The following is a 115,343-nucleotide window of genomic DNA, read 5'->3' on the forward strand; positions in this document are numbered from 1 at the left end:
ATCCAACTAACTCATTATCAATCTTCAGAAGGAATATTTATTTTATCACCTAAAAATAGAGCGTTGAGGAACAGACGGTTGGTACCGTACCAAGAACCTCTAAAATTGGGATTATCGGCAAACAAGACGACTCTTCCGCTACCCAATTTACTAACAATCAATGAAGCCGAGGGTCTCAAATTCTCTTCCATATTCTTTTCGGTAATAAAACCGTCAATATGTGGGTCTTTGTTGTATTTGGCCACTGTAGCGTACGGATTTTTGCTCGGGGCCAACCAAACCGTATTGTTTTTGTATACCGGGATACTTTGGTCATGGTACCCAAAGGCTAGGGGATGGGTCACATCAATATCAGCCTTTACGATGATACCGCCCACACTTTCCTTCCCAATATTCTCGGATGCATCTACATAGGGTTTTCGTACGGCCAATTTTGTGGAATCTTTTTCGGTCTCAATCAATTTTTCTTTGACCAGTTTCTTTTCTACGGCCCATTTAGTAGCGGTTCCAATGGTGATTAGCGTATTGCCTTTACTGGTCCAATCTTTAATTTTTCCCTGTTGTTTTTTGTCAAGCTTATAGTTCCCTGAGACCATGACCAGTGTATTGTATTTGTCCAAATTGGCCCTTTCGAAGTTTCGCATAGGAATTTTGGTGATGGGCATATGCACTCGGGTATCCAACAAGTGCCATACTTCCCCAGCTTCGTAGGACCGGACACCCTCGCCAATAAGCATAGCGACTTTGGTTTTTCGCATGGGAGTCGTTAAACGACTACCGATATCACCACCACTTATATTAAGACCCGTATTCACGGCAAAAATGGAAACATTAAACTTGGCCTGTACTTCTTGTAACATTGTATATAAAGCGTTCGCATCCTTCTTCTGTAGGCTTACAGGAATGATGACCGCACCATAATTAAAGGCTTTTGCCCCATTTCCTGTTTTTGCTGTAAAGGGTTTTGGTGATGAGGATGCCACTATTCCCTTTTTCTGCAAATAGTATAGTGCCGCAGGCGCATTGTAATCGTCCCAATCCAATACGTAGGCATATTCCGATTTTTGAACAGGTATTATTGTTACTAAATTATCGGTACTTGTGATTTTTTCGCCCAGATTCAATCCGTTTACGGGCTTGTATTTCATATTGTAAAAATTGGCAACGGACCAAGCGGAAGCATCATAATACACGCTGTCGCGATATTTTTCATAGGTCTCGAACATCGTCTGTACCATTCTATATTGTGGTTGTTTGGTAGGTACCACAAAACGGTCGCCAGATTTATATACATCAATTTTATGCAACAATAACTTATCAATGAAAGCCTTGGTCCTATTCTGGTCATAGGCATCACCAAAAGAGTAACCCCTGATTTTCGATTTTGAAGCGTTGGTCAAGGCACTTTTAAAGAACTGCTGTTGGTATTTGCGCATATACGCCTTATTGGCCACTGCAGTTTTGACCGTGGTCATACTGGAAACATATTGATTTCTGATGGTAAACGGGAATGATATTTCCCCAAATGCCGTGGTCTGTCTATGTCCCCGAGAGCTGGCCTGCTCAAATAAGAGCCCTAGTCCGCCCTGTAAATCGGGATAGGAAGAACCGTAGCCGGGATAGGTGCCATCAAAGACTTCCTTCGTAAAATAGAGCGAACCGATACTGTCCAAGGCCTTGGCAAACTCGTTTCCGAAAAGTGTATTCAAGTCTTCATAATTTTCTTTGGGCATAATGGGATTTAGGGAACCATTGGTTTTCATTGGTTCAAAGAAATAAGTGCTTTGTGTACCCATTTCATGAAAATCGGTCACAACATTAGGATACCATTCATGGTACCATGTCAATTTTCCACGACTTTCAGGATTGATTCCCAACAACCAATCCCTGTTCAGATCGAACCAATAATGATTTGTACGGCCCATTGGCCAGTATTCGTTATGCTCCGCATCTTGAGGGTCCGCAACTTCCGGATTTCCTTGATAGGTATTGGCCCACTGGGTATGACGGTCCCTACCATCGGGATTAATGGTCGGGTCAATGAAAATGACCGCATTTTGAATGTATTTTTTTATTTCAGGATTCTCCGAAGCAACTAAGGTATAAGCGGTCAATAATGCCGCTTCCGAACTGGAGGGTTCGTTGCCGTGTACATTATACGCTAGATTGATGAAGATTGGAACTTCATCATAGTCCGTTGGGGTTTGGTCGGGGTCCGTGAAAGCAAGATGTTTTTTCTTGATATCACCTAAGTTGTTAAGGTTTTCAGGTGTTGTAATGGTTAGCATAATCAATTTACGACCTTCGTGCGTTCTGCCATACTCTTTGATAGCGGCTCTGTTGGACACCTCTGCCAACTTTTCCAAATAAGCGACGATTAGGTCATGTCTAGTATGGTGTTCGCCTATACCGTAGCCCAGAAAAGCTTCGGGAGAAGGAATTTGGTCATTGTAAGGTTTGAACTTTTCAAGGAAATAATCTTGTCCGTAGATGGTGGTACCATATAAAAAGAAGATACACAGGAGTTTTTTAAGCATTTGATGATATTAAATTAGCAGCTTAAATATAGGGAATATCCACAGGAAACTTCAGTAGAAGAATACTTTTTAAAAATGATTTTGATAAGAATGACAGCGTAAGCTAAAAACTTAAACTACGGGCGTTATTTGCTCCTTTATTTCTTGAAAGGTAATGATGTAGTTGGTTCCTTTTTTGTCGTTATCCTTTTTTATGGTGCCTTTTAGTTGCCGCGTGAGATTGTAGATTAATTTTAAGCCCAAGGATTTGGTATTCGTGTGGTTGATGTCATCTGAAAAACCTTCGCCATTATCACCAATATGAAGTATAAAATTTTTATCCGGTTTCTTTTTGAGTACAATATTGATTTCGCCCCCTTGCTCCGGCATTCCGTATTTTAAGGAGTTGGTGACAATCTCATTTATTAGCAAGCCCAAAGGAATAGCGGTGTCTATGCCCAGTTTAACATCGGGAATATCAATATTCAACACGATATCGTTTTCTACGCCCCTAATGGATTTTAAAAGATACTCGCTGAGTTCACGCACATAGGAATGGTATTCAATATGGGCAATATCCTTTCTCATGTAGAGCATTTCATGTACCATAGCCATAGAAATAACTCTATTCTGGGTGCCTTTTAAAACGGTTCTCATTTTTCCGTTTTCTATATTTCTAGATTGGAGGCTTAGTAAGCTAGAGACGGTCTGTAAATTATTTTTGACCCTGTGATGTACTTCTTTTAAAAGGGTTTCTTTCTCTTCCATTTGAGACATCAACGCTTTTTTCGATTTATATAAATCATTGTGCGTTCGTAACAGATTCTTGCCGAAAATATTCCCCAATAGATAGATGGAAAATAATACTGATAACAGATTAAAGATATTCCTTGATTTTTCCGGGATAACATTCTCCGTAAATGTAAAATCTGGAATGCTTTGGGAAAAAATCAAAATGACCAAAAAGAATATAAGATTAAGGTAAACTTGACCGTATTTTTTAGTCGTAGCGTAACCTGCGAAAACCACCAGAGCCAATGTGAACACAAACGTACTGTTGATACCACCACTATACACCGTTATGATAAACGCGCCCGTTAGTGCCAATATAGAGGAGATATTGTACGTAAAGGATAAACTTTCATGTTTTTTTAGGAAATACGTATTGACCAAATTGAGCAAACCAAATGCAATAAAGGTATGGGGTATTATTTGTTTGATATCCAACAAGAAATAGCACAAAATACCAAAAAGGATAGCGAGCGCACTAGAGACGTAATTGACTTTTAAAACGAGTTTGGTCTTGTCCTTAAGGCGTTCCTTGTCTATGTTAAAATCGGTCATAGATACTTGTGGTTATTCGGTCTTTTTGCACTAAATGACAATGTAAAGCTAGTTATGTTTTGTATTTAATCGTAATTTTTTAAGTATTAAATGCGCCGTAACGATAATCTTGAGAATAGGAAACACAAAAAAATAGCCATTTGACCACTTCTTTCTTTTTAAATAAGTGTTATCAGCAGCTATTGATATAGGGTATGTTTAATTTCTAAACAGCAATATTATGCTATCATCCTTTTGATGATTGAATTGATTTGGGTAAAATAAGTTTTAAGACAATTTATTGTTTAGCGGAAATGGATATCCGTTAAGCCACTTCCCCATATTTTTGATCTATATCTTTGAACAAAATGATATAATATGTTCCCTTTTTGGATGAGTCTTTGGTAACCGACCCTTTGAGCTGTTTGGCAAGATTGTGTATTAATCGCAATCCCAAGGATTTTGGTTTTTCTAAATTGGTACTTTCGGTAAAACCAATACCGTTATCACTTATATTTAAAATATAGGAATGTGGGGAGGTATCTTTTTTCAAGACCACGCCTATTAGTCCCTTTGGTTTGTTGGTAAAACCATATTTGAGCGAGTTGGTTATTGCTTCATTGATTAAAAGCCCCAAGGGTATTGCGGTGTCTATCCCCAACTGTACTTCGGGAATATCAATATGTAAAGAAATATCGCTCTCTTCCGGCTTTAAGGATTTAATGAGATAATCTGCTAGTTCCTGAACATAAGGTTTAAATTCTATTTTGGACAAATTGTTCCGCATGTAGAGCATTTCATGAACCATTGACATCACGATAACCCTATTTTGACTGCTTTTCATAATGATTTTTACCTTTTCGTCAGCAGTGTCCCTTGCTTGTAAGTTCAATAGGCTGGATACCGTCTGTAGATTATTCTTGACCCTATGATGAACTTCTCTCAATAAGATTTCTTTCTCCTGAATTCTTTGTTCTATTTCGGTTTTTGATTTATAAAGTTTGTGATGGGTCTTTAAGAGTGTTTTTCCAAAAACATCCCCTTGTAGATATACCGCAAATAGAATGCTCATAAGACCGAACGCTTTTTTTGAAGCAATAGGAACAACATCGGTGACAAATTGAAAATCCAAGAAATCAATAAGATAAATAGCTACGATCAATACCAAAATCACTTTAATGTATATCTTTCCGAACATACTGGTAGAAATATAACCTGCCAAAACTATTAAAGCGAAAACAAAAATAAAGGGGCTTTCAATACCGCCACTGAAAAGTGTTATCAATAAAGTACTTATTACTGATAAAATACTAGTGGTTATAGCCATTATGGTCAAATTCCCATGCTTTTTGAAACTAAAAACATTGATAAGGTTTATGACCGGGTATGCAAAAAAAACATAAGGAATTACGTCCTCTATTTTCAATAAGAACATACAAATAAGGCCAAAAAGTATACTTAAAAACGAAGAGACATAGTTGAATTTTATCAATAAAAGGGTCTTATTATTGATTCTCTCCTTTATTCGGTCAAATTCTTTCATAGTGCAATTTACGCTTTGGGATGGCAGCTATCCCCATCCCTTTTATCCGATATTGAAAACCGTATAAAACAAAGCCATATTTTATAACGTAAATAAATGTTAATTAATTGTTTAAAACATCTATTCAATTTAAATACCGTTGGTTAACGAATTTCTAAAGGTTAAAAACAAATATCATGAATAATAAAAAAAGGTAGCCAATTAGGCTACCTTTTTAATACGCTATGTATTTCATGATCAGTCTTCTGTAAGCACCCACTCGCCACGGTCTATCAATGGCTCCGCCTGTTTATATTTTACGGTCTTACTTTCTCCGGACATTACATTTTTTATAGTTACCCGTTCATTTCTACCAATTTTAGGTCGTTCCCTTATAATGGTTTCAGTAATTGCAGGTCGTTGTCCCTGCGTTTGTCCGGCAGCTCTATTCTGCGCGGCCAATTCATCACTATTGGGAATTTCCTCTTTTGTAGTCTTTAGATTTTCCTTTGATTTTCTTACGTTTCTGGCTTCTTGGATCTCATTGGGATTCTCAGACGGCAATTCTCCTTTGAACAGGAAAGAAACAATTTCCTTGTTCACTTTTTCTATCATTTCCTTAAAGAGTTCAAAAGCTTCGAACTTGTAGATCAATAGCGGGTCTTTCTGCTCGTGAACGGCCAATTGCACGGATTGCTTAAGTTCATCCATTTTGCGCAAATGGGTTTTCCAAGAATCATCTATAATGGCCAAGGAGATGTTTTTTTCAAAATCGGTTACCAATTGTTTTCCATCACTTTCATAAGCTTCCTGTAAGTTGGTCACTACGTTCAAGGTTTTTACCCCATCCGTAAAAGGTACCACGATACGCTCAAATTTATTGGCATTGTCCTCATATACCTTTTTGATTACAGGGAAAGCAATTGCTGCATTACGCTCCATCTTTTCCTTGTAATGGTTATACCCTGCCTTATAAACTTTGCCGGTAATCTCCTGTGCACTTAGTTTTCCAAACTCATCTTCGGAAACGGGAGAGGTCATGGAGAAATATTTGATAAGCTCAAACTCAAAGTTTTTATAGTCGTTTGCGGCCTTGTTTCCTTCTACGATAACTTCACATGTATCATATACCATATTGGCGATATCCACTTTTAAACGCTCTCCTTGTAGCGCGTGCCTCCTCCTTTTGTAGACTACCTCTCTTTGGGCGTTCATGACATCATCATACTCCAACAGACGTTTACGCACTCCAAAGTTATTTTCCTCCACTTTTTTCTGAGCACGTTCTATGGACTTGGTCATCATGCTATGCTGAATCACCTCACCTTCTTCGAGGCCCATTTTATCCATCATTTTTGCGACCCTGTCCGAACCGAACAAACGCATAAGATTATCTTCAAGGGAAACATAGAACTGTGAACTTCCCGGGTCTCCTTGACGTCCGGAACGACCTCTCAACTGTCTATCCACACGGCGTGAATCATGACGTTCCGTACCTACAATGGCCAGACCTCCAGCTTCTTTAACGGCATCTGTGAGCTTAATATCCGTACCACGACCGGCCATATTCGTAGCTATGGTCACCACGCCCGGATTACCGGCTTCTGCCACAACATCAGCCTCTTTCTTGTGTAGTTTCGCATTTAGCACGTTATGCGGTACTTTGCGTACGCTCAATAGTTTTGAAAGTAATTCCGATATTTCTACGGATGTAGTACCGATCAATACAGGTCTGCCCGCTTGACTCAACTTGGTTACCTCATCGATAATGGCATTATATTTCTCTCGCTTGGTTTTGTAAATAAGATCGTTCCGATCATCCCTAGCAATAGGTCTGTTCGTTGGAATTTCCATAACATCCAACTTGTAGATTTCCCAGAACTCCCCAGCTTCGGTTATAGCGGTACCCGTCATACCGGCAAGCTTGTTATACATTCTAAAATAATTCTGGAGCGTAACGGTAGCGAATGTTTGTGTTAATGCTTCAATCTTTACATTTTCTTTTGCTTCGATGGCCTGATGCAATCCGTCCGAATAACGACGCCCATCCATAATACGGCCTGTCTGCTCGTCAACAATCATCACTTTATTGTCCATCACTACATATTCCACATCTTTTTCAAACAGGGTGTAGGCTTTCAACAATTGGCTCATCGTATGAATGCGCTCACTCTTGACTGTAAAGTCCTTAAAGAGTTCGTCCTTCAGTTCGGCTTCTTTTTCTATCTCTAAATTCTGTTGTTCTATTTTGGCAATCTCCCCGCCAATGTCCGGCATTACGAAGAAATCCCTATCCTGGGCACCGGAAATATAATCAACACCTTTATCAGTAAGCTCTATCTGGTTATTTTTCTCATCGATTACGAACAATAGGTCTTCATCTACCTTCGGCATTTCCCTATTGTTGTCCTGCATGTAAAAATTCTCCGTTTTTTGAAGGAGCTGTTTTACTCCTTCTTCGCTCAAGAACTTAATCAATGCCTTATTTTTAGGCAGCCCACGATATACCCTCAATAATAAAAATCCACCTTCTTTGGTATCGCCTTCGGCAATTAATTTTTTTGCCTCTGCCAAAACACCCGTTAAATGCTGACGTTGTTTTTGAACTATTTCGCTCACCTTGGGTTTGAGGTCATTGAACTCGTGACGGTCTCCTTCGGGAACGGGACCGGAAATGATCAATGGCGTACGGGCATCATCTACAAGTACGGAATCCACCTCATCCACAATCGCATAATTATGCGGTCGTTGTACCAAATCTTTTGGCGTATGCGCCATATTGTCCCTCAGGTAGTCAAAACCAAACTCGTTGTTGGTACCATAAGTGATATCTGCATTGTATGCGGCACGACGCCCATCTGAATTTGGTCTATGATGGTCAATACAGTCCACTGAAAGTCCATGAAATTCAAAAATTGGAGCCATCCATGCGCTATCCCGTTTTGCAAGGTAGTCATTGACCGTTACCAAATGTGCACCATTCCCGCTCAAAGCATTTAAATAAAGGGGAAGCGTAGCCACCAAAGTTTTTCCTTCACCAGTCTGCATTTCTGCAATTTTACCTTGATGTAGGGCAATACCGCCAATGAGCTGCACATTGTAATGCACCATATCCCAAGTGACCTGCTTGCCGGCAGCATCCCAGGAATTTCTCCAAACGGCCTTATCGCCATCCAAAGTCACATAATCCTTGTCACCAGAAATTTTTCTATCGAATTCCGATGCGGTTACCGTAAGTGTTTCATTGTTCGCAAAGCGTTTTGCCGTTTCTTTTACCACGGCAAAGGCTTGAGGAAGAATCTCGTTTAATTTCTCCTCGGATAATTTGTAGGCCTCTTCTTTAAGGCGATCTATCTCCGTATAGATATCCTCGTTTTTATCGATATCGGTTGACTCCTTTACTTCTTTTTCGAGCTTTTCTATTTGCTCGGTCAATTCTTTGTAAGAATCTTTGACCTGCTGTTTAAATTCTCCTGTTTTTTGGCGAAGTCCATCATGGCTCAAACCTTCAAACTCACTTTCAAACGATTTTATCTTGTCTACTAAAGGCTGAAGTTCTTTTACATCTTTTTTGGATTTATCCCCAACAAAGGCCTTTAATATGGAATTTATAAAACTCATGTTTTTATTTCAGTTAGGATTGAAACCACAGGAACAACGTTTTCAAAAGGTTTCAATAAATTATGTAAAGCCGATTTGCATAACCGACATTTCTTCTCAGCAAAAGGTATTCCAGTCTTGGTTTTGAGCTGAAAAACCATCATAGACTGCCAAAATTACATAAAAAAAAAGCCTCCGAAGAGACTTTTAAGTAGTAATTACGATACTAAAATATTAATATTCATCCTCGTTCCAGAGGTAGTCTTCTTCCGTTGGATAGTCGGGCCAGATTTCTTCGATGGACTCGTAAATCTCACCTCCTTCCTCCTCCATAGATTGTAGGTTTTCTACAACCTCTAGAGGCGCACCGGTCCTGATAGAATAATCTATTAATTCATCCTTACTGGCCGGCCAGGGTGCATCACTTAAATAAGATGCCAATTCTAATGTCCAATACATGGTAACAGTTTGATTTTAAATTTTTGCAAAAATAATTTTTAAATGTAAATAGCCAAGATATTTTACAACTATTTAAGACGAGTTATCAACATTATCTTTGCAATAACAACTTGATAACGAAGAAATATCGAATTTATTCCTCTTTTTTTTCTGGAATCCATTTTACTTCTTCCGCCTTCAAATCTTTTGACAATTTTCGTGCCAACACAAAAAGATAGTCGGAGAGTCGGTTGAGGTAGGATAAGACGGCATCATCAAAAGGCTCGTTTTCGTACAAAAGGGCAGCCATTCTTTCTGCCCTACGACATACGGTGCGTGCAATATGACAGTATGACACGGTGATGTGACCGCCCGGTAGAATAAAATGTGTCATTTGAGGCAGTGATTCGTCCATGATATCAATAGCCTTTTCAAGAACCTCAATATCATCATCTGAAATTCTAGGAATATTCAAACGTTCCTTGCCATTTTTCAAAATGGCTTTTTGAGGGTCCGTGGCCAAAATAGCTCCTAAAGTGAACAGTTTATCCTGAACTTTTTCTAACTGTTGTTTATATTCCTTCGCAATATTTTGGTCTCTTATAAGTCCTAACCAAGAGTTAAGCTCATCCACGGTACCATAGCTCTCTATACGGATATGATGTTTGGGAACGCGAGTACCACCAAACAATGCAGTTTTTCCTTTATCCCCGGTTTTGGTATATATTTTCATAAATAAAATTCAATTTCAAGAATCAAGCTCAAATACAAAAGCTGCACATTTGATTATGGGTCAGAGGTTTTTTCTAGCGAAAGATTATTTGTTATCTTTTTTTCTTTTGTAATCGCTCATAAACTTTTTGGACTTTCGCCTTTTGGATTTATTGCGATTGGTGATGGTAATGGCGAGATAAATTGCGAATACAACCCCTAGAACAATGTAAATATTATCGTTCATTTTATTTCTGATTTGTAGGATAAAATTAGCGTATTAAATCCGTATCCTAAAATGCTGCTTGGCCTGTTGTCTTCTTAAAAACACGATACCGCAGTAAAAAAGGTCAATAGTAACTCTGGCTTGTTCCAAGCTCCTTAATTTCTTCCAGTTTTGATGATGTTCTGGAGTATTATGTATCCCTGAAATGAGTAACATAGAATCATTATGAACCTGTTCTTTGGCCACTTTTTTAAAAAATTGGCTCTGCTCATCGGCATAAATAATGTCAAAAGGTACATGTTGAAAAGATATGTCCTTATCGATTGCTTTTATTCGCTGTTTCAAAATATCCGAATTATTGACCAAGCCTATATTTTTAACATTGAAATAGGAAATACTTTTTAATAAGACCTCTTCCGTGACGGGGAGTTTTCCTTTAGTTTTTTGATAAAGGCATTTGGTTACATAATCGTAAACAAACGGGGAGTGCACCCCATGTTGGTTGGATGCCCTTGCTCTAAATCTCATATAGCTAAGAAAACGATACACTGTTTATTATCTAGTTAAGGGTTAAAACCCTGCAATTTCATTGCAGCTACTTTTAGTTTCCATAAACTTTTAAGGGCATTTGTCATTTCGAACGCAGTGAGAAATCCCATGATGAATCGATACCATGGGATTCCTCGTCGCCGTGCTCTGTCGGAACGACTCTCACTCAAAAAGAATTTCGTTCTTTAAAGAAAACTATGGATTTCAAATTTATAGTTGTTTATTCTTTGATTACTAAAAATAAGCTTTACAATCATAGATTTCAATCTTCAAGCATTGCAGAAAGTTCAAACCAACGCTCGGTTTTTGCTTCTATACTATCCGAAATTTCCTGTATTTCTATAGATAGCGTTTTTATGTCATCTGCCGAGAGGGTAGTGTCCAGAAATTTATCCTGTATCTCCTTTTTTTCATCCTCTAATTTTTGAATTTCCTTTTCCAACTGTTTGTGCTCTTTTTGCTCGGAATAGGAGAGTTTGGCTCCAGAATCAGGATTTTTCCAAGAGGTTTTGGGAACATCCGTCTGGGATTTTTGTTCTCTCTTTTCTATGATTTGGCTATCCTCGTAGGCCCTATAATCGGAATAGTTTCCTGGAAAATCTTCAATAACTGCATTGCCCTTGAAAACCAACAGGTGATCTACTATTTTGTCCATGAAATAACGGTCATGCGAAACCACGATGAGGCATCCCTGAAAATCCAAAAGAAAGCTTTCCAATACGTTTAATGTTACGATATCCAAATCATTGGTAGGTTCATCTAAAATGAGAAAGTTCGGATTTTGTATGAGAACCGTGCAGAGGTATAGCCGTTTTCGTTCTCCACCGCTTAGCTTGTCCACAAAATCATATTGCTTTTTTCTGCTGAAAAGAAATCGTTCCAATAATTGTTGCGCAGAAATCTGTCTACCCTTCATCAACGGAATATAATCCCCGAATTCCCGGATGACATCAATGACTTTTTGCCCCTCTTTTATAGCAATCCCTTTTTGGGTGTAGTACCCAAATTTAATGGTTTCCCCAACAATTACCTTGCCGCTGTCCGGTTGGTCCCTCCCCGAAAGAATATTTAGAAAAGTAGACTTTCCGGTCCCGTTTTTTCCAATAATACCTATACGTTCCCCTTTAGTGAAGTTATATTCGAATTTTTCTAAAATAGGTTTGTCGGGAAAGGATTTAGAAACCTTGACCAGTTCTATTATTTTGCTTCCCATACGCTCCATGTTCAGCTCTAACTGTACTTGGTGCTCTTTTCTGCGCTGACTTGCTTTTTCCTTAATGGCGTGAAAATCGTCAATTCTGGACTTGGATTTGGTGGTTCTGGCTTTGGGTTGGCGGCGCATCCAGTTCAACTCTTTTTTAAAGAGCAATTCCGTCTTATGTTGTTCTACCGTTTCTTGTTCAATACGGGCTTCTTTCTTCTCTAGATAATAGGAATAGTTTCCCTTGTACGGGTATAGGACGCCATTGTCCAATTCCAAGATTTCATTGCAAACACGCTCCAAAAAATAACGGTCGTGCGTTACCATGAACAAGGTCATGTTTTCTTTAGCAAAATACTCCTCTAACCATTCTATCATTTCTAGGTCCAAATGGTTGGTAGGTTCGTCCAATACCAATAAATCGGGCTTGTTTATCAAGGCATTGGCCAGTGCCAAACGTTTCTTTTGCCCACCGGAAAGCTTACCGACCTTGGCGTCTAGGTCTTCCAGTTTTAATTTAAAGAGTATCTGCTTGTATTGCGTCTCAAAATCCCAAGCCTCAAAACGGTCCATAGCTTCAAAAGCTTGCTGGTAAGCATCGGCATCTTCGGTATTTTTCAGTGCTTTTTCATAGTCGGCGATTACGCGTAAAATCTCGTTGTCCGATGCAAAGATGGTTTCCTCAACAGTAAGATTAGCATCCATTTTTGGTTCTTGGGCAAGAAAGGAAACGCGTGTACTTTTTCTGTAATTCACTTGTCCCGTATCTGGTGTATCAGCACCGGAAAGGATATTTAATATTGATGTTTTTCCGCTCCCGTTCTTAGCGATCAAGGCTATTTTTTGGTCTTTGTTGATGCCGAAGGAAAGATTTTCAAAAAGGACCAGTTCCCCATAGGATTTAGAAATATTTTCAACGGTCAGTAGATTCATATTATAATTGGGCGTTCTAAGAATGTTTTAGGTTGTTTTTGATATATCGATATAAAAACAAATAGCGGATTGCCAAGGCTAACAAAACAAAAATCAATAATATGGAAAACACCTGAAATTGTATGATCCAAAGCGCAGTGGTTACTCCAAGCAATAGGAAAAGAATTATCATATATGCCCCTAGCCATTTTGGAAGTTTCTTTTTGCCCATGTTAAAAGCAATGAACAGATTTGGAGCAAAAGCCCAAAGCACATTAAAATTTCCTTTGGTCGCCAAGTGGTCCGTACCAAACCATAAAAATAAAATTAGGGCTCCGGCCAGCCCGGTGACCAAAAACAAACCGTAGTCCAACCATTTACTTCTACCCCCTTCTTTAATGTCTTTGTATGTCACCAAAACGACCGTTAGTAAGAGAACGGCCAACCAAAAAGCGGGTGACAGCAGTAGAAACGTTCCTTTATCCTGTTCCGGTATATCCAGTAAAACCGACTCCGACTTTACAATAGGCCTTTCATTGACCGTAGTATATTTCATTTGCTTATAAACATACAACGGAAGGAATAAATGCTCGTAAGGTGTTGCTTTTTTATCTATTACGGAGCCTAAAGCCAAGTCTATTCCAAAGTTGGACCATGAATTTACATTCAGGTTCTGATGTATCAATTCCCTGAACGTAAATTGATTTTCTAAGTGGGAAAAATCAAATTTTAGATTGTCGCCAAGTGTTATTTCAAAAACCTCAGGGATTTTTGTTGCACAATTTTCAAAGAGAAAATCGTATTTATAGAATTTGTTTTCAGGTAATAGATTTTTTTCTAGAAAAGCTATGATGGCATTGCGTTGGGCTAAATTTAAATCGAGCTGTTGCTCTTTGATCCATCGTTTCTCCAATACATAACTTCGCTCAAAATAGGGGTATGGATAGCGTGAAATCGTATAATCAAGTTTACCCTTGACAAAATTCAAATAAAAATTGGGATCCTCAAAATTATAGGTGCCATAGCCGTACACCTCGTCAATGCCCAAGGTAGGGTCTTGAATGCGAATGGCACTATGTCCAAATTTTGCTGCCAAATCTTCCCCTGTTCCTACAGTAAGTAAGCTTAACTTGGAAAGTGGGGATAGCCCTTTGTTTTGAGAATAGCTCAAAAGAAAAGAGAATGCCAGCAGTATAAAAAGGCTTGATTTTTTAAACATAGTGGAGTAAGACCAATCAAAAAGCAAAGATGCAAATAATAACCAAGTTTATCTTATTTTTACCTAGACCGATTTATAAGTTATGCAAAAGCACATTCCAAATTTCATTACTTTATTAAATCTTTTTAGTGGCTGTGTGGCCACAGTTTTTGCAGTATTAAATCAGTTGGAATACGCGGCATTTTTCGTGGCCCTAGGTATTTTCTTTGATTTTTTTGATGGGTTGGCCGCTCGCCTTTTGAATGTAAAAAGCGATTTGGGACTGCAATTGGATTCTTTGGCAGATATGGTTACCAGTGGCCTGGTCCCCGGCATTGTCATGTTTCAATTATTGGGATTGTCCCAAATGGGAGGATGGAATAATGATATCCTTAATAGCATGACATATTTGGGCGATTTTCAGTTGCGTTCTTTTATACCTTTTACGGGTTTTATTATTACGCTGGCTTCGGCCTATCGTTTGGCAAAATTCAATCTGGACGAGAATCAGGTTTCCTCCTTTATCGGGTTGCCAACACCGGCAAATGCTTTATTGATTCTTTCCTTGCCTCTTATCCTCTTTTATCACAGCAATAACATTTTGAGCGAAATTATTTTGAACCAATGGTTTTTAATAAGCCTAACGCTTTTGAGTGCTTTCCTGTTAAATTGCAATATTCCATTATTTGCCTTGAAATTTAAAAATTGGAGCTTTAAGGATAATGCGCTGCGCTATATCTTTCTTATCATTAGTTTGGTGCTTTTATTGACGATGCAGTTTTTGGCCATTCCCTTTATTATTCTTTTTTATGTGTTGAGTTCGGTGGTAACAAACCTATCTTCAAGCATGAAATAAGATTTTCCTGTAACGTTAAGTTTAGCAAGGGCTAAATAGGTTAGAAGTTTTTGTCAAACACAAGGAAAGTTTCTTGAGGGATTTACATTACATTTAGTAAAAATTAAACATCAAATTATCTGAGAATTAAATTTATTTTTAAAATTGATAAATAATCTGGAATTGAATAAAGTGAATTATGCATCATTACCAGATCGGGTTAAGGCTGCCTTTGTAGACAGTCTTATCATGATTGCTGTTATGTATGCTGCAACTGAAATTTTTGCTTTGTTCGATGAGGTTCATAACAGCTTTAAAATTATAGCTGTAGCTTTTATATTCATATTATATGAACCAGTTTTTATTAGTATTTACGGGTATACTATAGGTCATTCATATATGAATATTAAAGTTGTTTCCGATACCAATATTGATAAGAAGCTTATATTTCCATTAGCTCTTTTGCGTTTCGTTTTAAAATATACTTTAGGTTGGCTTTCCTTTTTAACAGTTACCGGAAACGATAGAAAAAAGGCTATTCATGATTTTGCTGCAAAATCCATAGTCGTAAAAACTTAATAATGGGGAAACTACAAACAACTGAAAAAGCCCCTTGGTACTATCTACTCTTACTTATTTTAGCAGGCGAAACTGTTTTTATTCTTCCTTTTGTATTGGCCAGGGTTTTTCGTCCTACCGTATTGGAGGTTTTTCAGTTGGATAACACACAATTGGGAATCTGCTTTTCGGTGTACGGTTTTGTGGCTTTGGTCTCTTATTTGTTCGGCGGACCGTTGGCGGATAAATTCCCTCCAAGGAAATTAATGGCCGTCGCCCTTTGGATGACCGCCTTGGGCGGATTGATATATGCAACATTTCCCAGTTACACGGTATTGAAAATACTCTACGGGTATTGGGGCTTTACGACCATTTTTCTGTTTTGGGCGGCGATGATCAAAGCTACCCGGGTTTGGGGAGGCGATTCGTCCCAAGGAAAAGCCTTTGGTTTTTTAGATGGTGGCAGGGGACTGGTCGGTGCACTTTTTGGGACCATGGGCGTTATCATTTTTTCCGTAGTCATAGGGGAGAAGACGGTGTCCGCTAATTTAGAGGAAAATCGTGAAGCGTTCCGGTATGTAATTCTCTGTTCCGCAGGTATTGTTGTTCTAGTGGGGGCTTTTGTTTGGCTCTTTATGCGGTTGAAAAAAGAACGGGAACAAAGCTTGATACTGGAAAGAATCACTGTTTCCGAAATCAAAACGGTACTAAAACTCCCTGCGGTCTGGTTGTTGATGATTATTATTCTATGTGCATATGTTGGGTATAAAATAACGGATGTGTTTTCGCTTTATGCCAAGGATGTTATGTTGTACGATCAAGTGGAATCCGCTCAAGTAGGAACTTTTCTATTGTTCATTCGGCCTGTGGTTGGGATAATTATCGGTTTTTTGGCAGACCGTTCAAAAAGTAGCGTATGGCTCACCATCAGTTTTGTCATCGCTTTATCGGGTGCCTTGCTTTTTGCCAGTGGTCTTATTTCTGTATCCACGACCGTATTGTTTTTCGCTTCGGTATTTATAGTGGCACTGGGCGTGTATGCAGCTAGATCCTTATATTTTGCGGTTATGCAAGAAGGCAACATTCCTTTGGTTTTAACGGGCACCGCTGTAGGATTAATTTCTTTGGTAGGATATACGCCGGATATTTTTGCAGGCCCGGCAATGGGATATTTGCTGGATCAATATCCTGGAGAAAAAGGGCATCAATTGGTATTTGGTATGTTGGCCTGTTTTTATTTTATAGGCGGTATCGCTTCGTTTTTCTATTATCGTATCCATCGAAAATAGACTGTCATGCGCAAGTGACTATATTTTCTCATTTCCGGTTTGGATTGGGCATCTCCGATTTAAAAAAGAGCACATTTTTACTTCGCATTAAAACTATTTTTACCTTTATTCGTAGATATTGTAGAACAATAAAAGTATAACCTATGAAACGCATCTTGTTTAGTATAGCACTTGTTTTAGGGGTGTTCGTTTTTTCTTCCCATGAATTGTTTTTAAAGACGGATTCCCATTTTCTGAAGCCCAATATGGCTACCCAATTATATCTTCTGAACGGTACGTTCGATAAGAGCGAGAATGCCATTACTACGGATAGAATAATCAATGCGAAAATTATTGGACCGGATTATCTTTTTGAACCTACGGAATCGCATTACAACATCAATGGAAATATTACCTACCTCAATTTCAGTACAGAAGATGAAGGTACTTATATGGCCGGTATCTCTACGCTCCCTAGAGTTTTGGAAATGGATGCAAAAGCGTTTAATGACTATTTGGAGCATGAAGGTCTGGAGGAAACTATCGCTGAAAGAAAAAAAGAAGGTCTTATAAATGAAAAGGCCAAGGAGCGATATTCAAAACATGTAAAATCCATATTGCAGGTAGGTGATAAAACTTCTATCGATTTTATGAAACCCTTAAATTATCCTATCGAGTTCATTCCCTTGAACAATCCTTTTGAAATAAAGATGGGAGATGCCGTAGCTTTCAAGCTTTTAAGAAATGGCAAACCACTTCCTAATCATATTGTGCATTATAGTATTTCCAAGCCGGGGCAGGACGCGCATGAGAATGAAAATTCAACGAAAACGAATAAAAACGGAATCGTTACCATGATTCCGAATGAATCCGGGAAATGGTATGTTGCCACGATTCACATGGAAAAGAAGTCCGAGGGTGGGATTGACTATGAATCCAATTGGGCTACTTTGACTTTTGAGATTAAATAATCGTTAGCTTTTTTAAGTTGATTTGGTATTTTTTTAATAGTTTTTGTTATTTGTGTTATGACAATAGGCATTACAGGGCTTTTTGAAAAATTAGAAGCTGAAATCACACAACTGGACATAGATTTGATTCCAGACGAGAGGTTACCCGTATTACAGGAATTAATAGATTTTATTCAATTTAAAATTGATGAAGGGGAAACCGTTAATTTAAACTTTGTTTGCACCCATAATTCCCGCAGGAGCCATTTGTCCCAAATATGGGCGCAGGCCATTGCGGCCTATTACAAAATTGATTGGGTGTATTGTTATTCCGGGGGAACGGAAGCAACCGCTATATTTCCTAAAGTGATAGAAACGTTAAGTGCCTCGGGATTCAAAACTACGGTACTTTCTCAAAATGAAAACCCTGTTTACAGTATAAAATTTGCAGCTGATATTCATCCCGTTATCGGTTTTTCAAAAACCTACGATCATGCTTTTAATCCAAAGTCAGATTACGCGGCGGTAATGACCTGTTCCCATGCCGATGAAAATTGCCCTTTTCTTCCCGGTGCAGAAAAACGGATTCCGTTGACGTATGAAGATCCAAAGGAATTTGACGGAACAAAACTGCAAACAGAAAAATACGCGGAACGAAGTTTGGAAATAGCGACCGAACTTAAATATGTTTTCTCAAAGATTGAGTAGCGATTAAAAATCCAGTTTCTTTTTACGAAGTTCAAAATTCTGACCTAGATACACTTTACGTACCATTTCATCAGCGGCCAAATCCTCTGGAATCCCAGATTTTAGGATACCGCCCTCGAACATAAGGTAAGAACGCTCCGTAATGGCCAAGGTTTCCTGAACATTGTGATCGGTAATCAGGATTCCTATATTTTTATTTTTTAACTGCGCTACGATTCTTTGAATGTCTTCCACAGCTACCGGGTCTACGCCCGCAAAAGGTTCGTCCAAAAGAATAAATTTTGGGTCGGTCGCCAAAGCACGGGCAATCTCCGTTCTTCTACGTTCCCCACCGGACAACAAATCGCCTCTGTTTTTTCGGATATGGCCCAGTCCGAACTCCTCAATGAGCGACTCCATTTTCATGAGTTGCTCTTTCTTGCTCAATTTCGTCAATTGGAGTACGCTTAAAATATTTTTTTCAATACTGAGTTTGCGAAAAACGGAAGCTTCTTGAGCCAAATAGCCAATACCGTTTTGAGCTCTTTTATACATGGGGAATTTGGTGATTTCCATATCATCCAAAAATATTTGACCCCCATTGGGTTTTATGAGCCCTACGATCATGTAGAATGAAGTAGTCTTTCCGGCACCGTTAGGCCCCAACAACCCAACGATTTCACCTTGGTTGACCTCTAACGAAATCCCCTTTACGACCCTTCGGCCACGGTAGGATTTCATGATATTTTCAGCTCGTAACTTCATTCTTTCAAATCTAAACCTAATTCATAAGTGAGAAAAGGTTTTATCGTTTATTTAACCTTCGTTTTGTTCCAGAGCCTCCCAATATTCGTATGCTCTTCTCAAATGTGGTATTACGATGGTGCCTCCGACCAAAGTTGCAATGCTCAAGGTTTCCATAACCTCTTCTTTGGTAACGCCTTCTTTATGGGAGCTCTCCAAGTGATATTTTACGCAATCATCACATCTCAATACGGCAGAAGCCACTAGGCCTAACAATTCCTTTGTTTTACCGTCCAAAGCTCCGGGAGCAAAGGCATTGGTGTCCAAATTAAAAATGCGTTTTATGATTTTGTTGTTATCGGCCAATAATTTGTCGTTCATTTTTGAACGGTAGGCGTTGAATTCTTCAATTGGGTCTGACATTTCTATGACTTATTTTTAGCGCGTTCCTTGGCTAATTTTGCCTCTCGCTTCGCTTCACTTTTTAAGACTCTTTTGGAAATATAAATACTTATTTGATATAGTACAAAGATTGGTAAGGCCACCACCACCTGACTGATGATATCGGGAGGGGTGATAACAGCTGCTAAAATCAAAATGACCACCAAGGATATTTTTCGATATTTTCTTAATATTTCCGGATTTACTAAACCTATTTTGGTCAAGAAATAGACAATGATAGGGAGCTCAAAAACAAGTCCGCAAGCAATAACGGAGATTCTTACTTTTCCAACGTAATCCGATAAATCAAATTCATTGGTTACTTCTTGACTCACTTGATAGCCACCTAAAAAGTTGATGGTCAAAGGGGCAACAATATAATAACCGAACAATGCGCCCAAAAAAAACAATAACGAAGCGGTAAATATGAAACCTTTGGAGTATTTCCGTTCGTTTGGATGAAGCCCAGGACTTATAAATTTCCACATTTCATAGAGGACATAGGGGAAACCTACGATAAAACCGGCCCAAATCGAAGTCCAAATATGCGCTGAAAATTGCCCGGCCATCAACCTACTTTGAATGGTAAAGGGAAGTTCATCGGCACAGAAATCAGAGTCGACACCTAAAAAAGTTCCGATTTTACAGAAAAACCGGTAGGTGGGGAAATCCATTTTTTTTGGTCCAAAAAGTATAGTGTCGAAAATAAAGTCTTTCATCAAAAAGGCAACACTTCCTATAATTACGACCGCTAAAACAGACCGTATCAAATGCCACCTTAACTCTTCAAGATGGTCTAAAAAAGACATTTCATTGGGGGGAACCTTACTTTTTGAAGCCATTATAAAATTCCTTCGTTTATCAAATTATGAAGATGAATTACACCAACATATGTATCGTTTTCCATCGCCAATAATTGGGAAATGCCTTTTTGTTGCATGAGTTCCAAAGCTTTAATGGCCAGTGTGTTGGTATCTATTGTTTTTGGGTTGGAGGTCATGATATCCCTGGCAGTCAAAGAGGTGATGTTATCGTGTTTGTTCAGCATTCTTCGTATGTCGCCATCGGTTACGATACCCACAACTTTTTCTCCATCCAGCACTGCGGTAACTCCCAACATTTTTTCGGAAATTTCAACAATCACTTTTTTTACATCGGAGTCTTGCTTCACTTTGGGAATCATATTGTTCCCTACAATATCGGCAACGCGCAAATAAAGTTTTTTGCCCAAAGCCCCGCCAGGGTGATATTTGGCAAAATCCGTGCTGCTAAACCCTTTAAGTTCTAACAATACTATGGCCAAGGCATCGCCCATGACCAATTGTGCCGTGGTGCTCGTTGTGGGAGCCAATCCGTTGGGACAGGCTTCCTCCTTCACGTAGGTGTTCAATATAAAATCGGCTTGTTTTGCCAGAAACGACTCGGTATTTCCGGTCATTCCGATAAGCTTGTTTTTACCTCGTTTTATAAGCGGAACAAGCATTTTTATTTCAGGAGTGTTTCCACTTTTAGAAATACAGATAACCACATCATTATCTTGAATGGTCCCCAAGTCCCCATGAATGGCATCGCCAGCATGCATAAATATAGCGGGTGTCCCCGTCGAATTTAAGGTAGCAACGATTTTGGAGGCGATAATGGCACTTTTTCCAATACCCGAAATGACTACACGCCCTTTTGAGGCAATGATGCAATTCACTGCATTTGAAAAATCCTCATTGAGAAGATTTGCAAGATGATCAATGGCATCGCGTTCCGTTTTAATAGTTTTACGGGCTATATCTAGAATAGTGCTCGCAGATGTCAATGTATTATTCAATTTAGGAATTGTATACCTCAAAGATTGTATTATCTTTAAGATTACAAAATTAAACAAACTTAATTTTATAAGGGATTTATGGAGTAAGAAATTGAGCTATTTGTTTTGGTTCAACCTTGCTGAAACATCCCTACCAGTATAAAGTTGACACTTTGCTAACTTGAAAAATGTAACACACATTAAAGGTTTGGAGGAGATAGATTTACATGCTTCTTTAAAAAAGTATTTTGGGTTCTCCAAATTCAAGGGGCTTCAGGAGAAGGTAATTAGAAATATTCTGAACGGTAACAATACCTTTGTTATCATGCCCACTGGTGGTGGAAAATCACTTTGTTACCAACTACCTGCATTAATGCAAGAAGGTACGGCCATCATTGTATCGCCGCTCATTGCTTTAATGAAAAATCAAGTAGATGCCATACGTGGAGTATCTGCCAATAATGGTATTGCGCATGTGTTAAATTCATCGCTCAACAAAACCGAGGTAAAACAGGTAAAACAGGATATAACCGATGGTATTACCAAACTATTATACGTTGCCCCGGAGTCTTTGACCAAGGAAGAGAACATTGTGTTTTTACGCTCGGTAAAAATCTCTTTTGTCGCAGTGGACGAGGCGCATTGCATATCGGAATGGGGACATGATTTTAGACCTGAATATAGAAATTTGAAATCCATTGTAGGTAGGCTGGGAGAGGATATCTCCATAATAGGGCTAACGGCAACGGCCACTCCTAAAGTTCAAGAAGACATTATCAAAAATTTGGGTATTACCGATGCGAAGCTTTTCAAAGCTTCATTTAACAGGCCTAATCTGTATTACGAAGTACGCACCAAAACAGAGAACATAGAGGGCGATATTATTCGATTTGTAAAACAAAATCAGGGAAAGTCGGGAATCATTTACTGCTTGAGCAGAAAGAAAGTAGAAGAACTCGCACAGGTGCTTCAGGTAAACGGGATTTCCGCGGTGCCTTACCATGCCGGATTTGATGCAAAGACTCGTTCCAAATACCAGGATATGTTTTTGATGGAGGATGTTGATGTGGTCGTGGCTACCATTGCCTTTGGTATGGGTATAGATAAACCGGATGTTCGTTTTGTAATACATCATGATATTCCAAAGAGTATTGAAAGTTATTACCAAGAAACCGGAAGAGCGGGAAGAGATGGGGGTGAAGGGCATTGTCTGGCTTTCTATTCGTATAAGGACATTGAAAAGCTCGAAAAGTTCATGTCCGGCAAACCGGTAGCCGAACAAGAGATAGGAAATGCGCTTTTACAGGAAGTGGTGGCCTATGCGGAGACCTCTATGTCCCGTAGGAAATTTATGCTCCATTATTTTGGCGAGGAATTTGACGATGAAAATGGGGAAGGGGCGGATATGGATGACAATACCCGAAATCCAAAAGAAAAGATTGAAGCGAAAGACGACGTCCTAAAATTACTCAAGGTAGTTGAAGGAACTAGTGAAAAATTCAAGTCAAAAGAAATAGTGAATACCCTTAGAGGTAAAAGCAATGCGATTATCGCATCGCACAAAACCAATGAGAAAGAGTTTTTTGGGATAGGCGCCAATAAGGACAAAAGCCATTGGATGGCATTGGTGAGACAAACTTTGGTAGCCGGACTTCTAAAAAAAGAAATAGAACAGTACGGAGTGCTTCATATTACACCTGCTGGGAAAGAATACATGAAGAAACCTTCTTCATTCATGATGACAAAGGACCATGTATATAATGCGGAAAATGACAATGCCATAGTCGGTGCTGCAAAGTCCGGCGGCGTAGCCGATGAAAAATTGCTGAAACAGCTTAAAGATTTAAGAAAAGCACAGGCCAATAAATTACAGGTACCTCCTTTTGTTGTTTTTCAAGACCCTTCTTTGGAGGATATGGCACTGAAATATCCTATTAAGCACGAAGAATTATTAAACGTGCACGGGGTTGGGGAAGGTAAAGCCAAAAAGTATGGTAAACCGTTTTTGGATTTTATAAGCAAATATGTAGAGGAAAACGAAATTATTAGACCTGATGACCTTATAGTAAAAAGTACCGGAGCCAATTCAGGATTAAAATTGTACATTATCCAAAATGTAGATCGAAAACTTCCATTGGCCGATATAGCCTCAGCAAAAGGATTGGAAATTCCTAGCTTATTGAAAGAGATGGAACAAATTGTTTTTAGCGGCACCAAACTGAATCTAAGCTATTGGATCGATGAGGTTTTGGATGAGGACCAACAGGAAGAAATCCATGATTATTTTCTAGAAGCCGAAAGCGATGACTTGGAGGAAGCTATGCAAGAATTCGATGGCGAGTATGAAGAAGATGAACTGCGCCTGTACCGTTTAAAGTTTATTAGCGAGGTCGCGAACTAAGACTCCTATAGCCTACAATAGTCTAGGCTTTATTACCTACGATTTATGATTTTATTATCTAGTTAAAGGTTAAAACCCTGCAATTTCATTATAGTTACTTTTAGTCTCCATAAGCTTTTAAGAGTATCTGTCATTTCGAACGCAGTGAGAAATCCCATGATGAATTGATACCATGGGATTCCTCGTCGCCGTGCTCTGTCGGAACGACTCTCGCCCAAAAAGAATTTCATTCTTTAAAGAAAACTATGGATTTTAAATCTATGGCTGTTCATTTTACTTGTCATTTCAGTATAATTATGTTTTGTTTAACTTAATCAAAAATAAATTAAACAAAATTTAAGATTGTTGCCTAAATATTCGATTTACTTTTATCGAAAATCAAAATATAACAACTATGAAAATGATTAAGATTGCCTCAATGATGACATTAACCCTATTATTTGTAGGAACAACTTTTGCACAGGACAAAAATATTGTCGGTGTAGCCGCTGGAAATGATAATTTCAGTACGTTAGTTACTGCGGCAAAAGCTGCAAATTTGGTAGAAACTTTAAGCGGCGATGGACCTTTTACCGTATTTGCGCCTGTTAATGAAGCATTTGCCGCGCTACCTGATGGTACGGTAGCCAGTCTACTGAAACCGGAAAGCAAAGATGCGTTAACCGGTATTTTAACGTATCACGTAGTTTCTGGAAAGTATGAGGCTGCAGCTGTTATTGAAGCCATTAACGACAATGATGGCTCTTTTGATATTGTGACCGTACAGGGCGGTACTATCTCATTATCCCTTTCTGACGGAAAAGTAATGTTGGAGGATGAAAAAGGAAATATGTCTACCGTAATTATACCGGATGTTGCTGCAAGCAATGGCGTAATACATGCCATCGATACCGTAGTGATGCCAGAATAATTTAATTCCCCCCCCCTTAAAAAAAATCCCGATACCATTTATGGTATCGGGATTTTTTAATTATCGATTTTAAAATACACTATGGAGCAGAAGTACCGCTTGTGTTCCCTTTTGCCCTTCTTAATTGCCTTTGTATTTTCTTAATGGCCGATTCAATAGATTTTTCCGGCTCTATAATATTATATTCTCCCCAAAAATCTGGATCTGCAAAACCTATGGCTTCATCACTTAATATGATGGATGTCTTGATCCTTTCCTTGGATTTAGGAACGGTGTTGGTTAAATTCTTCTCCCAGTCCGTTATGGCCATTTCACAACTCATACTATAAACCGAATTGAACAGGCGTTTGTCCCAATCTACTTTGAACTCTAATAGTACGTTACTGTAGCCATAATACCATTTCCCGTCTTTTTCTCTATAATCTACCCTGTATGCCACTTCAGTTGGCCATACATCTGCATTTCTAGGTTTCTTTCTAACGTACATTTGCGCCGCTAGCCTTTTATCCGTGATGTTCAAGGAATAAATAGCACTCGTTAATATCTTGTTTTCGGCGTCAATATAAAGCTTGCCCTGAAACAAGGGGTCAATGATTCCTTGTTTTTGGCTAAAATTAACTACGTATATTAGTTTATTGTTCACACGCGTTGAACTGTCAAATGAAAAATCGTAATAACCAATGGACTCATCGGTAAATATATATTTTGGATATTTCACCATATCTACAAATAAAGCATTGAACGGACCTCCTTGTAATTTAAGGGCCAAAGTATCCAATTTGTCGTAATCTGTACTTTTTCTAGCCTTGTAAAGCTTTAGGGCATCTCTTTTATCTGAAGAGTACGGAGCTTTATAAATATTTACAACAGCCTCCGAAAGACTAACATTTTTTCTTCTTTTCTTGATTGTTTCCCTATAAAAAGCGGTCATTACGGTTGGGTCGTCAATATAGTTTTCACCACGCTTTTTGAGTGTTTCCCGGACTAAAGTTTCTGCATCTTTTGGTACACTTAAATCTACCTCCGTTAACTTCATGACAGATTCCGTCATAAATAGCTTGTTTTCTCCATCATCCAACTGTGAGAGCGGTAGGTTTAACGATTTATAACCTAAAAATGATACGATAATATTGGCATCCTCATTCTCATTGGGGACTTTCAGCAAAAATTCTCCTTCCGTGTTGGTTATGGTACTAACATTGGTACCTTCAACAGTTAGGGATGCAAACACCAATGGTTTTTTGGATTGCGCATCCATCACTTTACCTGAGTATTCTTTGAAATTTGCTTCTTGTGCTATGGTAAAATGAGAAAAAGCTACCATCATCAAGGCCGACAACAACAGTGACCAGACGAGGGATTTTTTATTAGGATGTATTCTTTTCTGTTCCATACGATAGGTTTTATGATTATAATTGATGACTTTTTATCTAAGTTAATGATTTTAAGATTTATAGACTGTTAATTTAACGAAATATAAAGAGTGTCTTTTTGTCATTTTATGATGCTTTTAAATATTTAGATGGAGTATGTGTCGTAAATTTTATAAAACCTTATAAAATAATGCGTTATTGGTAAAGCTTATATTTTCCACCCTAATTGTGCGTCTTGGATGAAGTATTGACCAAACGGTTGATTTCCTTGAGTTCGTCTGGACTGATGTCACGCCATTTCCCCACTGGAAGGTCCAAATGAATGTTCATGATACGGATGCGCTTTAATTTTTTTACATGATAATCAAAATGTTCGCACATTCTCCGTATTTGGCGGTTAAGGCCTTGGGTAAGTATAATTCTGAATTGATAATTACTCACTATTGATACTTCGCACTTGCGCGTAACAGTGTCTAGGATGGGAACACCGTTTCTCATTTTTCTAATGAACTCTTGAGTAATAGGTCTGTCTACCGTAACCAAATACTCCTTTTCGTGATTATTGCGAGCTCTCAAGATCTTATTGACAATATCCCCGTCATTGGTCAAAAAGATGAGTCCCTCACTGGCCTTGTCCAAACGTCCAATAGGGAAAATTCGTTTGGGATAGTTGATAAAGTCTATGATATTATCTTTTTCAACACCGGTGTCCGTAGTACAAACAATGCCAATAGGCTTGTTGAAAGCAATATATACAGGTTTTTCTTCTTTATTATGAATAAGCTGTCCATCTACATGAACGGTATCACCATCCTTGATTTTTGTTCCCATTTCCGGAACTTTCCCGTTGATGATTACCCTGCCTTGTTCTATAAGTTTATCCGCTTGTCTTCTGGAACAATAGCCTACCTCGCTCAAATATTTATTGATTCTTGTCTGTTTCGGTTCGCTCATAAAATTTTCTAGTAATCTTGTGCGATTATCTTTTTCTATCAATTTCCAATCTATATATTTCCCTGCCCAATTCTGCTAAAAAAGGTATTCCAACTTCATCATACTCATAGGCATCATCGTTAAAAATACCGTCTTTGTTCACAAGTATAGTTGCGGTGAGAAGAAAATCAACATCATTTTTCTCATCTTTTATGTATGCACAATCGGTCAAGGTACCATAGGCGAATCCTACTTTGTTATAGATTTTGATATGGTCGGGAATAGCTTCTTTGGTATCTCCAAAAAGAAAAAATTTACAATAGCCATCATAATATTCGGCTGCGTCATAACCTACATTTTTAGGTAAGGTATGCATGGCTTTTAAGAGATAGGAACGTTGTTTCTCGGATAGATTAAAACAATCTGATTCATCAAAATTTTCAGGAAATATGACTCTTTTTAATACCGAATGTTGTGAAGTAACGGGGTAATAATTTTTAAGGCTGAAGTCAAACGGTTCATTTACCAAATCCCCATCGGTATAGAAACCTCTGCCCTTTTTAATTTTATTCAATGCCAATGGTTCGGGGAACGTATTTATTGTTGGCAGGGTAGGAGTAGTGGTACTATCGTTAAGATAAATAATGAGTGGTTTGGTTTTTAGATCTTCTGTATGATACCCCAATCTGTGGGAAATGCGTACCGGTGCTATTCCTCTATTTTGTAGCCTGGAATTAATGTCATCTTGGCCTAAAAATTCGAATAGTCTATTATTGGCCGCATTATCGCTCACCGCGAATATCTGGGAAATATCTTTTGAAATAGTTGATTCTATAGAATCGCCTTCCACGTAATAACGTGTATTCAAATCAAGGGAATCTATTTCATGTAACTTTTCCAGGGCTACGACGGCAATAGGAAATTTTACGGTGCTGGCCGGGTAGAAATAGTTGTTGTCCTCTACCTGAAAATCATAATCCGTGAAGAGAACACTATCGTTCTGCCGATCGATTTTGGTATATCGTATCTGAACTTCATACCGATCTAAACTGTCCATAACCCTCTTTATTTTGGGATTCCCGGAGGTTAAGGCATTTTCCAACAAATTTTCATGCGACTTTTGGCTACAAGCCGTAAAAAGAAATAATAAGAAAAAGGTTATGAGATGCGCTTTGAACATAAAAACAATTTTAATCATTGTAGATCTCTCCCCGATGGGGTTTTAATGTATCCCTCACAGCAATCATATTTTCCTCTTCAACTACCATAAAAGCGATGCTGTACATTTCGTTGAGCTGTTGGAACCCCGTGATGCTTAGCTCAAGATTTTCCATCGCTATATATTCTTTAAGATGTTTTTCATGATGCTCTGCCGTTTTTAAAGCGGCCGGTCCCCTAAAGTCCCAAATGAGTTTTATTTTTCTATTCAATTACTGTTCTTATTTATAGAATTGATGTCGTCAACGAAAGTAACAAATTCCAAGAACTGCCCATAAATTTCTGTTAATGAAACTAGGGAGCATTTGCACAGGCTGTGGTAATTGTTATTTTTGCGGGATGTTTTTCTTTAAAATGTATTCAAAACAACATGCGTTTCCTTTTTTAGCGGTATGCATTACATTTTTGCTTTTTGCCTCCTGTAACAGGAATGATGCTAATCAAAATGCATTGGCTAGAGTAGGGAAAAACTATTTATATCTGGAAGATGTTGCCCCTTTGATAACGGAAGGAATGTCAAAAACGGATAGTGTTTCCTTTGTGACCAGTTATATAAACAATTGGGCTTCTGATCAGTTGTTGTTGTCAAAATCCAAGATAAACTTACCGGAGGACCGTTTAAAAACTTTTGATGCACTGGTTGAAGAATATAGAACGGATTTATATACGAGAGCCTATAAAGAAGCATTGATTGCGCAAGGGGCCGATTCTCTTATCTCTACCGCGCAATTGGAAGCGTTTTATGAAAAGGAAAAAGAGAATTTTAAACTGAAAGAGCGTATTGCACGATTACGTTTCATAGAGTTGCCCCAAAACTTTTTGAACAAAGATGAAGTAAGTTCGCGTTTGCGACGCTTTAAGAAAGATGATGTCAAGTGGTTGGATTCCATTGGGGTACAATTCAAAAAACTAAACTTTAACGATTCTATTTGGGTAAGGTCCTCTAGAATTTTTGAGGAAATTCCCCCTATCACGTTTGAGAACCAGGACCGCTACTTAAAAAAATCACAATTTTTTGAATTGGAGGATTCATTAGGGGTATATTTGGTTAAAATAGAGGAAGTAAAGCAACTTAACGATGTTGCTCCGTTCTCATTTATTACACCTACCATAAAACAAGTTCTGTTAAGCCGCAGAAAAATAAACTACCTGCGAAAATTAGAAACCGAAATTATAGATGAAGCAATTAAGGATAAAGAATTTGAAGTTTTTACAGATGAAAAATAGATTAGTATCACTTTTGGTTTTCATTGTATTTTGTGCTGTAGGGTTCGCTCAGGATACCATTCCGAACATACAGATAGAACCAACGGAGACTATAGCGGAAGCTAATGTCTTGAAAGGAAAATCTAATGATTTTAAAAGAGTCAAGCTAGATGGTATTGCCGCTGTGGTCGGGGATTATGTGATATTGGATTCTGACATAGAGAAAACACTTATCGATTTAAAAAGTCAAGGTGCGGATACGGACGATATTACGCATTGTGGTCTTTTGGGTAAATTGATGGAAGATCGGTTGTATGCCCACCAGGCCGTACAGGATAGTATTCTGGTTTCGGATGATGAAGTCAATGCCACCGGTGAGCGTCAGTTACAATCTTTGGTGCAACAAATTGGTTCCATGGAAAAAGTGCTCAAATATTATAAGAAACAAGATGAGCAGAGTTTTAGGGAAGAACTTTATAAAATTAACAAGCTACGCATGTTGTCCGAAAAAATGCAGCAAGATATTGTATCCGAGATTGAAATCACTCCAGAAGAAGTGCGGCAATTTTATAATAAAATTCCTGAAGACGAACGTCCTGTTTTTGGTGCGGAATTAGAAATTGCCCAAATTGTGAAAGAGCCTAAACCTACAGAGGCAGAGAAGCAAAAAGTCATTGATAAATTAAACCAGATCAAAGCAGATGTTGAAGATAATGATGCCAGTTTTAGTGTAAAAGCAATATTATATTCGCAGGATCCAGGTTCTAAATCAAAAGGTGGTTTTTACAGCATCACAAAAGATACTGGTTTTGACAAAACATTCAAGGATGTTGCTTTTAGTTTACGGGAGGGGGAAATTTCCGAACCTTTTGAAACGCCCTTTGGCTATCACATTATCTTTATCGAAAAAATTAGAGGTCAAGAGCTGGATTTAAGGCATATACTTGTGCAGCCCGAGATTTCTCAGAGTTCTTTGGACAAAGCAAAAACGGAATTGGATACCATCCGTAAACATATATTGGATGGGAAATATACGTTTGCCCAAGCCGCTTTAAATTTTTCAGACGAGAAAGAGACTAAATTTGATGGAGGTTTGCTTAGAAATCCGGTGAATTTTGATTCTAAGTTTGAGCTCACCAAAATGGACCCTAACTTATATAACCAAGTACAGAATTTAAAGGATAATGAAATGTCCTATCCCATATATGAGGACGACCCAAGAGGGGGAGGGCCAAAATATAAGCTACTTCAGGTAACCAATAGATATGATGAACATGAGGCCGATTTTGCCAGGGACTATGTAAAAATCCAAGAATTGGCAAAAACCGAAAAACAGTTCAATGCCATAAAGAAATGGATGGCAGAGCATATTGAGGATACATACATCAGTGTCACGGAAGCCAACAGGGATTGTAATTTCGCCAACAACTGGTTAAAGGAATAGGTATATGTCAGACGTTGCGGCGGTAAACCAGCTGGTCGAAAATCATTCGGCCTTAAAGAGAGAAATTGCTAAAGTCATTGTGGGTCAAGAAGCTGTTATTGAGCAGATTCTTTTATCAATTTACACGGGAGGGCATTCTTTGCTTATAGGCGTTCCGGGATTGGCAAAAACACTGATGGTAAACACCATTGCCCAAGCTTTGGGATTGGACTTTAAAAGAATCCAGTTCACCCCGGATTTAATGCCCAGTGATATTTTGGGCAGTGAGGTTTTAGACCAAAATCGTAATTTTAAATTTCTTAAAGGCCCTATATTCTCCAATATTATTTTGGCTGATGAAATCAATAGAACGCCGCCCAAGACACAGGCAGCTTTATTGGAAGCCATGCAGGAAAGAGCTGTGACCATTGCAGGACATCAACACAAGTTAGAGCTTCCCTATTTTGTATTGGCCACTCAGAATCCAATTGAACAAGAAGGAACTTATCCTCTTCCAGAAGCGCAATTAGACCGTTTTATGTTCGCCATAGAATTGAAATACCCTTCTATCGCCGAAGAAGTTCAAGTAGTGAAAAACACGACTACAACAGTCCAAGAAACCATAAAACCACTATTTAACGCTAAAGGAATTTTAGAAGTTCAGGATTTGGTACGCCGTATTCCCGTTCCGGATAATGTGGTAGAGTATGCGGTTAAGTTGGTGAATAGTACACGACCCAATCTAGACACCGCTACTGACTTTGTAAAGCAATATGTAGATTGGGGAGCCGGTCCACGGGCCTCACAAAATTTAATATTGGGGGCCAAGGCGAACGCCGCCGTTCGAGGAAAATATTCTCCTGATATAGAGGATGTCAAAGCAGTGGCCTACGGAATCCTAAGACATCGCATCATCAAAAACTATAAAGCGGAAGCTGAAGGTATCTCCGAGGAAGACATCATTTCCCAATTATGGTAGGCTTACTTCATCTTAAATAGTTCAATTTTTAGCTACGGAATTTATCAATTTCGCAAACGTTGTAATCAACTGTGTATTTTTCTCCAATAGCAAAGTAATCAAGCGGTAAAAATTTTATTTGCCCCTAGTATTTTCTTAATTTTACACAATTGCTTTAACCATAAAATAAATAACGAATGGCATTTGATATCGATATGATTAAAGGGGTTTACGCCAATATGGCGGAGCGGGTTGACAAAGCACGTGAAATTGTGGGAAAGCCACTTACCCTTTCGGAGAAAATTTTGTATTCCCATCTATGGGACGGTAATCCTACCAAAGCCTTTACCAGAGGTAAGGATTATGTAGATTTTGCACCAGATCGTATTGCTTGTCAAGATGCCACGGCCCAAATGGCCCTGCTTCAATTTATGCAGGCTGGCAAACCAAAAGTGGCCGTTCCGACAACGGTTCACTGTGATCACTTGATCCAAGCAAAAAATGGGGCCGAAGCGGATTTAAAGTTCGCGAATACTTCCAGTGCCGAAGTTTTTGATTTTTTAGAATCGGTCTCGAATAAATACGGGATTGGATTTTGGAAGCCAGGCGCGGGAATCATTCATCAAGTGGTTTTAGAGAATTACGCTTTTCCGGGCGGAATGATGATCGGTACGGATTCCCATACGGTGAATGCCGGTGGTTTGGGAATGGTAGCCATTGGTGTTGGTGGTGCGGACGCTGTTGATGTAATGGCCGGTATGGCATGGGAACTAAAATTCCCGAAGCTGATAGGTGTTAGGTTGACAGGGACAATAAGTGGGTGGACCGCTCCAAAGGACGTAATTTTAAAAGTAGCCGAAATACTTACTGTTAAAGGAGGTACGGGTGCTATCGTAGAATATTTTGGACCTGGTGCCAAGGCCTTGTCATGTACAGGAAAAGGAACCATTTGTAACATGGGAGCGGAAATAGGGGCAACTACCTCCACTTTTGGCTATGATGAGTCCATGGAGCGTTATTTAAGGGCTACGGATAGGGCCGATGTTGCAGATGCCGCCAATGAAATAAAAGAATATTTAACGGCAGATGCCGATGTATATGCAAATCCTGAGAATTATTTTGATCAGGTAATCGATATTGATTTATCTAAATTAGGACCTCTTTTAAACGGTCCGTTTACACCGGATCTTTCTACAAGTGTAGGTGATGAAATGACAGAGAAGGCAAATAGTAATGATTGGCCTATTCAAGTAGAGTGGGGATTGATCGGTTCCTGTACCAACTCTTCCTATGAGGATCTGTCAAGAGCTTCTTCCATAGCACAACAGGCCTTGGATAAAGGGCTTAAAATAAAAGCGGAATTGGGTATTAATCCAGGCTCGGAACAGGTACGCTTTACAGCGGAAAGAGATGGAATTTTGGAAACATTTGAGAAATTGGATGCCAAAATTTTCACCAATGCTTGTGGACCTTGTATTGGGCAATGGGCTAGGTATAGCGACCCTAAGAATGCTCCTAAAAATAGTATTGTCCACTCATTTAATAGAAATTTTGCCAAACGCGCGGACGGCAACCCAAATACACATGCCTTTGTAGCCTCTCCTGAAATCACAGCGGCTATCGCAATTGCTGGCCGATTGGATTTTAATCCGATTACGGATACATTGATTAACGAAGAAGGGCAGGAAGTTAAATTTGATGAACCCACAGGATGGGAATTGCCCCCAAAAGGTTTTGAAGTTGAGGATGCAGGATTTCTTGCTCCAATGGAAGACGGTTCAGGTGTTACCGTAGCGGTGAGCAAGGACTCCGAAAGATTACAATTATTGGAACCTTTTGTTCCGATCAAGGATGAAGAATTAATGGGCGCCAAGCTATTGATCAAAGCTTTCGGAAAATGTACTACGGACCATATCTCTATGGCCGGCCCATGGTTACGTTTTAGGGGACATTTGGACAATATTGCAAATAACACCCTGATCGGTGCGGTCAATGCTTTTAATAAAAAGACCAATTTTGTTAAAAACCAACTGACTGGAGAGTATGATGGAGTTCCGGATACTCAGCGGGCCTATAAAGCTAAAGGAATTAAATCCGTGGTAATCGGCGATCATAATTATGGAGAAGGCTCGTCAAGGGAACATGCGGCCATGCAACCAAGGCATTTGGGTGTTGCCGCGGTCATCGTAAAATCATTTGCTAGAATCCATGAGACCAATCTAAAAAAGCAAGGAATGCTCGGATTGACCTTTGCGAATGAAAATGATTATGATTTAATTCAGGAAGATGATACGTTCAATTTTATTGATATAGCAGATTTTGCTCCGGACAAGCCTTTGACGATTGAAATTGTTCATTCCGATGGTAGTAAGGACACAATTAAAGCGAATCACACCTACAATGCCGCCCAGATTGGTTGGTATAGAGAAGGTTCTGCTTTGAACGTGATAAAACGCGAAAACGCAGCATAATAATAAACTGAAATAGTTTAAAAAAACTCCCGATAATCTTCGGGAGTTTTTTAGTTTTGAGACTTTAGGACATTTAATGAAAAGACAGACCTTTTTTACACTTTTGATTATTGCCTTTGTGCTTTCCTTCTTTGTTACTCCCCTTGGCGATTTTAGTAAATTGATATTAAATAGAATATTTGCCACGGCACCAACCATTATTCAGCCGGATAACAGAGGTAAAATCGATTCCTACGATTGGCGATTAAAAGACGAAAAATGGAATTTTATTAGTTTTGAAAAGTCTAAAGGAAAAGTAGTCTTTATTACATTTTGGGCTTCTTGGCATTTGCCTTCCAAAGCACAATTGAAAGATGTTCAAGATTTATATGAACGTTATAAAGGCGGGATAGACTTTTATATTATAACAAATGAGGAACGCGCTCCTGTGGAACTCTTTATGGAAAAGCAAGGATATACTTTTCCGGTGACCTATCAAATTGTGGGTGATCCTAGTCCCATACAGTTGTTAGAACCGCCAGGTTCTTATATTTTAGATAAAAAAGGGGCAATTGTAGTTCATCAAAATGCTATAGCGGACTGGAACAATGATTCCGTGCATGAACTTTTGGATACTTTAACAAAGGAATAATCTTTTTTTTGGGGATTAGCCTTAACTTGAGTTTAAAGCACTGGGTAACCTTTTAGTGCTGCAAAGATTCAAATGTCCCAAATAACAACACTTACATTTTTTAGATACTCCGGCCTTTCATCAAAATTATGGGCTTTTTGGATGATGCAATTTTCACATCGTTCATTGAGTACCGTTCAAGGATTACAGCAATATAAACTTATGGGCAGTGGAAAAGATGGTTTTGATCCGTTCCCGGACTGGTCCGTTTATGGATTGCTTCAAATATGGGATAACGATAAATATGCTAATACCTTCTTCGCGAAATCTGATTTAATAAAGCTATGCTTGAAAAAGAGTTCTGAATCATGGACATTATATCTAAAAAATATAAAGTCCCATGGGGAATGGAACGGAAAAAATCCTTTTGAAAAAAGTGATTTCGTTGATTCCAATAACCCTTATATTGCTGTTATTACGCGCGCAACGATAAGAAGAAAGCATTTTTTTAAATTTTGGAGGTATGTGCCTACATCTCAACAGCCTCTGGCTAAAAATAAAGGACTCATCTATACAAAAGGAATAGGGGAGGTTCCGTTTTTACAAATGGCCACTTTTAGTCTTTGGCGTGATATGGAATCTTTAATGGATTTTGCCTATAACAGCGAAGAGCATAAAATTGCTATTCAAAAAACAAGGAAGTTGGATTGGTATAGAGAAGAATTATTTTCTAGATTTCAGCCCTATAAATCTGTAGGAACTTGGAACGGGAAAAATCCATTACCCTTGTAAACCACTATAAGAAAAAGACTAAAAAAAACAATATTTGCGCAAAATACAAATGCGTTCCATACATTTTGTTTCCTTCAATCTTTAGAATTCTAAGAATAACTTGAAATAAAAGCGCAATGATAAACCATGTGCCGTAATTTTCTAGAGGGGCAACCCCGCCGTTAAATTCCCAAAAATTAAAGATTGGCGCACTATGCTCCATAAAAAAGTCGAGTGTTACCATAAGAGATGCCGAAAGGAATACCTTCAACCAAATTTTCAAATCAAAATAATCTAAAATACCCGCGGTGATAAATGTCAATAGCGACCAATAGGCACCTATTAAATAGGGTACCCCGTCTAATTTGGGTCCAAAATTAATACCATAGCTATACTCTCCGAACAAGATACCATATTGTACGCCCAACCATTCGGCAAGCATTCCTCCCACGTAAAAAATACAAAAGACAATCCCTTTTTTTAAGGTGTTTATCGGATAGATAATCAAGAATAATAACAAGCAAATACTGAGGTTTAATGGTGTTTTTGCAATAAACCATTCTTGATTTCCTATTAAAATTCCTATAATGGCAGAAATATGGAAAAGCCAAACGATGCCTACCGCCATTTGGGTTTTGTATTTTGAGATATAGTCCGCCATCTATAGTAGTTTGGGTATAGGCGTTAAATCACTTACTATTTTTGCGGATAACAGACACAACGGTATACCGCCACCAGGATGTACGGAACCCCCACAGAAATAAAGATTTTTAATTTTGTTCGAAAAATTGGGATGTCTTAAAAAAGCGGCAAATTTATCATTACTAGCGGCACCGTAAAGTGCGCCACGGTAGGAGCTGGTGTTGTTCTCAATACTCACCGGGTCCAGAATGTGTTCTGTTGTGATAAGCGATTCCAAATCTATATTCAGTATCCTGTTTATTTTAGAAATTATAGAAGCTTTCGCTCTTTTTTTAAGTTTTTCCCAATCTTGACCATAATTTCCGGGTGCATTGATCATTACGAACCAATTTTCATGACCCTCGGGAGCATCATTATTTTCTTCCTTTTTTGTTATATTGATATAAATAGTTGGGTCTGGGTGAAGTTTTTTTTCTTCAAAAATAGCATTGAATTCTTTTGCGTAAGTCTCGCTAAAAAAAATATTGTGCAAATCCAATTCCGGAAATTCCCTGGATATGCCCCAATAAAAAATTAAGGCCGAGCTAGAACGTTCCTGTTGCAATACCTTTTTTGGATGTTTCTCCTTGGGCAATAGCTTTTTGTAGGTAGGATAAATATCCATGTTGGAAATAGTGATGTCCGCTTCATATTTGTTTTTGGTCGAGGTTACTCCGGTAGCTTTACCGTACTTCACATTAATTGAGGTAACCTTTTCATCAAAATTAAAATGAATACCTTTATCCAATGCCAGTTGATATAAACCCATACTTATGCTGTGCATTCCGCCTTTAGGGAAAAAAGTACCGTAATGCATTTCCAAATGCGGAATCATGGACATAATTCCCGGTGTCTTATAGGGAGAGGAACCATTGTATGTTGCATATCTATTGAAAAGCTGTACTAATTTGGGATTTTTGAACGTTTTTCTATGAATTGTATCAAGGGAGTCGTTTACATTCAATTTACCAACTTGTAAAAGTGCCTTTAAGGTTTTTTTGGATAGATAAGTGCTTATTTTATGAAGTGATTTTTCTAAAAAAAGTTCGGCAGTTAAATCATATTTGGACTTATTTTTTTTCAAATAAGCATTAATATTTTCTTCTGGTTCGTTAAAGGTTGTCGACGCATTTTTAACAAATACATTTTTGTCTGCCGAGGCACAAAATCGAGTGCCATCTTCCCAAAAATAATTACAGATTACTTTCTTTTTAGAGTACTCAAAATAGCGTTCAGGCTCAATACCATATAGTTCAATGAGTTCGGTAACCAAATGGGGCATGGTGAATAGGGAGGGACCCAAATCAAAACGATAACCATTAAGTTTTATAGCGTGAAGCTTACCTCCTGGATAGTTGTTGGCCTCCAATACCGTAACGGTGTATCCTTTTTTTCTTAAACGTAGAGCTGTTGCAATACCACCAACACCCGCTCCTATTACTAATGCTGTAGGCATTTATTTTTTGAAGTACTTAAAGGGAACAAATAACATCCCGAAACATTCGCCGTCTCCTTTACCAAGATGTTTGTGATGCATTTTGTGCGCCCTTCTAACACCTTTGGCATACCAGTGATTGGCGTTTCTAAAAAGTTTAAACCGTTGATGTATAAAAATGTCGTGTACCAAAAAATAGGCCAACCCATATGCCATGATACCAAAACCTATTGCATAAGCGTACCAATGCCCTTGACTACCAAAATAGAAGCAAGCCATACTGACAATAGCGTAAAATATAAAAAAAGCATCGTTACGTTCAAACCAGGAATCATGGTCTTTATGATGATGGTCTTTATGCAAGCTCCACAAAAAACCATGCATGATATATTTGTGCGTAAACCAAGCCATAAATTCCATTATACTAAAAGTGGCTAAAAATATGATTGCCCAAAGAACTATTCTCATTTATACCAATTGCAATTTGTAGTTAACATAAGATTTGGCCAAAAGTCCGAATTTTTGGTAATTAGGCACTCTTATTCTGGTATTTTTTATTTCTAAAGAAGGTGTCCGCTGTAATTTTTGAAGAAGTTTATAATAATACTTATAGGCCGTATATACTCCAAATTTGGCTTCTGAGGGTAAATTGATGATACCTTCGTAACCTAATTTAAAATCTGCCTTAATTTCATCTACAATTCGCTTTTTTGAAGCCTCATCTAACTGAATCAAATCCGTACCAGGAAAATAAGATCTGTTCAAATCTTCAAAATCCGCTTTTACATCCCTTAAAAAATTAACTTTTTGAAAAGCGGAACCAAGTGCCATAGCGGCATCTTTGAGCTCCTCATAAGAGGCCTCACTTCCTTTTACAAATACTTTTAAACACATTAATCCAACAACATCCGCAGAACCATAAATATATTCTTTGTATTCTGCATCGGTCTTGTAAATACTCTTGGTCAAATCCATTCGCATACTTTTCATGAAGGAATCCATCAAATGTCTTGGAATCGAATATTTATGGAATGTATGCTGAAAAGAATTGAGAATAGGATTTAAACTTATCTTATTGTAGATAGCTTCATCCAATTCCTTTTCAAACCGTTCGAATAAATCCTTTTTATCATAATCATGAAATGTGTCCACTATTTCATCGGCAAAGCGAACAAAACCATAAATGTTATAAATATCGCCACGAATGGATTCGTGAAGCATTTTAGTGGCCAGTGCAAAAGAGGTACTATAACTTTCCGTAACTATTTTGCTACACTGGTATGAGACATTGTCAAACGTAGTTTTCATGGTACTAATTATTATCGGCAATTAATTCTGATACCAATTTACCGGATATTAAAGAGGGCGGTACTCCAGGTCCCGGAACGGTAAGTTGACCTGTGAAAAAAAGATTTTTCACTTTTTTACTCTTCAACTTAGGCCTAAGAAACGCAGTTTGCGAAAGTGTGTTCGCCATTCCGTAGGCATTTCCTTTGTAGGAGTTATATCGTTCTATAAAATCATTGACACAGAAAGATTCCTTGAATATAATATTATTTATGATTTTTTGCCCGGTTTTGGACTCAAATCTGCTCATTATAATGTCAAAATATTGCTTGCGAAGTACGGGAGTATCCTCCAAATCCGGTGCTATCGGCACTAAGAAGAAGCCTGTTTCGCAATTATCCGGAGCCATAGAGTCATCTGTTATAGATGGAAAATTGGCATAGAAAAGTGGGTCTGAAGGCCATTGCGGAGTATCGTAAATCTCCTCTGCATGTCTTTCAAAATCGGTATCAAAAAAAAGATTATGATGCTCCACATTTTTTAGTTTTTTGTCAAAGCCTACATAGAACAATAACGAGGAGGGTGCAAAAGTCTTTTTGTTCCAATAATCCGGTGAGTGTTGTCTGTAATGTTCATCAAGTAGTGTCTCCGAATGTGCATAATCCGCACCGCTCAGTACCACATCTGAAGAAATAAGTTTCCCGTCGCAGAAGATGCCCTTACTTTTCCCATTGTTCACCATAATTTTCTCCACAGTTTTATTGGTATAAATGATTACACCAAGTTCTTCTGCCAGATTTTTCATGGCCTTGATAATTTCATACATACCACCTTTAGGATGCCAAGTACCCAAGCCGAAATCGGCGAAATTCATAAAACTATAAAAAGACGGAGTGTTGCAGGGTTTCGCACCCAAAAACAATACGGGGAATTCAAGTGTGGAGACTAATTTTGGGTTTTTAAAACGTTTTCTAACTTCTGAACTAATATTTCTGAAAAATTGGTCTACTTTAAATATGGTTTCTTTGGTAACCAATTCAAAAGGTGATATTCCTGGCCTTAGTACTACCTTATTAATAGCAATATCATAATTGACCTGCGCTTTTGAGATAAATTTTCGAAGTTCTTTTGAACTGCCCGGCTCGATTCTCTCAAACTCCTCACAAATTTTTTCCATGCTATCACCGATAGTGATCACATCATCAGAAAAGAAAATTTTGTAGGCGGGACTTAATTTGTCCAACTGATAGTAGTCCGATGTTTTTTTGCCGAAATCCTTAAAAAATTTATCAAAGATATCGGGCATCCAATACCAACTAGGCCCCATATCAAAAGTGAAACCGTCTTTAGAGAATTGTGCAGCCCTACCTCCTACGGTTGCATTTTTTTCGTATATGGAAACCTCATAACCAGCTTTGGCCAAATAGCAAGCGGCGGACAAAGATGAAAATCCAGACCCTATTACAATAACTTTTTTAGCCATTGGTTGTTAATTGGTTTGTAATTTATAGCTTGCTTACCACTTCATCTATGGATGTGAACGTTTTCACGAACCTTGGTAATTTATCAGTATCTATATGTTGCACCTGTCTGCCCAATACCCAAAAATTAGGATTATCGTAATCAGAGACTAGTTTATCAAATTCCTGCATGTATTTATTGATGCGGTCTTTTTCCGGAACGACCGTAAAGTAGGAAAGGAAGTAAATGTTCTCAAAATATTTCATCACGTCCATAAGATTTTCCATAGGAATGGTCTGCCCCAAATAAATACATTTATAACCTCTAAGCACAATCTCATAATTTAGATATAGTAGTCCTATTTCATGAATTTCGTTCTCCGGCAAGAATGCTACAAAGATTTTGTCTGTCTTGGTAGGTCTTTGGTGTTGCAGTTTTTCCGTATTCAACAGAATCTTCTGCTTTATGAGACTGGTGATGAAATGTTCGTGTGCCGGACTAATAGTGTCCGTTTGCCAAAGGAGACCAAGTTCGTTCAATAATGGGATGAACGTTTCTTTGAAAACCTCACGAAATGAACTTTCATTAAGAAGGCTATTGTATGTATTAAAGAATATGGTCTGGTCAAAATTGACCATTGCTAATTTAAAAGCATTAATAGCGTGATTTTTATGGCTCTTCTTTGCTACAATTTCACGCACCACCAATGGAATATCTTTTTCTGGTATCTTGGCTATCTTTGAAATTTTATGGCCATTATGGTATAACAAAGTTACATTCAAAAGCTTTTGCAAGCTTTGTAAACTGTACGTTCTAATATTGGTGTTTGTTCGTTCCGGTGATAAAAGACTATATCTTTTTTCCCAGATTCTAATGGTGTGAGCTTTAATTCCCGAAAGGTTTTCCAAGTCACGAATACTGAAATTCTTTTTTACATTGTTCATACTTTTCAGAAAAGGATTAAACAAATTTAAGCTTTAAAGTATTACGACGTAAAAAAGCAGCGTTAAAATTTACAAAAAGAAAAAGGTCAAGGAACTCCTTGACCTCTGTGCCCACGACTGGAGTCGAACCAGCACGTCCTTGCGAACACTACCCCCTCAAGGTAGCGTGTCTACCAATTCCACCACGTGGGCCTTTATTAATGGAAGGGCAAAGATAACAAGCTATACGCCAATTCAAAATACAACTAGATTTATTTTGGTTCAACACATATCACGAAAGGTTATAGGTATATTTTTTTCCGAAATACATAGTGCTCCTAAACCGCTTTTTTGAAGGATTTGTCCAAAGCTTTATCTGCTTTTTCCAATAATATATTTTCTTTAATCGGTTTGGTCATGTAATCATCGGCCCCTAGGCTTTTTGCTTTTTTGTAGGATTCAGCGGTGCAATCTGCCGTAATTACTATAATTGGTACCTGACCATTTATATGTTCAAATAAACCGCTTCTGATTTTTTCAATAGCCTCAAAACCATCCATAACGGGCATTTGTAAATCCATGAATACCAAATCAAAATTATTTTTTTCAAGTAGGTCTAGTCCTTCCTGTCCGTTGTTTGCAATGGACAAAGAAACACCTTTCCATTTTTTAACAAATAATTTGATGACCATTTGGTTCATTTTATTGTCTTCTACCAAAAGAATATTTCTGTCCTCCATAGAGATATGTTCTGATTTTTCTTCGGGAACGATGTCAAAATCTAGCTTTACCGTACATGTGGTTCCTCCATTGGCATTCTGATTTATAGTTATGCTGCCTTTTTGTAAGTCTACACATGTCTTGACTACATATAGACCTAGTCCTAAGCCTTCAAATTCCCTTTTATCGTTAGAAGAGTGCTTGGAAAATGACTCAAATATGGTATTCATTTTTTCTTTGGTGATTCCTATGCCCGTATCAATGATAAAGAAGGAAAAAGATATCCTGTTATTTTTTGAGATGGTGTGCTTTATTTCAAGTTCAACTGTTCCGTTAGGGGTAAACTTGATGGCATTGTCCAATAGATTGGTCAATATTTGCACTATTTTTTTGGCATCCCCAATAATTTCCCTTGGGAGATTGTTGAGACTTGGAAATTTAAATGTTAGATTTTTTTCTTTCGCTCTAGGTGCTATGGTCTTTTCAATAGCCTCTAATATTTCTCTAGGATTTAACGGCGCTTCTTGCAATTTATAATTTCCTTTTTCGATGTCGGTGTAATCTACAATATCATTTATGGCGGATAAAAGCGATTTTGAAGAAGCGGTTATTAGCCCGGCTTTTTCCTTGGAATCGTTGCTTTCTGCATCGTTCTCAATTGAAGAGGCTACTCCCATAATCAAGTTCAGCGGTGTACGCAATTCATGGCTCAGATTGGATAAAAAGTAACTCTTAATGTCGTTAAGGTCCTCTGCTCGTTGAAGTGCCATAGCATGGTTTTTTTCGTTCTCCAATCTAAGTAGCTTTATACGATTGCTCATTGAAATAGAAAGAAAAATAATTTCAAGTGCCGTTCCAAATTTAGGACCGTTTTCAGAATAAAATGAGTGTGGTAAAATATTGAGGTTATTCAGGATGAAAACGATAAAGCCCATGATTAAAAAGAAGATTCCCAAAATGAAAAATATATCTGTCTTTTTCTTTTTTATTCTTCTTATAATAATGGCCGAGATGATTTCTGAAAGTACAATGATGCCTAAAATATTGGTAATGGGATAGGCATATGATAAAAATTTTGGCAGTAATACAATTCCGGTTACTGTGGCAAGTAATAAAGTGCAAGTAGTGAAATAGATTTTATCGAGTACGTGACTTACTTTGGAAACTTCCAAAAATTGCCCTCCATACTTCAAAAAGAACAGCAATGATATATTAGCAATCAGAATAACGGCCCTATCGTTGAGCCAACCACCACTTGGGGTGATGTATTGGTGGAAAAAACCATCCACCGCAAATTGCAAAAGACCTACAAAAAGAATATATATGCTGTATACGGTAAAAAGACTATTTCGTAAGCCAAAATAAAAAAAGAGATAAACTGTAAACGCCAGTAACAAAATACCGTAAAATAGACCAAAGAAAATCTGTTCATTATATGTATTTTCCAAAAGATTTTCCGGGGTGGTCAAACGTAGAGGAATGTTCAAGGCTTCGCCATCACTTTTTATTTGTACATATCCTGTGTATATTGTTTTGGGTAGTAAGTCTAGCTTGAAAAATACTTTTCTGTGCGGTAGACTTTTCATATCAAAGGCAATAGCATCACCGTTTTTCTGCTCGGATATAATGCCGTTCTCAGTGATTGAATAAAGATTGACAAAGTCAATGATTGGCCTAGCTGTCTCTAAATAATAGTTGAGCTCTTTAGTTGTATTATTGACCAATTTAAATTTCACCCAGTAATGTTCATCTGTAAAACCAATATTCTCCGTAGCGGATTGGAATGGTATAAAATTGAATCTTTCCTTATTCAAAATAATTTCCTCCACAGAAACAGGATACCCTCCCGTATTTAAGATACTGGCATGTTCATGTAATGAAACAGCTTCTTTGATAGGCTCGTCAATGTGATATTGGGAAACGAGATTTTGAACGCTAAAGAGTAGTGCCAAAATAAACCACCTTTCTGAAGAAAATATATTATAAAAACAACGCAGAGTTGAAGACATACTTAGAATATGGAATCACTGAACATGTTAACAACGCTTGGTATGTATAATAATTATATCAAAAAGAAAGAAAAATCTTAATAAATATTTATAGAACCTATTTAATTAATTGATTTACAGATTTATATAAAAATAAGATTTTATATTTCAGACAAATGATTCTTATAATATAAAACCTCCACGTTACATGGGACTACACCCCACTGTGATTGCGGAGTATGGGTATCATTTTAAAGTAAGTAGGTTATCCGAAATTTAAGTATAAAAAAACCTCTAGATTGTCTCTTGACAATCTAGAGGTTTTTTGTGACCTGGCTGGGGTTTGAACCTCTTACGCTCAGACCAGTCAGAGTCGAGTACTTGCTATTATCCACTTTTCGTGTTGACGATTTGTGAACTAGTTATGATACAGATTATGTCAATGTAACTTTCGTTTTACAAATATAATTGTTTTGAAAACTTACTATTATAAGGTTGCAAATTATTTTAACTAAAATTTAGATTGTCCACACCCCGTTCAGCACATTCCCACTACATTTCATTTCGGGCAATAAGCTTCACTGCAAAAGGTCTTGGACACAATCTCCAATTTTGTCTTTCCATTCCGTTACTCCTTTCCGTCCCGAAACTTCGGGGCTGGGAAGGAACACCATATTCCTGAGCCAAAACTGTGAATTAAGTCCGCCTTTTCATCGAAAAGGGATTACTTTGGTTTTTCTAATAGAATTTACGGTAAGCTCATCTTGAGTGCTTCTTCGAAAATTCCTGAAAACCGAACCGATGCCTTACACATTTTAAGGGATTTATAATGGATAAAGCCTTTGTTGTTTTTCGAGTTGTCGAAAAACAGGCACGACATAACCAATTCTAATTCAACCGCAGCTACTTATTTCGCTTAACTATCGGTACACTTAAATGCAACTGCGTTTAAAAGAATTGCTAATGCCCTTATGGAACTTGTCAAGACTATACGAGTTTTAGTGAAAAATAAAGTTTCTACCTCCTTGAAATTCCGAGGAATTTACTACGTCGCAGACACACCTGATTTTACCCTAAAAGTCGTGACAAACCCACTTCATCCATTGTGCGATGCATGAGGGAAAAGAACAAACACCCCTTAAAATTCAATCTGTTTTAAATCAATTTTCTAAAGATTAGGAAACAAACAGTGTTGATAGATGAATGTTCAATCCTTCGAACCCAGGATCAAGCCCAATTGCTGTGTGTGAGGAGAAATAATATCATTTTATTTAGATCAATCGAAATCGAATATTGAACTCGTTTAAAGCCTTGTTATTTGTTTGTTACATTATCTAAAATGTGTTTTCTATCTGTTTTAATTAAATCGAAAGTTAAATATTTCTAGTAGGTAATCTTTTTCTCCAGTGTAGTTTGTCCTAAGTGAAAAAGCGCCTAAGAAAAGTAACAAGATTGAAAAAAACTGTAAATACAATACTGTGAAGATTATTAAACACAACTTTTATACTTGATTTCAAGTCCCTGCATCCACCTTGAAAATCTGGCAGAAAAGCATTTTTTTATTAAATTTCGAAGCAGATAATATTTAATGGCGAGATTTATGTATTTTCCTCCTTTTTGGATCAAGTCAAATCGTTATTCAATTAGATTTGTTATTTTATATTTTAAAATCAGTCTTCGTTAATCATCTCTCTGCACCGTACTTCCAAATGAAAAATAAATTAAAACTTACCTTACTCTTTTCAATGGCAACGCTACTCATGTGTATCGCGCAGCAAAAAAAAATGCAAATCACGAAGCGTTATATGAACCTTCCCATAGAAAACAAATTAAAGACGCAACGATTGAAAATCTTAATGAACGATAACCTTTTTAGAGATTTTGATATTCAATTGGCGCAAACTGAACCAGATTTTTGGGTATTTATTGATTTAAAAGAGCATTTAGGCAAAACCTTAGTTTTGCAACCTGAGAAATCGAATAGGGAAGGCCTAAACAAGATTTATTTTTCTGATCGCATTCATGGTGCTGACACTTTGTATAAAGAGCAACTCAGGCCTCAATTTCATTTTACATCAAAGCGCGGTTGGCTAAACGACCCAAATGGTTTGGTATTTCACAATGGCGAATATCACCTGTATTATCAGCATAACCCCTACGGATGGAACTGGGGAAACATGCATTGGGGGCACGCCGTTAGCAAAGATCTGGTGCATTGGGAAGAAATATCTAAAGCTATTGTACCCACTTATGATGATATGGCGTTTTCAGGTTCGGCAGTAGTTGATAAAAATAACATGGCTGGCTTTGGCACTTCTGACCAAACGGCTATCGTGGCTGCTTATACTAGTACGGGAAGAGGAGAATGTATTGCATACAGCCTCGATAACGGACGTACTTTTACTGATTATGCAGAAAACCCTGTTTTAGCTCACGAAGGCCGTGACCCAAAAATTTTCTGGTACGCACCTAAAAAACATTGGGTCATGGTGGTTTATGATGAGTCGGTTGAAAAGCGTCCACTTAACCAAATAGTAAAAGATCGTACGCTGCAAGTGCATACTTCAAAAGACCTGAAAAAATGGACATACCGATCAGAGTTAGATGGTTACTACGAATGCCCCGAGCTTTTTGAACTTGCCGTTGATGGAGACGAGAATAATAAGAAATGGGTGATTTACGGTGCCAATGGTCAATATAGATTAGGCAGTTTTGATGGTGAAACCTTCCTCCCCGAAACTCCAAAATATGAAATGTTGCACGGAAATGCGTATGCTTCACAAACTTTTAATAATATACCTGATGGCAGACGCATACAAATTTCATGGGGCAGAAGAATTATTTCTGAAGGAATGCCCTTTAATCAAATGATGACCTTTCCTGTTGAACTCTCGCTTTCGACAACTGCCGAAGGGGTTCGTTTGTTAACCAATCCTATTGATGAAATAAAAACCTTGTACGGAAAGAAACAGGAGTGGAAAAGTAAGATCATTACAAAAAACGGTTCTTTTGATACAAAAACTAAAAATGACGCCCTTCACATTTTAGCCAATTTTGAAATAATGGACGACTTTGCTTTTGGACTAAAAATCAACGGCTACGAACTTGTGTATGACGTCCATAACTTTAAATTGAACGAGGTTTTTGTAAGACCTGTGGACGGAAAAATCACCCTAGAGATTCTAGTCGATAAAACCAGTATCGAAATATTTGCGAACAATGGTGAAACCTATATGGTAAAACCTCACGTGTCAAAGTCCGAAAATTTCCAAGTCATAGCGTATTCCTCTTCTCCCAATTTTGAAACAGACAGTAAAACCTTGTTGCGCGAACTTGTGATAACTGAACTCAACTCCATTTGGAAACCGACTAACTTGAGTGGCGAACATTGAAATTTGAAATGATTAGAAACTGTTTTAAAAATCTATGCGTGATGTCTTTCTTCAGGTAGCTTTGCCTTTCTGTTAGAATTATATGGCCTTATAATATTTTAGGGTAGCATGAGGTTTTCTTCCTCAATACATTACAACCAAATGTAAATCCGCGCACTCCGCGAACAAAAGTATTATGCGCAAAAGTTTTGTTTAAAGGTTAATCAAGATAACTACTGTTTAAAGCCAAGTCATTCAAATCAGTTTCATTATTTTTTTCTTTATTTCAAGAATACTATATAAATACCGAATACTACATAAAAGTTTTCTGATTTTGACATTATTTAAATTCAAAATTTTGGGAGTTGCGAAATGGGATCGAAAATATTAAAATTGATCGTGTTAATGGGAGTAGCGGCTGCTTTTTTGCTATGATATTTACCTTAATTTTTCAATTTTCTTATCGCCTTATATTCTTTAGAAAAACTGAAAATTGAAGCAAAAAACTACAGCGGATCACGCGACCCCCAATCTTTTGGGTAACGCCATAACACATTTCTAAAAATGAATTAAAATTAAATACACTAACTAACAATGAATCCTAGAAAATATACGCTGTGGCTTATTTATCCCCCAAAAGCAAACCATAACACCTTGCCTTTTCTTCTAGATTATAACAATTTAGCAACAATCTTTTTACACTCATATTTATGAAATTGCTTCGGCTACCTATCGTGCTCATACTTTCCACATTTATCTTTTGTACAGGGTGTTTTGATACTTCAACAAAAAAGAAGTCTAATGATGCGCAAGATGCCGAAGGCGATGAAAAGCTGGTATCGAAAAGTTTTGATGTAGCTATGGCGCAGTACGATGAAATGCTGACTACTCTCGAAAAAGATGCCAGGTTTCCTAAATCGGTAGACGATGAGGGGCAACTTACTTTAGAGCCTATCAAAGGTTGGACAAGCGGATTCTTCCCCGGAAGCCTTTGGATGATTTACGAATATTCTGATGACGACAAATGGAAGGCTGCTGCTGAAAAATGGACGCATTTTCTCGAACCGCTTCAAGATTACTCAGGTGATCATGATATAGGTTTCCGTATGTTTAACAGTTATGGCAACGGTTTACGTTTGACTGGTAATTCAGCTTACGATTCTGTATTAATACGTTCGGCCCAATCGCTTTGCAAACGTTTCAATCCAAATGTTGCGGCTATAAAATCATGGGACAAAGCAAAATCATGGGATGGAAAAACGGAGTGGTACTATCCTGTAATTATCGATAATATGATGAACCTCGAACTCTTGTTCTATGCTTTCAAAAAAACAGGTAATCCAAAGTTTGAAGAGGTGGCACTCACACATGCAAATACTACAATAAAAGATTTCTACCGTCCCGATTATAGCTCATACCACGTAGTTAATTACGATAGTATTGCAGGAAAAATATTAGATAAGGCTACCGCCCAAGGCTATGCAGACAATTCTGCTTGGTCGCGGGGCCAAGCATGGGGGCTTTATGGCTTTACCGTAATGTATCGTGAAACGAAAGACAAAAAATACTTAGATCACGCGTGCCAAATAGCGAAGTATATTATGGGGCATACTAACTTGCCAGAAGATTTGGTTCCTTATTGGGACTATCACGTGCACGAAGAAGGGTATCAACCCGATTGGAATTATAGACCCGAAGATTACCCCGATATTCCTCGCGATGCTTCGGCGGCAGCCATAACTGCCTCGGCACTCTACGAACTCTCTACCTACACCGATAAAAACAAATCTATATCATACATCGGTTTTGCTGACGAGCTATTGCAAAGTCTGAGTTCGGACGATTATCTGGCGGAAGTTGGAAAAAACAACAATTTCATTCTTAAACATAGTGTAGGTAGTATTCCGCATGGCGCAGAGATAGATAAGCCCTTAATTTATGCTGATTATTACTTCTTAGAGGCCCTATTGAGAAAACAAAAATTGATGCAAAACAAATCTTTAGTTCAATCGCTAGCGCACTAAACGGAACAATAGTTACTTGATTGAACTACAGATGCTCACTAAAAAAATACAGATGAAAATCTTCTTTCGAATGCCCCTGAGTATAAAGGTATTGTCACTTTTTCTCATTTGGTTTGGTCTAATCAGCCTCTCTAATGGGGCAAAAAGGACTGTTACGACTGAGTTGGATAAAAAATCAAAAGAAAGGGAACGGATACTTGAAGCCTTATATAAGGCAGCTGATTGGCAGTTGCAACTCCCCTTCGAGGGGAAAAAACGCTGGAATGAAAATAAGAAATACGATTGGGTATTCGGTACGTTTTACGCTGGGCTTTCTGATTTGCATACCTACACCAATAAAAAAAAATACCTCGATCACATGCTTGAACACGGTGCCTCACTAAACTGGGAACCTAGAGCAAGACCCTATGATGCTAATGAATACGCCATGATTCAGATGTACGCCGATGTTTTTGAAAAAACTGGAGATACTTCGGTAATTGATAAAGCGAGATTTATGGCAAAAATGCCATTGTTACGTTATTTAGAAACCGATGTGCGATTTAAAGAGAATACCTATTGGCAAGATTGGTGGAGTTGGTGTGATGCGCTTTTTATGGCGCCCCCCGCTTTTGCAAAATTAGGAACAGTGTTAGACCAACCCAAGTATTACGATTATTTAAATGAGCAATGGTGGAAGACCTCAGCGTATCTCTACAGCGAAAAAGATAGCCTCTATTATCGTGACGATACTTTTTTTGAACAACGCTCTAAAAATGGAAAAAAAGTATTTTGGTCTCGAGGCAATGGCTGGGTATTGGGCGGCCTCGTGCGCGTGCTTGATGAACTTCCTAAAGACTATCCTGCCCGCAAAAAGTTTGAAACTCAATTTGTTGAAATGGCGCATAGAATTGCACCATTACAAACCGAGGCGGGTTTTTGGCCATCGAGCTTATTAGACTTTGAAGCCTATCCCGCCAAAGAAACGAGCGGTACTGCCTTTTTCTGCTACGCCCTTACTTGGGGTATTAATAACAATTTGTTAGAGGAGAAAAAGTTTTATCCCGTCATAGAAAAAGCTTGGGAAAGTTTAATAGCAGCGCAGCATCCGTCTGGCAAATTGGGTTACGTACAGCAAATTGGAGATCAGCCAGGCAATTCCACTTTTGAAGATGAGCAAGCCTATGGCGTAGGTGCCTTTTTAATGGCAGGCGTAGAACTCGCTGAATTTATAGACCGTAAGCAGTCGACCAAAAACTCGCTCAAAAAAAAGGTAAGAAATCCGAATGATGAATAAATCCGCATCTTCGCAAATTACCTTAGCAGATAAAAAGCCCAAGCTCTCCTTTTGGCAGATGTTTAATATGAGTTTTGGTTTTTTGGGAACCCAATATGCTTTTGCTTTGCAGACTGCTTATATGGGGCCTATTTACACCTATTTAGATGTCGACCCGGCCAATATTCCGTTTCTGCTATTGGCAGGTCCTATTACTGGTCTGGTTATTCAGCCTATTGTAGGTGCATTAAGCGATAAAACCTGGTCACCACGCTGGGGTAGGCGTAGACCGTATTTTTTAATCGGAGCCATTTTAGCCAGTATCTGTTTGGTATTTATGCCCTTTTCATCCACGTTATGGATGGCAGCCGGATTGTTATGGATTCTAGACTCTTCCATAAACGTGACCATGGAGCCTTTTAGAGCCTTTATCGCCGATAAATTACCTGAAAAACAACGCTCCGCAGGATTTTCTATGCAAACTTTTTTTATTGGTGGCGGGCAAATATTAGCAATGTCAATGGCCATAATTTTAGTTTGGATGGGCTTTGATCTTTCTGAAGAATCTAGCGAACTTCAGAAAGTGCCAGACTACGTGCGCTACCCATTTTTTATTGGAGCATTTGTTTTTATGGCGTCGGTATTATGGACGATTTTTACAACGGATGAATATCCGCCAGAGGATGTAGAAGCCTTCAAAAAGAGAAAAGAGAACACCAACGTTTTTTTAGAAGGTTTTAAAGATATTTGGACTGCCCTATGGCAAATGCCCAAGGCGATGAAACAACTTTTTTTCGTAAAATTTTTTACGTGGTACGGCATTCCTATTTTTTACAGTTATCTCGCTCTGTCAATCGCACGACATGTTTACAATGCGCCAGATGAAAGCTTCCCCGGGTTTGCCGAAGGGGTAAAATCAGGTACTACCGCTATTTTAGTTATGAATGTAAGTACCATTATTTTCAGCTTATTATTGCCAAAAGTGTCAACCCTTGCCGGGCGAAGGTTAACGCATGCCATTTGCCTTCTATTAGGTGCCGTAGGCTTTATCGGTATGCTATTTACCACAAGTTTATTCGGCTTTCTTTTCTGTATGTGCCTTTTTGGTGCTACTTGGGCTTCGGCATTAACGATGCCTTACGTTATGCTGTCGAGTGCCGTACCTGCTGATCGCATGGGTATTTATATGGGCTTATTCAATACCTTTATTGTTATTCCCATGGCCATAAGCATGGTTACCGTACCGCTGTTTTACGATAGTTTCTTAGCAAGCGATCCTCGAAACGCGATTGCGTTTGGTGGGGCCTTTTTTATCTTGGCTGCTTTGGCCACTAAATTTGTGGGAAGAGAGGTTGAAATTGAATAGCGACTTCTCCTCGCTTGCAAAATGGTCCGCTATAAGACCTTCAAAATATAAAACGATGCGTTTATCAAAGTATTTTATAATGCAAATACCAAAAAATACTACCTTATTTATCTTACTGCTCTTAAGCTTAGGCAGTTGTACTGAAAAAAAAGACAGTCATAAGAAAAATGTTGATTTTATCATTAAAAACACATTGCCCTTAGAGCGCAGTTTTGAAACTCTTGAGCTTACTCATTCACTATTAAATGTAGCCGACTCTATTGATTTATCGAACTACGGCGTTAAAGATTTGGAAACGAACGAATTTCTGGTTCGTCAGTATATTGATGAAGATGATGATGGAAAAATAGACATACTTCTTTTTCAACCTCAGTTAGCCCCTAACCAAGAAAAAGAGTTCAGACTAGAACAACTTCCTGTAGAAAATAAGCCAGATACCCTAAGAGTTTTTTCTAGATTCGTACCTGAACGCACTGATGATTACGCTTGGGAAAATAATCGCGTCGCCTTCAGAACTTACGGCCCTACGGCGCAGCGCATGAATGAGGGGGGCATTGAAGGAGGGACGCTTTCAAGCGGAATCGATTGTTGGCTCAAAAAAGTGGAATACCCCATCATTGATAAATGGTATACGCAATTTGAACAAGATCCTATGGCTTATCATATTGATACCGGTGAAGGACTAGACAATTTTCATGTTGGCCGCAGCAGAGGAGCTGGTGGCATCGCTAAAAAAATAGGCGACCGGTATTATTTTTCCAAAAACTTTACTGCCTATAAAACCCTCGCCAATGGCCCTATTCGGACGAGTTTTGTTTTAAAATACGAGAACTGGACGGCCGACAGTGTTATCATCAAGGAAAAAAAACACATTTCCCTTGATTATGGTAATAATATGACCCGAGTAGCACTCGATGTTAGTGGTACAAATAATATATCTGTCGGGCTCACTTTACATGAAAATGATGGAAAAATTACCGCCAACGATTCACTAGGTTGGGTTAGTTATTGGCAACCCCACGATGGCTCAGAACTAGGAACGGGCCTTGTAGTACCAAAAGTGTATTATGTGGGTCATGAAACCTACATAACTAAAGAAACTGATCTTAGTAACGCCTATGCTTTATTGAATCTTTCCCAAGAAAAAACTATATATTATACAGGTTTTGGTTGGAAAGAAAACGGTAACTTCAAAACGCAGGAACAATGGGAAAACTATTTGAAAGAATTCGCTCAAAAGTTAGCAGCCCCATTACAAATAAAGGTCAAAACACAGTAAAATAATAGGTTTATATTGCACAGAAAGTGTTTATTTTTCAGAGAATCATGAAGAACAGATTATTACTTTTACTATATATTCTGTTGAGCACTTATCTAGGCTCAGGATTGCTCTATGCGCAAGAAAATATTTCTTTTACTGAAAATCCTAAGTTCAAAAGCTACACCATTTTCGATGGTCTTCCGAGCACCTCGGTAACAGGTATTGCGCAAGACATAAGAGGCTTCATGTGGTTCGCCACCCGCGACGGACTCAGCCGTTTTAACGGACTCGATTTTACAAATTATTATCGACAGGAAGGCGATTCGCTAAGCCTTAGCCATAACCAAATACAGGTGGTGTTTGTCGATAGTCGCGGATCTTTATGGGTGGGTACCAAAAACGGACTCAACCAATATATTGAGGGCACCGGGTTTAAACGATATTTCGCCGAGAAAAACGATAAAGGTATCGCAGGCAACGGCGTACTTTCTATCCGCGAAGATCGGGAAGGGAAAATTTGGTTGGGGACCAATAATGGTATTACCGCTTTAGATCCTAAAACCAATAAAACAATTAACTACCGACATAAATCTAATGACAATAACAGCCTTCAAAATAATTATGTTATGGAGGTGTACCCTGATTCAAAAGGCTACCTCTGGGTCATTACCGATCAAGGCGTTGACCGGATGCACCTAAAAACTAAAACCTTTAAACACTACGCACTTAAGAATGGTAATAAAGATGCCCTTAGGGAAGTCAATTACGCCAGTGCTCTGTACGAAGACAATCAAGGGCAACTTTGGGTTGGTAATCTATCGGGATTATGGCGTTACAGTGAAGAAACCGATGAGTTTTTGAAGCACAAAGGTGAGAACGATATCTTGGCTAACCTCTCAGTACGTGCCATAGATCAAGACAGTAAAGGAAATTTATTAATCGGTGCCTACTCCGGTTTGTATGTCGATAATTTTGAGAAAAAATCTACGGTTCGTTTTCGGCATAATCCTGAAAACCCATATAGCATTAGTTCAAATTCTGTACACGCGATTTTCGCCGATGCGTCTGAAAATCTATGGTTTGGCACCTGGGCAGGTGGTATTAATTATTTGGGCTGGAGTTTCGATTCGTTTAATCACATCGGTTCTACCTCAGGTCTAGGCTTTCCTATAGTGAGCTCCTTCGCAGAAGATGCTGATCGCAATCTTTGGATAGGTACTGAAGGAGGCGGCTTTGATTATTACGAACGAGAAACAGGAAATTTTACCAACTACAATCACAACCCCGACAATAGCAATAGCCTCAGCCATAATAATGTTCATGATTTAGTTTTAGATGGCAAAGGAAATCTCATTCTTGCCACCTTTGGTGGAGGCTTAGATTATTTTGACCCTAATTCGAAATCTCAGCAGTTTCAACATTATGTGAACGACCCACAAAATGAAAATAGTGTCGCTTCAAACTACATTCTAACCCTCTTTGTCGATAGCAAAGCGCGAATTTGGGTAGGCACCTCTAATGCTGGGTTAAACCAATTTCACCCCGAAGAAAGCAGCTTCACCCGATTTTCCGATGAAACCAATGATTTCGCGCAAATCACCGCCATTTACGAAGATCGCGATGGAAGAATTTTAGTAGGTACATCGAGCGGACTTGGGGTAGTCGACGGATTAAATAAAAAAGTAACCTATAATGTATTCGAGCACTTCAATAATCAGATTAGAGAATCGGTGCTTAGCATTCACCAAGACGAGATGGGAGATTATTGGCTGGCTTCTGAAGGTGAAGGTTTAGTGTGGATGGATGCCAAAGGCACTCAAATTAAAAAATTTCAAAAATTAGAAGGGCTGTCGAACGATCTGGTTTACGGAATACTTCCTGACGAAGCAGGAAATCTTTGGCTTAGCACTCATAATGGCATATCTCGATTTAATGTAACAGAAAAAAGTTTCGATAATTTTGATGTTCAAGATGGTTTACAAAGCAACGAATTCAATTTCGATGCTTTTATGAAAACGTCACAGAACGAATTGGTTTTTGGGGGTATTAATGGTTTTAATATTTTTCTTCCTTCAGAAATAAAAATTAATGAAAATACCTCTCCTGTATTACTAACCAATTTTAAAATCAATGAAAAACCCATAACAATCAATGAAAATTCGCCATTGACAAAACCCTTGGCGAAAACTGAACGCATCATACTTGACCACGACCAATCGCTCTTCAGTTTTGAGTTTATCGCCTTAAAATACTCCCGCCCAGAGAAAATCAACTATGCTTACAAGCTCGAAGGCTTTAATGACGAATGGTTAAATATTGGCGACCGCAGACAAGTTACTTTTACGAATATCGCTCCTGGCGATTATACCTTTAAGGTTAAAGCTTCAAAAAAAGGAATGCTGTGGAACGATGAAATCACCTCAATCGCCCTCACAGTACGCCCACCTTGGTGGAAAACCGGTTGGGCAATCTTAGCTTATTTGGTGCTTTTATCGACCATCGGCTACGCGATATGGCACTATATTCGGTTACGCATTAAAGACCGTAACGCGCTTAAAAAAGTAAATCTTGAAAGGGAAAAAGACGAAGAAATGCACGAACTTAAATTGCAATTCTTTACGAACGTTTCGCACGAATTACGCACACCACTTACCCTGATTATGGGCCCTCTAGAAAAGTTAATTGACCGATGCCATGATTTTGATGCTTCCACTAAACAAGAACTTACCGTCATGGAGAGAAATGCGAAACGCTTGATGCGACAGGTAAACAATATTATGGACTTCCGAAAAGACGAAATGGGGAAGTTAAAACTGAAAGCCGCCAAAGGGAACTTTGCTAAATTTTGCAACGAAACCTGCCTGTCTTTTCGCGAACTGGCTGATTCTCGAAATATTACCTACAAGTTTTCAAGCACTTCCGATGCGGTAAAACTGTATTTTGATCGCGACAAAATGGAAATTGTGCTCTACAACCTCCTATCAAATGCGTTCAAATTTACTCCTGACGAAGGAGAAATCACTGTACGGGTCACTGAGAAAAAGGCAGATGCAAATGGCTCTAAACGCATGGTGCTATCGGTTTCCGATACGGGTCAGGGTATTAGTGAAACGCATTTGGCGCATATTTTTGAACGCTTTTACCAAATTGAAACCGTTGGCTCTCACGCCCGTGGAAGTGGTATAGGTCTGGCATTAACAAAGCGTTTGGTAGAGCTTCATCACGGCACTATAGAAATTGATTCTAAAGAAGGGGCAGGTACTGTTTTTACAATTCAATTGCCTAAAGGAAAGCAACATCTAGTAGAGGGCGAAATTTACAAGAACTTCCGCCACGGCGAAGATGTAACAAACTATAACTCTGCAGAAAAAAGTACTTCAAAATTAAAGCAACTGAAACCTTCAAAATCGAGTAGTAAGAAAAAAGAAGATATTCCCGTCCTCTTGGTGATAGAAGATAATTATGATGTTCGAAAATTTATTGTCGGATGCTTTCAGCAGGAATATGTGGTTAAAGAAGCTTCTGATGGAGGAACGGGTTACGAACTGGCAACCCAACTTATTCCCGATCTCATTATTAGCGATGTAATGATGCCCGAAATGGACGGAATATCATTGTGCAGTAAATTGAAAAAGGATATCAATACCAGCCACATTCCCATTATTTTATTAACGGCGAGAACATCGCTCATCTTTAAAAAAGATGGCCTTGAAAATGGTGCCGACGATTATGTAAACAAGCCTTTTACACCGAGCATACTTCAACTTAAAGTAAAAAATCTAATGGATACTAGAAAAAGGCTACAAGAATATTTTATCCGCAATTATAAAGTAAACCCAAAAGAAGTGGTTCTCACATCTAAGGACGATGAATTTTTGGATAAAGCCGTAAAGTGCGTAGAAGAGCACTTATCTGATTCTGAGTTTAACGTAAGTACATTTATAGGCGAAATGGGCATGAGCCGATCAGTGCTTTTTAGAAAGATTAAAGGACTTACGGGTCAGTCTACTACTGAATTTATACGTACCATTCGCATTAAGCGTGCGGCACAAATTCTAGTACAAAACCGCCTTTCAATTTCCGAAACGGCCTATGAAGTTGGTTTTAACGACCTTAAATATTTCCGTACTTGTTTTCGGAAGCAATTTAATTCTTCTCCATCAGAATTTATCGCGAAGAACGCCGAGGAGGAAGAGAAGTCGTTGCAGGATTGAGCTAGCTGCGGATTTTATGCCGTCATGTACTTGGTATTATTGAGCCTGAGGACATCGGGAGTTATAATTGTCGGATACAATTAAATTAGTCAGCGATTATGATTGGATTTGAATTGGAGGTAAAAGGCGCCAAAACTGTTGCCGGCATCGAAAATGAATCGTTATCCGTCATTGCTTCAAAGTTATCAGAAAAGATAGTCAATCAATCGATTTGACCTTTAGTGCATTTGATTCGGATAAGGATATTTTGTCAAATGGGCAGAAGTTGCTCTTAGTGTCGGCGACACGTATAGCGTAAGGGTAATCGAGGTTGAAGAAAGTTCTGAGCCCATCCTAATAGATGAACAAGGTTCGGAAAAGGCTATACTTTAAGGCATGTTGAATTCCTATCGAAGTTTGAAGGAACGGCTTGAAGCTAAGGGTTTAATTTGAATGAATAGGATTAGCGCTTTAGTTATGACCCCAAATTTTTCACACCGGTATTTAAATGGCTCGTAATATTAGTTTCTTTAAATTAAGGCTTCAAAACCAATAAATCTTGAAATTCATGCCAATTATCTTGATTATTAGATAGATATATCTCCCCTTAATTGCTAATTGCACAATCTGACCCCCTTTTTCAAAACATGACACCCTAAAATCTTAGGAATAATAGATAACATTTGCTAGTGTACTAAAACAGCTAAACACGCGATAATAAAGAACCACAACCTAAAATTAAAACCGAACACTATTATGAAGCATTACTGCGACGTATTCTTGAGGAAGTACTCCATTTTCGGAATACTACTCTTATTTCTAAATTTTTCTTTTGTACAAGCACAAACCACGGTAACAGGAACTGTGACCGATAGCTCAGGAGCACCGCTACCTGGTGCCACGGTTGTTGTTAAAGGGACGAGTAACGGTACTCAGACCGATTTTGATGGCAATTATTCGATTACAGCACAAGAGCCTGATGGTATATTGGAGTTTTCTTATATAGGCTTCGCAGGTCAAGAAATTCCTATAGACGGGCGTAGCGTAATCGATATTGGTCTTAAAGAAGATGTATCTCAACTAGATGAAGTTGTACTTATTGGTTATGGCTCTGTAAAGAAAAGCGATGCTACGGGCGCAATGACCTCGTTAAAATCAGAAGACTTGAATAAAGGTGCGGCACTTTCACCCCAACAACTCTTACAAGGTAAAGCAGCAGGGGTAAGCATCACCCAAAACAGTGGTCGACCTGGTTCGCAAGCCACCGTACGCGTTCGCGGACCTAACTCGGTTAATTTTAGTAATGACCCACTCTACGTGATAGACGGTGTTCCTGTATCATTTGCCCAAGGTAGTTTTGGCGGCGGCGGCAATACGGGTATAGATCGGTCTAATAGGGAAGCAACCAACCCCTTAAGTTTGATTAACCCTGCTGATATTGAAAGTATCGACATTCTAAAAGATGCCTCTGCAACGGCTATTTACGGATCCAGAGCAGCGAATGGCGTTATTTTAATTACTACAAAATCAGGAAAAGATGGGGTTAATCGTTTAAACTACGAAACCTATATCGGTGCTTCTACCATACGCAGAAAACTTCCCGTTCTTACTGCCGAGCAAGTGCGACAATACGCGGCCGAAAATCCTGGTTTGGATTTTGAAGATAGAGGTGCCAATGTAGATTGGCAAGACGAAATTTTTCGAACCGCATTAACAAGATCGCATAGTCTTTCTTTAACTGGCGGAAACAAAGGCACAAATTATCAGGCTAGCTTCGGTTATCAAGATCAAGAGGGCATTATTATTTCGTCAGGTGTCGAAAATATAACAGGTAGGCTAAATTTAAACTCAAAGTTTTTAAATGATAAGCTCACTGTTAGTGCGAACGTACTATACGCTGTAGAAACCAGCGATAACGTACCTACCATTGGGACAGCCGGTGGCGACGGCGCTGGTGATGTTATTCGAGATGCACTTCGGGCAACGCCCACTACACCAGTAAGAGACCCGAATAGTCCGTACTCGGGTGGCTTCTCTTTTATTCAAACCTTTGTTCAAAATCCAGTAGAACAGGCTCTTTTAATTGATGACATAGGAGAATCTAAACGCTTGTTGAGCAATATTTCTTTCGATTTTGAACTTCATAAAAACCTGAATTTTAAGACGAATCTGGGTTATACACAAGAGCATATTGAAAAGAAATCTTTCTTTCCTTTATCAACAAGAATCGGATTTGACAATAATGGGTTTGCCAACTTTCAAACTAGAAACAATAACAACCAACTGATAGAAACTACCTTCGATTATCACAACGATTCAAATGAAAACCATAAAATTAAATTTTTAGCAGGCTACTCTTGGCAGGAGTTTTCAAATTCGGGCAGCTTTATTCGTCGTTCGGGTTTTGTTGAAGACATTATAGGTTTCAACGGAATTGATGCAGGAGAAATAATTAACAATGCCAGCACGAGTGCAGAGACCAATAAGATCATCTCATTTTTTGGTAGAGCGAACTACGATTTGTTCAACAAATATCTATTTACGGCTACTCTCCGCTATGATGGTTCTACCCGTTTTGGAGCGGATACCAAATGGGGTATTTTTCCCTCAGCCGCGTTCGCTTGGAAAATTTCCGAGGAAGAGTTTCTACGGGAAAGTTCAACCGTATCAACGCTAAAACTACGCGTAGGCTACGGTGTAACGGGCAACCAAGCCATAGCCAATTTTGGCTCATTAGCCTTAACAAATGTGGGGCTTAACCAAAACCCTGAACTTGGTTTAGTATCAACGCCATCAACCGTGGCCAACCCCAATTTAAAATGGGAGTCAACTGCCCAACTCAATCTGGGTCTCGATTACGGTTTTATGAATGACCGAATTACGGGTAGTTTTGAAGTTTATAAAAAAAGAACTACCGATTTAATACTGCGCTTTTTAGTTCCTAGCCCGACACCAGTTGAAACCCGCCTAGAAAATGTGGGCGAAGTTGAAAATAAGGGTATTGAGTTTAACACAAACATCAACTTGGTGGCTAGAGAAAATTTCGATCTCGATTTCTACGGGAATATAAGCACCAACCGAAACGAGGTAATTTCACTTTCCGAAGGAAATCTTATTACACCTGAATCGGGTATTCTCTCCTTTACGGCACCTTCGCCTCAGCAACAAAGTCAAATTTTGATTACAAAAGAAGGTGAATCATTAGGTTCTCTTTTTGGATGGGAATTTATTGGTTTCGATCAAAATGGCGAAGAACGCTTTAGAGATTTAAATAACGATGGCGTAATCAATAGCGATGATCGTAAAATTATCGGGGTAGCACAACCCGACTTCACTTACGGTTTTGGTATTAATATGAATTACAAACGATGGAGCTTTGGTGCTTTCCTTAGAGGGGTTCAGGGAATTGATTTACTCAATTCTTCAAGAAATGACTTAGAGAATATTTCGAATCTTCCTCAAGTCAATCAGTTAGATGCTGTATTAAGAAGTGGTGCTACCTTGGCACCGAGTTCGCAGGTCAGTAGCCGTTTTGTAGAAGACGCTTCATTTCTCCGAATGGAAAATGCTACCTTAGGGTATAATCTCAACGTTGATAATTTTCCCCTACTCCAAAGCTTAAACCTCTATGTTACGGGGCAGAATCTTTTTGTACTTACTGAATACAGTGGTTTTGATCCTGAATTGAACGTCGCTGACTTTAGTACCTACCCGAGAGCAAGGACTTACATATTAGGAATAAAGGCACAATTTTAATAGTAAAAAAATAGCAATGATGATACGTAGAATCATAACATTAAAAAAAATACATATTTCGGTTTTGGCTGTGATATTCTTCTCCGCCTGTACCAATCTTGAGGAGATACCTTTAGATCAACTTGATGCTACCGAATTTAACCAAGACGAAAATCAGGTAGGAGCGACCATTCGTGGTATAGCCGCCTCGTTTTCAGACGCATACGATTGGCGATATATGTTCATGATGCATGAAGTGAGTACTGATATAGGTGTTATTCCCACCCGTAACGGAGGTTGGAACTGTTGCGGCGAACGCAATTATAACGAACATACTTGGGACAGTGGTACGGAGTATTCTCGCCGTGTTTACAACTTTTATTCATTAATTATTGGTCGCGCTAATTCGGCTTTACAGTCAATTACTGATGAAGAACGTTTTCAGTCGCAAATTGCGGAAATCAGGTTTTTGAGAGCTTTGGCGTATTTTGATCTTATGGATCTTTATGGTAATGTGCCTATTGTAACCGAAGCGGTTCAAGACCCTAATAACCTTGCAGGTAACCAGCCCATAGCAGAGCAACGTGCTATAGTATTCAATTTTGTAGAAGAAGAACTTATTGCGGCCATTGCCGATCTTCCTGAAAAATTTACTGTACCGGATACGCATTACCCTAGACCTGTAAAAGAAGCAGCGCAAGGTTTTTTGGCTAAGCTGTACCTCAATGCTGAAGTTTACAGCGGTACACCCCGCTGGAATGAGTGTATTGCGGCTTGCAACGATGTTATCTCCTCCGGTGCCTATTCACTTACCCCTAACATTTCCGATAGTTTTGTTCCACAAAATCAGAACTCTCCTGAGATTATGTATGCCAGTGTAAAAACCAATATGTCTGCCGACCAAGGTAATGGCTTAATTGCAAATCAATTACAACTACAAGGCGAACTAGCGTGGAAATTTAACCTGCCGATAAATGGTTGGGGCGGTTTTTCAGTAATGCAAGAGCATTTTGAGACCTATGATGAAGACGACTACCGTCGGACGCTAATTTTACAAGGCCCTCAATTTGTTGACGAAGCCCAAACTGAACCCCTTTATAAGGGTGCAGGTACTGGCGGAAATGGAGATCCGGCAAACGGGCAATTTGAGATTTTTGATATCGAGAGTATAGCCGATGCCCCGGTCGAACAAGGTTTTAAAAGCGTAAAGTACGTTCCAGACCCCAATGCTACAGGTGCTTTCTCCAATAATGATGTAGTCATTTTACGCTACGCGGATATTCTTTTGACCAAGGCAGAAGCCATACTTAGAGGCGGAAGTGACCCCGATGGTGATACGCCCGAAAGTTTAGTCAACATGGTTCGAGCAAGAAATTTTGATCCAGAAAAGCCGATATTAAATCCCACATTGGGTGATATCCTTGCAGAACGCGCTTGGGAATTTTCATTAGAAGCGAAGAGAAGACAAGACCTCATACGCTTTGGACAATTTATTCCGCTAGATTATAAATTCAAGGTCAACTTCGACAACTTCCGGACGATTTACCCTATTCCTTTGACGGAACTGGACAAGAATCCGAATTTGGTTCAAAATCCTGGATATTGATTTTTTAAAACAACATTCTAAAAAGCCAACCATCCCACTTAAAAAAATTAAAAACATGAAAACATTCAAACTCATATGCGCATTGCTAATCCTTTTAGTTCTCAGTGCTGCTTGTGATAACACCATCAACTACGACCAATTTGATACCGCACCTATAATTGAAGATGTTGCTTTTACGGTCACTGAAAATCCTGATGATCCAAAAACCATCTCCATTTCGGCTATGGCTACAGGAAACGATTACTATGAAATCGATTGGGGCGATGGCACTTTAATAGAACAGAGTGATAGTGGAGAAGCTTCGCATAGCTATGCAGAAAACGGAAGCTATTCGGTTACCATAACAGCACGAAAAGACGGGCTAGTTAATGAAAAAGCGTCTCAGGTGGTTGACATAGGTCTTATTTCAAATCTGGTACTTATTACAGAACCTGACCCTAATGATTCATCCCGTATTTTGTTAAATGCTTCAGCAAATAGTGCAATCAATTACGATATCGATTGGGGTGATGGATCAGAACCCGAAAGCACAGCCACAGGGGAAGCTAGTCATGTTTACGAAGCTGGAGAATATGAAATTTTAGTAACGGCCACTGCACCCCAACGAGAACCCTTAACTAAAACGGCCATTGTTAACGTTGTAGCAGGAGGCGTTGAAATTCTTATTAATGAAACATTTGAAGATGGCTTGGGCGGCTTTGCAGCTGGCGAGGGAATAGGCGTGGCACCAAGCTGTGCTGGGCAGGGCATTACGGTTACGGGGGCGAATTCTACCACTTTCGCTTTTGACGAACCTATATCTGGCTCTGTAAGTATTGAATACCTATTTCGTACCAATAATGTTACTGGCACTTTTTCAAGTATGCTGATTAACCAACCCACCAATGGTAGAGATGGTCGCATACAAATCAACATCAACAACGGTTTGTTAGAATATAAAATCGGTACTGGCGGTGAAAACCCTAATTTGGCGCAAACAGGTCAGGTAGTCGATAATCAATGTTATACTATGCGAATCGACATTGATCGGGAAGCCAATACGATTAAGTTTTTTCTCGACGGTATTCAGCAAGGCGATGCTTCGGGTTACCAGCTTCCGTCCGATTTTGGTGATACGCTTTTTAATGCTAGATTAATCACTTTTGTTGATCCTATGAACCCCACACCCGAATTTTCGGTTGATAATTTCAAAATTTCTAAAACAACCGCTGTAGAAGCTAAGGCGGTTTTATTGGAAGAACAGTTTAATGATGGTCTCGGAGGTTTTACTGCGGGAACAGGTGTTAGCATCGAGGAAGGCTGCGCAGGACCAGGCATTAATATCAATTCAAATAACAATTCACGTTGGGATTTTGATACACCCATAGAAGGCTCAGTGGCTATCGAGTATTTGTTTCGCTCTAACAATGTTACGGGCACTTTCTCTAGCTTTTTAGTTAATCAACCCGATGGTAATAATAATGGTCGCATTCAGATCAATATTAATAACGGCCTTTTAGAATATAAAGTGGGCAGTGGCGGAGAAAATCCAACATTAGCTCGGGCGGGTCAGGTAGCCAATAATGAATGCTACGCCATGCGTATCGAGATAGATAGAGATGGAAATAATATTAAATTTTTCTTAGATGGCGTTCAACAAGGCGATGCTGCGGGCTACACTTTGGCTGACGATTTTGGAGAAACCCTAACCAATATACGCTTAATCACTTTTGTAGACCCGATGAACCCTGCGCCCGACTTTAATGTTGATAATATTAAAATTACCGAGCTTTAACATCGCGATGAAATAGCTTTTAAAACGAATTTTGAACCCAATGACCGCTCGAAAATAAATTTCAAGCGGTCTTTTGTATACTGGTACAGATTCAAACCTAATATTATTCAAAGTAGAAATGTAATTTTGATTTATGCGGATATGCTTCTTACTTTTTACGCTCTTTTTATGTTGGAATTGTTCTGAACATACTAGAAAAAATTCAGCACTGTTTGAAAGCCTCAATCCTCAAGAAACTGGAATTACTTTTCAAAACAAGCTCGTAGCCAACCGTCAAATGAACATTGTCGATTTCAATGGGTTCTATAACGGTGGGGGCGTGGCGACCGGCGATTTCAACAACGATGGACTGGTCGATCTTTATTTTACGTCGAACACAGGAAAAAATCGGCTCTATCTTAATAAAGGAGACTTTAAATTTGAAGATATTACAGAAAGTTCAGGCGCAGGAGGTACCGCCGATTGGACCACGGGAGTAACCTTGGTCGACCTCAATGCTGACGGTTATCTCGATATCTACTTGAGTGTGCTTTCACAGTACAGAGGCTTATTGGGGAAGAATCAATACCTGCTCAATAACGGCGACCTTACCTTTACCGATATGGCTGCTATTATCAATCTCGATGTACAAAGTTATGGTTGTCAGTCCGCCTTCTTCGATTACGACCATGATGGCGATTTAGATTGCTTTCTGCTCAATATGTCGAACGATAGAGCAAACGTTCAACAACGAGCAGAATTACGCGAAGGTAAAAATGAGTTTGTTGGAGACCGGCTTTATCGCAACGATAACGGCCAGTTCAAAGAGGTATCCGAAGAAGCGGGCATATATCAAGGGGAAATTGGTTTTGGGCTAGGCCTTACCGTAGCAGATTTTAACGACGATCTTTGGGAGGATATTTACATTTCTAACGATTTCTATGAAGATGACTATCTATACATCAATCAAAAAGATGGCACGTTCAAAGAATCTGGCAGTGTATTTTTTAATCACTACAGCCGTTTCTCTATGGGCGCTGACGCCGCTGATATCAACAATGATGGCTACCTGGATTTAATGACATTAGATATGGCACCTGAAGACGAAATCGTTGAGAAAAGTTCTTTGGGTCAAGAATCGTATGAATCCTACAAATACAAACTCACTTACGGATATCAAAATCAATACGGTCAAAACACCCTACAGTTGAACAATCAAGGTAAAGGCTTTTCTGATATCGCTCCGCTTTTAGGTATTGAAGCTACTGACTGGAGTTGGAGCCCTCTAATCGCAGACTTCGATAACGATGGTGTAAAAGACATATTTATCTCAAACGGAATAGTTAAGCGCCCCAACGATCTTGATCTGATCAATTATCTTGAAGATTACGCTAAAAATGCTACCCCTGACCTTGATCTCAACCGGTATTATCAAGACTATTACGATTACATGCCTTTGGGGGTTGTTCACGATTATATTTACAAAGGGCATTTGAATGAAGCATTTGAAGATAAGTCTGAAGCTTGGGGTTTTGAAGAAGGTACAGTTTCAAATGGAGCTACCTATGCAGATCTCGACAACGATGGTGACTTAGAAATCATTGTGAATCGTATTAATCGGCCTGCTTTGATTTACAAAAACTTAAGTCGAGAAAGCGCGAATTTAAAAAACCATAAAGCCAACTATTTAAAAGTAAAGCTAAGTGGCTCAAAACTAAATCGCTATGGCATTGGTGCCAAAGTTTATCTAAAATCTAAGGATAGCGTTCAAATGCAGCAACAAATGCTAACGCGAGGTTTTCTTTCTGCCATTAGCCCTGAACTGCATTTCGGGATAGGAAACCGTCAAAAAATTGATTCTGTTTTTGCAGTCTGGCCAGATGGAAAAACCACTGTAGCCACCCATGTAGCTGCGAATACCGTACTTAAGCTCGATTATAAAAAAGCAAACTCAAATACGATCCAAGGCAAGAAAAAGCTCCAATCGCCCTTTCAAATTATCAAAAACTCAATTCCGTTCAAGCATAAAGAGAACAACTATAATGACTTTAATACCGATGCGCTCGCTCCGTTCATGGCTTCTACCGAAGGCCCAGCAATAAGTGTTGGCGACATAAATGGCGATGGACTCGAAGATGTATTCACGGGAGGAGCGAGCGAACAAGCCGCTGCCATTTGGCAACAGACGCCATCGGGTTCGTTTGAAAAAGTTAATATGCCTGTTTTTGAAAAAGAGCGGTTTTACGAAGATGTAGACGCCGTTTTCTTCGATATGGACAACGACGGTGATAATGATCTCTACGTTTGTAGTGGTGGCAACCAGTTTTCAGATTCTCGCATAAAAGACCGATTATATGAAAACAAAGGCGAGGGAAGGTTTTCTCGTACCGAAGGAAAATTACCTGAATTTTTAATCAATTCCTCTTGCGTTCGACCTGCCGATTACGACAGTGATGGCGATATTGATCTCTTTCTTGGCGGTCGTAGTATTCCCGGAAATTATGGCACAACGCCCAAATCGATTTTACTAGAAAATAAGGGAACCCATTTCAAAATACGTGAAGATTTCAATAACAGCAACCCATACCTAGGCATGATAACCGATGCCCAATGGCAAGACCTTGACTTCGACGGTGATAAAGACCTTATTGTTGTAGGAGAATTTATGCCAATTACATGCCTTATCAATGAAAACGGGAATTTCTCTTCCTCAAAAATTAATACCGACCAGCCTACCAAAGGTTTATGGCACAGTGTAGAAATTGAAGACATTGACGGTGATGGCGATTTAGATATCCTAGCTGGTAACTTAGGGCTGAACTCTCGCTTAATCAAGCACCACGGAAATGAAAAGCTGCGGCTTTACGTAAAAGACCTAGATGATAATGGTAAAATAGAACAACTCCTCTGTTATCAACGTAATGGAGCTTGGTATCCTGTGAACAATCGTGATGAACTTGGTCAAGTTTTACCCGCAATAATTAAGAAAAGATTCGTATCTAACAAGGCCTATGCAGGGAAACCAATCACTGAGATTTTTACAAAACAAGAATTGAAGGATGCATTAATTCTCGAAACTGATCTTTTAGCCTCAATCTACCTAGAAAATAAGCAAACTGAAGGCTTTCAAGTTAAAAGACTTCCCTTTTTCGCTCAATATGCGCCCATATTTGATTTCGGCATTACCGATCTAAACAGCGATGGCTATTTAGATGTTTTAGGAGGAGGGAATTTTTATGGCGTGAGCCCTTATCAAGCCCGTTACGACGCTAGCAAAGCTTTCTACTTATTAGGTGGAAAAGAAGGTTTTGTCGAAGGTAAAAGTTTAGATTTAATCGGCGAAATACGGACCATCAAAAAAATAGATACACCCTATAAAAATTCATTTTTAGTTGGCCGTAATAATGACAGTTTGCTGATATTAAACCGATCTCAAGAAAATCCCTAACCAAAAGTTAAGGGCCTTTGTATCAGCAGAGATAGATGTTTACGATTTTGTAGGATTACCCGTCTCTTGCGTCAACATATCTTTAGAACTGAGTTCCGCAACAATAGCGTCACCCTTTAGCACATCATCGGAAACACGGTTAATCGGTGTATTGGCGGATTTCGGTGCCTCCTTGTAGGGCTTGTTGGACACACGGTTGAACGCCGAAATCATCGACCATCTGGGATGATCGCTGAGGTTCGCGGCCGAAGTATGTAAGGTGTTGCAATGAAAGAAGAGCGTGTCGCCCGGCTCGAGTTCCACCAATACGGGTTCGTAATCCCGCTCGAGCAAGCCATCGATCAGACTTTGTTCGATCCCGACCTGTTCCCCCTCAAAACCGTGCTGTACCAGTCCTAGTTTATGCGAGCCTTTGAGGACTTTGAGGCATCCATTTTCCTCGGTGGCCTGGGTCAGGGCGACCATCACGCTCAACATTTGCGGAAAGAGAAACCCCGATCGGTGCCAGTACCCGAAATCCTGATGCCACTCCCAAGCGCCGCCTACCTTCGGTTCCTTTTGCATGACCTTGGTGTGGTAATGCGCCGGTTCGCCGCCCAGCAATTTTTCGACGGATTTCACGATACGTTCGGTACGCACGGTAAGTCCGTAAATATCATCCCCCGGCGTGTACCAGAGGGCGAGCTTGGTCTTTTTGCCGCTTTTGTCATTGAGGTCGTAGCTGCTGTTTTTCAAGACATTGTCCGACACCGCCGCCTCATATATCCGTTCCGCTTCCTCCTTGTTGAAAAATCCCTTTGAGATTACGTACCCGTCCCGGTGATAATCCGCTATTTCCTTTTTTGTCAACATTTTATGATTCATTTTTGCGATTTGAATTGTCTTTCATAAATATAGTCGACGTCTTGGATATCGACAAGGTCAAATGTTCCCCTCCTCGGGGAGAAATTGTTGTACTACTAAAGTCGGTTGCTTGTATGTCCTAGATTCACCCCTGACCTTTGAACCATATCGCCCGTTATTGAAAGCGGATGAACCGTAACTTTGATTTAAGGTGAATTTTCAAAGACATTTAGCATAAGGAAAAGTACTCCTCAGAAAGACGTCTAAGAAGCATATCTATGAAAGTTAGCAAGCCCTCCCATTTAAATCCGTTATATGTCTATATCTCTAACTTTGGATAAGCTGAAAAAGTCCCTCGACATCGATTTGGATACCCTTCGTTCCCGTATCAATTTTGACAACCGAAATATTCGCGATAAGGGTATCCTATATTTTACGGAAGCTGATGCTGACCTTTTGACGGGCTACTCCTACGGCGAGTTCTATGATTGGGACCTGTATTTTGAAAACATTTACCTCTCCTATTTCGGGGTGGACGAATATTGCTTTACCAATTTGAAGGCCTTTTTGGCCCGGCAGCACCAAAATGGGTTCGTATCCCGCACGTTGATCGAACCGCGTCCCTATCAACATTTTAAGCCTTTTTTGGCGCAGTTGGCACTCTTGGGAAGTAAACAGCGTGGCTTCGAATGGCTATCCGAAGAGGTCATCGCAGCCCGAAATAAAGGCCCTGCCGAGGATGGGATTATGGACGAGGAAACCTACCAAGATGGCGGAACCTTTTACGAGCGCCTAAAAAAGTACCTGCACCATTGGTTTTGGCATCTCGATTTCGACAAGAACGGCCTTCCGGTCTGGAACAGTTGCGACCATAGCGGAATGGACAACCAGTTTTCCCGATCGGGCACCTTCAACGCCTTTCGATACGAAGGGGTCGATTTGGCCTGTTACCTGCATCGGGAATTACGGGCAATGGAAGTGCTTGCCGTCAATCTTGATTTTAAGAAAGATGCGGCAGATTATCAGGCTCAAGCCAAAACCTTGGCTAAGAACATCAATACCTATTTTTGGGATGATTCAGATGGATTTTATTACGACCGTGACGAACACACCGGCCATCATGTAAAGGTAAAGTCCGTCGCTGGATTCTTACCACTTTATGCCGGAGTAGCGCCCAAGGAACGGGCGGAGCGACTCATCAAAGAACACCTGCTCAATCCCGAGGAATTCTGGACCACCTTCCCCATCCCCGCCTACGCGAAAAGCGAACCAGATTACGACCAGACCGCCTCCGACCACGGCTGCAACTGGCGCGGCACCACTTGGATTCCTGCCAATTACATGGTATTTTACGGGCTATTGGATTATGGTTATACCGATATCGCCAAGCAGTTAGCTCAAAAAACTTTCGAAATGGTCTTCCATAAAAACGGTGCCACCCGAGAATATTTTAACGGAGAAACTGGTGAAGGCTACGGTCTAAATCCCTTCTGGGGATGGAGTACTCTGGCCTATTTTATGCCCTTGGAGCTGGAACTTGAGTATTATCCTATGGCTATCAATAATTCGGAGATAAAGCATTTAGGGAAGGATGTTTTTGGGGTTGAGTTTCCGTCATAAATTAACTCAAACGACTTGTGATTTTCAAAGCACTCTCTTAACGGAGTTTAATGGAGTTTAGCTATTGAGGGGGATATAACTTGATTTCCCAATATCCTTGTTTGCCGCCTTGAAGTTCTATAAATCCCTTTTTCATAATCGCTGTAACATACTTGCCAACAGCCGATTCTAAATTTCGGTTTTAAAAGCTGATTCCATCAGCAATATCTCTTTGTTGGAGATTCCTATTTCTTTAGCAATCGGCTTCCAGTCCTTAACTACTGCAACAACTTCATTTATTATAGCATCCATGTCATCTTCGCTTAAACGAAAAAATTGTCCGACACTTTTAGCCAGTTCAAAATCTAAAGCATTATCATCCATATCGATATTGATTGCCAGCCCGTCTTTTTCGATGGACGGATTCAGGTCATAGGCTGGCGAAAGTTCCCAACCCTTTTCGCTAAGGATAAATCCGTGATTTCGCAAATGGTCGTCTGTATTCGATATGGCAATATTGAAAACTATCCTACGCCATAGTTGGTGCAAATTTGCTTCAACATTAGTTCCGTAATTCTCGATGACATCAACGATATCCAAGTAGCTTGCGGTTTTGGTTTTGAGCGTTTCCTCATTGTTTCCGGTCATCGTCATTGCCGAAGCAAAATGAATTCGTCCTTTTTTTTCACGGTCAAAGCGCTTCGTAAGAAACGTGTGGTACGAGCCAGAAATCTTTTCGATTTTTGACTCAGTCATTTCTATACCGCAGCTTACGGCAAGTTTATAAGCAAGAAATTCCCAAGCCGCCTTATCCACCGTATCTGTTTTTGAAGGAAATTTGGCAATCCATAAACTCTTGTCCTTCCCCAAAATATTTGCTTTCGGTCGCGCACCCCCTAAAGATGAACCAGGCGCTATCAATACGGCCAGCCATTGCCTTGTTTCTTCGTTTTGGGTATCGCTTTCGAGTTGTTCAACAGCCTTTTGTAAATCACCAAGGGATGACCAAGGCGGCGTAGGGTTTCGGTCATCATCATCTAAAAACGATCCATCTATATCTGTCTTAAATCGTAGTGCGCCCATTCGGCTCTCGTCGTAGACCCCCAATAAGTAGTCGATTTCGTAAAGTGTTTTTGCCTTTTCACCTCGCGCCCGGGCGTCCTGTGCTTCACGGCGTTTCATCAAGGTCTTTCCCCAAGTGTCCGGCATACTGTCCAAGAATATTCCGAAGTTTTCTTTGTCGGTAGGGTATTGAGGTCCTGAATAGAACGAAATATCTGGGTCAAGGTTTTGGTATAAACCCTCGTCCAACCAGTGTTTATCGTACTCAAAGCTGAATGCTTTTTTTGCTTTCGCAAAATGCGCCGACAGTACACCGACTTGAACCGGGCCTTGTAACCCAATCCAATCCGCATACACATAAATATCAAACTTTCCCTGTACCATATCCTATAACAAATCTAGGTCTTGTAATTTACGACCAAGTTCATCATCCTGGGCAATTTTTGAAAAATCGCCTTCAAGGTTCAATACTCTTAGCACATTGAAATAGATGCCTATGGCTACGGCTGGGTCACCGTTTTCGATGCGGTGCAGCGTAGCACGATGGATTCCCGCACGTTCGGAAACCTGCTCCGTCGTCAACTTTCTGCGCTTGCGGGCGAGTTTGATATTTTCGCCGATACCATCGAATATCTTTTGATATTTAGGGAGAATTATTGCTTTCTTTGAATTCAAAATGTCACTTATTTACGACAAATATAACTATATTGTTGTAAATAAGCGACATTTAATCTAAAATCTGCACTAGAGCTTTTTAATGAGGATTAAAAGCCTATAATCGTAAATACTTATGACCCTCATTTTTCCCGAGTGCCTTCTTTCCATAGGAATAATACAGGCTTCCCATATCCCATAGAAACCTTCTACCGCAAATCGGTAATTTTCGCCGTATCCATATCCGTATAATCTAAGTTCTCCCCTGCCATTCCCCAAATAAAAGTGTAGTTCGACGTCCCTGAACCGCAGTGAATCGACCAAGGCGGTGAAATAACGGCTTGGTGGTTTTGCATCCAAATGTGTCGGGTTTCTTGGGGCTGCCCCATCAAATGACAGACCGCTTGATCTTCGGGCACATCGAAGTAGAAATAGACTTCCATACGGCGGTCGTGTACGTGGGCGGGCATGGTGTTCCAGACGCTCCCTTTTTTAAGCTCGGTCATCCCCATCTGTAATTGGCAAGTCGTTACAATACCTCCTATGATCATTTGACTAACGGTTCGGTCGTTAGCAGTTTCCAAAGAGCCCAACTCCAGTTTATTGGCATCGGACAGACTCACTTTCTTGGTGGGATGTTCGGTATGCGCAGGGGCGGAATTCAAATAGTACATCGCTGGGTCATCCGCTTTTTCGCTTTTAAAAACAACTTCCTTATTTCCCCTTCCGACATACAGGGCATCCTTATGACCAAGCGCATAAGAAGTACCATCGACTTCCACGGTTCCTTTAGCCCCGACGTTGATGATGCCCAGCTCTCGTCGCTCCAGAAAATAATCCGCTTTCAAAGGGTCTATCGGCTCCAATTTTAAGGATACTGTCGGAACAGCCGACCCTGCGATATACCGATCATAGTGCGAATAGGTAAGATTGATTTTTCCTTTTTGCATCAGGTCATCGATCAAAAATTCATCACGGAGTTGCTGGGTGTCGTAGGCTTTTACGGCTTCTGGACTCGAGGCGTACCTGCTTTCATATTTTGTTGACATACTATTTTGACTTTTAAAGATTATTGAGATAGATCATTTCCTTCGAAGATTAGTGCTGAAAATCTCGCTTTCAAACGATAACTCGATACGAGTTCAATACGTGCTTTGGGTCTATCCTCATTAAATTATTCAAGAACATCCCAAAAATCGCCATTAAGAACCTAAACCCCAAGGGGAATCGTGGATTTGAACGGGTGCAAAATGACCATGTGAAGCCATAAAACGGCTTTAATAGGCACATCTACCCCTATAATTCGCACATATCGCCTGTACAAACTTGAAGTTATAAAGGAAATTGCTGAACACAATGAAATGAAGAGAATGAGCGGATTAAAACAAAAAATTAAAAACGGGGAAGCCGTATTCGGCACCTTTATCAGCTTGGGGTCGGCGGTTAGCACGGAGATTATCGGGACGGCACCTTGGGACTGGGTCATGATCGATCTGGAACACGGCATTGGTTCCGAAAGCGATGTCTTGGGGCAATTGCAGGCCTTGGCGAATACCAATATCGAAGTGATCATACGGGTCGAGGGGCACAACCGACAGCGGATACATCGGGTGTTGGACATGGGCGCGCACGGCATTATGTGTCCCCATGTAGATTCCGCTGCGGAGGCCGCGCTGGCGACCAAGGCGATGCGCTACGCCCCTGAGGGACTTCGAGGCGTTGCCAAGATGGTTCGCGCTACGAATTTCGGGACGGATTTTGACAGCTATCATGCGAACCAAGCGAAAAACCTGATTTCCGTAATCCAAATCGAGACGGCCGAGGCCGTGGAACGTATCGAAGAAATTGCCCAAGTGCCCGATATCGACGTGCTGTTCATAGGCCCGGCCGACCTTTCCATGTCCCTTGGCGTTTTCGGGCAGTTGGAGCATCCGACCTATCTGGAAGCCGAAGAAAAGATTATCAAAACGGCGCAAAAAGCGGGAATTGCCGTCGGTTTTCTCATGATGAATCCCGAGGATTACGAAAAATACTATAACAAGGGCGTACGCTTTTTCGCCAGTGGCACGGACGCTTATTTCCTAAAAAAGACCAATCTGGAAACCGCCGAACGACTGGTGAATCTTAGAAATACCACAAAATAGCCTATGCCCAAACTCAGCGCCAGTGACAATAATCTGCGATGGGCCACGGTCGGCCTATTGTTCATCGCTATGGTGAACGCCTACATCGATCGCGGCAATATTTCCATGGCCGCCCCAGTGCTGACGGAGGAATTGCTGCTTTCCAACGAGAAAAAAGGGTGGATTTTTTCCGCCTTTACGCTGGGCTACGCGCTGATGATGATTCCGGCCGGCCGCTTGGTGGATCTCTACGGGGTCAAACGGATTTATACGATATTTTATTTGCTTTGGGGAATCTGTTCCGCCACGTTCGGGTTGGCACAGGTCTTTTGGCATTTTGTGGCACTGCGGGTCGTACTGGGGTTTTGCGAAGCGGCATCCGGCCCGGCGAGTTTCGCGTTTATCGCGGATTATTTTACGGAAAAGGAAAGAGGGTTGGCCTCCGGTATTTTCTTGGCGGGCACAAAAATAGGCCCCGCCATAGGAGCCGTCATCGCCGCCTTTTTGATAGAAAATTTCGGATGGCGGATGCTATTCGTGCTATCGGGACTCGTCCCCCTCATCTGGATTCTCCCTTGGTGGTCATGGGTTTCCAAAATCGAAAAGAGGCCGCACATGAAGGTCAAGGATAAAAAGGATGCCGAGATAGAATCGCAAAATAACAGTGTGCCCCCCAAGAAAGTCGGTTTTTTGGATATCATCAAAAAGCGAAAGACCATCGGGATATTCCTCGGCTATTTCTGCTACGGTTCGGTATGGTACCTCTACATCAACTGGTTGCCCAGTTACCTCTACGATAGTCTGGGACTGAGCATCAAGGATACCGGATGGTGGGCTGCTTACGCCTACGGCGGATTGGCGGTGGTCACCATTCTGGCCGGTTTTGCAGCGGACAAACTCATCGCCGCTGGAGGTACGGAAACCAAGGTGCGCATCCGCTTTATCGTAGCGGGATTTCTCTGCGGTGCGGCCATCATGCTGATTCCCTACGTAGAGGGGCAGACCGCCATTTTTACGGTATTGCTCATCGCGATTTCGGGGATGGGCCTGGCCACGGCAAATACTTGGGCGATTATGCAGACCATCGCGCCCAAGGGAACGGTGGGCACCCTGTCCGGCATCCAGAATTTCGGGGCCACCTCGGGCGGATTTTTGGCACCCCTACTTGCCGGATACGCCGTGGGCGACAGCAATAATTACAACACCGTCTTTATCGTCGCGGGCGCGCTGATGTTGATCGGTATCTTGAGCTATGTGGCGGTCATCGGGAAGGTGGAAGAGTTGGAATTTGAAACTTAAACAGGAATAAAAACATTAAAAAGAACAGTGATATAGAAAACCCGTGAACTCGCAATACCGAAAAAAGCCTGTCATGAATGGGTTTAATATCTAAAATCTAGCAGCGATAGCGGTTTAACATCTAAAACAAAACATGGAAAAAATAGGATTTATAGGATTAGGAATTATGGGGAAGCCTATGGCGATGAACCTACTCAAAGCGGGATATCCCATGGTCGTGTACAATCGTACGGCAAGCAAGGCGGATGCCCTAAAGGAAGCCGGAGCAGAAGTTGCCGCGGCACCTAAGGAAGTAGCGGAACAGGTAGATGTGGTCATCTCCATCGTATCCGACACCCCAGATGTGGAAAAAATCGCGCTTGGCGAGGACGGCATCATCCACGGGGTCAAAAACGGGATGTTGTACATCGACATGTCTAGCGTAGAGGCGGCCGCCGAAATCGAGATCGGGAAAAAACTTCAAGAAAAAGGAGTGGATATGCTAGATGCCCCCGTTTCGGGAGGAGACGTGGGCGCGGAAAACGGAAATCTGTCCATCATGGTCGGCGGAAGCGAAAAAGCCTTCGCACGAGCCAAACCCATTTTTGAAGTATTGGGAAGAAACATCAATCATATCGGTGATCTCGGCGCTGGACAGATTACGAAATCCTGCAATCAGATTGCCACCGCCTTGGCGACCCAAGGTGTTATTGAAGCACTGACCTTGGCCAAAAAAGCCGGTGTCGATACCGCCAAAGTCCGACAGGCCATGCTAGGCGGATTTGCGAGCAGCAAGGCTCTCGACATCGCGGGCGGCAAGATGATCGAACGGAATTTCGCACCCGGATTTAAAACAGTGCTCTATCGCAAGGACCTAAACATCGCTCTACAAACGGGGAAGTCCCTCGCGGTGCCCCTGAACGGAACGTCCCTGGTAGCTTCTGAAATGGATGCGCTCCTGGCACAAGGTAAGGGAGAGGAAGATTTTAGCGCATTACTAAAGATTATCGAACAATTGGCAGCACTCTAGGAGACTGTTTTGAAATATCACGAATAGTACACAGACAAACATGACAAGACCCAAAGTTTTTATATCCGAGCCCATCAACCCTAAAGGCATCGACCTCCTAAAGGACGCGGTGGAATTGGTACATTCCCCCGATACCACTAAGACGACCGCCCTTAAATTGATTGGGGATTGCGATGCCGCCATCCTCAGGGCGACCACGATTTTCGATGCCGAGGTTATTGAAGCAGCCGAAAAACTGAAGGTCATTGCTCGCACGGGCGTCGGTTATAACAACGTGGATTTGGAAACTGCGGCCAAAAAAGGCATTTACGTAACCCTTACCCCCGATTGCAACCACACCACCGTAGCCGAGCATGTATTGGCGATGATTCTGGCCTTGGCCAAACAGGTTTTCTTTATGGATGCCGCCGTTCGGGAAGGAAAATGGGCAGCCCGTTTTTCGCCCCATCAAATGGACATCGCAGGAAAAACCGTAGGCATCATCGGCTTGGGTTCCATTGGTCTTGAGGTCGCAGAACGGTGCCGAGCCATGGGGATGAAACTATTGGCCTACGACCCTTTTTACAAAGGAAATTTCGATGGAAAAATGACGGACGTGCTCGACGAACTTTTTGCGCAAAGCGATTTTGTCACCCTGCACTGTCCCGTCCTACCATCCACCGAAAAAATGATTAATAAAGCAACTTTGGCGCAAATGAAATCCACCGCCTATTTGATCAATAGTTCCCGAGGAGCGCTGATTGATGAGGACGCTTTGGTGGAAGCGCTTCAAAACGAAACAATCAAAGGAGCAGCCTTGGATGTCTTTCAGGAGGAGCCTTTGTCGGATAACCATCCGCTAGCCACATTATCCAACGTCATCCTTTCGCCCCATTGTGCGGGCAGTACCATTGAATCTAACGAACGTATTGCAGTGATGGCGGCGCAAGCAGTTTTGGATACGCTTGCTGGAAAAAAGCCAAAGCATATTTGTAACGAAGAACTTTTGAAAATTTAAAAATGAAAACCTCAATACACATTGACGCTTATAAAGTCCCTATCGTACATCGCCCCGATGTCTGCGTGGTCGGTGGTGGGGCAGCGGGCATTTCGGCTGCTATCGCCGCGGCACGGACGGGCAAGAAAGTCCTACTCATCGAAAAATACGGATTTTGCGGAGGTGCGACCGTAGCGGGACTCAGCGGAACGATTTGCGGACTTTTCAACAGCGGCGACGTCAAACGCGAACAGATCGTCTTCGGTTTTGCGGATGAATTCTACTCTAAACTAAAACAGCGAAACGGGGTCGTAAAACCCGTAGATTTTGGAAAAACATGCCTGATACCCCATGACGGACTCGTCTGGAAAGAACTGGCCGATGACCTGCTGCAATCCGAGAATATCGAGATTCGCTACCACACCAATTTCCTCAAGGCGATAACGGACGAGTCCGGAAAGGTCACCGCGCTGATTGTCAAAAGTTTTGAGGGGCAATTTGCTATTTGTTCTGAGGTCGTCGTCGATGCCTCGGGCGATGCGGAGATCATCCACAACATCGAGGGCGAAACCTATTCGGGTGCCAGCGGAACCGTACAGACCCCCACCATGATTTTTAAGATGGGACATGTGGATATGGAAGTCTTCCTTAAAACATCCCCAGAAAGCATCTGTGAAAAAGTGGAAGAAGCCGACAAGGCGGGCGATTTCAAACTGCCGCGCCATCATGTGTATGCCTTCCCGCTGCCCAACAAAAACGAGGTCATCTGCAACATGACCCGCATCACCTATCCCGACGGTACGACGCCCTTGGGGATTTCTTCCGAGGACATGACCTACGCCGAAATCGAGGGACGCAAACAGGCCCGGGAATACGCCGATTTCCTGATTGAAAGGATTTCCGCCTTTAAGGATGCATATATGGTCGATACCGGAGCGCAGGTAGGTATCCGGCAGTCGCGATCCATCGTCGGGCACCATCAACTGATGAACGAGGAGGTGTACAACGCCAAAAAATCCAAAAGCGCGATCAGCCATTCCGCCTGGCCCATCGAGGCTCACGGGTCGGGCGATCTGAAGATTGTCTATCTCGAAAATGACCATTATGACATTCCGTTCGAAACCTTGCAGCCTACCATCGGCAATAACATTTTGGTTGCGGGACGTTGTATGTCCGCCGAGCACGAGGCGCTGGCATCCGCAAGGGTCACGGGGCAGTGTTTTGGGATGGGCTACGCGATAGGCGCGGCCGTTTCCCTGATGCTCGACGAGCGCATCGCATCCCAAAAACTAAAGGGCGAAGACGTGCTTTACTATATGAAACAACACCAATTAAAGAACAGTTATGAGTGATAAAAAACTACGGAGTAATTTCGAGGAAGGCAGCACCCGATGGGCCGTACAGCGGGCGCAGTGGATTGCCATGGGTATAGCTGAGGGGGATTTTGACAAGCCCAAAATCGCGATTATCAACTCCTCTTCCGGTCTGTCCGTTTGCTATCAGCACCTCGACGAGATGTCCGAAATCGCCCAGAAGGCAGTTCGCGAGGCGGGGGGACTTCCCTTTGAGATCAACACCATCGCCCCGTCCGATTTTGTGACCTCGGCGGGAAAAAAGGCGCGCTACATCATGCCCTCGCGGGATCTCATGGTCAACGACATCGAAGTCATGGTTGAAGGTGCGGTTTTAGACGGGATGCTGATGCTAACCTCCTGCGACAAGACCACTCCCGCACACCTGATGGCCGCAGCTCGTTTGAACATTCCTTCCATTGTGGTGCCCTGCGGTTACCAGTTAGGTGGTCATTGCGGTGCTAAATCTGTGGATATCGAGGAAGTGTATAAGGGGGTCGGCAGTGTGTTGACAGGCAAATTGACCCTGAACGATTTAAAGGATTGGACGCGCTGTGCCATTAAAGGTCCGGGTGTATGTGCGGGACTGGCTACGGCTAATTCCATGCATTGTATGGCCGAGGCTTTGGGGATGGCACTGCCAAATACGACACCGATTCGGGCGGCCGGCGACCAATTGAAGGAAGTTATTAAGAAAGCCGGAGCCCAACTATTGACCTTGATCGAAAAAGACATCCGCCCGAGGGATATCCTCACCGTGGCGCAGTTCGGGAACGCGGTTCGGGTGGCGGTCTCGACGGGATGTTCCGTAAACACCATCCGCCATTTGACCGCAGTTTCCGTAGAAGCGGAACTCGATTTGGATGTCGTCGCCCTTTTTGAGGAAACCGCGAACCATTTCCCACAATTAACCTTGATTCGACCCAACGGCCCTCATCGTATTGAGGAATTCGATAAAGCGGGCGGCACCCATGGCGTGCTACGTCAGCTCAGGGAAAAACTGAATACGGATGTGCTGACCGTAACCGGAAAGACGCTGGGCGAAATTCTGGAGTCATCCGAGGTCGAGATCGATGAAAATTACATCCGCCCTTTTGAAAATCCTTTTCGGAAGGAACCTGGACTCATGATTATCCGAGGAAACGTTGCGCCCAACGGTGCTATCGTCAAACTTTCCGCCGTTGAAGGTGCGCACCGCCGATTCGAGGGTCAGGCCAAGGTCTATGAGGATGAGGATGTTGCACTGAAAAAATTGGGTCAAGGGGAAATCAAGGCTGGCGATATTGTTATCCTAAGGATGATGGGTCCGGTAGGTGGGCCGGGAACGGTTTTCGCTTGCAGTTTTATGGCAGCTTTGGCCGGAGCGGGACTCGTTGATACGGTCTCCGTGGTTACGGATGGGGAACTATCTGGACTCAATAAAGGCATTACCATCGGGCAAGTCATGCCCGAAGCAGCCGTGGGCGGACCCTTAGCGATCGTTAAGGACGGCGATACCATCGTTATCGACCTCAACGAAAGATATATCGATGTACAACTTCCGCAGGAAGAATATGAAAACCGATTAAAAAACTGGAAAATAAAGGAACGAAATCTGCCCAACAACTGGCTCAAATTTTACGCCCAAAATGTGATGCCCTTGGAACGCGGGGCGGTTTTTGGGAAACGAGATTAATCCTAAAATCACTTTGAAAAAGAACAATATGATATCAAATTTAAAATTCATACTGGCGTGCATCTTATTGGTCATCACGACATCCACCTTGGCGCAAAAACCCGAGCGCGTCATCGTGTATATGATCGATGGCCTACATTGGAAAGCTCCTTCCAAACTAAAGATGCCGAATTTTAACCAGTTGAAAAAGCAGGGCACTTTTATCGAACAGAGTTATATGATAACGCCCCATCATCCTACCGTGGGGGATTATGGGAAGATGCACACCTCGTCTTTTCCCAATCCCGTGCTGCAGTCCGGCACCCTGTTTATCGGCAAAGACGACAAATTTCTACAGGAAATGTTCTCGCCAGAACATCCTACGGCTTTTGTGGCGAATACCCCTGCCTATCAATCTGTCAGCAGGGGCTTTACGACCATCGTTTCCGACGGCGGGATGTCCGATACCGAAGTGGTGGAAAAATCCATTTCCATCCTAAAGGATAAAGATCAAAAATACATGCGCATCCATCTTCAATCGGCCGGAAATCAAGGCCGATACCTTTCGTACACCACTCCTGACAAACCCTATTTCCGGAATATCTGGGGAAAGGATTCCCCTTACATCAAGGCTGTGGAAGAGGCCGATCAGCTATTGGGCGAACTAGTGGATTATCTCAAGAAAGCTGGAAAATGGGAATCTACTTTATTGATTGTCAGTTCCGACCAAGGCCAAGCCGAGATCGGATGGCATCCTATGATTACCGAGGATAGTTGGCGTACACCGATGGTTTTTGTCGGCCCAGGAATCGCCAAGGGACGCACCTTACCCTATTTTGAGCATACCGACCTGACCCCGACCATCGCCCACCTGATGCAAGTAGAGACCCCGACCAAAAACGGCGGTACGGGCAAGGCGATCAAGGCCGTTCTCGCCTCGGAAAAAGCATCCGAATTCAAGCATCCCAAATACATTAAAACCATTAATCAACAGATAAACGATTTTAATTCCCTACGTTCAAAAATCATGCTCGCGGCGGAGCAAGATCCGTACTATTCCAGTCTGATCACCTTTCTGGAAAACGAACTGTTGACCCCCAAACCCTTCTACCATCAGGACCGCTTTTTGGAATGGAAGCGCGCGGGTAGCACGGAGCATTTGATCGAGGTCAACGACGGAATTTTAAAGCAGATGCGGGAAGAACTGGAAGGGGCTTCAAAGGAATATGTGGTGCCAGAGCGGAATTAGGGAAACGATTGTAAAACACGAATAAATGAATAAAATAATCATTGTTATAAGCCTATTTCTATTTCAAGGCCTGAACGCTCAAAAAAAGAAGAACAACACTCCCTTTTCCAAAAACGAAGTCCTCGAAATCTGCGACCAGGTGGCGCAATGGGAAATCGACCAGCCTTTTGCACCCTCAAAATGGAACGACGGCAAGCAGAACGACTGGGTGTACGCCACGTTTTGGACGGGATTGAGCAATTTTCACGCCTATCGGAACAATGATGCTTATTTGAAAGCGATGTTCGATATGGGAAGGGCATCCAATTGGGAACCGATGGCGCGGCCCTACGATGCCAACAGCCATCTCATCACCTACACCCATTGCGGACTTTTCGAGATTACCAAGGATTCCAGCATCATCGAAAAATCCGTTTGGATGGCCGACATGCCCCTGCTACGATGGATCGACGAGCCGGATGTTACCTTTGCCGACAATACCTATAAATATGAATGGTGGACTTGGTGCGATGCGCTTTTTATGGCTCCGCCAGCCTACGCCAGATTGGGAAAACTGCTCGACAAGCCCGAATATTTCGATTTTATGAGCGATTCGTGGTGGGCCACCTCGGAGTATCTTTACAATCCCGATGATCGGCTGTTTTATCGCGACGATACCTACTTTGATAAGAAGACCAAAAACGGTAAGCCCGTCTATTGGTCTCGCGGCAACGGATGGGTGTTGGGCGGCCTCTGCCTGGTACTCGATTACCTGCCCAAGGATTACAAGACGCGACCAAAATTTGAAAAACAGTTCAAGGAAATGGCCGAAAAGATCGCCGCTTTACAGACCAAGGAAGGCTATTGGCCTGCCAGTTTGTTGGATGCGAAGGAATATCCGGAAAAAGAGACCAGTGGTACAGCATTTTTCTGCTATGCCCTTGCTTGGGGAGTAAACAATGGGTATTTGGAAAAGGACACCTATCACCCGATTATCGAAAAAAGCTGGAAATCGCTGGTGGAGGCAGTGCATCCGGACGGTAAACTGGGATTTGTACAGCAAATCGGTCATGCGCCAGGTACTGCTACTTTTGAGAATACACAATCCTACGGAACGGGTGCCCTTCTGTTGGCTGGAACAGAGATTTTAAAAATGATGGATGCCGAAAGTACAGCTACAAAATCCAGCAAAAAATAATTTTAAGATATGATTACATTGATACGTTTATTACTTGCCTTCCTGCTTACGTGCTTAGCTACTCTCACGGTTACAGCGCAAGAGCGGAAATCTCAAAAAGACAACCAAGAAACCGCCATCACAGCGGATGCATCGCAGCGAAATACGAGTGAAAAGAACACCTTAGGACAGGATAAGGTCGTAATTCCTGTGCCTCCTAAAACCCGCCCCCGGGTACTGGTCAATCCGAATACCTTGGGGAAAATCCGCAAGCGGTTTGAATCTCGCAGCATGAAATCGGTCAAGGCCAAAATTCTTGAGCAGGCCAAGGCGGTCGATAGCGGTACTCCACCCGAAGGAAAAAAAGTTAGCAAGGAAATCTACCGAGCCATTGAGTCCAATGCAGTATTGTACCTGCTCAAGAACAATAAAAAAGCCGGCGAAAAGGCGGTGCGGATGATTCAGGAGGCCATGCCCGCCCTCAATCCCCAAAACGAAAAAATGGTGGACGACCGCCTGAATCACCGAGTTATTTATACGGCGGCCATGGTCTATGACTGGTGCTACGACCTGATGACCGACGAAGAGCGTGAGTTTCTATACGACCAGACCATCCGTCTGTTGGAAAAATCTGAATACGGCTGGCCGTTGGCTGAGGGGCGTATCACCTATTTGGTCAATCATTTTGGGGAAGAAAAAGTGCCCAGTGCCCTGGCTTTTGGGATGGCAGCCTATGAGCAATACCCATCCGTTTACAACGAGGCCGCCCGCCATCTCTATGAGGGGCTGGTACCTTCCCGTAACGGTTTTTATCCTGCGCATCGGCACCATCAGGGCTCTGCCTACGGTCCCGGTCGCTATGAATGGGAGGTGCTGTCCACTTTTTTGATAACCCAGATGGGCGCGGAAAGGCCTTATATTGATGAACAGGGCAAGGTGCTCTATCATAATATGTACAATCGCCGTCCTGATGATGTCATTTTCGCGCAGGGCGACGATTTTAATCCGAGTTTCATCTATCGTGCCGAGGGAAGTGGCTATTTTGGACTGCACGGTGCCATGGTCGCCGCCAACGAATACCAAGATCCTTATTTACAAGACGAGGTACAGCGCCATTTGGACTTCAAAGAAAAATTCGATCATCTGGATGATGGCGTTCTGTTATTGCTCTATCAAGATGAGATTTTGAAACCCGAATCCGTTGAAAACCTTCCGCTGACCAAGTTCTTTAACGAGCCCATCGCCTCTATGACCGCCCGCACCGCTTGGGACATGAAAAAGGGCATGGGCTCGAATGCCGTCATCGCCACGATGGAAATGAGCAACTATTACTTCGGCAACCACGACCATTTGGATGCCGGGCATTTTAACCTCTATTACAAAGGCCCATTGGCCATCGATTCCGGCGCTTATGCCGAAAGCGAAAAAGGCAAGGGCAAGCACGGCGGCGATTCGGGACATTGGAACAATTATTTCCGCCGTAGCGTGGCCCACAATACGATTTTGGTACAGGATTATGACGAACCTTATCGCCCTATGTCCATCTGGGATGCCCAAAACGAAGGCGGACAGGTCATCAATGCCGGTGGGCCCATCGAGCAGTACAACGGTGGGGCTCCGCTCTCTTTTCAGGAAATGGTGGAGGAAGGCGGGGAGCAAGTGAAATTACTGGGGCGCGGCTTTGGACCGGATTCCATTGCCCCTGATTATTCCTACCTCAAGGGCGATATGGCGAATGCCTACGCGTATAGCTACCTCAAGATGGAGCCAAAGGTCGAGGAAGCCAAGCGTTCTTTTGTGTTTCTAAATCTAAAAAACAAACAAGTGCCCGGTGCGCTTATCGTGTTCGACAAGGTGACCGCCCGAAAGCCGGATTTTAAAAAACGCTGGCTGATGCATTTTGTGGAAAAGCCCGAAGTAGAAGGAGCTGTAACGACGCTCGTCAAAAAACCTGGTCGGCTCGATTACTCCGGAAAACTTGTCAACGAAACGATTCTTCCCCGAAAGGAAAACCTCAACATTGAGGTCATCGGCGGCAAGGGCAAACGTTTCTGGACGGAAAGCGCCGACACCAATTGGGCCTTAGCCAAGGAAGAGGATGTAACCCGTTTCGAGGCGGGCGAATGGCGGATCGAGGTCTCCCCAAAAAAAGAATCCGCCACCGACCATTTTTTCAACGTCATGCAGGTCATGGACAAGGGAACGGAAGCCTTGTCCACCAAAACTGTGGAAACCGAGCAACATATCGGCGTACAGATTTACGATCGGATGGTGCTGTTTGCGAAGGATGGAAATCGGCTCACAGAATCCTTTGACCTTAAAGTGGAGACTTCGGAAAAAGAACTGAAAGTTTTGATTACGGATATAAAGGCAGGAAAATGGAAGATTACGGGGGATGCTATTTCCGAAGCATATACGGTCTCCGAGGAAGCGGGTGTTTTATACGCTGTTCTTCCTGTCGGAAGCTATCGCGTGGTACGGGAATAATTGGATAATTTTTATGGTAAAAGGGTCATGGCTCACCCGCCAGAAGCAATTAAAAGAAAAACTCAAAATAATGATTAGCAAACAAAAGTTCTTGATTTTCAATTTCTTGATATTAATCGGAACGTTTTCGCTTTCCGCCCAGAAACAACATCCCTTTATGTTGGTATCCGAAGCGGACTTCCCGGAGTTGCGCCAAAAATCCAACTCGGAACCCTTCGCCATGCTAAAACAACAAGCTATGGACGGTTGGGACGATAATTTTGAAGGGGAAAATTGGTACAAAATGGCGTTTATCCTGAACCACAACACGCTTCTCTATGCCTTGGACGATTCCAAAAGGAAGCGAAAAGCCTATCGAGGAAAAATATTAGAGACAATTGCCCAATGGGAGCGTTTATACGACAAACTGGGCTATGGCCATGCCAGCACGGTCGACGCTTCCAGTGCATTTTTCAATTCCATATTAGGCTTGGATATGGTGTACAATGACTTATCCACCGAAGAACGCCAAGCTGCGGAAGTCCAACTGGATAAAATCTACCAATGGTTCCTCAAAAACCGCCTGCCCAGCGGCGATCATAACTGGTGGGTGCTGAGCCGACTCGGAATCTTGGCCACCTATAACATTTTTATACAGGATGCCGAACAGGCGGCCCTTTGGTCCGAACGCTACAGGCATCACCTAATGGAAATCAGTATGGCCGATGACGGTTCTTGGGTGCAGAGTACGGGTTACGCCCATGCCCGTATCGCCGGATCGCGGATGGCCAAATCGAACACCATCGATATTATTCAAGCCAACGGACTGCACGATTTTTACGACGACCCCCAAATGGAAAATTTTATGCTCTGGCTCAACAGCTTTGCGTTGACCCCTTTCGAATCCATTCCCCGATTTGGCGAGACAGGCTCTACGGGTCCGCACCCCAATGGCGTGATGGTAAAATACATTGCAAATCGTTATAGTGATAAGGCAGGTGCTTGGGCAGCTTGGAATTTTCAGGATACGGCACTCGAATCGCTGAATTCCATCAACAGTTTTGTGAATTATTGCTTGTTACCGCTAGAACTACCGGAAATGGAAAAGCCCGAATCGCTGTTGATGGAGCATACGGGTGCCACACTTTGGGGCGCAGATATGGGATCCGAAACCCTTCAAGGGATTCTTTATTCGCTGAAGCGGGACAATTGGGAGCCGGGCGGATTCCACCACGCCAGCGAGGATGTCAACAGCATCGGCATTCAAGGCTACGGCGAATACTTGATAGCCAATCCCGGTACGAACTACGAACCATCCTACCCCGGCCAAACCCCTGATGGCGGACGCTGGTACGAGGCCTGGATGCAGAACACCGTACTTATCGGCAACGAGGAACGCCATGCTATCCGCGGGGAGGGCGGGGGGCTCATAGACGGACTTACCAGCGGTGATTTGGAGTTTGGCACCACCGATTCCCGGGGCGCGCTGGGCAACGGGATGCACCATCGTTCCCTCATTATGGTACACGCCCAAGAGAACCGCAACCACGGATATTTTGTTTTGGCGGACGAGGTAACTCCAAAATATGTAACCGATACGGTTAAAATCTTGCTACAGCCCAACACCCAATGGAAATCGGTCAAAGAACTCAAAAAGGATGAAGTCTACACCGCACCCATCAATGGTTTCATACAGGAGGATAGCGACGGTTCCGAAGCGGTTTCCATTTTTTATGCCTTGCCTCCTAAGAAATTAGTGCGTTCCAAAGCTTGGAAAGCGGCCTTCGATTTTGAGGATTTCGAAAACGATCGACTGGTCGCGGAGTACACCACGGACGGATTGGGTGTCGCGCGCGGCCTTACCGTAATTTTTCCTACGGACAAGGCACATGGGCGTCCCGATTTCGAGCGGATTACCGGTGATAACTGCGCCGGCGGAAAGGTGGTGCATGGGGGCGAGCATCACGACCTATTGCTGATGTCCGACGGGGAATATCCGGCATCCTACAAGAACCTCACTTTTAAGGGTAAAACTACAGTGCTGCAATTCGATGGAGAGGCTGTTAAATCGGCATTGCTAATACAGGTTCAGGATTGGAAGCAAGAAGGACAATTTGGTTTCGAGTCCGACCATCCTCTAAGCCTTTACCTCAAAAACGAAGAAGGACTCATAAATGCATCCAAGGATAGTAAGGTCAAATTCATCCTATCGTACGGTCGTTCCCTAAAACTGAACGGGGAATCCCAAAAAAGTCTATCCCAAGAAAACAATATGATTACTGTATCCATCTCCAAGGGAAGGCATCGTATCGAATTGCGATAATACTCCAATAGATCAATTTGCCCCCCATCCCCAAAACAATACCCCCCGAAAGTTGCGCGAATAGCTGGTATTTTTACGAATAGTTCCTTTACTTTTTCTTAAACGTACTTAACCCACAAGAACATTTGATATGAAAAAACTATTACATTTTGCTCTGCTGACCATCTTAATCTTAGGAGTTCAGAACATTCTAATTGCCCAAGAACGGGTCAACTATATCGACGAGCCTTTCGAGACCAATCTCGATGATTGGGAGCAGACCCTGGCTAGTGGCTCTATAGAAATCGTCGATAATATCGATGGGGAGGGGAAAGTCGTAAAGCTCGCATCGGTCAATGCGGAGCAGACTTTTATGACGCTTAACCTTCCCGAAGCAACCCCCGAAGGAGAAGAATATTTCATCGAATACGACTACCGTACCGAAAATACGGACAGGCGTTTTGACAATATGCAGATTAATAATGGTCCCGCCAGATTGCAGACCTCCCTTCGCGCTGATGCCCAATATTGGGTGCACGACAATTCGCTCAACCGCTCGGAGTCTCCGGTAGGCTTTATTCAACCCAACATCTGGTATCACATCAAAGTTCGCGTTAATACGGCGACTAACACCGCGGAACTTTCCATCGATGATGTGGATTATGGGGAATTTACCTCTGATGTTGATTTACAGGGCGTTTCTTCGTTTTTAATCAAGGTACTGCTTGACAACACCTTTTACGTAGACAATTTGGAAATCTACACCTTTGGGGAACCTGTGACTCAAGAAAGAGTAACCTATCTTGACGAACCTTTCGAGACCAATCTTGATGACTGGAATCAAACTTTGGTTAGTGGCTCGATAGAGATCGTTGACAATATAGACGGGGAAGGCCAGGTTGTAAAGCTTACCTCCGTCAATGCGGAGCAGACCTTTATGTCAATCAACCTCTTGCCCGCGACCCCAGCGGACGAAGAATATTTTATAGAATACGACTACCGCACTGAAAATACGGATAGACGTTTCGACAATATGCAGCTCAATAGCGGTCTCGCCCGTTTGCAGACCTCGCTTCGGGCCGATGCACAGTATTGGGTACACGATAACTCGAACAACCGCTCGGAAAGTACGGTCGGGTTCATCCAACCAGATATTTGGTATCATATCAAAGTGCGAGTAGACCCAACGACCGATACCGCCGAACTCAGCATTGATGATGTCGATTATGGAGAGTTCCAATCGGATGTCAATCTGGTCGGATTATCTTCCTTTCAAATCAAGGTGCTGTTAAACAATACTTTTTATGTGGATAATCTGGAAATTTACACATTTGGAGAACCTTTGGCAGAACCAGTAAATATTCCCGAGGTGCCCGGTGCGCATCCAAGAGTTATGGCCAATCCTGATTTTGTGTCCACTTTGCGCATCCGCTTCAACGCACCTTCGATGGCCAACTATAAAACTTTATTGGAAGAACAGGCTGCGGCCACCGATGATGGCACGTTGCCCAATGGAGTCGTTTCTACCGCCAAATACCGGGCTTTTGAATCCTCAGCTTTTCTATATCTAATTAACGGCGATTTGGAAGCGGGCAATAAAGCGAAGACCATGTCCTTGGACAACTTAAGAACCATGGAACAGCTAACGTCTGGAAATCAAGATCGAGCCATTCATAGAGCGATACTCAGTGCTGCTTTCGTGTACGATTGGTGCTATGATTTGTTCACACCCGAAGAACGCACGGCGATGATTACGGATGTTAAACGCTTGGCGGCGACCACGGAATACGGATTTCCGCTTACCGATCCTGATTATTTGACAGACCATTTTGGTGAAGAGAAAATACCTGATTTATTGGCCTTCGGAATCGCCTGTTATGATGAGGATACCAAAATTTATGACGACGTGGCTACTCAGATGTATGAGGGACTAGTGCCTTCGCGTAATTTCTTCTACCCTTCGAACAAACATCATCAGGGCAGTTCGTATACTTCGACCCGTTACGATAGTGAGATATTATCTACAGTCTTGATGACCCGTATGGGCGTGGAAAGGCCTTATATTGATGAGCAGGGACAGATTCCCTACAGTTTGATGTATACTAGACGGCCCGATGGGAATTTGATGACCGAGGGCGACGATTTCAATCCCGACCTACCAGATCCCGATCATTTTGGTATTCTCGGCGTTTTTATGGCCGCAGGAGAATTTCAGGATGCTTTTGTACAAGGTGAGGCATTACGTTATGAAGATTTTATCGAGCAGTTCACCTCGTTGCGAGATGCTACTTTGATTATGTTAATCAAGGATGAGACGCTACAGCCGCAGTCAATTTCCACCCTGCCGCTATCTCGCTATTTTGGTTCACCTATTGGTACCATGGTGGCCCGCACAGGATGGGATCTTGACGGAGGTGCGGAAAGCAACATCGCCATCGCGACCATGAATCTGAAAGAATATTCCTTTGGCAACCATGCCCATCAAGACGCAGGTCATTTTTCATTGTATTATAAAGGTAACCTCGCTTTTGATTCTGGAGCTTTATCGAATGCGACCACAGGATCTAAATTTGGTGGGCGAAGCGACCATTGGTTTTATTATTATCAACAATCCATTGCCCATAACACTCTAGCCGTAACCGATCCGGAAGAACCACCTTTAACGAACAGTAACTTTCCGGGTGTTGAACAGAATGAGGGAGGACAACCTTGGCGTCCTGCAGTAAAAAGTTTTGAGGATGTGTTGGCTGAAGGCAGACAAGCCGAAATACTGGCCAATGGTTTTGGACCAGATGCCGATACTCCAGACTATACCTATCTGAAAGGGGATATTGCACCCTCTTACGCCTATACGGGTCGTACCCCGAAAGTTTCCGAGGCCAAGCGTTCATTTGTTTTTCTGAATCTTTTTGACGATTCCCATCCTGCGGCCTTGATCGTATACGACAAGGTAACCGCGGCGAATGCAGATTTTAAAAAACGGTGGATCATACATACCGAAGAAGAGCCGCAGATTAATGGCAATATCATGACTGCCCTAAATACAGCCGAGGGTAATAACGGGAAACTTGTCAACCATGCTCTGTTACCGGTAGCGGACAACTCCTCGACCGCAGTAATCGGAGGACCAGGCAATGAATTCTATACGGCCAGTACCGATACAAATTTTGCACTACAGTCCGACGGGGAAATTGCCGTGCACAAGGCAGGACGATGGCGAATGGAGCTTTCTCCAAATGCAGCTTCCGCGACCGACCGTTTCCTGAACGTAATGCAAGTAATGGATGCCGGGGGCGAAAATTTAGAAGTTTCCCAAGTGAGTTCCGATAAAATGGTAGGCGCAAGAATTGCCAATCGCGTGGTCATGTTCAGCAAAAGCGGCAATGCAGAGAGTTCACAGCGGGTCATTCTACTTCCGAAAAATTCCGACGAGCTTAAATTTTTGGTCACCGATCTTGAGCCTGGAAGCTACGATGTCTTTGGAGAAGAGAATCTTACCGGACTGGTTGCATCCGAAGAAGAAGGAACGATATATTTTACAGGACCTTCTGGTAACTATACTATTGTCCCTAGCGGGGAAGCCCCAGAAGAAATACCAATTTCGCCCACCAACTTCCAAGTCAGAACAACGGATGCCACTTGTGTTGGTTCGAAAAATGGAACTATAGAACTGAATGTTGTTGATGAAAGCTACACCTATGTTGCCACCGTTACGGGTCGTGAACCAGTGACCATCGACCCGACCGAATCAAAAATGGTGACCTTAAGCGATTTTAGCGGCGGAGAATACGAGGTATGTTTTACTATCGAGGGCCGGGATGACTTCGAGCAGTGTTTTGAAGTGACAATCGCTGCGCCGCAGACCCTTTCAGCAAAAGCTAAAGTGGATCATAAGAAACGTGCACTCAACTTAAAGTTAAAGGGAGCGGATTTCTACAACATTACTATCAACGGCGAAACCACCGTTTTTGGCGGTGATGAATATACAGTTCCTCTTCAAACGGGTTCTAATCTAATTGAAGTAAGTACGGATTTAGAATGTCAAGGTATTTTTAAAAAGGCGGTTTTTATTGCCAATGGCGTTATGTTCAATCCCAATCCGACTTCAGGTCCACTTGAAGCGTTTATTGAGGGGGAAGATTCCAAAATCAATCTTAAGATATTTTCTCAAGGAGGACAGGCCTTGTTAAAGGACAAGTACGACGTGCCTCCATCCCGAAAGATTACGCTTGATATCGGTTTTCTGCCCCAAGGGATTTATTTTATCGAGGTAAAAGGAAAATCCCTCAAACAGACTGTAAAAATTTTTAAACAATAAAAACTTGTTTTATGAAAAGAACCTTAATTATGTGGTTCACGGCAATGGTATTGACATTTGTTTTTTCCTCCTGTAAAGGCGACGATAGCGTAGATACCGAACCTGTAGCTACTATGCCACCCGCCGATGTTACCCTAGTCACTCCAGCAGATAATGAACCCTGTGAAGAAGGTGAAAGCGTCAGCGAAACAGAGCGGGCGGTGACCTTTGAATGGAATGCTGCGGAGAACACGGCTTCGTACGATTTTCAAATCACCAATTTAGAAACTCGACAAACGAATACGCAAAGAGATATTGAAGAAACGAGTACCACCGCCGTATTAGTGGAAGGTGCACCTTACGCTTGGAAAGTCGTTTCAAAATCTGACCAAACCGGGCGACAAGGTACGAGTCCGGAATGGCGCTTATACCTTGCCGGAGAGGGCATCGCAAATTACGCACCTTTTGCAGCGGATTTATTCGCACCGTTAGACGGTGCTACTTTTAGTACTACCACTGAAGAAGTTACTTTGGAGTGGCTTGGTGTTGATGTAGATGATGATGCTTTGACCTATACCGTATATTATGATACTATTGATGGCAAACAGGAGCCAATAGAAGCTTTAACCGACCTGTCTGCGCAATCAGTGAAGGTCGCTGTTGAAGCGGGAACTACGTATTTTTGGCGCGTTAAAACATCAGATGGGTCTCATAGTAGCTTTTCGCAGATAGTTGAATTTAGCACAGAATAATTGATAATTTTACAGTCCTAATTTAATTTTGTTCTATTTTCTGTTGATCTAAAAACGGCAAAATTGTCTCAGCCATTATGCATTGTTTATCCACGACCATTCAAGAAAAATTCAAATGACTAGACATTTTCTAAGGGCCTTGTTTTTGTTGCTCATTTTAGCTTCATCCTGCAAGCAGGAAAAAACAAACGAACAAATTGACAAACGCCCTAATATTCTTTTTTGCATTTCTGACGACCAAAGTTGGTTACACACCTCTTTTGCAGGTGCTAAAGAATTGAAAACTCCAGCTTTTGATGAAATCGCTCGAAAAGGCATCTATTTTGAAAATGCATATTGTGCAGCCTCCTCATGCGCCCCCTCTAGAGCTGCCGTGCTCACTGGGCAGGAAATTTGGCGCTTAGATGAAGGGGGATTACTTTTTGGTGCTCTACCCAAAAAACATCAAGTATTTACGCAATTGCTACGCAATAACGGATATACTACAGCATGGACCGGAAAGGGATATGCACCTGCAAAACTAGAAGGAGAAAACTATTGGAATCGGCCCATAGGTGAAAAGTTTGAAGCGCATAAGGGCAATTATTCTGAACATTATATGGCTAGCGATTATGCGGCTAACTTTGAACAATTTATGGAAGAGCGCGATACGCTACAACCCTTTTTCTTTTGGTATGGCGGCCACGAGCCTCATCGTATTTATGACACTGGTATTGGGCAAAGATCGGGCAAGAATCTGAAAAATATTGAAGTTCCTTCTTTTTTGCCAGACGAAGAAATTGTTCGAAGCGACATCGCAGATTACTATTATGAAATTGAATGGTTCGACCGTCATTTAGCGCAAATGCTTCATACATTAGAAGAAAAGGGAGAATTGGAAAATACCATTATAGTAGTAACATCTGACAATGGCATGCCCTTTCCTAGAGCGAAAACCACCAGCTATGAATACGGTACGCACATGCCGTTGGCCATCTGTTGGGGTGATAAGATTAAGGGTGCTAGAAGTGTGAAAGATTTTATAAGTTTTACCGATTTTGGTCCTACATTTCTAGAAGCTGCTGGGATTACGATTCCGGTGGAAATGACCGGAAGAAGTTTTCTAGAAGTTCTTAAAACTGAAAAGCAAGGGATGGTAAATATAGACCGAGACGAGGTGTATACCGCACTCGAAAGACACACCTATTGCCGACCTGATGGTATGCCCTATCCCATACGCACTTTGCGAAAAGGAGATTATCTCTACCTCCATAATTTTGAACCCAGCCGCTGGCCCGCTGGCGATGCAGATTTTTATTCGCCGCACCAAGGTTATTACGGCGATATTGATACAGGTCCTACTCGTGAGTTTATGATTGAAAATACGAATGCCGACGAGGTTGAGGCAATTTTTGAAGCTTCCTTTGGCAAAAGACCACAAGAAGAGCTCTACAATGTGATTGAAGATCCAGAGAATATGAACAATCTTGCTGAGAAAACAGAATACCAAGAACTAAAAAGTGAGATGAAGGAAAAACTTTTCTCCTATTTGAAAAAAACTGGCGATCCTAGAATGTTGGGCAAGTCTCCATGGGATGATATGCCTTATTTCTTTGAGGGCTATGAGAAAAGACATCTAACCCAAAATATGCAATAGAAAATTTATTACGTATCAAAATTTCTGCAAAATCAAACGCTACGCTTTTTAACTTTGCGATTGAGGAAAAAGCATATGAGATCATCCCGAAAATCAGGGATTTATGAAAAATATAGATATCAAGTAAACCTTAAATGACTGTTTGATTTTTATACAAAAGCTGCTCGAATACGCAAGAACATTCTTAAATTACAGATAGAGATAATATCTACAAGTACCATAAACTAAACCAATATGGACTGGAAGCTCATAGGTTTCTTAAAAATAGGTATAAGAACGAAATTCTTATTCAAGTATGATATTGTCGTTGTCCATGTTGGACAGATTGCGACAATACTCGAGATATTCCTCCACCTTATTGTCCGTGATACAGCCCGTGCTCCATACACCGTACCCGAACGCCCAGAAGCCTGCCCCAGTATTTTCTTGCCAAAGGCCTTGAATTCCTCTTAGAGGCGTCGCAAGGTCCTTTCTTTGAATCGCTTTACAAGGTCGCTTACCTTTTGCGAGGGACGATACTCCATATCTATATGCACGTGGTCCTTGCTTATGACTTCCTTAAGGATGCGGATATCCTCTGAGTCGCAAATCTGCTTAACAAGATTCCGACACCTTACCTGGATATCTCCCTTGAGAACATGGAACATGTATTTGGTGACCCAGACTATATGGGCCGTCAACCAGTTCAGGACGAATCTTGGGCTATAACGCTTTCAATTGGGTGCTCCACAATACCTTGAAAAAGACATTTTCGCAACAGGAGAAGTTCGATAGACTGTTGTTCGAAGAAATATATGCAATGGTCTAATCGGCCAAATGGTTTATCCAGTACCTTAAACTGGAGTTTTAATTATACTCGCTTTAGGAACAATCGTTATCATCATATTTGTCCGTCTCTGTAGGCACCTGTTTTATATATTGCTATTCTCCTTAAGAAAGCTCACTTTAAAATCTTCACGGTCCAAAGCAATTAGATTACTTGTATCCCCCAATATTTCATCAACAATTCCATAATCCTTAGCTTCAATAGCATTTAGATATCTGTCGCGTAAGAAAAATGCCTCGATTTCTTCCCAGTTTTTTTTGGAATTTTTTCCCATGATATGAAAGATTTGCGTTTGTAGCCGCTCCTGTTCCCTAATTGCTATGCGTACGTCCTCCGTATACCCTCTTGATCCACCTCCCGTAGGATGCATATGAATAGTTGAATGGGGCAGTGCGTATCTGTTCCCTTTCGAGCCGGAATTTAACAAGAAGGTACCCATACTTCCGGTAAAGCCAATTGAATATGTGGATACCGGTGCAGTCACCATTTTCATTGTATCATATATTGCTAGACCCGAATATACTTCTCCTCCCGGACTCTGGATATAAAGATTTATTGGACGTTTGCCATCTACGCTATTGAGATAAAGAAGTTGCGCGATAACCACCCCCGCCAGTTTTGAATCTATAGGTCCATTTAGAAAAATGATGCGTTCTTTTAGAAGAAGGCTGTAAATATCGAAAGCACGTTCACCAGGGCCTGTATTATCAATCACCATTGGTATTAAATTGGATTGAATCATATGAGGTTGAATATCTTGTGAATTTTGAGTTTAAATCCAGTTTTTTCAGGATCGCTGAATATAGTTTTGTGCAATGTTTCCAATTCTTCCTTTAGCTTTTTGCGATGATAGAATTTAACCATTTCAAAAACCTTTTTTTGAGAATGGTACTGCTCAAAAAGAGTGGGGCTTACAATGAGTTTTACTTCAAACAATACTTTATCAGAAGGTTTTAAGGAGCCTTCAATATATTTCTCAATTAATTTTGTGTTATTTCTTAAAGTCATCATACGAAAGTGTTTTTTCTTTAACGAAGTTTCTCATCTTTTCAAGGCACTTATATTTTTGTACACTCGCAGCGTGTTTGTTTGGATATCCTAAAACTGTAACCAACTCCTCCAATAAAGTTTTTTTAAAATAAAAAGTCCTTAGTAACTCCATACATTTTTTCCCCGTCTGGTTCAGCAAACTAAAGAGGTTTTTATCTGGTACGTCCAAATTGTAATCCTCAGGAATTGAAATCTGATTTTCAATATGGCTTAAGGAAATGTGGTTGCGTTGGCGATTGTATTTTCTGATCCACATATGCTTGGCTATCCCTAAAATATAAGCTACTTCAGAGGTGTGGATTTTATTTTTCGTTCTAAGTTCATAGTAAACAATTATCGCATCATGAAAAATATCTTTTGCATCGTCTAAAGTGCCACCCATTTTTTTACAAATCTGGCAACTTTTGGAAAAGCCGCTTCATAGGTTTCTTTGATATTTTTAGCTTTCCCACGTTTAACTCTAGGTTTTTCTTTTAGTTCCATTTATTCTGGGTATCTATCATTTTAGTGCAGTAATTAATGAAAATATCACCAAAAAGCGAGATTTTTTATTCCTTTTCTTAATACCAATATAAATGATTGAGTAGACGAGACAATATAAGTTCAGCTCTATACAGCCCATTCCGCTGCATTCCGCAGAAAAGCTCTATTCCGAGAAAAACGCTTCAATACAAAGGTCTTGGACACAACTTCAAAGATTCCGATTTAAACCCTACTTAAAGAGGAAAATCCGTTTATTAAACCGTTCAGCACTTTACCACTACATTTCGCGAAAAGCTACATTCCGGGCAAAGAGCTTCTCTACAAAGTCTTGAACCTAACCCCGAAATTTGGATCTCCATTCCGCTATTCCCGCTGAAATACGCGGGACGCTACATTCCCAATCGAAATTTCGGGATCAAGTCCGCTTGAACTGAATTTAAGTTTTAGTGTTTAGTTCCGCTTTCGATGATTCGGTACTTCACAAAAACCATTTAGACCTACTTCCCGAGCCGCCGCCCATCCCTTTTTTTGACAGCAAAACAACAACATCCGTTCTTGGACGACGGCATAAACCGCTCCCGCTGCGCTCCACTTTTTATACGTCTTACCAAGCCCGGATATTGTATCGCACCAAGCAACAAAAAAAGGTAACAGCGGACGGCTCTATGGGAAGTAAATCTAAAACGAATCTTATGAAATCTTACGGAATCATCAACAGGAAAGCGGAACTAAAGTTAAAAAAACAAAAAAAGGAAAACGCTCTGGATATAATAAGTAAATCAATTTTAAAAGGGTTGAAGGGTTCAGCCCATATATTAATTAATCTCTAAATATTTAATCATGAGTACAATTAGAAATCACGTACAGTTGATCGGGAACATCGGGCAAGACCCGACCATCACGAACCTTGACAGCGGTAAGAAAGTAGCCCGCTTTTCAATGGCGACCAACGAGTATTACAAGGATGCGAAAGGCGAAAAGCAAACGGACACCAACTGGCACACCGTAGTAGCTTGGGGCAAGACCGCCGAAATTGTCGAGAACTATTGTCATAAGGGCAAAGAAGTCGGTGTAACGGGGAAATTGAAAACACGTTCCTACACGACCGACGACGGAAACCAACGGTATGTAACCGAAGTAGAAGCCAACGAAATCCTGTTGTTGGGTGCTAAGAACGGAAATACATCCGAGGGTAAGTAACCTTAAAAACAAAGAGGGCGTTCCAGTCAGAAAGTAACGCCCTCTTTTCATTATTCACTAGGTAAAAATAGAAAACAATGAACGCTAAAGTTAACGAAATAAAAGAGGGATTAAAAGGATTTGGCGGAACCAATTTCTTTTATCAAATCCCCTTGATACGAACACGATTTACGGACGGACTGAAATATCTGGCCGATGTTGCCGAATGTTTTTGGTTGATAACGGACACCTCCGTAATCGCCAAAAGCCTGATGAACCGTAGCAGTTTCATTACAATCGACTTCAAAAGATTTTCCGAGGAGAAACAGGATTTTTTGGGCTACGAGGTGGAAATCGTTTATAGTGATGGGGACGGGAATGTATTCGAGAAGCATAGATACAACGATACCGATTTTCCGTTGGAAGAACTACGATTGTTCTTTACGGACGATACGCTGATGTTACCGAGCGAATACTAAATCCCGGGCCATGATATACATAAAATTTCAGGATCTGTGTTTGGAAAAGCAAGAGGAACTTTTACAATGTTCCAGGGAACACGTTGTACATCTTTTTGGGGATTCCATTAAAAGTACATTGACGAAACGGGTGCGGATTACGAACGTCTGATAGACGAGGCATGTCCTGAGCGAAGTCGAAGGGAAACAATTAAAAATCTGTATACCTACGACTACGCATTTAATATCTAAGAGCTCCAATTAGTTTCATAGTGAACAGGCCTTTGGGTTTCCAAGGGTCTTTTTTTCTTTCCATTATTCGCATCGATTTTGCCATTTCCTTAAAGATAATGCTGCGTTCCGAGATTTTAAATCTTAAAAAATCCAACTCTTTTGAGAACCTAGAAATTAGCCATTAAATTCCTGTTTAATGGTTCGAAAATTTCTGCGCGCGCGCAGAAAAAGGAGAAGCAAGAGGGTAACGGGCGGAGCCCCGTTACAGGTTTAATTTAATTTTCAATTACTTGAAAATCAGTTGTTTAAAATGGATTAAATCGAGATTTATTTGCCGAGGCAGGTAATTTTTTACTAAAAAACACCGTCGGCCCCGATAAAACGGCAACTTTTTTACTAAAAAATGGATGAGGATCTAAGAAAGGAGAAGTTCGAGACTTTTAAAATAAAGGCTTCCGTTGCTAAAAAATTCAGACGGTATTGCAGGGCGATTTCCCGATCGCAGTCGATGACTTTGCTCTTGATGATAGAGTTCTTCGAACACAACAGGATTTCCCCGATGGAATCGATGGGACCCAATATGGAAACGCTAAAGAGCCTCATCAAAAAACGGAACAATGCGGTCATCGCCATTATGAAAAGCATCGAAAAGGACCAGACCAAACCGGCCATTGCCATATTACAGTCGCTTTTGGAAGGAGGCGAACCCAAAAAGAAACCGCTCATTCTGGAGAAAAGGCAAATTATAGAGCAACGGGAAGTCCGTTTTCGGGAAAAGAAAAATAGGTTAAAACAATAGCACATGTATATCACGATTACACCGCAGAACCTCGGCAAGAACTTTTCGAAGAGTTCCGCCGGCTATGTAGAATATCTGGAAAAGGAAAACCAAGGGTTGGAGCAGGAGGATATGGAACACTTTTTCAACCAACATGGGTACGAAATTTCGGCGGAAGAGGTAGTCAGGGAAATCGATGGCAATACGGCCAAATTGGAAAAACATGAACCTCGGTTCTATTCCATAACCGTAAACCCTTCCCCACGGGAACTGAAACGGTTGGAGAACGGCAGCGAGGACCTGAAACGCTACACCCGTGAACTGATGAAGGAATACGTCAAATGTTTTAATCGGGAAATCAACGGTAGGCCCATAACGGTGGACGATATAAAATACTTCGCCAAAATCGAGCACCAACGCACTTTTAAGGGCACCGACATACAGGTACGGGAGAACCAGCCCTATGCCACTAAAATCCTGAAGCTAAAACAAGAGGTTCGGAAAATACAGCGGGGCGAGGCAAAAGGGAATATCGAAAGGCTCAAACTTAAAATCGGGAAACTGGAAAAGCAGGCCCCGTACCAACAGAACGGCAAACGGATCGTTCAGGGGATGCAAAAGGCCGGAAATCAGGGCCATATCCATATCATCGTCAGCCGGAAGGATGCCTCGAACCGATACAGCCTATCCCCTGGAAGCAAGCACAAGGCCTCCGAAGTCGTATTGAACGGAGAAAAAGTAAAGCGGGGCTTTGATAGGGACGCATTTTTCGAACGTGCCGAAAAGGCCTTTGACAGGACTTTCAAATACGAACGGAATTACGTGGAGACCTATCTATCACGGAAGCAATTCATCAAAGACCCCAAACTGTATTTCAATATCGTTACCGGACTGCCAACGAACCAACGTGCAATGGCCTTCAAGATACTACGGGAGTCCAAGATGCCGATGTTTCCGCAGATACCTACCAATAAGGTCCAATTGGCCCTAAAGACGATCAAACAATTGAAGCGTGGCGTGGATGTTGCCATCAAATCAAGTTCAATAGGGATTTAGGGCATGGAAAGTTTTGAACTCATATTCATTGTAGCACTGCACCTTGGAATGGGGCTGGCTTTTTTTGCAAGCTATAAACTAACCCGATATGCCTTTATCATCAATACAATTTTATTGACGGCTTGCGTGGGGATGTTGTATTATTTGGCTCCGACTATTATCGGTTTGGCCAAGACCATACTTATAATCGGTTGTCCGTTATTGTTGTCCAACACCGTTTTCTATGTGTTCCTTCACAACGCAGACGATGAAGGGGCAATCGAAGAAAAATACCGTGTACGTTTCAGGTTAAAAGGGGGGAAGCTAGAGATTGCCAACATCAAACGCGGGGTTTCCATCATTGGTTCGGCGGGAAGTGGAAAGACCGAAAGTGTGGTGTATCCTTTTCTGCAACATTTTTTCAAGCACCGGTTCTGTGGGGTCATCCACGACCATAAAAACTTTGAGATAACAGAAATGGCCCATCCGCTCTATGAAAAAAGCGATGTGGATTTTTATATCGTTGCCATTGACCGGATTTTTCATCGGTGCAATCCTATTGCGCCACGCTATATGCAGAACGAGGAAAGCGTGAACGAGGTGGCAAGAGTGCTCATTGAAAATCTTTTGGAACAAAAGGAGACGGGAGCTTCCGGAAGCTCAAAATTCTTTAATGATGCCGCGGAAGGTCTGATAGGCGGACTGATATGGAAACTAAAGACCGCCTATCCCGAATACTGCACACTGCCCCATCTTATCGCCATTTATCAACTTTTGGATACGGACAGCCTGATTTCCTTTTTGGAGACCAATACGATTTCAAGGGCAATGGCCGACGCCTTTATCAGTGGCAAGGATTCCGATCGGCAAACTGCAGGGGTCAAAAGTACCTTGGCCAATGCCCTTAAAAAAATAAGCTCACAACGGATATTTATGGCCCTCTCCGCGGATGAAGTGCCTTTGGATATCAATACCCAAGAAAAGCCAACGGTCATCTCGGTGGTCAACAACCCCAAATACGAAACGGCCTATTCGCCCGTAATCGCTGCCGTGATCCATACCGTTACCAAACAGATGAGCGTGCGCAATGCAAATCCTTCCTTCCTCCTGATGGAAGAGGCCCCGACCATACGCCTCTTGAATATGCACCGTATTCCGGCAACGCTAAGGAGTTATGATATCGCTACCATCTATGTGATGCAGGACAAGATCCAGAACGATATCCTTTATGGGGATAAAACGAGCAAGGCCATTTTGAGCAACCTTTCCTATCAGTTTTTCGGGAAGGTCAACGACCCTGATACAGCAAGATATTACGAACGTTTTTTCGAAATAGTCAAGGACGAGACCAAAACGGTAATGCGAGGTGCCGGACTTGATTTTGACACAAAGATATCGACAGGGGAGCGCGAAGTTTCAAAAGTGAGGGCCAATGTCTTCTTCCGGTTAAAACAGGGCGAGTTTGTTACCTATGCGGATGGGGTGGATAAAAAAGTGCATTTCAAACTATCAAACATCCAACGAGGACTACCATCAAATGCTGAACGGTTTTCGGATGCTGATATGGAAGAGAACCTAGATAGGATTTATGATGAGGTAATGGAGATATTTAAATGAAAAAGAAGTAGAAAAGCAGTCCCATAAAAGGTGAATATACAGGACAAAAAAGAGACCGCGATTGAGACACTCGGGGAATAATTCTTTTGAATTAATAAAGTAGTCCTATAAATGGGCCGTGGCTGTTGCACAACTCTGATCTGCGTCAATTCATGCTTTCATAAGCGTTCGAAAATGGGTAACTTATGGTATGCAAGGCAGAAAAAACTATACCGAAAAACTGTTCCTCAGCTTCAGGCTGTCGGACCGTGTTCCCAAGGACAACCTTTATGGGAAGCTCCGCGAAACGCTCGACCTGAGTTTTATCTATAAGGATACAAAGGAACTATATGGAAATACCGGTAACCCCTCAATCGACCCCGTGGTTTTTTTCAAGCTGTTGATTACGGGATACCTTGAGAATATCACCTCCGACCGCAAACTGGTGGAACACTGCAGCATGCGGATGGACGTGCTCTACTCCCTGGGCTATGACCTTGACGAAGAGCTGCCATGGCATTCAACGATCAGCAGGACGAGGCAGCTTTACCCGGAATCCCTTTTCGAGAAACTGTTCAACAAGGTATTCGCCCTGTGCGTCGACAGCGGGATGGTGTCCGGCCACACCCAAGCGGTGGATTCGGCCCCGATAAAGGCGAACGCGTCCATGGAAAGCGTGGTGCCGAAAATGCCCGCCACTCCTATAGACAGCCATTTGAAGAAAGTGTCGGAAGAGAACGGGGCAAACGGGCAAAAACAAGCGAAGACCGTTTCCCCTGCACATATTACCGCTCCCGAACACGAGCTGAAGCGCGTGGAAAAACACCACCGAAATCTTCGGGAGGGTCCGGTACGACTGGTCGGCGGATTCCATAAAAAGGCACGCCTGCTGAGCAACAAGACACACTACAACCCCCACGACCCGGACTTGCCTGCCGGCAAGCATGTGCCCACATATCGGTAAAACCGGGCAAGGCCAAAAAGTTGAACTACCGTTGCAGCATGGCAGTGGATACGGCGGAAAGGGTCATCTCGCACATCCAGGCGGACTTTGCCGACGGCAGGGACAGCCAATACCTGAAGGGTATCGGCCTTCGGGTTCAGGACCGTCTGGGGAAGAACGAGCTTACGATGACGGACCTGTTGGCGGACACAGGGTATTCCAACGGCTCCAACTACGACTTTCTCGAACAATGGAAGGTCACCGGATGGATACCCGTCTTCGGGAAATACAAACCTGAGATAGAAGGTTTTCCATACAACAAGGAAAGGGACGAGTACAGTTGCCCGATGGACAGACCGCTGCCCTTCAAGGGGTTCAGTACCAACAAGGACGGCACCGTACTGAAAAACTACTGGGCGGCACCGAGGGACTGCAAGGCCTGCCCCATGAAACTCCGATGTGCGCCAAAAAAGAAATGCAAAAGTATCACCAGAACGATATACGACGAACCGTACCTGAAGGCCTACGCCCGACAGCACAGCGAAAGGGGCTGGCAAATGAAAAGACTCAGGCAAAGTACGGTGGAACCCGTGTTCGGCAGCCTGACCCAGTTCTACGGCCTGAGAAAAATAGGCGTACTTGGCAAGGCCGGGGCGCACAAGGTCATGCTCATGGCCGCCATTGCCTTCAACCTGAAAAAGTACCTCAAGAAAGGGGGAAGGAAACCCTCCATTGGTATTTTAAGGACCATTATCGATGTACTTCAAGGCTACCTGACCGCTTTTTATCGGCAAATCCAACCCAGAGCGGTTCTCATAAAGACTATGTAAAAACAGTCTACTCGGCTCAATATCTTGTTCAAAGACCACTTCTGCAACGGCCACGGCCGTTTTACGGAACATATTTTCATAATTCATTTAACATTCCCTTCAAAGTGTAACACTTTCTATTTCAACTCATCTTTTAAATAGCCTTAAGTTCTATTTGAACACTCTTAGAATACGGGTAATTTTATCATTCATCAAAATCAGAAGTCATGAGAACCAAATCGAAATTTAATTTCTATGTTCTATTATGCTTTGCATTTTTATCTATTTATCATATCAGAGCACAAACGGATACCGATAAAATGAAACAAACCGTATTAGAGGCTGATGCCAATTTTTGGACAGCCTATAACAATTGTAATTTTGAAGGATTCCAAAGTTATTTGACAGAGGATTTAGAATTTTATCATGATAAGGGAGGGCTTACCTCCGGATTGAATACATTCTTAAAACAAGTAGGGAATGGCCTTTGTTCAAATAAAAACGGCAGATTACGGCGGGAAGCGGTGGAGGGATCCGTCCAAATCTTTCCATTGAAAAATTACGGTACCGTTATGACAGGGGAGCACGTTTTCTATCTAACGGAAGACAACAGTGCAAAAGAAAGACTTATCGAAAAGGCAAAATTCACTCATGTATGGCAACTACTTAAAACTGGTAAATATAAAATGGCCAGGGTCATTAGCTATGATCATCAAGCCATCTCGCTAAACGATTTCAAGATGGAGGTGGTTGTTTCCCGAAAAACTCTGGAAGGATATGTCGGGAATTATTTGGCTCCAAAAACAGGTATGGTAAACATTTCGATTTCAAAAGAAAACTTCCTGAACCTGGATGCCGGTCCACTTAAGGCAAAGTTGCATCCAGAATCCAATAGTGTTTTCTTTATCAAAGAAGCCCCAATTTCATTGGAATTTATCACGGACAACAAAGGTTACACTAACCAATTCATCGTTAGGGAAAATGGCCAGGTAGTGGAGAAAGCTATTAGGCAGTAAGAATAAATGCCATTATGGCCATAGCGGTTCCGTAAAAAGAACCTTTTAGGGACTTTCGCTTTTTCTCTAATAAATTTTTTATCTGGCGGTTCTTAAAACCCTTTGGCATTTTATACATAAAATAATTTTTGATATGCCTTAGCATTGGGAATCTTGGTTGGATTTCGTTATTTCGCTCATAGCTTTTTGGTTTTAGGGGTTTATAATAAACGTTCCTTGGCAACCTTAAAATTATAGGTAACCTCTATCTCACCTATTAGTTTGTGATTCATTTCTAACTGGTAAAACGTGCTTTCGTCAAAATTTGGAGAATCCATCCGCTCTTTTACCTTGAGTATTTTATCAATAGTCGCTCTTTTTGAGATGTAGTCTCAAAGTTCAATATCCGTTATTCCATAATCGATGATTATATAAATTCTTGCCTTCAAAACTGGATAGATAGCCCTGCATTTACAATGCCCCGATATCCGTAGCCAACTTCCGCAAAGACACCGATTACCCCTCCAGCACGTATACCAATAGCATTAATATGATATCCAAGACCGTGGGTTTTTTCCTCGGATATCTTCGTATCAGTGGATGTTGCGGTGGGTGATGATTTAGTATCGACCATATTGTATCCCAACCCGACACCTGAATAGAGTCTCCAACAATTGGAATTGGTCCAGCTATAGTCTGATTCTATTGCTATGGTATATATCTTACTTTTTCTTTCGGCTACGATATTCTTACCAACCTTTTCTTTGTCCTCCGCTTTTTCATAGGCTCCAGAAATCCCTAGTAAGAGATTGCTGGCGATTGCATATTTATATCTGGCATGAATCGCTCCGGCATATTCCGTATCTATATAAGTTACCGTACCTGCTGTAAAAATCGTGGTCAACATATCTCCAAGTGTATTTCCAACTTCATTATTTGTTAGCCGCCCATAGCCAAGACTAAGTTCACTTGTTCCCTTCTCCTGCGCATTTCCCGCAGAGATGATGGCGATTGCAAAAATGATAGTAACAAACGTAATTTTATTCATAATCACTGTATTTATATGCCTAAACAAATTGATGTATATTCTAATGAAGTCTTCACAACGTATATCAAGAATAATGTCATCAACATCATACTCATCTTTTTCATACAGATTCTCTTTAAAGTTTATATTAATTAATAATCTGTTCAAAAGTAATATGAGGACAGGGGTTAAGGGTTGTCAAAAAGTCAAGATTTTAAGCAATAGTTACGTTGCTGGAAAACCTTCTCCATCATCCATAATTCGAGAAGCAATATTATCCTATTCATTAAAAAAAAGCAGTTCAAATGGTGGATGGTTTGTAAGAGTAGCCAATCTGTTTTTATCTCGAAACTTAGTTTACTATAGCATAACCATAAGCACTACGAACCACTATATTTTACTCTTCTTCAAATTATTTTATCTAAGCAGAATTCATCAAATTAATAGTTTTTATAAGGCGTTTTTGGGCAGCTTCGAAATCATAATCTACATGTACTGTACCTGTCACTCGATAAATTATGCATAGTCGGTCATAAATTCTCTTGTTTTTGGCAGAAGATTTCAACCAGGCCTCTAGTCTGGATTTGGTTTTAATATCCGCTCCTTTTGAGATATGGCCCCAAAGTTCGATGTCCGTTAATCCATGATGTTTCATAATTTTTACTATAAGTTCAGGTTTGCTAAAACTTTACATCAATCACATATATTTCTGAAGTAGCTTTAAAACTGAATGGATAAGCCTGCATTGATGATACCCCGATATCCGTATCCTACTTCCACAAAAACCCCAATAGCTCTGCCCGCCCGTATGCCTATGCCATTGATATGATACGCCAAACCATGTGTTCTTTCATTGGAAATTTTGGTGTCCGTAGAAGCGGCAGTAGGCTTTGATTTTGTATCGACCATCCTGTATCCAAGCCCTACTCCGGAATATACCTTGAAGTGTTTTCTATTAATATAACTGTAATCCGACTCCAGCGCGATCGAATATATCCTGCTTTTCCGCTTCGCCACATTAGCACTGCCAAATCTTTCTTTGTCCTCGGCCTCCTCGTAAACTCCGGATATACCTACTAAAAGGTTATCGATGATGGCATATTTGTATTTGGCATGGAAAGCTCCGGTATATTCCACATCGTCGTAGGATACCGTACCCAACGTAATGATTGTGGATAGCATATCGCCCAACGTATTTTCGACCTCATAGCTGGTAGCACCCCCATACCCAAAACTAATTTCGCTGGTGCCTTTTTCCTGTGCGATTGCCGTAGCTGAAAATACCAATGCATAAACGATTGCCATCATCTTAATTATCTTCATAATGTAGAAAGTTTGATTTATACACTAACAACAGGTTACTTTTTATCGACCCTATTTTTTTGGTAAAATTTAACTCTCGGCTTTGTGGAAAAATAATCTGCCGTTCACCAAAAGGAAATGTTTGACTTGATGAATAGGTCGGCACTACTTATTTCAGTAGAGTAAAAAAGGTCTGAACGGTTGATTTATTGTCTTGAAATTAGAAAGGTTATCACTCATTATAACAAGATGGAAAATATGTATGGATTAGACCAATGGAAGTCTTATATCCGCTTTTTTATTTTGTAATCAAATTGTACTTCTTTATCTCTTTTTTGAATATAAATTGCATATTGTCGGTATCTGCCACACTAATGGTGAAATAGTAGAAATCCTCGGCCTTTTTTCTCGAAAACCTAGGGAAATATAGTACTTTATATAGGGTAGATGATTGGAGTGGTCTACAGGAAAATCCTTGGCCTGAACTGATTCGTCTTTATTCGACCATGAATCTACCCCGATTTTTGTATTTGCCCCAGCCGTGCGCCGTTTCCCTGCCACGAAAAAATCGATACCTCCGGATTTGATCAGTCCGTTATCCGGTAAATACGTGTTTATTACAAGATTATATTCCCGATTCGATAGTTTTAGATTGGTTTCATCATCCGATGACCCATCATATTCTTTTATTCGAATAATTTTTACATTGGGAAATGCAGATATAATGTATTAAAGATTTCAACGAGGGACTATTGATAGTCCCGTTCATTTGTATAGATGTATCCCCAGCCATAACCTTGAATATTCCAAGAGTTCTTTGGTTTGGTCCAATACCAGTATCATAATCTTTGTTACAAGCTATGAAAAACGTACATGTAAATTGGAATTGAAACTTTTCTCATTTTCTAAGATTTGAAAGCGATTTGTGGTTGCAAAGTATAGGTCCTGTGGAACATTCGACCCTTATTGCTTCAGACAATATTGCTTCTGCACTACCAAATGGAATGACCATCGTTGATGCAGTGGATACCAATATATTTCTATATGGAGACTATTCGGGCACCAAGTTTGCGATGTGTAATTTTCCTAATAGACCCTCTATTTGAGTATCGACAGCTTTCAACGGCCCATCGATAGTTGAAGCCTGGTATTCGAATTCCCTTCCATTGGGTTTCAGGTTAGTAACAGGTAAGTCCCCAACTTTTTTTGGATATGAAGAATATTGTAAACTGTATTCCAGCAACTGTGTTAAATCGTCAATGTCCTTTCCGGATAGAACACTTCTAACCTCTCCGTATTCTGTAGGCCCATATATCTCCTTGTATAATACTCTTCCATCCGTAAAGACCCACAAGTCAAATTTGGGATGTTTTCTTGAACAAGGCCTCTTGGAGTAATACAAAAGAACCTTGTTTTGTTCGGTCCTCAATGCATTGTACTGTCTACCATCACTTGGGAACAGGATTATACCAAATATGTACATCACATTATTCATTTTTTAAAAAAGAATCCCGAACGTTTTTTGAAGTAGCCGTCTCAATGGTATGTCTTTGGTTACCTTTCACGTTCGTCGGCTTTTAGGGATTTTACTAATGCCTCAATTCCATCGTTCGCCTCTTTTAATGGATCTTTGATTTTTGAGGCATGATATTCAAACTCCTTACCATCGAATTGCAGAATGGTTACGGGCCGATCTCTGATTCTTCGAAAAGGTGTGGGGTAGCCTAAACTATTTTTCAAGAGGTTGGTTAAATTCCACATTTCCTCAGTTGATAATTTACCGGAGATTGTTTTCTTTTCCTTGGCCATGAATACCTCTCTATAAAGAACTGTGCCATCTACAAAAACCCACAAATTATAAACAGGGCATTTTCCCATACAGGGTCCTTTCGAATAGTATAAAAGAACTTCTTTTTCAATATTGTCCGTACGAGCATGTTTACCTGTTTTGCACGAAAAGAGCAATACTATCAATATCATTATTACATTTTTCATAGATCTTCATTAGGAAAGGCACTTTAAACCATACTCAATGCACCCCTTTTCGCTCATTACTTACCATGTTTCGTACAATTTATTTTTTTTGGATTACCGAAGGTTTCAGCCTTTTTCCATGCGCCTGCAGCGGGCAAGAAACTTCTACTTTTCGCTCTGGCCGTATTACCTCTAATGTAGTTTCGCAATTCTATCACTTCGGGATGATCGTACATGAGTTGTATTTTTTGCTCAGCTATGGAGCTCCCATTTGGGCCTCCGTTTCGGGTAACAAAGGTGGCGAACACTTCTGCAATATCCTCCCCGGGGTTGGTGGAGGCATAACCCGTAACAAAACGATCTTGGTATTTCTGATAGAATTTCTCCTGTTCGTCTTGGTCTTCACTTAGATCTGAATGCTCTTTGGCGATATCGGACCAATATCTCGAGAAAAGCTTGTTGATATAGGATTCTTTTTTCGAGCAGCCCTCGCCTGGAAAGTAGTTTTTACAACTATTCTCTGTGATGGCGTGATCTATTTGGGTATCGTTTAGTGTCAATATATGTCCAAACTCGTGCACGATGGTATAGGCAAGCTCGCCATCGGCGTTGAAGCCACCCAAGTACGCAAAATCAATGGCAATGCCCATGGCCCATTTGGACAGTTCCTGATTCGTACTGTAGACATATCCGGCCGTGCCGTCCTTTTCCCCGGCAAAAATTATGAATTCGCTCATTTTAGACCGATAATTCGGTGGGATTATTTTTTTGGTCAGTTCCCAAATTTCTTGATGCTTTTTAGTGTCTTTTTGAAATTCCAGTTCTTTTCCGGTAACCTTATAATCCGTTTCCTTGATAAGATTGTCTCCATCTACGCGATACTGGGTTATCGCACCTTCTTCTCCTTCTGTACTGGCATCGTTTCCGGGAGTTTCGTCCGCATCTGCATCAGGTTCTTTGGGCGCATTGTCAATAGTATCGGTCTCTGTATTGGTTGCTGCGTCCTGAGTAACGATAACATCATCCTTGTTACAAGATTGAAACGATACAATGGTTAAGAATAGGACGATGAGGAAATTTCTGTATTTATCGGTTTTCATAAAGATTCATTTTTAATTAACCCTTCTTTCTTTCACAACAGGATACTTTTGGTTTACCCTATTTTAACGTCTTATTTTTTGAAGAAGAGTTTGGATAATCCATTCTTACCTTAGTAGTGTCTTGATATATGTAGACTTTTGCCTTATCTTAAAAATAAAGACGGCCTTTGCACGAAACAAAGGCCGTCTTGTCGACACGAAGTAAATCAACACCAATAAAATAACTATGAAAACTAACTCTAAATTATACTTAACATATCGACATCATCTAAAACATACTCTTTTGGAAATGCACCAATACACGCATTCCATTTAAACCGTTTCAAAATTGATAGGACAGGCCTACATTAACAATTCCTTTATATCCAAAACCGACCTCGGCAAACGCCGCAAGGGCATTACCCACTCTAATACCTAAAGCGTTCACGTGAAAATTGAAGTGGTTGAACTTTTCCTCTTGGTTCTTAATGGTAGAATCAGTGGAAGTAAACTCCTGTTTATTAAAACTGTATCCTGCCCCTAATCCGGAATACAGCCTAATAAAGGTTTGCGAAATATAATAATATTCGGCTTCGAGGGCGGCTGTGTACGTTTTACTGTCTCGTTCCCCGATTTTTTTGTTGCCAGATATCGCATTATCCGTGACACGCTCGAAGGCCACAGTCCCGCCTAGCATGATATTGTCATTGATGGCGTGCTTGTAACTTCCATAAATAGTGTTACCATACTTTTTGTTTTCATAGGACATGCTACCCAAGGTACCCGAAATTATAGTCAGGTCATTTGCCAAGTCTAAAAATTGGATGGACGATAATGCTCCGTATCCTACCTTTAATTCGTTTGCTCCTTTGCTTTGGCCATGGCCGAGATTCACGATAATCGTTACTAGGAGAACGGTCATTGTTATTGTGATCTGTTTCATTTTTTTGAGTTTATGTTATTGTTCTTAAGAGACTTTATATGTAATACTGTGGAAATCCATCGTCTCGGATGATTATTTGACGTAGATTTCTTTTGAAACCACGACCTCTACGATACGGCGGCCATTGTTCTGTTTTCCATCCGATTGGGCGATTCCGGTCAATTCTTTTCGCCTTGTGAGTATGACCGTAGTCTTTCCTTTTTTCAAACCTTTTATCAAGAGACCGTTCAGTCGCAGTTCCTTTGCACCCTCTAAACTTACCGTTCCGGTACCTCCTCCATTAACGTTGTCTTTCTGCACAAAGGAGATACTCACGTTTTCTTTCTTGCCAACTGACGCACCCTCCCATTTTAAAACCGTACTACCGTCAAGTTTCACTTCCTTAAAATCAACAGGTATTTGAATGGTTTCAATTTCTTTTAAAGAGATGGTGTTCCGAAAGGATCTCGACTTGTTCTTCACATAGGTAAATTCACCATCGATCAGTTGACCCACCTTCCATACATATTCATAATCCGTAATAGCAGCTGCGAATGCACCGAGCAATGAGCTGCTCAAAGACTTGGCTTGATTCGGTTCTTTTTTGTTGAACAAAATGCGTTCCCCTGTACGGTTCAATTCAAGTCTCACTCCTTTCTTGTCCCGAAGCGAAGCGGCTGCACTCGTTTTCTTGGCAGACAGGTCATAGCTAACCAAGTAGTCCTGATATATAGCTTCATCGACCAATATTTCAGAAGATTCCCTTTTTTCACAGGACATGGCGATTACGGCCAAGACAATTAGAATCGCTCCTTTAAGAACCGTACGTTTAGATTTGTTGGCCCTACTTTTTCCTATTACATACATAATGCTTGATTTTTAATTTAACCCTGATTACAAAACCTTCTTGGTTTCTACTTCTACAACAGGCATACAACACTGCACCCTATTAGTTCGGCCTTAATATTTTATAAAAAACTAATTTTCAATGTATTATGAATTTTTTAAAATTGAACTTGATAGGAGGGAGGTAATGGTTCAACAAGAAAATTAGCCCGGACGGCGTGACTTCTTTCGTTTCAAATTGGTTATTGATATATTGAGGGGATTCTGCTGAGCGGATAGCAACTTGCTTTTTGTCACATAGTATAAGACACCTGAACCTGTACGTTCGCTTTGTTGCGACAAAAGTCCGTTCGCGATCGGTATCATCATCGTTGTTACAGGATAGTACTGTTAGAAATAATACTGAAAAAAATGTAATTAGATTTAGTTTTTTCATGGTTTAAGATTTGGGATTAAAATGGATTTTATTAAGTAATAACCTCAAAACTAAACACGTTTGCACCTTCACCGTTTGTCAAAAAATCAATATTTCAAAAAAGGAGTCCTTGCATCACTGTAGTGAAACCGTTTAAATGACATGAAATCTCAAATTATAAAGTGGATATGTAAATTTCATAGGCGATTACGAAAACGCTAATCTGAATATTTTAGAATTGCCTTGGCATTATTAGTAGTTTAATTGATACACGCACATCCTATAACTAGTCAGAATTCCAATGTGAATACGGGATATGCGTGTGTCAATTCAATTTCGGCACGGAAAGATTCATGCCATGTTTCTTATGTACGGTACCAAAGAAGGTTAAGCCCTACCTCACTTTTGGCGTATTCTAAAAGTATCTTATAAACTTTATTGAGGCCACCAGTCATATTATGACATCCAAATAAATGTTTATCAGATGGCAAGCGGATAAGAACTACTGGTTGACTTGTTAGCTTTTGCCATCTTCCGGATGATTACTCCATAATCTGTTTTCCCATGAATGAACCTTCACTATTTATGCGCAGTGATAAAATCAATGACTTCTTCTGCAAACAGATCAGGTTCGGTATACATAGGAGAGTGAGCGGATTTTTCGAAAATCACCAATTCTTTTGAGGCAGAGCCTAGATTACCAAAAGTCTCCTGGGCAAATTTAATAGGTACTACCATATCATATTTTCCCCAAATGGTCAAGGAAGGAATGGTGATTTCACTAAGTCTGTCGGCAAATGAAAGGCTTTCGAAAATACCTTGGTCCCTTACTAGAATTGACTGTGTGATTTTTCCGTTCCAAGCTACGGTCAAAATATTGTTCCTGAAAAAAGTGTTTATAACCGCTTGACCTTGAATTTTGCTATTGAGTCTATTGACAAACCCATCATCCGAAAGTTTTTCCTGGGCCTTTACTGCTTCTTTGTTCATGGTATAAAAATCGTCATCACTATAAACGTCCGTGTTTAATCCGTCTATTTTACGCTGGACTCCTTCCCAATAAGAAACATTATTGCCTAAAGCTATTTGTTCATCCGCAACTCTTCTGAAATTTTTTGGATATTCAAAATAAATATTTTTGGCATCGTTGGCACTTCCAACTTCAATCCAACCCTTGAATATATCTTGGTTCTTTAGCATCACAGAAGTGCCTAATGTTCCTCCCCAGCTATGTCCCATCAAAAAAAATTTCGAATCGTCTCCATATTTATTTTGTATCACTTTCACTAGAGCGAGAACATCTTCCGTCATGATTTCAATACTGATACCATCTTCGGAATATCTCCCTTGAGACATGCCCGAACCTCTTTGGTCGTAATAGACCACGGCGCATTCCTTTTCTATTTCACTTTTAATAGTTCCGGACCGATACCCCAATCCTTCCCCGCCAGGACCACCATGCAATAGGATGAGGAATACTTTTTCCGAGGCGTTGCCATAAATATGGGCCGGCATATCTGCACCTTTGTGGCGTACATATAGCGTATCGCTCAAATTATCCATATCTTCCTTTGCACACGAAAGGATAAATAGGAATGAAGCAATTGTTAAAAGCATTTTTGCGTTTTTGTAAATTTTCTTTTTCATCTTAGTTTTTCTTTTTGAAGTTGAAGCGATAGCCATATTCTATGGCTATAGAAGGCAGGAAATTCGTATTGTAGGGGGTGCGAAGCATATAGGTTATATTTAGATACCTGCCGGATAATGTTTTGCCTTTTCGCAATTTTCCAAAACCCAAGGATATTGAGGGAGCATAATAGTTTCTGCCCGGGAGGAAAACCCTATCCACATTATCACCTGACACTTCATAGGTTTCCGGTAAGAAAGCACGATAAATACCTAAAGGATTAAATTGAAAATTAAGCTGTTTTCCTTTGGTATTGGTTCTGCGCCAAAGAATACCATAATTGGTGAAAACCCCAAGCTCGGTTCGTGGATCCCAGCTCAGTCCGACCATACCATTAATTAACCACTGTTTAGTGACTACTTTAGTCCTGCGCTTTTTTTGCTTGGTTTCTACTTTTTCACTTAAGAGATATTCCGTTCCAAAAGTAAGACCCGGATTCCAAAAATAGTTTCCGTAGTATCCTGCCCTAAAATCTATCCTATCCATAAAATTAGGGGAGAGTTTTTGAACTTGACTATCTGGTCCTAGTTGATTTTGAGCAAGAAGTGTACTGCACCAAAGGCACAGGAATGCGAAGCAATATTTATTCATTTTATCATTTTGATTTTGAAAGGCGAAACTAATTGTAAAACACTCTGAGGCACTTGTCAGAAAGTCTCTTTTTTAGTTTTTCGATAGAAGCAGAGTTTTTGAGGTATCTAAAAGCTTTAAATGCGAACAGGGAAAAGACTCAAACTTTTTTTACTGAATTCTTGTCATAACTCATAAAAATATTAATCCAAATATTTCTGGAAAGCCTTAAGATAATTGGTAATGCCAATACCATAATAAAAACAATGATACCATAACTGGTCAGTATGCTTAATTTAAATATCAAATAGGCTACTACAAATGCCGAGCCTGCGAATACAAGGCCGACACCGTAGCTGACGTACATGGCCCCGAAAAAAAAGGAGGGTTCGATTTTATACTTGGTTTTGCAAATCTTACACCGCTCGTGCATCTTCAGTACCGTGTT

The 115,343-nt window shown here is 41.1% G+C and carries 89 protein-coding genes, 1 tRNA gene and 1 pseudogene (1 of these 91 running past the window's edge); 46 read left to right on the forward strand and 45 right to left on the reverse strand.

Annotated features, from left to right (window positions below; translation table 11 throughout):
* Nucleotides 1-17: 17 nt before the first annotated feature.
* From ACKWBX_RS06375 to ACKWBX_RS06420, 10 genes are all read right to left on the reverse strand, one after another.
* Nucleotides 18-2,537: a M14 metallopeptidase family protein gene (locus ACKWBX_RS06375; protein WP_413967813.1), complete on the reverse strand. Its 2,520-nt coding sequence runs from the start codon at nt 2,535-2,537 to the stop codon at nt 18-20.
* A gap of 111 nt (nt 2,538-2,648) precedes the next feature.
* Complete coding sequence (locus ACKWBX_RS06380) at nt 2,649-3,860, reverse strand: sensor histidine kinase (RefSeq protein ID WP_413967814.1); 1,212 nt, start codon at nt 3,858-3,860, stop codon at nt 2,649-2,651.
* Between the two features lie 304 nt (nt 3,861-4,164).
* Nucleotides 4,165-5,382 (reverse strand): sensor histidine kinase, encoded by a 1,218-nt coding sequence (locus ACKWBX_RS06385; protein WP_413967815.1) that lies wholly within the window; start codon nt 5,380-5,382, stop codon nt 4,165-4,167.
* A 237-nt stretch (nt 5,383-5,619) separates the two neighbouring features.
* A complete protein-coding gene (gene secA / locus ACKWBX_RS06390; RefSeq protein WP_413967816.1) occupies nt 5,620-8,982 on the reverse strand; it encodes a preprotein translocase subunit SecA in 3,363 nt (1,120 codons plus the stop codon).
* A 213-nt stretch (nt 8,983-9,195) separates the two neighbouring features.
* Nucleotides 9,196-9,420: a DUF2795 domain-containing protein gene (locus tag ACKWBX_RS06395; protein WP_027064442.1), complete on the reverse strand. Its 225-nt coding sequence runs from the start codon at nt 9,418-9,420 to the stop codon at nt 9,196-9,198.
* A 133-nt stretch (nt 9,421-9,553) separates the two neighbouring features.
* Nucleotides 9,554-10,132 carry a cob(I)yrinic acid a,c-diamide adenosyltransferase gene (locus ACKWBX_RS06400; protein WP_413967817.1) on the reverse strand — a complete coding sequence of 193 codons (579 nt, stop codon included), beginning with the start codon at nt 10,130-10,132 and terminating at the stop codon, nt 9,554-9,556.
* Between the two features lie 84 nt (nt 10,133-10,216).
* Nucleotides 10,217-10,357, reverse strand: a complete 141-nt coding sequence (locus ACKWBX_RS06405) for a hypothetical protein (protein ID WP_413967818.1) — start codon at nt 10,355-10,357, stop codon at nt 10,217-10,219.
* Between the two features lie 33 nt (nt 10,358-10,390).
* Complete coding sequence (locus ACKWBX_RS06410) at nt 10,391-10,864, reverse strand: hypothetical protein (RefSeq protein WP_413967819.1); 474 nt, start codon at nt 10,862-10,864, stop codon at nt 10,391-10,393.
* A 283-nt stretch (nt 10,865-11,147) separates the two neighbouring features.
* Nucleotides 11,148-13,019, reverse strand: coding sequence for an ABC-F family ATP-binding cassette domain-containing protein (locus ACKWBX_RS06415; protein WP_413967820.1), 1,872 nt, complete (start codon nt 13,017-13,019; stop codon nt 11,148-11,150).
* 16 nt (nt 13,020-13,035) lie between these two features.
* Nucleotides 13,036-14,217 carry a lipoprotein N-acyltransferase Lnb domain-containing protein gene (locus ACKWBX_RS06420; protein WP_413967821.1) on the reverse strand — a complete coding sequence of 394 codons (1,182 nt, stop codon included), beginning with the start codon at nt 14,215-14,217 and terminating at the stop codon, nt 13,036-13,038.
* 82 nt (nt 14,218-14,299) lie between these two features.
* Here ACKWBX_RS06420 and ACKWBX_RS06425 point away from each other — a divergent pair, with 82 nt between their 5' ends.
* From ACKWBX_RS06425 to ACKWBX_RS06445, 5 genes are all read left to right on the forward strand, one after another.
* On the forward strand, nt 14,300-15,052 hold the full coding sequence (locus ACKWBX_RS06425; RefSeq protein WP_413967822.1) for a CDP-alcohol phosphatidyltransferase family protein: 753 nt from the start codon (nt 14,300-14,302) through the stop codon (nt 15,050-15,052).
* Nucleotides 15,053-15,223: 171 nt separating this feature from the next.
* A complete protein-coding gene (locus ACKWBX_RS06430; RefSeq protein WP_413967994.1) occupies nt 15,224-15,610 on the forward strand; it encodes an RDD family protein in 387 nt (128 codons plus the stop codon).
* Nucleotides 15,611-15,612: 2 nt separating this feature from the next.
* Nucleotides 15,613-16,878: an MFS transporter gene (locus ACKWBX_RS06435; RefSeq protein WP_413967823.1), complete on the forward strand. Its 1,266-nt coding sequence runs from the start codon at nt 15,613-15,615 to the stop codon at nt 16,876-16,878.
* 143 nt (nt 16,879-17,021) lie between these two features.
* Nucleotides 17,022-17,828, forward strand: coding sequence for a DUF4198 domain-containing protein (locus ACKWBX_RS06440; protein WP_413967824.1), 807 nt, complete (start codon nt 17,022-17,024; stop codon nt 17,826-17,828).
* Between the two features lie 57 nt (nt 17,829-17,885).
* Complete coding sequence (locus ACKWBX_RS06445) at nt 17,886-18,515, forward strand: arsenate-mycothiol transferase ArsC (protein WP_413967825.1); 630 nt, start codon at nt 17,886-17,888, stop codon at nt 18,513-18,515.
* A gap of 3 nt (nt 18,516-18,518) precedes the next feature.
* Here ACKWBX_RS06445 and lptB read toward each other — a convergent pair whose 3' ends face one another.
* The 4 genes from lptB to ACKWBX_RS06465 are packed head-to-tail and all read right to left on the reverse strand — an operon-like array spanning nt 18,519 to nt 21,486.
* Nucleotides 18,519-19,259, reverse strand: coding sequence for an LPS export ABC transporter ATP-binding protein (gene lptB / locus ACKWBX_RS06450; protein ID WP_413967826.1), 741 nt, complete (start codon nt 19,257-19,259; stop codon nt 18,519-18,521).
* Nucleotides 19,260-19,310: 51 nt separating this feature from the next.
* Nucleotides 19,311-19,661 carry a carboxymuconolactone decarboxylase family protein gene (locus ACKWBX_RS06455; RefSeq protein ID WP_413967827.1) on the reverse strand — a complete coding sequence of 117 codons (351 nt, stop codon included), beginning with the start codon at nt 19,659-19,661 and terminating at the stop codon, nt 19,311-19,313.
* Between the two features lie 2 nt (nt 19,662-19,663).
* Nucleotides 19,664-20,521 carry a twin-arginine translocase subunit TatC gene (tatC, locus tag ACKWBX_RS06460; RefSeq protein ID WP_413967828.1) on the reverse strand — a complete coding sequence of 286 codons (858 nt, stop codon included), beginning with the start codon at nt 20,519-20,521 and terminating at the stop codon, nt 19,664-19,666.
* A complete protein-coding gene (locus ACKWBX_RS06465; protein ID WP_413967995.1) occupies nt 20,521-21,486 on the reverse strand; it encodes a KpsF/GutQ family sugar-phosphate isomerase in 966 nt (321 codons plus the stop codon). The genes tatC and ACKWBX_RS06465 overlap by 1 nt, the downstream gene beginning before the upstream one ends.
* A gap of 172 nt (nt 21,487-21,658) precedes the next feature.
* Between ACKWBX_RS06465 and recQ the strand changes: the two genes are divergently transcribed.
* Nucleotides 21,659-23,878, forward strand: coding sequence for a DNA helicase RecQ (gene recQ / locus ACKWBX_RS06470; RefSeq protein ID WP_413967829.1), 2,220 nt, complete (start codon nt 21,659-21,661; stop codon nt 23,876-23,878).
* A gap of 418 nt (nt 23,879-24,296) precedes the next feature.
* Nucleotides 24,297-24,788 carry a fasciclin domain-containing protein gene (locus ACKWBX_RS06475; RefSeq protein WP_413967996.1) on the forward strand — a complete coding sequence of 164 codons (492 nt, stop codon included), beginning with the start codon at nt 24,297-24,299 and terminating at the stop codon, nt 24,786-24,788.
* A gap of 79 nt (nt 24,789-24,867) precedes the next feature.
* On the opposite strand, the gene ACKWBX_RS06480 is transcribed toward ACKWBX_RS06475, so the two are convergent.
* The 4 genes from ACKWBX_RS06480 to ACKWBX_RS06495 all read right to left on the reverse strand — a co-directional run bounded on the left by ACKWBX_RS06480 (nt 24,868) and on the right by ACKWBX_RS06495 (nt 28,524).
* Entirely contained in the window at nt 24,868-26,181 is a 1,314-nt protein-coding gene (locus ACKWBX_RS06480) for a carboxypeptidase-like regulatory domain-containing protein (protein WP_413967830.1), read from the reverse strand.
* Between the two features lie 202 nt (nt 26,182-26,383).
* Complete coding sequence (gene rluF, locus ACKWBX_RS06485) at nt 26,384-27,115, reverse strand: 23S rRNA pseudouridine(2604) synthase RluF (protein ID WP_413967831.1); 732 nt, start codon at nt 27,113-27,115, stop codon at nt 26,384-26,386.
* A 25-nt stretch (nt 27,116-27,140) separates the two neighbouring features.
* Complete coding sequence (locus tag ACKWBX_RS06490; protein WP_413967832.1) at nt 27,141-28,274, reverse strand: serine hydrolase; 1,134 nt, start codon at nt 28,272-28,274, stop codon at nt 27,141-27,143.
* A 10-nt stretch (nt 28,275-28,284) separates the two neighbouring features.
* Nucleotides 28,285-28,524, reverse strand: a complete 240-nt coding sequence (locus ACKWBX_RS06495) for a hypothetical protein (RefSeq protein ID WP_413967833.1) — start codon at nt 28,522-28,524, stop codon at nt 28,285-28,287.
* Between the two features lie 142 nt (nt 28,525-28,666).
* On the opposite strand from ACKWBX_RS06495, the gene ACKWBX_RS06500 reads away from it, so the two are divergent.
* The 6 genes from ACKWBX_RS06500 to ACKWBX_RS06525 all read left to right on the forward strand — a co-directional run bounded on the left by ACKWBX_RS06500 (nt 28,667) and on the right by ACKWBX_RS06525 (nt 35,772).
* Nucleotides 28,667-29,539: a peptidylprolyl isomerase gene (locus ACKWBX_RS06500; RefSeq protein WP_413967834.1), complete on the forward strand. Its 873-nt coding sequence runs from the start codon at nt 28,667-28,669 to the stop codon at nt 29,537-29,539.
* Complete coding sequence (locus ACKWBX_RS06505) at nt 29,529-30,962, forward strand: peptidylprolyl isomerase (protein WP_413967835.1); 1,434 nt, start codon at nt 29,529-29,531, stop codon at nt 30,960-30,962. The genes ACKWBX_RS06500 and ACKWBX_RS06505 overlap by 11 nt, the downstream gene beginning before the upstream one ends.
* A 4-nt stretch (nt 30,963-30,966) precedes the next feature.
* Nucleotides 30,967-31,920 carry an AAA family ATPase gene (locus ACKWBX_RS06510; protein WP_413967836.1) on the forward strand — a complete coding sequence of 318 codons (954 nt, stop codon included), beginning with the start codon at nt 30,967-30,969 and terminating at the stop codon, nt 31,918-31,920.
* A gap of 176 nt (nt 31,921-32,096) precedes the next feature.
* Nucleotides 32,097-34,370, forward strand: a complete 2,274-nt coding sequence (locus ACKWBX_RS06515; RefSeq protein ID WP_413967837.1) for an aconitate hydratase — start codon at nt 32,097-32,099, stop codon at nt 34,368-34,370.
* 76 nt (nt 34,371-34,446) lie between these two features.
* Entirely contained in the window at nt 34,447-35,001 is a 555-nt protein-coding gene (locus ACKWBX_RS06520; RefSeq protein WP_413967838.1) for a TlpA family protein disulfide reductase, read from the forward strand.
* A gap of 141 nt (nt 35,002-35,142) precedes the next feature.
* On the forward strand, nt 35,143-35,772 hold the full coding sequence (locus ACKWBX_RS06525; protein ID WP_413967839.1) for a DUF3291 domain-containing protein: 630 nt from the start codon (nt 35,143-35,145) through the stop codon (nt 35,770-35,772).
* A 4-nt stretch (nt 35,773-35,776) separates the two neighbouring features.
* Here ACKWBX_RS06525 and ACKWBX_RS06530 read toward each other — a convergent pair whose 3' ends face one another.
* The 8 genes from ACKWBX_RS06530 to ACKWBX_RS06565 all read right to left on the reverse strand — a co-directional run bounded on the left by ACKWBX_RS06530 (nt 35,777) and on the right by ACKWBX_RS06565 (nt 44,210).
* Complete coding sequence (locus ACKWBX_RS06530) at nt 35,777-36,412, reverse strand: carotenoid biosynthesis protein (RefSeq protein WP_413967840.1); 636 nt, start codon at nt 36,410-36,412, stop codon at nt 35,777-35,779.
* Nucleotides 36,413-37,888, reverse strand: coding sequence for a 1-hydroxycarotenoid 3,4-desaturase CrtD (gene crtD / locus ACKWBX_RS06535; RefSeq protein ID WP_413967841.1), 1,476 nt, complete (start codon nt 37,886-37,888; stop codon nt 36,413-36,415).
* A complete protein-coding gene (locus ACKWBX_RS06540; RefSeq protein WP_413967842.1) occupies nt 37,889-38,335 on the reverse strand; it encodes a sterol desaturase family protein in 447 nt (148 codons plus the stop codon).
* Nucleotides 38,336-39,175, reverse strand: coding sequence for a phytoene/squalene synthase family protein (locus ACKWBX_RS06545; protein ID WP_413967843.1), 840 nt, complete (start codon nt 39,173-39,175; stop codon nt 38,336-38,338). It abuts the gene before it with no gap.
* Nucleotides 39,176-39,179: 4 nt separating this feature from the next.
* Nucleotides 39,180-40,637 carry a phytoene desaturase family protein gene (locus ACKWBX_RS06550; RefSeq protein ID WP_413967844.1) on the reverse strand — a complete coding sequence of 486 codons (1,458 nt, stop codon included), beginning with the start codon at nt 40,635-40,637 and terminating at the stop codon, nt 39,180-39,182.
* 22 nt (nt 40,638-40,659) lie between these two features.
* Nucleotides 40,660-41,559: a MerR family transcriptional regulator gene (locus ACKWBX_RS06555; RefSeq protein WP_413967845.1), complete on the reverse strand. Its 900-nt coding sequence runs from the start codon at nt 41,557-41,559 to the stop codon at nt 40,660-40,662.
* A 108-nt stretch (nt 41,560-41,667) separates the two neighbouring features.
* A tRNA-Leu gene (locus ACKWBX_RS06560) sits at nt 41,668-41,751 on the reverse strand.
* Nucleotides 41,752-41,876: 125 nt separating this feature from the next.
* Entirely contained in the window at nt 41,877-44,210 is a 2,334-nt protein-coding gene (locus ACKWBX_RS06565) for a hybrid sensor histidine kinase/response regulator (protein ID WP_413967846.1), read from the reverse strand.
* Between the two features lie 1,820 nt (nt 44,211-46,030).
* On the opposite strand from ACKWBX_RS06565, the gene ACKWBX_RS06570 reads away from it, so the two are divergent.
* From ACKWBX_RS06570 to ACKWBX_RS06615, 10 genes are all read left to right on the forward strand, one after another.
* The gene (locus ACKWBX_RS06570) at nt 46,031-47,638 is read left to right on the forward strand and encodes a glycoside hydrolase family 32 protein (RefSeq protein WP_413967847.1); all 1,608 of its coding nucleotides are present in this window, start codon (nt 46,031-46,033) and stop codon (nt 47,636-47,638) included.
* A 689-nt stretch (nt 47,639-48,327) separates the two neighbouring features.
* Nucleotides 48,328-49,641 (forward strand): glycoside hydrolase family protein, encoded by a 1,314-nt coding sequence (locus ACKWBX_RS06575; RefSeq protein ID WP_413967848.1) that lies wholly within the window; start codon nt 48,328-48,330, stop codon nt 49,639-49,641.
* Nucleotides 49,642-49,693: 52 nt separating this feature from the next.
* The gene (locus ACKWBX_RS06580) at nt 49,694-50,917 is read left to right on the forward strand and encodes a glycoside hydrolase family 88/105 protein (protein ID WP_413967849.1); all 1,224 of its coding nucleotides are present in this window, start codon (nt 49,694-49,696) and stop codon (nt 50,915-50,917) included.
* Nucleotides 50,910-52,262: an MFS transporter gene (locus ACKWBX_RS06585; protein WP_413967850.1), complete on the forward strand. Its 1,353-nt coding sequence runs from the start codon at nt 50,910-50,912 to the stop codon at nt 52,260-52,262. Before ACKWBX_RS06580 ends, ACKWBX_RS06585 begins: the two co-directional genes overlap by 8 nt.
* 55 nt (nt 52,263-52,317) lie before the next feature.
* Nucleotides 52,318-53,541, forward strand: a complete 1,224-nt coding sequence (locus tag ACKWBX_RS06590) for a DUF4861 family protein (RefSeq protein ID WP_413967851.1) — start codon at nt 52,318-52,320, stop codon at nt 53,539-53,541.
* A gap of 47 nt (nt 53,542-53,588) precedes the next feature.
* Nucleotides 53,589-57,737 (forward strand): hybrid sensor histidine kinase/response regulator transcription factor, encoded by a 4,149-nt coding sequence (locus ACKWBX_RS06595; protein WP_413967852.1) that lies wholly within the window; start codon nt 53,589-53,591, stop codon nt 57,735-57,737.
* Nucleotides 57,738-58,472: 735 nt separating this feature from the next.
* Nucleotides 58,473-61,472, forward strand: a complete 3,000-nt coding sequence (locus ACKWBX_RS06600; protein ID WP_413967853.1) for a SusC/RagA family TonB-linked outer membrane protein — start codon at nt 58,473-58,475, stop codon at nt 61,470-61,472.
* Between the two features lie 19 nt (nt 61,473-61,491).
* On the forward strand, nt 61,492-63,057 hold the full coding sequence (locus tag ACKWBX_RS06605; RefSeq protein WP_413967854.1) for a RagB/SusD family nutrient uptake outer membrane protein: 1,566 nt from the start codon (nt 61,492-61,494) through the stop codon (nt 63,055-63,057).
* 55 nt (nt 63,058-63,112) lie between these two features.
* On the forward strand, nt 63,113-64,831 hold the full coding sequence (locus tag ACKWBX_RS06610; protein WP_413967855.1) for a PKD domain-containing protein: 1,719 nt from the start codon (nt 63,113-63,115) through the stop codon (nt 64,829-64,831).
* A gap of 277 nt (nt 64,832-65,108) precedes the next feature.
* Nucleotides 65,109-68,258, forward strand: coding sequence for a VCBS repeat-containing protein (locus ACKWBX_RS06615; protein WP_413967856.1), 3,150 nt, complete (start codon nt 65,109-65,111; stop codon nt 68,256-68,258).
* A 39-nt stretch (nt 68,259-68,297) separates the two neighbouring features.
* Here ACKWBX_RS06615 and ACKWBX_RS06620 read toward each other — a convergent pair whose 3' ends face one another.
* Nucleotides 68,298-69,110 (reverse strand): phytanoyl-CoA dioxygenase family protein, encoded by an 813-nt coding sequence (locus ACKWBX_RS06620; protein WP_413967857.1) that lies wholly within the window; start codon nt 69,108-69,110, stop codon nt 68,298-68,300.
* Nucleotides 69,111-69,416: 306 nt separating this feature from the next.
* Here ACKWBX_RS06620 and ACKWBX_RS06625 point away from each other — a divergent pair, with 306 nt between their 5' ends.
* The gene (locus tag ACKWBX_RS06625) at nt 69,417-70,721 is read left to right on the forward strand and encodes an MGH1-like glycoside hydrolase domain-containing protein (protein WP_413967858.1); all 1,305 of its coding nucleotides are present in this window, start codon (nt 69,417-69,419) and stop codon (nt 70,719-70,721) included.
* Nucleotides 70,722-70,889: 168 nt separating this feature from the next.
* On the opposite strand, the gene ACKWBX_RS06630 is transcribed toward ACKWBX_RS06625, so the two are convergent.
* The 3 genes from ACKWBX_RS06630 to kduI all read right to left on the reverse strand — a co-directional run bounded on the left by ACKWBX_RS06630 (nt 70,890) and on the right by kduI (nt 73,465).
* A complete protein-coding gene (locus ACKWBX_RS06630) occupies nt 70,890-72,146 on the reverse strand; it encodes a type II toxin-antitoxin system HipA family toxin (RefSeq protein ID WP_413967859.1) in 1,257 nt (418 codons plus the stop codon).
* 3 nt (nt 72,147-72,149) lie between these two features.
* Complete coding sequence (locus ACKWBX_RS06635; RefSeq protein WP_413967860.1) at nt 72,150-72,437, reverse strand: helix-turn-helix transcriptional regulator; 288 nt, start codon at nt 72,435-72,437, stop codon at nt 72,150-72,152.
* Nucleotides 72,438-72,625: 188 nt separating this feature from the next.
* Nucleotides 72,626-73,465, reverse strand: a complete 840-nt coding sequence (kduI, locus tag ACKWBX_RS06640; RefSeq protein WP_413967861.1) for a 5-dehydro-4-deoxy-D-glucuronate isomerase — start codon at nt 73,463-73,465, stop codon at nt 72,626-72,628.
* A gap of 321 nt (nt 73,466-73,786) precedes the next feature.
* Between kduI and ACKWBX_RS06645 the strand changes: the two genes are divergently transcribed.
* From ACKWBX_RS06645 to ACKWBX_RS06705, 13 genes are all read left to right on the forward strand, one after another.
* Entirely contained in the window at nt 73,787-74,560 is a 774-nt protein-coding gene (locus tag ACKWBX_RS06645; RefSeq protein ID WP_413967862.1) for an HpcH/HpaI aldolase family protein, read from the forward strand.
* A gap of 3 nt (nt 74,561-74,563) precedes the next feature.
* Nucleotides 74,564-75,838 (forward strand): MFS transporter, encoded by a 1,275-nt coding sequence (locus tag ACKWBX_RS06650; protein WP_413967863.1) that lies wholly within the window; start codon nt 74,564-74,566, stop codon nt 75,836-75,838.
* Between the two features lie 133 nt (nt 75,839-75,971).
* A complete protein-coding gene (locus ACKWBX_RS06655) occupies nt 75,972-76,847 on the forward strand; it encodes an NAD(P)-dependent oxidoreductase (protein WP_413967864.1) in 876 nt (291 codons plus the stop codon).
* A gap of 40 nt (nt 76,848-76,887) precedes the next feature.
* Entirely contained in the window at nt 76,888-77,844 is a 957-nt protein-coding gene (locus ACKWBX_RS06660) for a hydroxyacid dehydrogenase (protein ID WP_413967865.1), read from the forward strand.
* 2 nt (nt 77,845-77,846) lie between these two features.
* Entirely contained in the window at nt 77,847-79,175 is a 1,329-nt protein-coding gene (locus ACKWBX_RS06665; RefSeq protein ID WP_413967866.1) for an FAD-dependent oxidoreductase, read from the forward strand.
* A 70-nt stretch (nt 79,176-79,245) separates the two neighbouring features.
* Nucleotides 79,246-80,850, forward strand: coding sequence for a dihydroxy-acid dehydratase (ilvD, locus tag ACKWBX_RS06670; protein WP_413967997.1), 1,605 nt, complete (start codon nt 79,246-79,248; stop codon nt 80,848-80,850).
* 28 nt (nt 80,851-80,878) lie between these two features.
* Complete coding sequence (locus ACKWBX_RS06675) at nt 80,879-82,078, forward strand: sulfatase-like hydrolase/transferase (protein WP_413967867.1); 1,200 nt, start codon at nt 80,879-80,881, stop codon at nt 82,076-82,078.
* Between the two features lie 25 nt (nt 82,079-82,103).
* Nucleotides 82,104-83,255, forward strand: a complete 1,152-nt coding sequence (locus ACKWBX_RS06680; protein WP_413967868.1) for a glycoside hydrolase family 88/105 protein — start codon at nt 82,104-82,106, stop codon at nt 83,253-83,255.
* 9 nt (nt 83,256-83,264) lie between these two features.
* Nucleotides 83,265-85,721, forward strand: a complete 2,457-nt coding sequence (locus ACKWBX_RS06685; protein WP_413967869.1) for a heparinase II/III domain-containing protein — start codon at nt 83,265-83,267, stop codon at nt 85,719-85,721.
* 70 nt (nt 85,722-85,791) lie between these two features.
* Nucleotides 85,792-88,023 (forward strand): hypothetical protein, encoded by a 2,232-nt coding sequence (locus ACKWBX_RS06690; RefSeq protein WP_413967870.1) that lies wholly within the window; start codon nt 85,792-85,794, stop codon nt 88,021-88,023.
* Between the two features lie 130 nt (nt 88,024-88,153).
* On the forward strand, nt 88,154-92,320 hold the full coding sequence (locus tag ACKWBX_RS06695) for a T9SS type A sorting domain-containing protein (protein WP_413967871.1): 4,167 nt from the start codon (nt 88,154-88,156) through the stop codon (nt 92,318-92,320).
* Nucleotides 92,321-92,331: 11 nt separating this feature from the next.
* On the forward strand, nt 92,332-93,051 hold the full coding sequence (locus tag ACKWBX_RS06700) for a hypothetical protein (protein ID WP_413967872.1): 720 nt from the start codon (nt 92,332-92,334) through the stop codon (nt 93,049-93,051).
* A gap of 115 nt (nt 93,052-93,166) precedes the next feature.
* Nucleotides 93,167-94,687, forward strand: coding sequence for a sulfatase family protein (locus ACKWBX_RS06705; RefSeq protein ID WP_413967873.1), 1,521 nt, complete (start codon nt 93,167-93,169; stop codon nt 94,685-94,687).
* A gap of 285 nt (nt 94,688-94,972) precedes the next feature.
* On the opposite strand, the pseudogene tnpA reads toward ACKWBX_RS06705, so the two are convergent.
* From tnpA to ACKWBX_RS06725, 4 genes and pseudogenes are all read right to left on the reverse strand, one after another.
* Nucleotides 94,973-95,376, reverse strand: a pseudogene (tnpA, locus tag ACKWBX_RS06710) (IS200/IS605 family transposase).
* Between the two features lie 222 nt (nt 95,377-95,598).
* Nucleotides 95,599-96,255, reverse strand: a complete 657-nt coding sequence (locus ACKWBX_RS06715) for a ClpP family protease (RefSeq protein WP_413967874.1) — start codon at nt 96,253-96,255, stop codon at nt 95,599-95,601.
* Complete coding sequence (locus ACKWBX_RS06720; RefSeq protein ID WP_413967875.1) at nt 96,252-96,524, reverse strand: hypothetical protein; 273 nt, start codon at nt 96,522-96,524, stop codon at nt 96,252-96,254. Before ACKWBX_RS06720 ends, ACKWBX_RS06715 begins: the two co-directional genes overlap by 4 nt.
* The gene (locus ACKWBX_RS06725; RefSeq protein WP_413967876.1) at nt 96,505-96,945 is read right to left on the reverse strand and encodes an RNA polymerase sigma factor; all 441 of its coding nucleotides are present in this window, start codon (nt 96,943-96,945) and stop codon (nt 96,505-96,507) included. The genes ACKWBX_RS06720 and ACKWBX_RS06725 overlap by 20 nt, the downstream gene beginning before the upstream one ends.
* Nucleotides 96,946-97,886: 941 nt before the next feature.
* On the opposite strand from ACKWBX_RS06725, the gene ACKWBX_RS06730 reads away from it, so the two are divergent.
* The 9 genes from ACKWBX_RS06730 to ACKWBX_RS06770 all read left to right on the forward strand — a co-directional run bounded on the left by ACKWBX_RS06730 (nt 97,887) and on the right by ACKWBX_RS06770 (nt 105,094).
* Nucleotides 97,887-98,246, forward strand: coding sequence for a single-stranded DNA-binding protein (locus ACKWBX_RS06730; RefSeq protein WP_413967877.1), 360 nt, complete (start codon nt 97,887-97,889; stop codon nt 98,244-98,246).
* Nucleotides 98,247-98,323: 77 nt separating this feature from the next.
* Nucleotides 98,324-98,704 (forward strand): DUF6876 family protein, encoded by a 381-nt coding sequence (locus ACKWBX_RS06735; protein ID WP_413967878.1) that lies wholly within the window; start codon nt 98,324-98,326, stop codon nt 98,702-98,704.
* 10 nt (nt 98,705-98,714) lie between these two features.
* Nucleotides 98,715-98,855, forward strand: a complete 141-nt coding sequence (locus tag ACKWBX_RS06740) for a hypothetical protein (protein WP_413967879.1) — start codon at nt 98,715-98,717, stop codon at nt 98,853-98,855.
* A gap of 465 nt (nt 98,856-99,320) precedes the next feature.
* Nucleotides 99,321-99,716 carry a BfmA/BtgA family mobilization protein gene (locus ACKWBX_RS06745; RefSeq protein ID WP_413967880.1) on the forward strand — a complete coding sequence of 132 codons (396 nt, stop codon included), beginning with the start codon at nt 99,321-99,323 and terminating at the stop codon, nt 99,714-99,716.
* A gap of 3 nt (nt 99,717-99,719) precedes the next feature.
* Nucleotides 99,720-100,751 carry a MobB family relaxase gene (gene mobB / locus ACKWBX_RS06750; RefSeq protein WP_413967881.1) on the forward strand — a complete coding sequence of 344 codons (1,032 nt, stop codon included), beginning with the start codon at nt 99,720-99,722 and terminating at the stop codon, nt 100,749-100,751.
* A 3-nt stretch (nt 100,752-100,754) separates the two neighbouring features.
* On the forward strand, nt 100,755-102,347 hold the full coding sequence (locus ACKWBX_RS06755) for a type IV secretory system conjugative DNA transfer family protein (RefSeq protein ID WP_413967882.1): 1,593 nt from the start codon (nt 100,755-100,757) through the stop codon (nt 102,345-102,347).
* 190 nt (nt 102,348-102,537) lie between these two features.
* Complete coding sequence (locus ACKWBX_RS06760; protein WP_413967883.1) at nt 102,538-103,290, forward strand: transposase; 753 nt, start codon at nt 102,538-102,540, stop codon at nt 103,288-103,290.
* Between the two features lie 38 nt (nt 103,291-103,328).
* A complete protein-coding gene (locus ACKWBX_RS06765; protein WP_413967884.1) occupies nt 103,329-104,099 on the forward strand; it encodes a transposase in 771 nt (256 codons plus the stop codon).
* Between the two features lie 206 nt (nt 104,100-104,305).
* A complete protein-coding gene (locus tag ACKWBX_RS06770; protein WP_413967885.1) occupies nt 104,306-105,094 on the forward strand; it encodes a nuclear transport factor 2 family protein in 789 nt (262 codons plus the stop codon).
* 424 nt (nt 105,095-105,518) lie between these two features.
* Here ACKWBX_RS06770 and ACKWBX_RS06775 read toward each other — a convergent pair whose 3' ends face one another.
* The 11 genes from ACKWBX_RS06775 to ACKWBX_RS06825 form a co-directional block, all read right to left on the reverse strand.
* The gene (locus ACKWBX_RS06775; RefSeq protein ID WP_413967886.1) at nt 105,519-106,121 is read right to left on the reverse strand and encodes a hypothetical protein; all 603 of its coding nucleotides are present in this window, start codon (nt 106,119-106,121) and stop codon (nt 105,519-105,521) included.
* Between the two features lie 400 nt (nt 106,122-106,521).
* Entirely contained in the window at nt 106,522-106,755 is a 234-nt protein-coding gene (locus ACKWBX_RS06780; RefSeq protein ID WP_413967887.1) for a hypothetical protein, read from the reverse strand.
* Between the two features lie 65 nt (nt 106,756-106,820).
* The gene (locus ACKWBX_RS06785) at nt 106,821-107,423 is read right to left on the reverse strand and encodes a hypothetical protein (protein ID WP_413967888.1); all 603 of its coding nucleotides are present in this window, start codon (nt 107,421-107,423) and stop codon (nt 106,821-106,823) included.
* Nucleotides 107,424-108,453: 1,030 nt separating this feature from the next.
* Complete coding sequence (locus ACKWBX_RS06790; protein ID WP_413967889.1) at nt 108,454-108,897, reverse strand: DUF6438 domain-containing protein; 444 nt, start codon at nt 108,895-108,897, stop codon at nt 108,454-108,456.
* Nucleotides 108,898-108,956: 59 nt separating this feature from the next.
* The gene (locus tag ACKWBX_RS06795) at nt 108,957-109,397 is read right to left on the reverse strand and encodes a DUF6438 domain-containing protein (protein WP_413967890.1); all 441 of its coding nucleotides are present in this window, start codon (nt 109,395-109,397) and stop codon (nt 108,957-108,959) included.
* A 56-nt stretch (nt 109,398-109,453) separates the two neighbouring features.
* Nucleotides 109,454-110,476: a zinc-binding metallopeptidase gene (locus tag ACKWBX_RS06800; protein ID WP_413967891.1), complete on the reverse strand. Its 1,023-nt coding sequence runs from the start codon at nt 110,474-110,476 to the stop codon at nt 109,454-109,456.
* Between the two features lie 322 nt (nt 110,477-110,798).
* Entirely contained in the window at nt 110,799-111,398 is a 600-nt protein-coding gene (locus ACKWBX_RS06805; protein WP_413967892.1) for a hypothetical protein, read from the reverse strand.
* Nucleotides 111,399-111,470: 72 nt separating this feature from the next.
* On the reverse strand, nt 111,471-112,244 hold the full coding sequence (locus ACKWBX_RS06810; RefSeq protein WP_413967893.1) for a hypothetical protein: 774 nt from the start codon (nt 112,242-112,244) through the stop codon (nt 111,471-111,473).
* 973 nt (nt 112,245-113,217) lie between these two features.
* On the reverse strand, nt 113,218-114,285 hold the full coding sequence (locus ACKWBX_RS06815) for an alpha/beta fold hydrolase (RefSeq protein WP_413967894.1): 1,068 nt from the start codon (nt 114,283-114,285) through the stop codon (nt 113,218-113,220).
* Between the two features lies 1 nt (nt 114,286).
* Nucleotides 114,287-114,916, reverse strand: a complete 630-nt coding sequence (locus ACKWBX_RS06820) for a hypothetical protein (RefSeq protein ID WP_413967895.1) — start codon at nt 114,914-114,916, stop codon at nt 114,287-114,289.
* A gap of 139 nt (nt 114,917-115,055) precedes the next feature.
* On the reverse strand, nt 115,056-115,343 hold the 3' portion of the coding sequence (locus tag ACKWBX_RS06825; protein WP_413967896.1) for a DUF983 domain-containing protein. The gene runs 102 nt beyond the window's last position; 288 of the gene's 390 nt are visible here — the last part of the coding sequence; its start codon lies beyond the right edge, outside the window; its stop codon occupies nt 115,056-115,058.

This window comes from Maribacter algae (genome assembly GCF_047345745.1).
GTDB lineage: Bacteria > Bacteroidota > Bacteroidia > Flavobacteriales > Flavobacteriaceae > Maribacter.

Coding starts and splice junctions, on each gene's coding strand:
- ACKWBX_RS06445 (WP_413967825.1), top strand. CDS start 17,886: ATGACAATAGGCATTACAGGGCTTTTTGAAAAATTAGAAGCTGAAATC.
- ACKWBX_RS06545 (WP_413967843.1), bottom strand. CDS start 39,175: ATGAAAACTACGTTTGACAATGTCTCATACCAGTGTAGCAAAATAGTT.
- ACKWBX_RS06395 (WP_027064442.1), bottom strand. CDS start 9,420: ATGTATTGGACATTAGAATTGGCATCTTATTTAAGTGATGCACCCTGG.
- mobB (WP_413967881.1), top strand. CDS start 99,720: ATGTATATCACGATTACACCGCAGAACCTCGGCAAGAACTTTTCGAAG.
- ACKWBX_RS06600 (WP_413967853.1), top strand. CDS start 58,473: ATGAAGCATTACTGCGACGTATTCTTGAGGAAGTACTCCATTTTCGGA.
- ACKWBX_RS06630 (WP_413967859.1), bottom strand. CDS start 72,146: ATGGTACAGGGAAAGTTTGATATTTATGTGTATGCGGATTGGATTGGG.
- ACKWBX_RS06785 (WP_413967888.1), bottom strand. CDS start 107,423: ATGAAGATAATTAAGATGATGGCAATCGTTTATGCATTGGTATTTTCA.
- ACKWBX_RS06575 (WP_413967848.1), top strand. CDS start 48,328: ATGAAATTGCTTCGGCTACCTATCGTGCTCATACTTTCCACATTTATC.
- ACKWBX_RS06685 (WP_413967869.1), top strand. CDS start 83,265: ATGATTACATTGATACGTTTATTACTTGCCTTCCTGCTTACGTGCTTA.
- tatC (WP_413967828.1), bottom strand. CDS start 20,521: ATGGCTTCAAAAAGTAAGGTTCCCCCCAATGAAATGTCTTTTTTAGAC.
- ACKWBX_RS06500 (WP_413967834.1), top strand. CDS start 28,667: ATGTATTCAAAACAACATGCGTTTCCTTTTTTAGCGGTATGCATTACA.
- ACKWBX_RS06475 (WP_413967996.1), top strand. CDS start 24,297: ATGATGACATTAACCCTATTATTTGTAGGAACAACTTTTGCACAGGAC.
- ACKWBX_RS06555 (WP_413967845.1), bottom strand. CDS start 41,559: ATGAACAATGTAAAAAAGAATTTCAGTATTCGTGACTTGGAAAACCTT.
- ACKWBX_RS06515 (WP_413967837.1), top strand. CDS start 32,097: ATGGCATTTGATATCGATATGATTAAAGGGGTTTACGCCAATATGGCG.
- ACKWBX_RS06765 (WP_413967884.1), top strand. CDS start 103,329: ATGGCAGTGGATACGGCGGAAAGGGTCATCTCGCACATCCAGGCGGAC.
- ACKWBX_RS06745 (WP_413967880.1), top strand. CDS start 99,321: ATGGATGAGGATCTAAGAAAGGAGAAGTTCGAGACTTTTAAAATAAAG.
- ACKWBX_RS06740 (WP_413967879.1), top strand. CDS start 98,715: ATGATATACATAAAATTTCAGGATCTGTGTTTGGAAAAGCAAGAGGAA.
- ACKWBX_RS06665 (WP_413967866.1), top strand. CDS start 77,847: ATGAAAACCTCAATACACATTGACGCTTATAAAGTCCCTATCGTACAT.
- ACKWBX_RS06415 (WP_413967820.1), bottom strand. CDS start 13,019: ATGAATCTACTGACCGTTGAAAATATTTCTAAATCCTATGGGGAACTG.
- ACKWBX_RS06595 (WP_413967852.1), top strand. CDS start 53,589: ATGAAGAACAGATTATTACTTTTACTATATATTCTGTTGAGCACTTAT.
- secA (WP_413967816.1), bottom strand. CDS start 8,982: ATGAGTTTTATAAATTCCATATTAAAGGCCTTTGTTGGGGATAAATCC.
- ACKWBX_RS06410 (WP_413967819.1), bottom strand. CDS start 10,864: ATGAGATTTAGAGCAAGGGCATCCAACCAACATGGGGTGCACTCCCCG.
- ACKWBX_RS06405 (WP_413967818.1), bottom strand. CDS start 10,357: ATGAACGATAATATTTACATTGTTCTAGGGGTTGTATTCGCAATTTAT.
- ACKWBX_RS06725 (WP_413967876.1), bottom strand. CDS start 96,945: ATGGGTGGCACTTTAGACGATGCAAAAGATATTTTTCATGATGCGATA.
- ACKWBX_RS06520 (WP_413967838.1), top strand. CDS start 34,447: ATGAAAAGACAGACCTTTTTTACACTTTTGATTATTGCCTTTGTGCTT.
- ACKWBX_RS06480 (WP_413967830.1), bottom strand. CDS start 26,181: ATGGAACAGAAAAGAATACATCCTAATAAAAAATCCCTCGTCTGGTCA.
- ACKWBX_RS06610 (WP_413967855.1), top strand. CDS start 63,113: ATGAAAACATTCAAACTCATATGCGCATTGCTAATCCTTTTAGTTCTC.
- ACKWBX_RS06625 (WP_413967858.1), top strand. CDS start 69,417: ATGTCTATATCTCTAACTTTGGATAAGCTGAAAAAGTCCCTCGACATC.
- ACKWBX_RS06655 (WP_413967864.1), top strand. CDS start 75,972: ATGGAAAAAATAGGATTTATAGGATTAGGAATTATGGGGAAGCCTATG.
- ACKWBX_RS06805 (WP_413967892.1), bottom strand. CDS start 111,398: ATGAAACAGATCACAATAACAATGACCGTTCTCCTAGTAACGATTATC.
- ACKWBX_RS06775 (WP_413967886.1), bottom strand. CDS start 106,121: ATGAATAAAATTACGTTTGTTACTATCATTTTTGCAATCGCCATCATC.
- ACKWBX_RS06490 (WP_413967832.1), bottom strand. CDS start 28,274: ATGTTCAAAGCGCATCTCATAACCTTTTTCTTATTATTTCTTTTTACG.
- ACKWBX_RS06455 (WP_413967827.1), bottom strand. CDS start 19,661: ATGTCAGACCCAATTGAAGAATTCAACGCCTACCGTTCAAAAATGAAC.
- ACKWBX_RS06660 (WP_413967865.1), top strand. CDS start 76,888: ATGACAAGACCCAAAGTTTTTATATCCGAGCCCATCAACCCTAAAGGC.
- ACKWBX_RS06425 (WP_413967822.1), top strand. CDS start 14,300: ATGCAAAAGCACATTCCAAATTTCATTACTTTATTAAATCTTTTTAGT.
- ACKWBX_RS06790 (WP_413967889.1), bottom strand. CDS start 108,897: ATGAATAATGTGATGTACATATTTGGTATAATCCTGTTCCCAAGTGAT.
- ACKWBX_RS06780 (WP_413967887.1), bottom strand. CDS start 106,755: ATGAAACATCATGGATTAACGGACATCGAACTTTGGGGCCATATCTCA.
- ACKWBX_RS06525 (WP_413967839.1), top strand. CDS start 35,143: ATGATGCAATTTTCACATCGTTCATTGAGTACCGTTCAAGGATTACAG.
- ACKWBX_RS06510 (WP_413967836.1), top strand. CDS start 30,967: ATGTCAGACGTTGCGGCGGTAAACCAGCTGGTCGAAAATCATTCGGCC.
- ACKWBX_RS06700 (WP_413967872.1), top strand. CDS start 92,332: ATGAAAAGAACCTTAATTATGTGGTTCACGGCAATGGTATTGACATTT.
- ACKWBX_RS06730 (WP_413967877.1), top strand. CDS start 97,887: ATGAGTACAATTAGAAATCACGTACAGTTGATCGGGAACATCGGGCAA.
- ACKWBX_RS06695 (WP_413967871.1), top strand. CDS start 88,154: ATGAAAAAACTATTACATTTTGCTCTGCTGACCATCTTAATCTTAGGA.
- ACKWBX_RS06810 (WP_413967893.1), bottom strand. CDS start 112,244: ATGTATGTAATAGGAAAAAGTAGGGCCAACAAATCTAAACGTACGGTT.
- ACKWBX_RS06530 (WP_413967840.1), bottom strand. CDS start 36,412: ATGGCGGACTATATCTCAAAATACAAAACCCAAATGGCGGTAGGCATC.
- ACKWBX_RS06580 (WP_413967849.1), top strand. CDS start 49,694: ATGAAAATCTTCTTTCGAATGCCCCTGAGTATAAAGGTATTGTCACTT.
- ACKWBX_RS06680 (WP_413967868.1), top strand. CDS start 82,104: ATGAATAAAATAATCATTGTTATAAGCCTATTTCTATTTCAAGGCCTG.
- ACKWBX_RS06540 (WP_413967842.1), bottom strand. CDS start 38,335: ATGAGAATAGTTCTTTGGGCAATCATATTTTTAGCCACTTTTAGTATA.
- ACKWBX_RS06570 (WP_413967847.1), top strand. CDS start 46,031: ATGCAAATCACGAAGCGTTATATGAACCTTCCCATAGAAAACAAATTA.
- ACKWBX_RS06650 (WP_413967863.1), top strand. CDS start 74,564: ATGCCCAAACTCAGCGCCAGTGACAATAATCTGCGATGGGCCACGGTC.
- ACKWBX_RS06795 (WP_413967890.1), bottom strand. CDS start 109,397: ATGAAAAATGTAATAATGATATTGATAGTATTGCTCTTTTCGTGCAAA.
- kduI (WP_413967861.1), bottom strand. CDS start 73,465: ATGTCAACAAAATATGAAAGCAGGTACGCCTCGAGTCCAGAAGCCGTA.
- lptB (WP_413967826.1), bottom strand. CDS start 19,259: ATGAAGTTACGAGCTGAAAATATCATGAAATCCTACCGTGGCCGAAGG.
- ACKWBX_RS06690 (WP_413967870.1), top strand. CDS start 85,792: ATGATTAGCAAACAAAAGTTCTTGATTTTCAATTTCTTGATATTAATC.
- ACKWBX_RS06675 (WP_413967867.1), top strand. CDS start 80,879: ATGATATCAAATTTAAAATTCATACTGGCGTGCATCTTATTGGTCATC.
- ACKWBX_RS06770 (WP_413967885.1), top strand. CDS start 104,306: ATGAGAACCAAATCGAAATTTAATTTCTATGTTCTATTATGCTTTGCA.
- ACKWBX_RS06755 (WP_413967882.1), top strand. CDS start 100,755: ATGGAAAGTTTTGAACTCATATTCATTGTAGCACTGCACCTTGGAATG.
- ACKWBX_RS06550 (WP_413967844.1), bottom strand. CDS start 40,637: ATGGCTAAAAAAGTTATTGTAATAGGGTCTGGATTTTCATCTTTGTCC.
- rluF (WP_413967831.1), bottom strand. CDS start 27,115: ATGAGCGAACCGAAACAGACAAGAATCAATAAATATTTGAGCGAGGTA.
- ACKWBX_RS06585 (WP_413967850.1), top strand. CDS start 50,910: ATGAATAAATCCGCATCTTCGCAAATTACCTTAGCAGATAAAAAGCCC.
- ACKWBX_RS06605 (WP_413967854.1), top strand. CDS start 61,492: ATGATACGTAGAATCATAACATTAAAAAAAATACATATTTCGGTTTTG.
- ACKWBX_RS06615 (WP_413967856.1), top strand. CDS start 65,109: ATGAACATTGTCGATTTCAATGGGTTCTATAACGGTGGGGGCGTGGCG.
- ACKWBX_RS06375 (WP_413967813.1), bottom strand. CDS start 2,537: ATGCTTAAAAAACTCCTGTGTATCTTCTTTTTATATGGTACCACCATC.
- ACKWBX_RS06400 (WP_413967817.1), bottom strand. CDS start 10,132: ATGAAAATATATACCAAAACCGGGGATAAAGGAAAAACTGCATTGTTT.
- ACKWBX_RS06715 (WP_413967874.1), bottom strand. CDS start 96,255: ATGATTCAATCCAATTTAATACCAATGGTGATTGATAATACAGGCCCT.
- ACKWBX_RS06760 (WP_413967883.1), top strand. CDS start 102,538: ATGCAAGGCAGAAAAAACTATACCGAAAAACTGTTCCTCAGCTTCAGG.
- ACKWBX_RS06435 (WP_413967823.1), top strand. CDS start 15,613: ATGGGGAAACTACAAACAACTGAAAAAGCCCCTTGGTACTATCTACTC.
- ACKWBX_RS06720 (WP_413967875.1), bottom strand. CDS start 96,524: ATGATGACTTTAAGAAATAACACAAAATTAATTGAGAAATATATTGAA.
- ACKWBX_RS06735 (WP_413967878.1), top strand. CDS start 98,324: ATGAACGCTAAAGTTAACGAAATAAAAGAGGGATTAAAAGGATTTGGC.
- ACKWBX_RS06420 (WP_413967821.1), bottom strand. CDS start 14,217: ATGTTTAAAAAATCAAGCCTTTTTATACTGCTGGCATTCTCTTTTCTT.
- ACKWBX_RS06705 (WP_413967873.1), top strand. CDS start 93,167: ATGACTAGACATTTTCTAAGGGCCTTGTTTTTGTTGCTCATTTTAGCT.
- ACKWBX_RS06620 (WP_413967857.1), bottom strand. CDS start 69,110: ATGTTGACAAAAAAGGAAATAGCGGATTATCACCGGGACGGGTACGTA.
- crtD (WP_413967841.1), bottom strand. CDS start 37,888: ATGCCTACAGCATTAGTAATAGGAGCGGGTGTTGGTGGTATTGCAACA.
- ACKWBX_RS06800 (WP_413967891.1), bottom strand. CDS start 110,476: ATGAAAACCGATAAATACAGAAATTTCCTCATCGTCCTATTCTTAACC.
- ACKWBX_RS06440 (WP_413967824.1), top strand. CDS start 17,022: ATGAAACGCATCTTGTTTAGTATAGCACTTGTTTTAGGGGTGTTCGTT.
- ACKWBX_RS06645 (WP_413967862.1), top strand. CDS start 73,787: ATGAGCGGATTAAAACAAAAAATTAAAAACGGGGAAGCCGTATTCGGC.
- ACKWBX_RS06820 (WP_413967895.1), bottom strand. CDS start 114,916: ATGAATAAATATTGCTTCGCATTCCTGTGCCTTTGGTGCAGTACACTT.
- ACKWBX_RS06815 (WP_413967894.1), bottom strand. CDS start 114,285: ATGAAAAAGAAAATTTACAAAAACGCAAAAATGCTTTTAACAATTGCT.
- ACKWBX_RS06505 (WP_413967835.1), top strand. CDS start 29,529: ATGAAAAATAGATTAGTATCACTTTTGGTTTTCATTGTATTTTGTGCT.
- ilvD (WP_413967997.1), top strand. CDS start 79,246: ATGGGTATAGCTGAGGGGGATTTTGACAAGCCCAAAATCGCGATTATC.
- ACKWBX_RS06385 (WP_413967815.1), bottom strand. CDS start 5,382: ATGAAAGAATTTGACCGAATAAAGGAGAGAATCAATAATAAGACCCTT.
- ACKWBX_RS06590 (WP_413967851.1), top strand. CDS start 52,318: ATGCGTTTATCAAAGTATTTTATAATGCAAATACCAAAAAATACTACC.
- ACKWBX_RS06380 (WP_413967814.1), bottom strand. CDS start 3,860: ATGACCGATTTTAACATAGACAAGGAACGCCTTAAGGACAAGACCAAA.